The organism is Variovorax sp. FW301-JW7 (genome assembly GCF_058788795.1).
Window position 1 is genome coordinate 164239 of record NZ_JBYTBC010000009.1, and the last position, 111815, is coordinate 276053.

General features: G+C 68.4%; 102 protein-coding genes and 1 pseudogene (2 of these 103 only partly in view). 54 read left to right on the top strand and 49 right to left on the bottom strand.

The genetic code is table 11. The features are described from left to right. From AC3WQM_RS23570 to AC3WQM_RS23585, 4 genes are all read left to right on the top strand, one after another. A protein-coding gene (locus AC3WQM_RS23570) for an FHA domain-containing protein (protein ID WP_099794133.1) crosses the window boundary here: on the top strand, positions 1 to 61 show its final stretch. The gene continues 590 nt to the left of window position 1, outside the view; the window shows 61 of its 651 coding nt (coding positions 591–651); its start codon lies beyond the left edge, outside the window; it ends in the stop codon at positions 59 to 61. Between the two features lie 72 nt (positions 62 to 133). Continuing rightward, the gene (locus tag AC3WQM_RS23575) at positions 134 to 2392 is read left to right on the top strand and encodes a CHASE2 domain-containing protein (protein WP_492682127.1); all 2259 of its coding nucleotides are present in this window, start codon (positions 134 to 136) and stop codon (positions 2390 to 2392) included. 29 nt (positions 2393 to 2421) lie between these two features. After that, on the top strand, positions 2422 to 3225 hold the full coding sequence (locus AC3WQM_RS23580; RefSeq protein ID WP_492682305.1) for a 3',5'-cyclic-nucleotide phosphodiesterase: 804 nt from the start codon (positions 2422 to 2424) through the stop codon (positions 3223 to 3225). Positions 3226 to 3427: 202 nt separating this feature from the next. Further along, on the top strand, positions 3428 to 3943 hold the full coding sequence (locus AC3WQM_RS23585; RefSeq protein WP_492682129.1) for a pilin: 516 nt from the start codon (positions 3428 to 3430) through the stop codon (positions 3941 to 3943). Between the two features lie 744 nt (positions 3944 to 4687). On the opposite strand, the gene AC3WQM_RS23590 is transcribed toward AC3WQM_RS23585, so the two are convergent. The 6 genes from AC3WQM_RS23590 to AC3WQM_RS23615 are packed head-to-tail and all read right to left on the bottom strand — an operon-like array spanning position 4688 to position 12343. Next, positions 4688 to 8911 (bottom strand): pilus assembly protein, encoded by a 4224-nt coding sequence (locus AC3WQM_RS23590; RefSeq protein ID WP_492682131.1) that lies wholly within the window; start codon positions 8909 to 8911, stop codon positions 4688 to 4690. Between the two features lie 30 nt (positions 8912 to 8941). Further along, the gene (locus AC3WQM_RS23595; RefSeq protein WP_492682133.1) at positions 8942 to 9613 is read right to left on the bottom strand and encodes a pilus assembly PilX family protein; all 672 of its coding nucleotides are present in this window, start codon (positions 9611 to 9613) and stop codon (positions 8942 to 8944) included. Positions 9614 to 9639: 26 nt separating this feature from the next. Next, entirely contained in the window at positions 9640 to 10773 is a 1134-nt protein-coding gene (locus tag AC3WQM_RS23600; RefSeq protein WP_492682135.1) for a PilW family protein, read from the bottom strand. Between the two features lies 1 nt (position 10774). Then, the gene (locus AC3WQM_RS23605) at positions 10775 to 11218 is read right to left on the bottom strand and encodes a type IV pilus modification PilV family protein (protein ID WP_492682137.1); all 444 of its coding nucleotides are present in this window, start codon (positions 11216 to 11218) and stop codon (positions 10775 to 10777) included. A 1-nt stretch (position 11219) separates the two neighbouring features. After that, positions 11220 to 11843 (bottom strand): GspH/FimT family pseudopilin, encoded by a 624-nt coding sequence (locus AC3WQM_RS23610; protein ID WP_492682139.1) that lies wholly within the window; start codon positions 11841 to 11843, stop codon positions 11220 to 11222. A gap of 2 nt (positions 11844 to 11845) precedes the next feature. Further along, the gene (locus AC3WQM_RS23615; protein WP_492682141.1) at positions 11846 to 12343 is read right to left on the bottom strand and encodes a type IV pilin protein; all 498 of its coding nucleotides are present in this window, start codon (positions 12341 to 12343) and stop codon (positions 11846 to 11848) included. Positions 12344 to 12498: 155 nt separating this feature from the next. Between AC3WQM_RS23615 and AC3WQM_RS23620 the strand changes: the two genes are divergently transcribed. Beyond that, positions 12499 to 14229, top strand: coding sequence for a PglL family O-oligosaccharyltransferase (locus tag AC3WQM_RS23620; RefSeq protein WP_492682143.1), 1731 nt, complete (start codon positions 12499 to 12501; stop codon positions 14227 to 14229). 9 nt (positions 14230 to 14238) lie between these two features. Here the strand turns inward: AC3WQM_RS23620 and moaC are convergent, their stop codons facing one another. Continuing rightward, a complete protein-coding gene (gene moaC, locus AC3WQM_RS23625; RefSeq protein WP_062475294.1) occupies positions 14239 to 14727 on the bottom strand; it encodes a cyclic pyranopterin monophosphate synthase MoaC in 489 nt (162 codons plus the stop codon). A gap of 54 nt (positions 14728 to 14781) precedes the next feature. Between moaC and AC3WQM_RS23630 the strand changes: the two genes are divergently transcribed. Further along, positions 14782 to 16353 carry a M48 family metalloprotease gene (locus AC3WQM_RS23630; RefSeq protein WP_492682145.1) on the top strand — a complete coding sequence of 524 codons (1572 nt, stop codon included), beginning with the start codon at positions 14782 to 14784 and terminating at the stop codon, positions 16351 to 16353. Positions 16354 to 16383: 30 nt separating this feature from the next. Here AC3WQM_RS23630 and AC3WQM_RS23635 read toward each other — a convergent pair whose 3' ends face one another. From AC3WQM_RS23635 to AC3WQM_RS23645, 3 genes are all read right to left on the bottom strand, one after another. Continuing rightward, a complete protein-coding gene (locus AC3WQM_RS23635) occupies positions 16384 to 16740 on the bottom strand; it encodes a phage holin family protein (protein ID WP_307695245.1) in 357 nt (118 codons plus the stop codon). 103 nt (positions 16741 to 16843) lie between these two features. Next, positions 16844 to 17308, bottom strand: coding sequence for a hypothetical protein (locus AC3WQM_RS23640; protein ID WP_492682147.1), 465 nt, complete (start codon positions 17306 to 17308; stop codon positions 16844 to 16846). An 86-nt stretch (positions 17309 to 17394) separates the two neighbouring features. Beyond that, positions 17395 to 18129: a TerC family protein gene (locus AC3WQM_RS23645; protein ID WP_492682149.1), complete on the bottom strand. Its 735-nt coding sequence runs from the start codon at positions 18127 to 18129 to the stop codon at positions 17395 to 17397. A 507-nt stretch (positions 18130 to 18636) separates the two neighbouring features. Between AC3WQM_RS23645 and AC3WQM_RS23650 the strand changes: the two genes are divergently transcribed. Continuing rightward, complete coding sequence (locus tag AC3WQM_RS23650) at positions 18637 to 19101, top strand: DUF3717 domain-containing protein (RefSeq protein WP_489060632.1); 465 nt, start codon at positions 18637 to 18639, stop codon at positions 19099 to 19101. Between the two features lie 2 nt (positions 19102 to 19103). Then, positions 19104 to 19409 carry a putative signal transducing protein gene (locus AC3WQM_RS23655; RefSeq protein ID WP_492682151.1) on the top strand — a complete coding sequence of 102 codons (306 nt, stop codon included), beginning with the start codon at positions 19104 to 19106 and terminating at the stop codon, positions 19407 to 19409. 13 nt (positions 19410 to 19422) lie between these two features. On the opposite strand, the gene AC3WQM_RS23660 is transcribed toward AC3WQM_RS23655, so the two are convergent. The 4 genes from AC3WQM_RS23660 to purB all read right to left on the bottom strand — a co-directional run bounded on the left by AC3WQM_RS23660 (position 19423) and on the right by purB (position 24872). Next, positions 19423 to 19983: a YaeQ family protein gene (locus AC3WQM_RS23660; RefSeq protein ID WP_492682153.1), complete on the bottom strand. Its 561-nt coding sequence runs from the start codon at positions 19981 to 19983 to the stop codon at positions 19423 to 19425. Between the two features lie 34 nt (positions 19984 to 20017). Continuing rightward, a complete protein-coding gene (locus AC3WQM_RS23665) occupies positions 20018 to 22168 on the bottom strand; it encodes a TonB-dependent receptor family protein (RefSeq protein WP_492682155.1) in 2151 nt (716 codons plus the stop codon). 56 nt (positions 22169 to 22224) lie between these two features. Next, positions 22225 to 23349, bottom strand: coding sequence for a PepSY-associated TM helix domain-containing protein (locus AC3WQM_RS23670; RefSeq protein WP_492682157.1), 1125 nt, complete (start codon positions 23347 to 23349; stop codon positions 22225 to 22227). A 143-nt stretch (positions 23350 to 23492) separates the two neighbouring features. Next, positions 23493 to 24872: an adenylosuccinate lyase gene (gene purB, locus AC3WQM_RS23675; protein WP_492682159.1), complete on the bottom strand. Its 1380-nt coding sequence runs from the start codon at positions 24870 to 24872 to the stop codon at positions 23493 to 23495. A gap of 119 nt (positions 24873 to 24991) precedes the next feature. Here purB and AC3WQM_RS23680 point away from each other — a divergent pair, with 119 nt between their 5' ends. Further along, entirely contained in the window at positions 24992 to 25603 is a 612-nt protein-coding gene (locus AC3WQM_RS23680) for a glutathione S-transferase N-terminal domain-containing protein (protein WP_492682161.1), read from the top strand. Positions 25604 to 25641: 38 nt separating this feature from the next. On the opposite strand, the gene AC3WQM_RS23685 is transcribed toward AC3WQM_RS23680, so the two are convergent. The 4 genes from AC3WQM_RS23685 to AC3WQM_RS23700 all read right to left on the bottom strand — a co-directional run bounded on the left by AC3WQM_RS23685 (position 25642) and on the right by AC3WQM_RS23700 (position 29940). Next, on the bottom strand, positions 25642 to 26886 hold the full coding sequence (locus AC3WQM_RS23685; protein ID WP_492682163.1) for a class I SAM-dependent methyltransferase: 1245 nt from the start codon (positions 26884 to 26886) through the stop codon (positions 25642 to 25644). Then, positions 26883 to 27689 carry a DUF1365 domain-containing protein gene (locus AC3WQM_RS23690; protein ID WP_492682165.1) on the bottom strand — a complete coding sequence of 269 codons (807 nt, stop codon included), beginning with the start codon at positions 27687 to 27689 and terminating at the stop codon, positions 26883 to 26885. The genes AC3WQM_RS23685 and AC3WQM_RS23690 overlap by 4 nt, the downstream gene beginning before the upstream one ends. Continuing rightward, a complete protein-coding gene (locus AC3WQM_RS23695; RefSeq protein WP_492682167.1) occupies positions 27686 to 29032 on the bottom strand; it encodes an NAD(P)/FAD-dependent oxidoreductase in 1347 nt (448 codons plus the stop codon). The genes AC3WQM_RS23690 and AC3WQM_RS23695 overlap by 4 nt, the downstream gene beginning before the upstream one ends. Positions 29033 to 29325: 293 nt before the next feature. Beyond that, positions 29326 to 29940 (bottom strand): glutathione peroxidase, encoded by a 615-nt coding sequence (locus AC3WQM_RS23700; protein ID WP_489060649.1) that lies wholly within the window; start codon positions 29938 to 29940, stop codon positions 29326 to 29328. Between the two features lie 128 nt (positions 29941 to 30068). Between AC3WQM_RS23700 and AC3WQM_RS23705 the strand changes: the two genes are divergently transcribed. The 3 genes from AC3WQM_RS23705 to AC3WQM_RS23715 all read left to right on the top strand — a co-directional run bounded on the left by AC3WQM_RS23705 (position 30069) and on the right by AC3WQM_RS23715 (position 32486). After that, a complete protein-coding gene (locus AC3WQM_RS23705; protein WP_095747294.1) occupies positions 30069 to 30926 on the top strand; it encodes a ferritin family protein in 858 nt (285 codons plus the stop codon). 97 nt (positions 30927 to 31023) lie between these two features. After that, positions 31024 to 31914 (top strand): RNA polymerase sigma-70 factor, encoded by an 891-nt coding sequence (locus AC3WQM_RS23710; RefSeq protein WP_492682169.1) that lies wholly within the window; start codon positions 31024 to 31026, stop codon positions 31912 to 31914. Between the two features lie 104 nt (positions 31915 to 32018). Next, positions 32019 to 32486, top strand: coding sequence for a carboxymuconolactone decarboxylase family protein (locus tag AC3WQM_RS23715; RefSeq protein ID WP_062475252.1), 468 nt, complete (start codon positions 32019 to 32021; stop codon positions 32484 to 32486). A 3-nt stretch (positions 32487 to 32489) separates the two neighbouring features. Here the strand turns inward: AC3WQM_RS23715 and AC3WQM_RS23720 are convergent, their stop codons facing one another. Both AC3WQM_RS23720 and glnE read right to left on the bottom strand, forming a co-directional pair. After that, on the bottom strand, positions 32490 to 33596 hold the full coding sequence (locus AC3WQM_RS23720) for a septal ring lytic transglycosylase RlpA family protein (RefSeq protein WP_492682171.1): 1107 nt from the start codon (positions 33594 to 33596) through the stop codon (positions 32490 to 32492). After that, positions 33589 to 36384 carry a bifunctional [glutamate--ammonia ligase]-adenylyl-L-tyrosine phosphorylase/[glutamate--ammonia-ligase] adenylyltransferase gene (glnE, locus tag AC3WQM_RS23725; protein ID WP_492682173.1) on the bottom strand — a complete coding sequence of 932 codons (2796 nt, stop codon included), beginning with the start codon at positions 36382 to 36384 and terminating at the stop codon, positions 33589 to 33591. Before glnE ends, AC3WQM_RS23720 begins: the two co-directional genes overlap by 8 nt. A gap of 25 nt (positions 36385 to 36409) precedes the next feature. On the opposite strand from glnE, the gene AC3WQM_RS23730 reads away from it, so the two are divergent. The 4 genes from AC3WQM_RS23730 (at position 36410) to AC3WQM_RS23745 (ending at position 44134) form a co-directional block, all read left to right on the top strand. Beyond that, positions 36410 to 40546: a YhdP family protein gene (locus tag AC3WQM_RS23730; protein ID WP_492682175.1), complete on the top strand. Its 4137-nt coding sequence runs from the start codon at positions 36410 to 36412 to the stop codon at positions 40544 to 40546. Further along, on the top strand, positions 40543 to 41361 hold the full coding sequence (locus AC3WQM_RS23735) for a carbon-nitrogen hydrolase family protein (RefSeq protein WP_492682177.1): 819 nt from the start codon (positions 40543 to 40545) through the stop codon (positions 41359 to 41361). The genes AC3WQM_RS23730 and AC3WQM_RS23735 overlap by 4 nt, the downstream gene beginning before the upstream one ends. Positions 41362 to 41363: 2 nt before the next feature. Further along, the gene (locus AC3WQM_RS23740) at positions 41364 to 43439 is read left to right on the top strand and encodes a sensor histidine kinase (RefSeq protein WP_492682179.1); all 2076 of its coding nucleotides are present in this window, start codon (positions 41364 to 41366) and stop codon (positions 43437 to 43439) included. Positions 43440 to 43507: 68 nt separating this feature from the next. Further along, entirely contained in the window at positions 43508 to 44134 is a 627-nt protein-coding gene (locus AC3WQM_RS23745) for a response regulator transcription factor (protein ID WP_492682181.1), read from the top strand. Between the two features lie 9 nt (positions 44135 to 44143). On the opposite strand, the gene AC3WQM_RS23750 is transcribed toward AC3WQM_RS23745, so the two are convergent. The 5 genes from AC3WQM_RS23750 to AC3WQM_RS23770 form a co-directional block, all read right to left on the bottom strand. Beyond that, positions 44144 to 44623 (bottom strand): 2,4'-dihydroxyacetophenone dioxygenase family protein, encoded by a 480-nt coding sequence (locus AC3WQM_RS23750; protein WP_492682183.1) that lies wholly within the window; start codon positions 44621 to 44623, stop codon positions 44144 to 44146. Between the two features lie 138 nt (positions 44624 to 44761). Continuing rightward, entirely contained in the window at positions 44762 to 45688 is a 927-nt protein-coding gene (locus AC3WQM_RS23755; RefSeq protein ID WP_492682185.1) for a helix-turn-helix domain-containing protein, read from the bottom strand. Positions 45689 to 45824: 136 nt separating this feature from the next. After that, complete coding sequence (locus AC3WQM_RS23760) at positions 45825 to 46382, bottom strand: OmpA family protein (protein ID WP_489060665.1); 558 nt, start codon at positions 46380 to 46382, stop codon at positions 45825 to 45827. An 85-nt stretch (positions 46383 to 46467) separates the two neighbouring features. Then, complete coding sequence (locus tag AC3WQM_RS23765; protein WP_062480790.1) at positions 46468 to 47127, bottom strand: YiaD family glycine zipper/OmpA-like lipoprotein; 660 nt, start codon at positions 47125 to 47127, stop codon at positions 46468 to 46470. A gap of 197 nt (positions 47128 to 47324) precedes the next feature. Beyond that, on the bottom strand, positions 47325 to 47480 hold the full coding sequence (locus AC3WQM_RS23770) for a hypothetical protein (RefSeq protein ID WP_180288602.1): 156 nt from the start codon (positions 47478 to 47480) through the stop codon (positions 47325 to 47327). Between AC3WQM_RS23770 and mltA the strand changes: the two genes are divergently transcribed. Beyond that, positions 47479 to 48627, top strand: coding sequence for a murein transglycosylase A (mltA, locus tag AC3WQM_RS23775; RefSeq protein ID WP_492682187.1), 1149 nt, complete (start codon positions 47479 to 47481; stop codon positions 48625 to 48627). The two genes, AC3WQM_RS23770 and mltA, sit on opposite strands and share 2 nt — an antisense overlap. Before the next feature lie 216 nt (positions 48628 to 48843). After that, complete coding sequence (locus AC3WQM_RS23780; RefSeq protein WP_492682189.1) at positions 48844 to 50877, top strand: PhoX family protein; 2034 nt, start codon at positions 48844 to 48846, stop codon at positions 50875 to 50877. An 18-nt stretch (positions 50878 to 50895) separates the two neighbouring features. On the opposite strand, the gene AC3WQM_RS23785 is transcribed toward AC3WQM_RS23780, so the two are convergent. Continuing rightward, complete coding sequence (locus tag AC3WQM_RS23785; RefSeq protein WP_099794063.1) at positions 50896 to 51369, bottom strand: Lrp/AsnC family transcriptional regulator; 474 nt, start codon at positions 51367 to 51369, stop codon at positions 50896 to 50898. Positions 51370 to 51474: 105 nt separating this feature from the next. Here AC3WQM_RS23785 and mdeB point away from each other — a divergent pair, with 105 nt between their 5' ends. From mdeB to AC3WQM_RS23835, 10 genes and pseudogenes are all read left to right on the top strand, one after another. After that, positions 51475 to 54138, top strand: coding sequence for an alpha-ketoglutarate dehydrogenase (mdeB, locus tag AC3WQM_RS23790; protein ID WP_390347819.1), 2664 nt, complete (start codon positions 51475 to 51477; stop codon positions 54136 to 54138). 74 nt (positions 54139 to 54212) lie between these two features. Then, positions 54213 to 54989, top strand: coding sequence for a FadR/GntR family transcriptional regulator (locus AC3WQM_RS23795; RefSeq protein WP_070063260.1), 777 nt, complete (start codon positions 54213 to 54215; stop codon positions 54987 to 54989). A gap of 157 nt (positions 54990 to 55146) precedes the next feature. Then, positions 55147 to 56472: an MFS transporter gene (locus tag AC3WQM_RS23800; RefSeq protein ID WP_489060674.1), complete on the top strand. Its 1326-nt coding sequence runs from the start codon at positions 55147 to 55149 to the stop codon at positions 56470 to 56472. Then, positions 56411 to 57397: pseudogene (ltnD, locus tag AC3WQM_RS23805) on the top strand (L-threonate dehydrogenase); the annotation flags it as partial. The gene AC3WQM_RS23800 and the pseudogene ltnD, both read left to right, overlap by 62 nt. A gap of 54 nt (positions 57398 to 57451) precedes the next feature. Continuing rightward, positions 57452 to 58465, top strand: a complete 1014-nt coding sequence (gene denD / locus AC3WQM_RS23810; protein WP_070063257.1) for a D-erythronate dehydrogenase — start codon at positions 57452 to 57454, stop codon at positions 58463 to 58465. 3 nt (positions 58466 to 58468) lie between these two features. Continuing rightward, on the top strand, positions 58469 to 59752 hold the full coding sequence (gene otnK / locus AC3WQM_RS23815) for a 3-oxo-tetronate kinase (RefSeq protein ID WP_492682191.1): 1284 nt from the start codon (positions 58469 to 58471) through the stop codon (positions 59750 to 59752). Further along, positions 59749 to 60414: a class II aldolase/adducin family protein gene (locus AC3WQM_RS23820; protein ID WP_492682193.1), complete on the top strand. Its 666-nt coding sequence runs from the start codon at positions 59749 to 59751 to the stop codon at positions 60412 to 60414. The genes otnK and AC3WQM_RS23820 overlap by 4 nt, the downstream gene beginning before the upstream one ends. A 12-nt stretch (positions 60415 to 60426) precedes the next feature. Beyond that, positions 60427 to 61245 (top strand): 2-oxo-tetronate isomerase, encoded by an 819-nt coding sequence (gene otnI / locus AC3WQM_RS23825; protein ID WP_095747280.1) that lies wholly within the window; start codon positions 60427 to 60429, stop codon positions 61243 to 61245. Further along, a complete protein-coding gene (locus AC3WQM_RS23830) occupies positions 61242 to 62447 on the top strand; it encodes an amidohydrolase family protein (protein WP_492682195.1) in 1206 nt (401 codons plus the stop codon). The genes otnI and AC3WQM_RS23830 overlap by 4 nt, the downstream gene beginning before the upstream one ends. Then, the gene (locus AC3WQM_RS23835) at positions 62444 to 62911 is read left to right on the top strand and encodes a RidA family protein (RefSeq protein ID WP_062479653.1); all 468 of its coding nucleotides are present in this window, start codon (positions 62444 to 62446) and stop codon (positions 62909 to 62911) included. The genes AC3WQM_RS23830 and AC3WQM_RS23835 overlap by 4 nt, the downstream gene beginning before the upstream one ends. Here the strand turns inward: AC3WQM_RS23835 and AC3WQM_RS23840 are convergent. From AC3WQM_RS23840 to AC3WQM_RS23875, 8 genes are all read right to left on the bottom strand, one after another. Further along, a complete protein-coding gene (locus AC3WQM_RS23840; protein ID WP_492682197.1) occupies positions 62904 to 63554 on the bottom strand; it encodes a TetR family transcriptional regulator C-terminal domain-containing protein in 651 nt (216 codons plus the stop codon). The genes AC3WQM_RS23835 and AC3WQM_RS23840 overlap by 8 nt on opposite strands. After that, positions 63551 to 64513, bottom strand: coding sequence for a PDR/VanB family oxidoreductase (locus AC3WQM_RS23845; RefSeq protein ID WP_492682199.1), 963 nt, complete (start codon positions 64511 to 64513; stop codon positions 63551 to 63553). The genes AC3WQM_RS23840 and AC3WQM_RS23845 overlap by 4 nt, the downstream gene beginning before the upstream one ends. 21 nt (positions 64514 to 64534) lie before the next feature. After that, positions 64535 to 65128, bottom strand: coding sequence for an NAD(P)H-dependent oxidoreductase (locus tag AC3WQM_RS23850; protein WP_139700783.1), 594 nt, complete (start codon positions 65126 to 65128; stop codon positions 64535 to 64537). 142 nt (positions 65129 to 65270) lie between these two features. Then, positions 65271 to 66299 carry an ABC transporter substrate-binding protein gene (locus AC3WQM_RS23855; RefSeq protein ID WP_492682201.1) on the bottom strand — a complete coding sequence of 343 codons (1029 nt, stop codon included), beginning with the start codon at positions 66297 to 66299 and terminating at the stop codon, positions 65271 to 65273. Positions 66300 to 66357: 58 nt separating this feature from the next. Further along, positions 66358 to 67737, bottom strand: a complete 1380-nt coding sequence (locus tag AC3WQM_RS23860; protein ID WP_492682203.1) for an FAD-binding oxidoreductase — start codon at positions 67735 to 67737, stop codon at positions 66358 to 66360. Next, entirely contained in the window at positions 67727 to 68614 is an 888-nt protein-coding gene (locus tag AC3WQM_RS23865; RefSeq protein WP_174250296.1) for an ABC transporter permease, read from the bottom strand. The genes AC3WQM_RS23860 and AC3WQM_RS23865 overlap by 11 nt, the downstream gene beginning before the upstream one ends. After that, positions 68592 to 69401, bottom strand: coding sequence for an ABC transporter ATP-binding protein (locus AC3WQM_RS23870; RefSeq protein WP_492682205.1), 810 nt, complete (start codon positions 69399 to 69401; stop codon positions 68592 to 68594). Before AC3WQM_RS23870 ends, AC3WQM_RS23865 begins: the two co-directional genes overlap by 23 nt. Before the next feature lie 14 nt (positions 69402 to 69415). After that, positions 69416 to 70237, bottom strand: coding sequence for a creatininase family protein (locus AC3WQM_RS23875; RefSeq protein ID WP_492682207.1), 822 nt, complete (start codon positions 70235 to 70237; stop codon positions 69416 to 69418). A 256-nt stretch (positions 70238 to 70493) separates the two neighbouring features. Between AC3WQM_RS23875 and AC3WQM_RS23880 the strand changes: the two genes are divergently transcribed. Genes AC3WQM_RS23880 through AC3WQM_RS23905 form a run of 6 tightly spaced genes read left to right on the top strand, consistent with a single transcriptional unit; the run spans position 70494 to position 75673 of the window. Continuing rightward, on the top strand, positions 70494 to 71009 hold the full coding sequence (locus AC3WQM_RS23880; RefSeq protein ID WP_492682209.1) for a DUF1269 domain-containing protein: 516 nt from the start codon (positions 70494 to 70496) through the stop codon (positions 71007 to 71009). A 57-nt stretch (positions 71010 to 71066) separates the two neighbouring features. Continuing rightward, positions 71067 to 72239, top strand: coding sequence for a cytochrome c oxidase subunit II (locus AC3WQM_RS23885; RefSeq protein WP_492682211.1), 1173 nt, complete (start codon positions 71067 to 71069; stop codon positions 72237 to 72239). After that, complete coding sequence (locus AC3WQM_RS23890; RefSeq protein WP_492682213.1) at positions 72236 to 74023, top strand: cytochrome c oxidase subunit I; 1788 nt, start codon at positions 72236 to 72238, stop codon at positions 74021 to 74023. Before AC3WQM_RS23885 ends, AC3WQM_RS23890 begins: the two co-directional genes overlap by 4 nt. Further along, positions 74020 to 74637 (top strand): cytochrome c oxidase subunit 3 family protein, encoded by a 618-nt coding sequence (locus AC3WQM_RS23895; protein WP_492682215.1) that lies wholly within the window; start codon positions 74020 to 74022, stop codon positions 74635 to 74637. The genes AC3WQM_RS23890 and AC3WQM_RS23895 overlap by 4 nt, the downstream gene beginning before the upstream one ends. An 11-nt stretch (positions 74638 to 74648) precedes the next feature. Continuing rightward, positions 74649 to 75341, top strand: coding sequence for a heme-copper oxidase subunit III family protein (locus tag AC3WQM_RS23900; protein ID WP_139700774.1), 693 nt, complete (start codon positions 74649 to 74651; stop codon positions 75339 to 75341). Between the two features lie 8 nt (positions 75342 to 75349). Then, positions 75350 to 75673 (top strand): cytochrome C oxidase subunit IV family protein, encoded by a 324-nt coding sequence (locus AC3WQM_RS23905; protein WP_492682217.1) that lies wholly within the window; start codon positions 75350 to 75352, stop codon positions 75671 to 75673. A 9-nt stretch (positions 75674 to 75682) separates the two neighbouring features. On the opposite strand, the gene AC3WQM_RS23910 is transcribed toward AC3WQM_RS23905, so the two are convergent. From AC3WQM_RS23910 to AC3WQM_RS23925, 4 genes are all read right to left on the bottom strand, one after another. Continuing rightward, on the bottom strand, positions 75683 to 77308 hold the full coding sequence (locus tag AC3WQM_RS23910; protein WP_489060706.1) for an MFS transporter: 1626 nt from the start codon (positions 77306 to 77308) through the stop codon (positions 75683 to 75685). Between the two features lie 30 nt (positions 77309 to 77338). Further along, the gene (locus tag AC3WQM_RS23915; RefSeq protein WP_492682219.1) at positions 77339 to 78109 is read right to left on the bottom strand and encodes an amino acid ABC transporter permease; all 771 of its coding nucleotides are present in this window, start codon (positions 78107 to 78109) and stop codon (positions 77339 to 77341) included. Between the two features lie 134 nt (positions 78110 to 78243). Beyond that, positions 78244 to 79002, bottom strand: coding sequence for a basic amino acid ABC transporter substrate-binding protein (locus tag AC3WQM_RS23920; protein ID WP_095950484.1), 759 nt, complete (start codon positions 79000 to 79002; stop codon positions 78244 to 78246). Between the two features lie 80 nt (positions 79003 to 79082). After that, positions 79083 to 79805, bottom strand: coding sequence for a hypothetical protein (locus AC3WQM_RS23925; protein WP_492682221.1), 723 nt, complete (start codon positions 79803 to 79805; stop codon positions 79083 to 79085). Between the two features lie 179 nt (positions 79806 to 79984). On the opposite strand from AC3WQM_RS23925, the gene AC3WQM_RS23930 reads away from it, so the two are divergent. The 4 genes from AC3WQM_RS23930 to AC3WQM_RS23945 all read left to right on the top strand — a co-directional run bounded on the left by AC3WQM_RS23930 (position 79985) and on the right by AC3WQM_RS23945 (position 82030). Then, entirely contained in the window at positions 79985 to 80629 is a 645-nt protein-coding gene (locus tag AC3WQM_RS23930) for a hypothetical protein (RefSeq protein ID WP_492682223.1), read from the top strand. 13 nt (positions 80630 to 80642) lie between these two features. Beyond that, the gene (locus AC3WQM_RS23935; protein WP_492682225.1) at positions 80643 to 81185 is read left to right on the top strand and encodes a GTP-binding protein; all 543 of its coding nucleotides are present in this window, start codon (positions 80643 to 80645) and stop codon (positions 81183 to 81185) included. Then, the gene (locus tag AC3WQM_RS23940; protein WP_489060715.1) at positions 81182 to 81571 is read left to right on the top strand and encodes a roadblock/LC7 domain-containing protein; all 390 of its coding nucleotides are present in this window, start codon (positions 81182 to 81184) and stop codon (positions 81569 to 81571) included. The genes AC3WQM_RS23935 and AC3WQM_RS23940 overlap by 4 nt, the downstream gene beginning before the upstream one ends. A 99-nt stretch (positions 81572 to 81670) precedes the next feature. Next, the gene (locus tag AC3WQM_RS23945) at positions 81671 to 82030 is read left to right on the top strand and encodes a hypothetical protein (RefSeq protein ID WP_307695214.1); all 360 of its coding nucleotides are present in this window, start codon (positions 81671 to 81673) and stop codon (positions 82028 to 82030) included. Between the two features lie 74 nt (positions 82031 to 82104). Here AC3WQM_RS23945 and AC3WQM_RS23950 read toward each other — a convergent pair whose 3' ends face one another. After that, positions 82105 to 82581, bottom strand: a complete 477-nt coding sequence (locus AC3WQM_RS23950) for an Lrp/AsnC family transcriptional regulator (RefSeq protein ID WP_062478228.1) — start codon at positions 82579 to 82581, stop codon at positions 82105 to 82107. Between the two features lie 178 nt (positions 82582 to 82759). Between AC3WQM_RS23950 and AC3WQM_RS23955 the strand changes: the two genes are divergently transcribed. The 5 genes from AC3WQM_RS23955 to AC3WQM_RS23975 all read left to right on the top strand — a co-directional run bounded on the left by AC3WQM_RS23955 (position 82760) and on the right by AC3WQM_RS23975 (position 92428). Further along, positions 82760 to 86371: an indolepyruvate ferredoxin oxidoreductase family protein gene (locus tag AC3WQM_RS23955; protein ID WP_492682227.1), complete on the top strand. Its 3612-nt coding sequence runs from the start codon at positions 82760 to 82762 to the stop codon at positions 86369 to 86371. Between the two features lie 258 nt (positions 86372 to 86629). Next, positions 86630 to 86965: a preprotein translocase subunit YajC gene (gene yajC / locus AC3WQM_RS23960; protein WP_099793994.1), complete on the top strand. Its 336-nt coding sequence runs from the start codon at positions 86630 to 86632 to the stop codon at positions 86963 to 86965. Between the two features lie 89 nt (positions 86966 to 87054). After that, positions 87055 to 88947 (top strand): protein translocase subunit SecD, encoded by a 1893-nt coding sequence (secD, locus tag AC3WQM_RS23965; protein WP_492682229.1) that lies wholly within the window; start codon positions 87055 to 87057, stop codon positions 88945 to 88947. A gap of 18 nt (positions 88948 to 88965) precedes the next feature. Continuing rightward, positions 88966 to 89928 (top strand): protein translocase subunit SecF, encoded by a 963-nt coding sequence (gene secF, locus AC3WQM_RS23970; RefSeq protein ID WP_489060724.1) that lies wholly within the window; start codon positions 88966 to 88968, stop codon positions 89926 to 89928. A 112-nt stretch (positions 89929 to 90040) separates the two neighbouring features. Further along, positions 90041 to 92428 (top strand): DUF1631 family protein, encoded by a 2388-nt coding sequence (locus AC3WQM_RS23975; RefSeq protein ID WP_492682231.1) that lies wholly within the window; start codon positions 90041 to 90043, stop codon positions 92426 to 92428. 125 nt (positions 92429 to 92553) lie between these two features. Here AC3WQM_RS23975 and AC3WQM_RS23980 read toward each other — a convergent pair whose 3' ends face one another. The 3 genes from AC3WQM_RS23980 to AC3WQM_RS23990 all read right to left on the bottom strand — a co-directional run bounded on the left by AC3WQM_RS23980 (position 92554) and on the right by AC3WQM_RS23990 (position 95638). Next, complete coding sequence (locus AC3WQM_RS23980) at positions 92554 to 93090, bottom strand: Smg family protein (RefSeq protein ID WP_489060728.1); 537 nt, start codon at positions 93088 to 93090, stop codon at positions 92554 to 92556. Positions 93091 to 93238: 148 nt separating this feature from the next. Continuing rightward, positions 93239 to 94381, bottom strand: coding sequence for a DNA-processing protein DprA (dprA, locus tag AC3WQM_RS23985; RefSeq protein WP_492682233.1), 1143 nt, complete (start codon positions 94379 to 94381; stop codon positions 93239 to 93241). A gap of 33 nt (positions 94382 to 94414) precedes the next feature. After that, complete coding sequence (locus AC3WQM_RS23990; RefSeq protein WP_492682235.1) at positions 94415 to 95638, bottom strand: LysM peptidoglycan-binding domain-containing protein; 1224 nt, start codon at positions 95636 to 95638, stop codon at positions 94415 to 94417. 160 nt (positions 95639 to 95798) lie between these two features. On the opposite strand from AC3WQM_RS23990, the gene def reads away from it, so the two are divergent. The 5 genes from def to AC3WQM_RS24015 are packed head-to-tail and all read left to right on the top strand — an operon-like array spanning position 95799 to position 98848. After that, positions 95799 to 96320, top strand: a complete 522-nt coding sequence (def, locus tag AC3WQM_RS23995) for a peptide deformylase (protein WP_489060734.1) — start codon at positions 95799 to 95801, stop codon at positions 96318 to 96320. Beyond that, positions 96317 to 96817 carry a hypothetical protein gene (locus tag AC3WQM_RS24000; protein WP_489060736.1) on the top strand — a complete coding sequence of 167 codons (501 nt, stop codon included), beginning with the start codon at positions 96317 to 96319 and terminating at the stop codon, positions 96815 to 96817. Before def ends, AC3WQM_RS24000 begins: the two co-directional genes overlap by 4 nt. Next, positions 96814 to 97770, top strand: a complete 957-nt coding sequence (fmt, locus tag AC3WQM_RS24005; protein WP_492682237.1) for a methionyl-tRNA formyltransferase — start codon at positions 96814 to 96816, stop codon at positions 97768 to 97770. The genes AC3WQM_RS24000 and fmt overlap by 4 nt, the downstream gene beginning before the upstream one ends. Then, entirely contained in the window at positions 97770 to 98510 is a 741-nt protein-coding gene (locus tag AC3WQM_RS24010; RefSeq protein WP_492682239.1) for an AzlC family ABC transporter permease, read from the top strand. The genes fmt and AC3WQM_RS24010 overlap by 1 nt, the downstream gene beginning before the upstream one ends. Further along, entirely contained in the window at positions 98507 to 98848 is a 342-nt protein-coding gene (locus tag AC3WQM_RS24015) for an AzlD domain-containing protein (RefSeq protein WP_369630623.1), read from the top strand. The genes AC3WQM_RS24010 and AC3WQM_RS24015 overlap by 4 nt, the downstream gene beginning before the upstream one ends. A gap of 10 nt (positions 98849 to 98858) precedes the next feature. Here AC3WQM_RS24015 and AC3WQM_RS24020 read toward each other — a convergent pair whose 3' ends face one another. Genes AC3WQM_RS24020 through AC3WQM_RS24045 form a run of 6 tightly spaced genes read right to left on the bottom strand, consistent with a single transcriptional unit; the run spans position 98859 to position 104382 of the window. Next, a complete protein-coding gene (locus tag AC3WQM_RS24020; RefSeq protein ID WP_492682241.1) occupies positions 98859 to 99833 on the bottom strand; it encodes a Bug family tripartite tricarboxylate transporter substrate binding protein in 975 nt (324 codons plus the stop codon). Positions 99834 to 99873: 40 nt separating this feature from the next. Next, on the bottom strand, positions 99874 to 100839 hold the full coding sequence (locus tag AC3WQM_RS24025) for an MBL fold metallo-hydrolase (RefSeq protein WP_492682243.1): 966 nt from the start codon (positions 100837 to 100839) through the stop codon (positions 99874 to 99876). Continuing rightward, positions 100836 to 101054: a DUF2783 domain-containing protein gene (locus AC3WQM_RS24030; protein WP_492682245.1), complete on the bottom strand. Its 219-nt coding sequence runs from the start codon at positions 101052 to 101054 to the stop codon at positions 100836 to 100838. The genes AC3WQM_RS24025 and AC3WQM_RS24030 overlap by 4 nt, the downstream gene beginning before the upstream one ends. Next, the gene (locus tag AC3WQM_RS24035; protein WP_492682247.1) at positions 101051 to 102706 is read right to left on the bottom strand and encodes an FAD-dependent oxidoreductase; all 1656 of its coding nucleotides are present in this window, start codon (positions 102704 to 102706) and stop codon (positions 101051 to 101053) included. The genes AC3WQM_RS24030 and AC3WQM_RS24035 overlap by 4 nt, the downstream gene beginning before the upstream one ends. Before the next feature lie 7 nt (positions 102707 to 102713). Further along, positions 102714 to 103835 carry an alpha/beta hydrolase family protein gene (locus tag AC3WQM_RS24040; protein ID WP_492682249.1) on the bottom strand — a complete coding sequence of 374 codons (1122 nt, stop codon included), beginning with the start codon at positions 103833 to 103835 and terminating at the stop codon, positions 102714 to 102716. Next, positions 103828 to 104382, bottom strand: coding sequence for a VOC family protein (locus AC3WQM_RS24045; RefSeq protein ID WP_492682251.1), 555 nt, complete (start codon positions 104380 to 104382; stop codon positions 103828 to 103830). Before AC3WQM_RS24045 ends, AC3WQM_RS24040 begins: the two co-directional genes overlap by 8 nt. Before the next feature lie 90 nt (positions 104383 to 104472). Between AC3WQM_RS24045 and AC3WQM_RS24050 the strand changes: the two genes are divergently transcribed. From AC3WQM_RS24050 to pyk, 3 genes are all read left to right on the top strand, one after another. Then, positions 104473 to 105381 carry a LysR family transcriptional regulator gene (locus AC3WQM_RS24050; protein WP_492682253.1) on the top strand — a complete coding sequence of 303 codons (909 nt, stop codon included), beginning with the start codon at positions 104473 to 104475 and terminating at the stop codon, positions 105379 to 105381. A gap of 92 nt (positions 105382 to 105473) precedes the next feature. After that, the gene (locus AC3WQM_RS24055; RefSeq protein WP_139700730.1) at positions 105474 to 106667 is read left to right on the top strand and encodes a phosphoglycerate kinase; all 1194 of its coding nucleotides are present in this window, start codon (positions 105474 to 105476) and stop codon (positions 106665 to 106667) included. A 105-nt stretch (positions 106668 to 106772) separates the two neighbouring features. Next, positions 106773 to 108221: a pyruvate kinase gene (gene pyk, locus AC3WQM_RS24060; protein WP_487847605.1), complete on the top strand. Its 1449-nt coding sequence runs from the start codon at positions 106773 to 106775 to the stop codon at positions 108219 to 108221. Positions 108222 to 108288: 67 nt separating this feature from the next. On the opposite strand, the gene AC3WQM_RS24065 is transcribed toward pyk, so the two are convergent. Then, complete coding sequence (locus tag AC3WQM_RS24065; protein ID WP_095747251.1) at positions 108289 to 109305, bottom strand: 1-aminocyclopropane-1-carboxylate deaminase; 1017 nt, start codon at positions 109303 to 109305, stop codon at positions 108289 to 108291. 145 nt (positions 109306 to 109450) lie between these two features. Between AC3WQM_RS24065 and AC3WQM_RS24070 the strand changes: the two genes are divergently transcribed. The 3 genes from AC3WQM_RS24070 to AC3WQM_RS24080 form a co-directional block, all read left to right on the top strand. Beyond that, positions 109451 to 109936 carry an Lrp/AsnC family transcriptional regulator gene (locus AC3WQM_RS24070; protein ID WP_099793957.1) on the top strand — a complete coding sequence of 162 codons (486 nt, stop codon included), beginning with the start codon at positions 109451 to 109453 and terminating at the stop codon, positions 109934 to 109936. 155 nt (positions 109937 to 110091) lie between these two features. Continuing rightward, positions 110092 to 111156 (top strand): class II fructose-bisphosphate aldolase, encoded by a 1065-nt coding sequence (fba, locus tag AC3WQM_RS24075; protein WP_099793953.1) that lies wholly within the window; start codon positions 110092 to 110094, stop codon positions 111154 to 111156. Between the two features lie 100 nt (positions 111157 to 111256). After that, a protein-coding gene (locus AC3WQM_RS24080) for a phosphoribosylaminoimidazolesuccinocarboxamide synthase (RefSeq protein ID WP_062478299.1) crosses the window boundary here: on the top strand, positions 111257 to 111815 show its 5' portion. 350 nt of this gene lie beyond the right edge of the window; 559 of the gene's 909 nt are visible here — the first part of the coding sequence; it begins with the start codon at positions 111257 to 111259; the stop codon falls past the right edge of the window.

The following is a 111815-nucleotide window of genomic DNA, read 5'->3' on the forward strand; positions in this document are numbered from 1 at the left end:
GCAGGAAGGCGACGTGCTCGAACTCGGCGGCGCCACGCGCATGCAGTTCGTTCGGATCTGAGCCGCGCCCGGCGCCCCGCTCCGCCCCCCGTTTTCTCGCCGACAGGCATCCGTTGTCCAAGGCTGACTGGCCATGAGCGCATTGCGGCGGCACTGGCCGCGCATCGCCATCACGCTGCTGCCGGTGTTGCTGGCGCTGCTCCATGCGACTGGCACCTGGCGGCTGGGCGTGATCGAGCATCTGGACCATCTGATCTACGACGCCCGCCTGCGCGCCACCATGCCGGGCACGCCCGACACGCGGGTTGTGATCGTCGATGTCGACGACGCCAGCCTGGCGCGCGAGGGCCAGTGGCCCTGGCCGCGCGACAAGATCGCCAGCCTCACGACGGAACTGCTCGCCCGCCAGCACGCGGCCGTGCTGGGCTTCGACGTGATGTTTCTCGAGCCCGACCGCAGCTCCGGCCTTGGGCGCCTGAAGGAAATTGCGGCCGGCCCGCTGCGTGATGTGCCGGGGCTTTCCGCCGAAATCGACCAGCTCGCGCCGACCCTCGACCACGACGCCACACTGGCTCAGGCCCTGCGCGGCCAGCCCGTGGCGCTGGGTTACTACTTCACGCGCACCGAACAGCCCAGCGCCAAGGGGCTGCTGCCAGCGACGCCGGTGCTGCCGCCCGACGCCTTTCCGCCTCAGGCTTCCTTCGTCACGCTCTGGAACGGGTTCGGCGCCAGCCTGCCGGTGCTGGGGCGCGCGGCGCCAGTCGCGGGGTTTTTGAACACCCTGGTCGGTGACGGCGACGACGACGGCGTCATCCGCAGCGTGCCGCTCATCGCCCGCTACGAAGGCGAGCACGCGGCGCCCGGGCACTACGAATCGCTGGCACTGGCGGTGTACCGCATCGCAAACGGTTCGCCACCGGTGCGGCCGGCGCTCGTGGCCGGCGACGGCAACTTTCCGCGCCTGCAGGCGCTGGTGCTCGGGTCGTTGCGCATCCCGGTCGACCAGACCGCCAGCCTGCAGGTGCCGTTCCGTGGGCCTGGTGGTCCGCGTGCAGGGTCGTTCCGCTACGTGGCCGCTGCCGATGTGCTCGAAGGCCGTCTGGCACCGGGTGAATTGAAGGACAAGATCGTCCTGCTCGGCGCCACCGCCCCCGGCCTGCAGGACCTGCGCGCCACCCCGGTCGGTGCTGCGTTCCCGGGCGTCGAGGTGCATGCCAACATCGTCTCGGGCTTGCTCGACCGGCGCCTGCTGGCCGTGCCCGACTATGCGCCGGGCTACGAAGTGCTGACCGTGCTGGCGGCGGGACTCGTGCTCGCCTTCGGGTTGTCGCTGCTGTCGGCATCGCGCGCCGTGCTGCTCGGTGCGGGCGTGGTCGCCGCGCTGGTCGGTCTCAACACCTGGCTCTACATCGGCCACAGCCTCGTGCTCCCACTGGCGTCGGCGCTCTTCATGGTGGCGCTGGCCTTTGCCCTCAACATGAGCTGGGGCTACTTCGTCGAATCGCGCGCGCGGCGCGGGCTGGTGCGGCTCTTCGGCACCTACGTGCCGCCGCAGCTGGTCGACGAAATGCTCGTGCGCCCCGGCCGCTACAGCATGCGCGCCGAGAGCAAGGAAATGACCGTGATGTTCTGCGACATGCGCGACTTCACGCGCTTGTCCGAGCAGATGGCGCCGGCCGAGCTGCAGGCCTTCCTGAACACCGTCTTCAGCCGCCTTACCGAGGTGATCAGCGCGCACCGCGGCACCGTCGACAAATACATGGGCGACTGCGTCATGGCCTTCTGGGGCGCGCCCATCGACACGCCCGGCCACGCCGCGCTCGCCGTGCAGGCCGCGATCGACATGGCCGCTGCCGTGCACGACATCAACCGCCAGCACCGCGCCAACGGCCGCCCCGAGATCAGCGCCGGCATCGGCCTGAACAGCGGCCTCATGAGCGTCGGCGACATGGGCTCGACCGCGCGCCGCAGCTATACCGTGGTCGGCGACGCGGTCAATCTCGCCTCCCGGCTGGAGGGTCTGAGCGGACACTACGGGGTCGAGATCGTGGCCAGCGGCGCGACCCGCGAAGCGGCGCCCGGCTTCGTCTGGCAGGAGCTCGACAGCGTGCGCGTCAAGGGCAAGGCCCAGGCCGTCGCCATCTACACCCCGCTTTCTGCGCAGGTCGGCGCTGAAGCGCGGGACACATCGCAGCAACTCGACCGCTGGACCCAGGTGCTCGCTGCCTACCGCCGCCAGGATTGGGCGCTGGGCCGAAACTTGCTGGCTCCCCTGCTCGCCGCGGATGCCAAAAAAGTCCTTTACCAGCTCTATGCCCAGCGTTTAGCCTCGATGGCGCTACGCCCGCAGGACCCGGACTGGGACGGCGCCACCCGGTTCGACACCAAATGACGACAGACGCAACCAAGGGGTCTTCCACAATGCAGGTACGCGTGCTGGGTTGCTCGGGCGCCATCGCCAAGGACTGCCGCACCACCTCGTTCCTGGTCGATGCGGACCTGCTCGTGGACGCCGGCACGGGCGTCGGCGATCTCACCCTCGACGAGATGGCCGCCATCGACGACGTGGTGCTCACCCACTCGCACCTCGACCACATCGCCGCCCTGCCCCTGATGCTCGACGCCGTCGGCAGCCGCCGCACCCGGCCGCTGCGCGTGCATGCCCTGAAAGCCACCATCGACGCGCTGCGCGCGCATGTGTTCAACAACGTCATCTGGCCGAATTTCGAACGCATTCCCAGCCCCGAATCGCCCTTCGTGAGCTTTCACGAGATCGCAGTCGGGCAGTGCCTCGAGCTGGGGCGCGACGCTCCCAAGCTGATCGAGGTGCTGCCGGCCGTCCACACCGTGCCAGCCTGCGGCTTCGCCATCCGTCGGGCCGAAGGCGGCGCCCACTGGGTCTTCAGCGGCGACACCGAGCGCAACCCGCCGTTCTGGGAGCGCGTCAACGCGATCGACGTGGCGATGCTGGTCATCGAGACCGCCTTCAGCTCCCGTGAGGAGGCGCTGGCCGAACGCAGCCTGCACCTGTCGCCTGTGGCCTTGGCGCACGAGCTGGCGCACATTGATCCGGGCAAGCAGTACCCGATCTACATCACCCACACCAAGCCCGCAGAGACCGAAGAAATCATGAGCCAGATCGAGATGCTGGCAGGGCGGGAGGTGGCCGGCTTGGCGCAGCGGGACATCCGCTGGCTGAAGGCGGATGGGGTGCTGACGTTCTGACAAGGGTCGGTCGGGCATGACAAATTTGTCGACACAATTGGCATCTGAGTGCGAGTTGTGTCACATCATGTAACTATCTTGTGACCAAAGACGGCCCGATCGAGGGCTGCAGGGTGGGGAAGCTGGGTGGCACGGATGCTGCGGAAGTTACCCCGCTCCGGGCTGGTTCCCGGGCTTTACAAACCAACCTGGAGTTAATCGAATGAACCGTCGTTCTATCGCACGCAATGTGCAAAAGGGTTTCACCCTGATCGAATTGATGATCGTTGTGGCGATCATCGGTATCTTGGCAGCTGTGGCTCTGCCGCAGTACCAAAACTACACGGCTCGCGCTCAGACCACTGAAGCAATGAACCTGCTCGCCGGTCTGAAGACCCCACTCATGGAGATTGCCGGCTCCCAAGGTTTGGCAAAGGCCTGCAGCACAGACGCGCCGATTCCTGGGCAGCCCGCTGCCAACCCCCCAGTGGCCCCGGTCGAAGCTGGTGCTCTGCATACCTCCAACAATTTCACGCTGGCCGGCAAGTACGTCTCTGGCATCACGGCCAATCCGGCTGTCGCGGGCGAATGCAGTCTCGTCGCAACGTTCGCCCAGACGGGCGTTAACGATAAGCTGAAGGGCCAGACCATTACGTTCGTATACACCGCCAGCAACGCGAGCTGGGCATGCAAGTCCAACCTGGACCAGTCGGTTCGTCCTAAGACTTGCGACCAATAACAATCTGAGGCTGCTCAGAACGGCCTACAACCAAGCCGCCTTCGGGCGGCTTTTTGCTTTTTAATCCTCGTGTACCAGTCTTCGTGGACTGGCACCTTTTCCCTCAAGCAAGGCCGGTCAATGGGGTCAGGTTCGAGGCGCGCAGACTCTTGGTCTTTCAATCAAGAAAGCGAACGCAGCCAGGGCCGGTCCAATAGCGCTACGGTATCCGGAGCCGCTCGACTGTATTGGCACGGCGACCAGAACTGGGATTCAGCATCCTCTCGGCTGCCCATGCCCGTATCGGCCAAGAAATCCTCTTCCGCTTCCATGCCATCGACTCACCGAGCAGAAGGTCGACTTCCCCGAGGTGCTGCCTTTTGAAGTCAACGCGAATGCCCGACTGTTCGAGGTGGTGATCGGATGTACTGAAGAAGGACCGGGCACGTATCGAAAAAGGGCCTTCGTGTTCTCGCAAAAGCTTCTTCCGGGTTGAGTAGAGCAAGAGCTAGCCGCCATCGAGTTCTGGGCCGTCCTGGGGTTGGTGTGGCCGCTAGTGTGATGCGCGCGAATACACCGTGATCAAGTTCGTTTGCGAGGTGCGCTAGTCGCACTAGCGGCGCGGGGTCTCGCAGAGACCGTACCAGCCCTGAAATTGAAAACGCCCGATGAAATTCATCGGGCGTCTCCAGCACCTTCAATACCCAGGCCTACCAGTCCTTTGTAGGCGCCAACCTATGACAGCCTGGATCAGACACCTTGTGTCTAGTTCACCAGCTCCCGCCAGGAAGTCCGATGCACACTCCCGTTCCCCGACGGCGGCCCGGTCGGCGGAACTTCCGACCCCAGATCCCCATTGCTCCGCTGATAAATGATGCGGATATTCCCATCGCTGTCCTTCACCCAGCTCATCCCGACAATCAGCGTGCTGCTGCTCCACTGCATGCCGGCCGGGTTGGTGGTCACCACGCCGCCATTGGTCACGTTGAGGTAGTAGCGCCACGACGAGCCGCCTGAGGCACACGCGTCGCCATTGGGGATGGCGGTTGCGATGGCAAGGGTGTTGAGTTGCAGGCCCAGATTGGTGGCGATGCGTTCTCGGCCGTGTGGCAGGTCGATCCACCATCCTCCCTTGGTCGCGAAGTTCACAGCGTTGTTCGAAACAGCTGCGGTGGTGGCCGTGGCTGCAGCTGCATTCAGTGTGAAGGTTTGCCGCACGAAATTGGTCGTGTCTGCGCGCACATCGCCCCAGCCGTTGTTGGTCAGCGGGTCCTTCACGGCATAAATGCTCTGCTGCGTGGTGTCCTCGATGTCACTCTGGCCCAGATAGCGGCCCGTCCCGACCACGATCACGGGCTTGCCTGCAACCTCCACGGTCTCGGGTTTGGTGGTGATCGGCTGCGGCGTATTGCTGACCTGGAAGGTCGCGAGCTTGAGCGCCGCGCGCTTCGGCTCGATCAGGCCGTCAATGTCGAAGCGCCACAGGTTGCCCAGCATGTCACCGCCGTAGAAGCGTTTGCTGGTGTTGTTGGCGGCATCGTCGATCCATGCATTGATCTTCGCCAGGCCGCTGGGCGCGCTGGCGCTGCCGGCGGTGGTCGAGATGTCCTGGAGCTTGGCGCCGGTGTTCGCGTTCAGCACGAACAAGTGGCCCTTGCCGTCGCCGCTGGTGTTGTTGTAGCCCGATGCGAACACGACCACCCAGGTGCCGTCGGCCTTCTTGGTGATGACCGGGTTGCCATAGCTGAGGCCGAGGTTGTCGTCGGTGAACTCCCACAGCATCGAGGGACTGGTGGGGTTCGTGATGTCCAGCGCGTAGTAGCTCTTTCCGCCGCTGTTGAGGCCGCCGACAAGAATGGTCTTCCAGGTGTCGCCGACCTTGATGTCGCCCATCACCGGCGCTCCGTCCACGAAGTACTGATGGTTGGCGCCATAGGCGGTGTCGGCCAGCTTGTACAGGTTGGGCATGACCGCCGTGGGAATGAAAGCCCAGAGCTCGGTGCCACCGTCTGATGTGTCGGACGAGAACGCGTGCAGCATTCCGTCGTTGGCCGCCACGTAGACGACGTTCTTGCGAGAGGCTTTCGACACCACGAAGTCCGCGTACCCGGCATCGGCGTAACTGAAAGGTGGCTTGCCGACATGGACTGGCGCGCCGTTGACGATGTCGCCCAGCACGTGTTCGCGCTTGCGATACAAGGCTGCCACCGGCGCATTCGATGCATTGACGCTTTGCGACTCGTATGTCTTTACGCCGCGCAGGTAGTTGACAAGGTTGGCGCCGGAATTGGCAATGGTCTTGTCGTCCGCTGTCAGCAGGGTGCATTGGCTCGCGGTGAGGCCGGTCGAGCAGATGCGGTTGTTGAAGTTCGCCTGTAGCGTCGAGCCCAGGTTGCCGTAGGTAAAGCCCTGCAGCGTTCCGCTGTTGTTGAAGTAGATGTTGCGGTTCGCCGGTGTCACCGCATCGAGTTGAGCCTGTGCGGACCAGGCGCGCGCGCCGATGGTCGCATCGCTGCCCCGAAGCGCGTAGGCTTGCAGGTCGCCGGTCCAGGCCTGCGTGGTGTAGCTGGCGCGGAAGACCTGGTTGTTGTTGCCGGCGACCAGCTCCAGCGAACTGGTCGATGCGGCCGAACCGGCGCCGGCCACCTGCTTGACCGACGAGACGACGCCGTTGATGGCTTCGGCCAGCAGGCCCGCATTCATCGCGGAGTAGTACTGGCCGCGGCCGTTGACCGCGGCATGCCACAGGTCGTCGACGTTGCGGGCATCGCCGTTGCCATCCGAAGCGGCGTTGCCAGGTGAAGGCCAGTTGAGCGGACCGCGTTTCAGATCGGCGTAGGTGCCGCTTGGTTGCGTCAGGTAGTTCTTGTCATAGGCCAGCGTGCCGCTCACGCCGAGGCCGATGGTGAACGTGTTCATGTGCTGCCAGGTGGCAGGGTCGGCCTCGGTGGTGCGCACGATGTTCGCGCACACGTCCTGAGACCCGTTGCCCGACGAAGTGGACGTGCAGTTGCTGCCGTTTCGCAGGTCCGTCTTGTAGTAGTACTGAGCGACGTCGGCGAGTGTGTTGGAGACGCCGCCGTCGAATGTCGTGCTCTCGACCGGCGTACTCGGGGTGAACTGGTCCGAGGAAGGCTGAGTGATAGCCTGGCTGCTCGTGCCAGTCGACAGCGACCCTTGCTGGGTGACTGTGCCGTTGGTGTCCGGGGTATAGGTGGTGCTCCCCGCCCCCGAGCTGACGCAGGTCGACTTGTCCGCGTTCCCACTGTCAGACCAGGAGCCGATGGCGCCCTGGGTGCTGGAGGCGGTCGCGACGCCTGAATAGGTCCAGTTCGAATAGCCGATCGGACCGGTCACCGGCGTGCTCGCTGTCCCTCCTGTCGTGACGGTCGTCACCGTGTATGTGGCGGTGCCGCGCTGTGGTGTCAGAGATGTTTGAGTTTCGGTTTGGGACGCAGTCTGCGGTTGTTTGGTTACTCGATACTGTCTGCTGCACCCGCCCCCTGTATTCGAGGCGACTGTGACCTTCGTGCGTGATCGAGTCAGCGTACGCGATTGAACCCGGGTTTCCGTTGCTGTCGCGGGTGCTGTGTACGTGATGACCTGCGTGACGGTGCGCACCGTGCTGTCCACCATGGGGCGGACTTCATCGCCATCCTGCTGTCCGATCTCCGAGGTGCCGTTCAGCTGCATGCCCTTGCCGCCGTTCCAATAGCCATCGGTCGACAGCAGCGCATAGTTGCGCTGGCAGGAGTACTGCATCGGGTCGTACTGGTTGTCGAATTTCTTGCCGAAATAGCGCCCCACCTTGGAGAGCGCGGCTCGCAGTGGCGTACCGCCATTGGGTCGGGAACCGTACAGGCTGCTGTAGAAGTTGTCCTTCTGTCCCTGGTCGAAGTCCTTCACGTCACGGAAGTAACCCGTGCCTGATCCAGCGGTACTGGCGCCATCCACCACGCCGGTGTCGCTGATCGTCGAGAAGCCGACACGGTACTTGTCGTCCAGGGGCGAGATGGCCCGGCCCATCGCCGTGCGCATCAAGAGGTAGCGCTTGCGATAGTACGAGTACCAGTTCGCATAGTTGGTCTTGACTGCCGCGTCCGATGCGCTCGTCACGGTGCGTCTCTCGAAGACATTGCTGCCTGGAGTCGAGCCGATGCTGCTCGTGCACTCCTGGTAGAAGGTCGTGGTCGTATCGACGCTCCCGCTGCTGTTGTAGGTCCAGTTGACGGCGGCCTGGGTGCCGTTGCTCTTGTAGACGTAGTACGTGGGCGTGAGCGTCACCGTCCAGTCTGTGGCGGAGCCACTGTTGGCCGAGTCCGAGACCAAGACTTCCAGGGTCCAGGCGGTTCCCCTTCGGTTGAGGCTCCAGTTCGTGATCACGCCACCCATGCTGATGCCCGAGTTCGCGCCGCTCGTGAGCGTGACGGCATCGCCCACGGTAAAGGACGAGTCGCTGTAGGTGTTCAGGTTGGTCGTGATCGTGAAGGTCTTGGTGCCCGTGCCGGCACTCACCGATGCCGATTGAATGACCGTCGCCTTGAAAAGATCGACAGTCGAGGCTTGGGAGTAGCCGTCGGGCCATGGGGCGCTGATCGACGAGTTCGCGTAGGACGTTTTCGCCGAATTGACGGGCGGCAGATAGGTGAGCGCCGGGTCGTAGGCCAAGCCATTGCATTGGGCCGTCCAGTAGCCGTACCACTGCGTGTACGGTTCATCTGTTGCGTTGTTCGACGCGCCCAGGTCATCGGGCATGTAGCTCCAGTTCATCGACCCCGAGTTGTCGAGCAGGAACAGCAGATTGGGTTTCGCCTGCACATTGCCGCGCGTCGCGAGCGGCTCGTTGGCGATATCGGTGGTGCTGGCGCTCTGCGACGAGGTGGTGAGGACCACGCCCAGCACGCCGAGCGGCACCAGGCTGCCGAGCGCCAGGGTGCGCCAGACCGAGGTGCGGCCCGTTTTCGAAGAGCGAAGAAATGGAGGCGTCATGATGAGGTGTTCCTGGACGTTTCGTCGCTCTTAGAAATGCACGATGGTTTCGGAGTAGCTGGCGGTGTTGCGCGCACCGCTCACCCGCACGACGATCCGGTAGTAGGGCCCCGCGGCATTGGCAAAGCGGGCGTAGTCCGCGTAGTTCAGTTCACCGCGCTTCGAGGCGGAAGAGCCTGAGGCGCTCATGGGCTTGGCGCAGTGGATGGTGCTGTCGGTGCCGTAGTCTCCCGACTTGTTGCACAGCCGGAAGATCACGTAGCGCGCGGCGTTGCCGTTGATCGTGCCGGCGCTCGCCGACTTGATGACACAATCCGCATAGGTGCCGGAACCTGCCGAGCGGCAGGTGTCGTCGTCCCAGTCCACCAGCCGCCGTGTGGCCGCCGCGACTTGTCCACCGGTCACGTCGACCAGGCCGGCCGCCGTTGTTCCGTCGTCCGAGTACTCGCGGCTGTTGGCGTAGTAGCCGTTGGCCGGCAGGCTGCTGTTGAGGCTGGCGTTGTTCGTGGACAGCCAGGTGATGGCTACGCGCGCTGCCTGGTCGGTGGCCACGGTGGCGTCCTGCTTGAAGCCGATGTTGCCTAGCAGCGTAGTGCTCGTGTCCACGGAGCGCACGAGAGCCAGTGTGGCCAGCAGCATGGCCACCAGCGTGAGCAGCGCGAAGAGCAATGAGACGCCGCGCTGGTGACGGGAAGCGCTCATGCGCGAAGAGATCGAGAAGGAGTTCATCACGAGTTCCAGATGACGTTGCGCAGGGGCACGATCGTGTCGTAGACCTTGTAGCGGTAGTGCGTCCAGTCGGGCACATGATTGATCTTGAGCGGGAGGCAATTGCTCGTGCCGTTGCATGTGGCCGGTGTAAGGCCGGTGAAGGTCGAGGTGGTGCCGACATCCCACGGGATCGTGTCACCGCTGATCTCTTCCTTTTCGTACTGGTTGCTGCGCGCCACCACGGCGATCCGGATAGTCAGCACCTGCATCCAGCCTGCGCTGGTGGTCGGCGTGGTGGTGTCGTAGGCATCGACGATGCCGTCGCCATTCGTGTCCTTGCCGTAGAACGCCTGCAGGTTGACGATCTGCGGATAAAGCACTGAAGAGGTGGCGGCTTCGCTGGTCGGCGTGAAGTCGTCCGTCTTGAGGCTGAGCGAACTGATGGAGTAGGTGCGCAGCACCATCGAGCCCATGTTCAGCAGGTAGCTGCCGGCTTCGTAGCCGGCGGTCGGAAACACCGCGCTCTGGTTCCACTTGGCGAGCGCCGGAGTGCCCGCGACGTGCGGCACGTTGGTGGCGCTCAGGGTCGTGGTCGCGGCACTGGTGTCGCTGGTCACGCTGAAGAGCGCGCACCCGATGTTCGCGGTCTGGGTTTTGGGCACCGCGATCATCAGATTGCCGACACTCGCATTGAGCGATGAGTTGACCGTGAAGTGATCGTCCGCCTGCGCATGGTTGCCAGTCAGCACCATCGGCGTGGAGAAGCTGGGTGTGTTGGACTGAAGAATGGTGATGGTGTCGGGCGCTCCGCTGGCGCCGTCGGTGATCACCACCGGTGCCAGCGTGAAGGCGGTGGCAGTGCCGGACGCATCGAACTTGCGGGTCACCGGGCAACCCAGTGCATCGGGGCTGGCGGCCGCGCCATACCCGGCCTGCTGGATGTCGCGCTGCAACGCGAAGATCGACAGCGAGCCGTTGATCTGGGCATCGCCGCCCGTCGTGATGGTGCGCCGCTTGCCTTCGGCGAGCGCGAGCACTTGTGTGATGACGAGCACCGTGAGCATGCCCAGCACCAGACCGACCATCAGTTCGATCAGCGTGAAGCCGTGCTGCGATACGGTGGCGGGCGATTGTGGAGAGGTCGAGGTCATCTCAGTTCGTCGATTTCGAAATGGTGGTGCTCGTGACGTATTGGCGCGTATCGCCATTGGGCATGGTCCACCCGACCGTGACCTGGACATCGCCGGTGCCGGAGGCGACCGTCACCGCGCCCGTGCCTCGCGGCAGGGTTTGGCTTACCTTGTCCTGCCATTCCTTGCAGCGCGTCTGCGACGCGCAGCCGGAGCCGCTGTAGGAGGCCATGTTCGTCAGGTCGCCCCACATGCGACCGATGAGTTCGGTGGCCAGGTAGGCGGCATCGGCGCGGGCCTTCGAGTCGGTCTGGGCCCGGGCCATCGTGGCTTGCATCCCCACCATTCCCAGGATGCCGAGCATGAAGATCAGCAGAGCGATGAGCACTTCGAGCAGTGCGATGCCACGCGCGCCTTGACGGGCTGCTTGCTGCGGGCGGGGCCGCGAATTGGCTTGTGTCTTCATCTCAGCATCTCCGCGGGTCGTTGGTGGCGACACCCGCGTCGGGGTCGCACATGCGGACCTGTCCGGCCGGGCTCACGACGAGGCGCAGGTTGCGGTAGGTGTTCCCGCTCGCCGTTCCGGTGATGTCGATCTGCCCGATGGCGCTGGTGGTGTTCACGATGCGACCGAAACCGTTGAACGTGACCGACGTGGCTGCTGTGCTGGAGCCGGCGGACAGCACGGCCGTCACCGACACCTTGCCCCCCGCATCGCCGACCGGCCGGCCCGTGACCAGCATGGGCGATGAGTCGGTGGAGGGCGCGTCCGCGCAATGGCTGATCGGCGAATTGACGCTGACCACCCAGGAGCCGCTGGTGTTTGACAACGCGCAGTCATTGCTCAGCACGGCAGGGTTGTCGAGGCTGACCAGCCAGAACGAGATGTTCTGGTTGCGCCGAATGGCTTCGGCACGCGCGAGTTGGAGGCCATCTAGCAGTGAGCCGGTGACGTTGCGGATGCGTGTGTTGTCCGTCCAGGTGCTGAGCGACGGCAGCGCCGCAAGCAGGAGCAGCGCGAACACCGTGATGGTGACGACCAGTTCGATGAGGGTGAAGCCGCGCGAACGCGGTGAGCGGCGCGAGCGCATGGTCAGCAGGCGGTGGAGGATGTCAGCCAGCAGGGCTGGCTGACTGTGCTGCCCTTGAACTGGGTGGTCGCGCGTGCGCCGGTCTGATCGATGGTGTACTTGTGGCCCGTCGCCCGCCCCGACACGCCCTCGGCGGTGACGGTATAGCTCTGCTGGGCCGAGTCACCGGTGCGGGTGTTCAGCGCACAGCTGAAGGTAAAACGATCCTTCGTGGTGGGGAAGGTGTTCCAGCCGGTGCCGCTGGTGCCATCGGCGCAGGCCGAGCCGCCATAGTTCCGGTTGTCCTGGTAGTACTGCTCCATCTTCACGCGGTACTCCGACAGCCCGTTGAACGCTGGCGGAAGCTGGCCGCGCCGGACGTAATCGTTGTAGCTCGGGATCGCGAGGCCCGCCAGGAGGGCGACGATGGCTACGACGATCATGACCTCGATGAGCGTGAAACCCTGCAAACTGCGGTGCCGCACGGCAGCCACTTTCACGGCGAATTGTTGTCTGGTCATCGAACAGGCCTCTCGGCTGCCGCTGCGGTGGCCGAGCGGCAGGCAATGGTTATTTAGGATTGTTATAGAGTGTCCATAACTGTTTCCAAATGCAAATCCATTCATCCGCCGCGCGCCGCCACTCATCGGCGGTGGCCGGTTGGCATGATGGGTTGATGAATCGCCTTGACGCGTCTTTGCCGGCGCCTTCCTCGCACGCCCCTTCACGGCTTGCCGAATTTGTCTGTGCCGGCCTTGTGGCCTGGCCCTTTCTTTCCCCGCTGGTCGGCGGGCCCTCGATCAACGTCTGGCAGCAACTGATGTCATGGGGCTGTGTTGCGGGGCTGCTTGCGATGGCGCCGTCAGCCTTTCCCTCGAGGGGGCTGCGCGCCGGGCTGGCGGTGATGGCGGTTTTCACCGTGTTGTCCGCAGCCGCGGGTATCGGAGCCACGCTCTTGCTCCCGACCTTGGGCGCTTTGGCGGGGATCGCCACAGCCGCTTGTCTCGGCGCAGGAGCGGCGCAGCAGCGCGGCCCTCTGGTTCATGCTTTGGCGGTCGGCCTGCTCGCCGGTGGTCTGCTCAGCGCCCTCCTGGGCCTGCTCCAGTACTACGGCTTCACCGAGTTCCTCGGGCCGCTCACGTCGTCACCTCCGTCCGGCCGGGGTTGGGGCAACCTCCGCCAGCGCAACCAGTTCGCCACCCTGATCAGTCTGGCGCTGGTCGCAGCGCTGTGGTGGCACGCCGCATTGCGGTCACCGCGCACCCGCGGGCTGTTCGTTCCCGCCGGCGTGCTCCTAGTCGCGGCCCTCGTGGCCTCGGGATCACGCACCGGTTTCCTGCAGTTGCTGCTGATCGCCGTCGGTGCCGCCGCCATGGCGTTGCGGGAGCGTCGCCGGGCGCCCCAGCATGCAGGCTCGGTGGACTTTCGCCTGCCAGCCCCCACGTTCCTGCTCGCCGCCATCCCGCTGTACGCCGCCCTGCACTGGCTGCTGCCGTACCTCGCCAGCGGCGGTGACGCCGGCCACGCGGTCGCCTCCGGCACCGGCATGCTCCACCGCCTGCAACCCGCCGTCGTCACCACCGACAGCCGCGTCGTCCTCTGGCAGAACGTCCTGACCCTGATCGCCCAACGCCCCCTCACCGGCTGGGGCTGGGGCGAACTCAGCTTCGCGCACTTCGCCACGCTGTACAACGGCCCGCGTTTCCCCGTGATCCTCGACAACGCCCACAACCTGCCGTTGCACCTCGCCGTCGAGCTGGGCATTCCGGCGGCGGTGCTGATCTGCGGCGGCTTTCTCTGGATGGTGGGGGTGGCGAAGCCGTGGCGCGAGCGCGATCCCTTGCGCCTGATGGCGTGGGGCCTGCTCGGCGTCATCCTCGTGCACAGCCTGCTCGAGTACCCGCTCTGGTACGGCCCGTTCCAGCTGGTGTTCGGCCTGTGCCTCGGCATCCTGTGGCCGGCATCGTCCAAGTGCCCGGAACCGAGCGGCAGAAAGCGCGCCGCATTCGCAGCCGCCGCAGCCTGGATCGCCCTCATCGGCTACGCCGCCTGGGACTACACCCGCATCAGCCAGATCTACCTGCCGCGCGACGCCCGCATGCCGGCCTACCGCGACGACACGCTCGCCAAGCTCCAGGGCTCGTGGCTGTTCTCGCGCCAAGTGGATTTCGCTGAGGTGACGCTGACAGCGGTCACACCGGCGAATGCCGCGCACATGCACGAGCTGGCCGGGCGCGTGCTGCATTTCTCCCCCGAGCCGCGCGTCATCGTGAAGTTGCTCGAAAGCGCCGAGTTGCTGGGGCGCGATGCCGAGGCCCATGCCTGGGCCGAGCGCTTCCGGGTGGCGTTTCCGGCCGCGTTCGCCCGCTGGCTGGACAACCGCCCGGACGACGCGCCCGAGCTGTAGCCGCTGGATTCAGCCCGCCGTCGCGACGTAGCTCCCCGACTTCCCGCCGTGCTTCTCCAGCACATGCACGTCGGTGATCCGCATCCCGCGGTCCACGGCCTTGCACATGTCGTAGATGGTGAGCAGCGCGACCTGCACGGCGGTCAGGGCTTCCATTTCCACGCCGGTCGGACCGACGGTCTCGACGGTCGCGGTGCAGGCCACCTGCGGCGCCTGGCCGCCCTCGGCGAGCGCGAAGGCCACGGCCACGCGGGTCAGCGCGAGCGGGTGGCACAGCGGGATCAGGTCGCTGGTCTTCTTGGCCGCCTGGATGCCGGCGATGCGCGCGATGCCCAGCACGTCGCCCTTCTTGGCGGTGCCCGACTCGATCAGCGCCAGCGTCGCGGGCTGCATCTCGATGCGGCCGGTGGCCACGGCCACGCGGTGGGTGGCGGGCTTGGCTGCCACGTCGACCATGTGGGCCTGGCCCTGGGCGTCAAAATGGGTGAGGGTGCTCATCGGTGAACGTTCGTTTTGAAGATGCATCATACGAGCCCGAGCCACAGACGAGGAATGCCGCGCTTGACTCCCTCTTTCCACAAGAAAACCCGCCCGATGCCCCTCCGGCATGCGGTGTGCGCTACCTTTTTGATAGTTTCCCAGGTGCTGTTGCCGGTCCCCGCGCTGGCGCAGGTGCAGCAGATCCTGCCGGGCCTCGGTGACGGCGGCGAGATGACGGCCAGCGCCGAGCGCCAGCTGGGCGACCAGATCGTGCGCGAGCTGTACCGCGACACGGACTACATCGACGACCCGGTGATCGCCGCCTACGTGCAGGACATCTGGCAGCGCCTGCTGGCCGCCGCGCGCGCGCGCGGCGAGCTCACGCCCGAGCTTGACGAGCGCTTCGCCTGGACCATCCTGCTGGGGCGTGACCGCAACATCAACGCCTTCGCGCTGCCGGGCGGCTACCTCGGGCTGAACCTGGGGCTGCTGGCCGCGGTCGGCAGCCGCGATGAACTGGCGACGGTGCTCGGGCACGAGCTGTCGCACGTCACGCAGCGCCACATCTCGCGCATCATGAGCAAGCAGGGCAAGCAGATGCCCCTGATGATCGCCGGCCTGATCCTGGGGATGATCGCGGCCAGCAAGAGCCGCAACGCCGACGCCGGCCAGGCGGTGATCATGGGCAGCCAGGCGCTGTTCATGCAGAACCAGCTGAGCTTCTCGCGCGACATGGAGCGCGAGGCCGACCGCATCGGCTTCGGCGTGATGACACAGGCGGGCTTTGCACCGCAGGGCGCCGCGGCGATGTTCGAGAAGCTGCAGTACGCCTCGCGCCTGAACGACAACGGCTCGTACCCCTACCTGCGCAGCCATCCGTTGACGACCGAGCGCATCTCGGACATGCAGGGCCGGTTCCAGTTCCGTGCCGATGCCGCACCGCCGACGGTGCCGCTGGTGATGGACCACGCCATGGTCGCTTCGCGCGCCCGTGTGCTGACGCGCCCGGGCGTGGACGTGCTGCGGCTGTGGGTCAACGCGGCCTCGAGTGGCGAGTTCGCGGGCAGTTCACCGGCGCAGCAGGCGGGCACGCTCTATGCGGCGGCGATGTCGGCCAAGGAGTTGCGCGACTTCAAGGCGGCGCGTGCGCTGGCCGAGCGGCTCGTGGCCCGCACGGCCGACGACGCAGCCGCGGCCAAGCAGGCGCGCTGGCTGCAGGCCGAGATCGAACTCGCGGCCGGCGGCGCGCCCCGCGCGGCAGCGCTGCTCGACGCCAAGTCGAAGGAGCGGCCCGAGATGCTCCTCGCGGCCGAAGCCGCGATCGCCCAGCGCCAGCCCGCGCCGATGGTGCCCGCGCTGCGCGACTGGGTGGCCGTCCACCCGCGCGACGCCACGGCCTGGCGCACGCTGGCCAACCTGTACGGTGCGCAGAACGACACACTGCGCGCGATCCGCGCCGATGCCGAGGCCAACGTGGCGATCCTCGACTACCCGGCGGCGCGCGACCGCTTCAAGGCGGCGCAGGAGCTGATCCGCAAGTCGGGCGCGTCCATCGACCACTACGAGGCGTCGATCGTCGACACGCGCGCACGCGCTGTCGACGTGCTGGTCAAGCAGCAGGCCGAGGAGCCGCCGCTGAAGTGACGAGGGGGAAGAGGGCGTTGTCGCCGGCGCTCAGCGCCGGGGCGACAGCAGCCCGCCCAGCGCGCTCTCGATGAGCAGCCCGAGCAGCGAGTAGATCAGCGAGCCCAGCAGCGCGGCGAGGAAGCCGTTCACATGGAAGCCGCCGAGCAGGCCCGAGGCGGCCCAGAACAGCAGGGCGTTGATCACGAACAGGAACAGCCCGAGCGTGACGATGGTGACCGGCAATGTCAGGATCACCAGCACCGGCCGCACGACCATGTTGAGCAGGCCGATCACGGCCGCCGCGAGCAGCGCCGAACCGAAACTCTGGACCTGGACGCCGCTGTAGAGGTAGGCGACCGCGAGCAGCGCCACGGCGCTGAGCAGCCATTTGAGGAGGATGCGCATGCGTCGCAGGATACCCCACGGGCCCGCACAAAAGAACAAGCCCCGCTGCGTTGCCGCAGCGGGGCTTGTGTCGGTTCGGGAGGGCGTGTGGCCCTGATCAGGCTTACTCGGCCAGCTCGTTGGCCAGCACCAGCAGCGCACCCATGCCCATCACGGCGCCGGGAAAGGCCCAGCCCGATTGTTTGGCCGGGGTCTGGTCGGGCGTGACCGGTTCCAGGTCGACGCCGATCTTCGGGCGGCGCGCATCGACCACGTGGGTGGCCGCGTGCTCGCGCTTGAGTTGCTGCGTCAGGTCGGTCAGCGGGCCCTTGGCCAGCACCGCCGTCACCTGGCCGCCGTTGCGTTCGAGCAGCGGCAGCATCTGCGCCTGCACCTTGCTGAACCACTTGGCGCGCCAGTTCTCGCGCGCGCTGTGGCTCACCCACTTGCTGATCCGGTGTGTCATGCGCGGCGCGCAGGCCACGAGCACCCAATGGCGCGCCACGACGTGGTTCGCATCCGGCGCCAGTTCGGCGAACTGCTCGCTGGCATAGACGGCGTCGTCGACGTAAAGAATGATCTTTTCCATGAGTGCTCTCCTTTGATAGTTAGAGTGACAGAGACCGGATTGATGCAAGAAGTTTCAGCGCGGGGCGTTGATCGTTCAACGAACGCTCAGTGAGCCGCGGTGGCGGGGGCCTGCTTGCGCGAGGCCACCCACTTGCCGATCGCCAGCACCAGCAGCGCACCGATGATGCCGGCGGCGTACTTGATGGTGTCGGTCTGCGGCACCTTCGGCACCCAGGTCCAGTTGGCGGGGTTCGCCAGGGCCGGGTCGGACACGGCCATCGTGCCGGCGATCCAGCCCAGCAGCATGCCGCCCAGCGTGATGATCATCGGGAAGCGGTCCATCAGCTTGATGACCAGCTGGCTGCCCCAGACGATGATCGGGATGCTCACGAGCAGACCGAAGATCACCAGCGGCATCTGGTGGCCTTCGCCCGCGCCTTGTGCGGCACCGGCGATGGCGATCACGTTGTCCACGCTCATCACCAGGTCGGCAATGATCACGGTCTTCACGGCGCCCCAGAGGCGGTCGCTGCCGGCGATGTTGCCGTGCGCGTCGTCATGGTCGGGGGCCAGCAGTTTCACGCCGATCCACAGCAGCAGGATCGCGCCCACCAGTTTCAGGAACGGAATCGCGAGCAGCGTGAGCGCGAAGAAGATCAGGATCACGCGCAGGATGATGGCGCCGGCGGTGCCCCACAGGATGCCCTGGGTGCGTTGCGCGGGCGGCAGCTTGCGGCATGCCAGTGCGATGACGACGGCGTTGTCGCCGCCCAAAAGAATGTCGATCATGATGATCTGACCGACCGCGACCCAGAATTCCGGGGTCATGAACTGTTCCATAGATTCCTCATTGTCTTGGCGCCATGCCCGCAGCTCCCCGGATGGGACCACGACGGGCAGCGGCATGCCGATGCGTTTCGATTCACCCTGCACGGGTGCGGTCGAAAGCGGGGGAGCGAAGGCCGGGTGACACCGGGGACTTGCGAACGCTTCGACCAAACCTGCGCAGGTTCAAATCGAAGGTCTCGCTCGACAACAGCAGGCGCGCCGACAGGCGTCGGCGCGTGTGTCGCCCGCCAGGCCGGAAGTGTTGTGCTTCGTATTGACGACCTGACGATTCACGCTGCCCGGGGACAGCGATCGGGAGCTACTCCCCTTCGTGGGCGGGATTAAAGCATTGAAGACCGCGCCGAGGCAACCGAAAGTTTTCTTTACATTTAAGGGCAAAGGTCCGGAAGGGCGCATGCAGTGGGCATTTGATGCTCCATTTTTGGGAGCGCCTATGGCCCTAAGAAGGGACGGGACATTGCGGGACTATGATCGCCGCTCGCTGTTTTTTCACTCTTCATGGCCGCCATCCACATCACCGACATCGAGGCCGCCATCAACCACTGGCGCGAGAAGTCTCCTTCGCCCGACGGCATCACGCTGGCACCCGAATTGCGCGCGCTGGCCGAGGTCTACGCGCTCATGGTCTTCCACCACGAAGACGAGGTCGACGAGGTCGGCTTTCCCGCCAAGGCCTGGGCCGCGTGGCTCGACTGGTACCACAGCACGCCCGACACGCCCTGCATCGCGATCTGCTCGACCAGCCAGGGCGACGACGAGTGCAAGGGGTGCGGGCGCAGCTTCGACGAGGTGCAGTACTGGCCGGCCATGACGCCGGTCGAGAAGCGCGTCACCTGGCGCCGCATCACCATGGAAGACTCGGCCTGGCGCTTCAACCGCTATGCCGAACGCGCGCGCGAAGCCGAGCCCACCGCCGCCGAGCCCGAGTTCGACCCCGACGACGACAAAAACTGGGCCCCCTGACCATGCGCCGCCTCGCGCAAGCCCCCAACCTCGCGATCGCGACCGTGTGGGCGCATGCCTTGCGCGAGGAGGGCGTGGGCGCGACGGTGCAGCGCGAATTCCTCGGCGCGGTCATGGGCCAGCTGCCGCCCGACCAGTGCCTGCCCGAGATCTGGATCGACGATGAATCGCAGTACGAACTCGCGCGGCGCCTGCTGCACGAACTGCAGCACCGTCCGCAGCGCAGCTGGCGCTGCGTGTGCGGCGAGCAGGTCGAAGGCGGTTTCGAGCAGTGCTGGCAGTGCGGCGAGATGATGCCGGCGGCCTAGCCGCGCGGACCCTTCACTTCCACTTGAGCAGTTCGACGTCGATGCTGTTGACGCCGTCGCCCAGCGTCAGCGTGCTTTCCTGGATCGTCGCCTGCAGCTGCATGCTGCGCTGCGCCAGCTTGGCGAGCGCCTGCGAGGCGTCGGTCGGCACGCGGTAGACCTTGAGGTTCTGCGGCCGCGTGAGCTTGCTCTCGATGCCGCGCCACCAGATTTCGGCCGCGTGGTTGAAGCAGTAGACGATCACCTCGTCCGCCTTGCCGCAGGCCTTGATGATGGGCTTGTCTTCGGGCTGGCCGACTTCGATCCAGATCTTGGTCTGGCCCGTGAAGTCGCGCAGCCACACGTCGGGCTCCTCGACGTTCGACAGGCCCGCGCCGAAGGCCAGCGTGCCGTCGCCGTTGCAGATGTCCTGCAGCTGGTGCGCGTTGAGCGCGAGCGCGACCAGCCGGATCATCATCCGCTCGTCGGTCTCGCTGGGGTGGCGCGCCAGGGTCAGCGCATGGTCGGCGTAGTAGCCGTGGTCGATGTCGGCCACCGCGAGGGTGGCCTTGAAGATGGTGGATTTGAGAGCCATGGGTGCGCGAGTGTATGCCCGTGCACCTTCGGCCTCAGAACGCCACCGACGCCTGCAGGTACACCGTGCGCGGCTGGCCCACGTACTTGCCGCCGTTGTTGTCGACCGAGCGGTTGTAGTAGCGGCGGTCGAACAGGTTCTTCACGCCCACGGCCAGTTTCAGGTGGCTCAGCGAGGGGCCGAAGTCGTAGGCGGCGCGCAGGTTCACTGTGCCGTAGCCCGGAATGTCGCCCAGCCGCCCGCTCGGGTCTTCCACGGTGATGTACTTCGCGCCGTCGTCCGGCGAGCCCGGTGAACGCTGCTTGGATTGCGCGTAGAGGTCGGCGTTGAGCGTCCACGGCCCGCGCTCGTAGCGCGCGCCGATCGTCGCGACATGGCGCGAGTAGAAGGGCAGGTCGCGCCCCGCGAACACGCCCGCCTTCGAGGTGGCCTGCGTGTACGTGTAGGTGCCCGACACCGACAGCCCCTTGAGCGCATCGCTCAGGCTGCCCAGGTCGTAGCGCAGCGCCGACTCCAGCCCGCGGTGGCGCGTGGCGCCCAGGTCGGTCCACTGGCCGACGTCGCCGGTGATGGAGCGCGCGAGCAGCAGCTCCTTGTCGAAGTTGATGTTGAACAGCGTCAGCTCGCCGCTCCACGATTCGCCCTTGTACTTGGTGCCGATCTCGTAGGTCTTGGCTTTTTCGGGGTGCAGGCTGGTGGTCGACTGTGCGAGCTGGGCGTACTGCTGCGGACCGAACGACACGCCGGCATTGGCGAACAGCGACCAGCGCTCGCTCATGCGGTAGAGCACCGACAGCGTGGGCAGCACTTCGTTGGACTCGATCTTCGGGTAGATCGCGTTGGTGACGCGGTTGTTCGCCATGGTGAACACGTCGTTGTACGAACGGAAGGACTCGTAGCGCACGCCGGGCGTGACCGTCCAGTTGCCGAAGTCGATGCGGTCGTCGATGTAGAACGCGTGCGCGGTCGTGCCGCCCTTGCTGGTCTGGTACGCGGGCAGCGCGAGCGCGTAGGCGTCGAAGCCCGGCGCCGGCCGGTAGTAGCTGCTGCGCGTGGCCGTTTCGGAGGCCTCTTCCTTCAGGTAGCGCGCGCCGATGCTGATCTCCTGCACCACGCTGCCCGAGTCGATCAGGCGCGAGTAGCGGGGCTCGAAGGCGTAGGTCTTGTAGTTGCGCGGCGCGGTGGTCAGGCGGCGGCGGTTGGCGTTGGCGCCCGTGCCTTCCTGCTCGAGGTAGCTGCTGCGGTACGAGTCCGTGTAGTAGGTCAGCATCTCGAACTTGTTCACGCCGTCGTTGTGCGTGTACTTGAGCGAGCCGTCGGTGCGGCGCCCGGTGAACTCGTCGAAGGGGCGGTCCGACTGGAACGGGTTGGCCGCGAACTGCGCTGTCGTCAGGCCGCCGGGCATGCGCCCCTTGCCTTCGAAGTGGTGCAGCGAGATCGCGATGTCGTCGGTCTTCGAAATGCGGTAGGCGCCCTTGAGCATCAGGTCGTCGATGCGGGTCTTGTCGTTGCTCTGGCGCCAGCCGTCCCCGTGCGTACCCGAATACAGCAGTGCCAGCCCCAGGCCGTTCTCGTTGGTGCCGCCGATGAACAGGCTGGGCGTGCTCTTGGTGCCGCCGCCGTGGCTGGCGCTCTCCACGCCCACGCCGACTTCGCCCGCGAACTGCTTGGGGATCGAGCGCGTCACGAAGTTGATGATGCCGCCCACGTTCTGGGGGCCGTAGCGCACCGAGCCCGCGCCGCGCACCACGTCGACGGCTTCGAGGCTGCCCAGCGACACCGGTGCCAGCGACAGCTGCGGCTGGCCGTAGGGTGCGTAGGCCAGCGGCACGCCGTCCAGCAACACGGTCGAGCGCGGGGACAGCCGCGAGGTCAGGCCGCGCACGCCCACGTTGAGCGAGATGTCGCTGCCGCCGGTGCCGTTGCTCTCCTGCACCTGCACGCCGGGCACCTGGCGCAGCACGTCACGCACGCTGGCCGAGCCGCTTTCCTGGATCTGCTGGCGCTCGACGATGCTGCGCGCGCCGGCGTGCTCGAGCACCTTGGTCTCGGTGGGCGTGCCGAGCCAGTCACCGGTGACGGTGATGGCCTCGAGCGACTTCGACGGCTCGGCGTCGGCCGCGAAGCTGTGCAGGCTCAGGGGCAGCAGGGCCAGGGCGATGGCGGTTTTTTTGTGCGGGAACAAGGGGAGTCCTCTTCGATGTATTTGTGATGGATGAAGGGATGGGATGTGTGCGTCGTTCAGGGCGCCGCGCCGCGGGACAGCGCCTGGCTGCGGGCAGCCGCCGCCACGGCGCGCCGGCGCCACCAGAGCCACACGCCGCTCAGGCCGAGGCCGGCCAGCGCCAGGCCCAGCAGCGCGGTGACCGCCTGGTGCACCACGCCGCCGAGCACGCCGGTGTGCAGCGGGTAGATCACGACCACCGCGCCGTTGCCGGTGTCCATGTCCTGCCAGCGGCGCACGCCGAGCAGTTCGCCCGTGACCGGATGCACCCACACCGAGCCGATGCCGTTCGGGTGCGGGTCGTCGGCGAGCCGGAAGCGCACGCGCAGCGGCCGGTCCGATCGGCCGGGCACCTGCACGTAGCCGATGGGCTGGCCGGGGAACACCGCCTGCGCGCGGGCGACGAGGTCGTCCAGCGGCAGGCGAGGGCCGGTGGCGGTGCCCTTGGGCACCACCGGTGCCTTGGCGGGTGTCTGCCCGAGCGCGGTCGAGATGAAGCCGCCCAGCGGTCGCCAGGCCATGTACGCGCCGGTGAAGACCGACACGGCGATCAACAGCCCGAGCACGGCGCCGCCCGTGCGGTGCAGGTCGAACAGCCCGCGCAGCAGGCCGCGGTCCAGCACGATGCGCAGCGAGGGCGGCCAGCGCGCCGGCCACCACAGCACCACGCCGGTGACCAGCAGGAACAGGTAGGCGAGCGCTGCGATGGCGAGGATGCCCTTGCCTGTGTCTTCCAGCAGCAGGCTGCTGTGCAGTTCGAACAGCAGGTTGTAGGCGCCTTCGTGCGTGCAGCGGCGGCCCTGTTCGGCGCCGGTCGCGGGGTCGAGGTAGAGCGTGCCTTCCCACGGGCCGCGCACCAGCACCCGGAGCGTGTCGCCGGGCTGGCGCGGCGGGCGCAGCGTGAAGTTGGTGTCGGGGCCGAACTCGGCGAGCAGGCGCTGGCGCAGGGGCTCCAGCGGCGCGGGGGCCGCACTGCTGTTGCTGTGCGCGACGAAGAGCTCAGGATGCGCCGCGCGGTCGAGCGGCAGCGCCACCACCAGCAGGGCGCCCAGGAGCGCCGTGAGGGCGAGCAGCGGCCCGAGCGTGAGGCCGATCCATCGGTGGAGCGTGAGCCAGAGGCGTCTCAGTGGGGCGCGCAGCATGAACAACGGGGACGTCGAAGCGTCCCGTCAGGGTTGTCGGCTGGCGTGCGCCCGGACGGGGCACGTTGGCTGGAAGTGTCGGATGGCGAACGAAGCGCACCGGCCGTGGGCAACACAGGCCGGCGGATCGTCGCGGGGGAAGCCTAAATTCTACGAGCGAGTTCGGCGGCCTTGCCGGTGTAGCTGGCCGGCGTCATGGCCAGAAGGCGGGCTTTTTCCTCTTCGGGAATCTCCAGCGAGCGGATCAGCCCGTGCAGCGCTTCGGCCGTCACGGTCTTGCCGCGCGTGACTTCCTTGAGCTGCTCGTAGGCGCCCTGCACGCCGAAGCGGCGCATCACGGTCTGGATCGGCTCGGCCAGCACTTCCCACGAGGCGTCGAGGTCATCGGCCAGCGCTTCCTGGTTGATCTCGAGCTTGCCCAGGCCGGTGGCCAGGCTCGCGTAGGCCAGCGTGGCGTAGCCGAAGGCCACGCCGATGTTGCGCAGCACCGTGCTGTCGGTCAGGTCGCGCTGCCAGCGGCTGATGGGCAGCTTCTCGCTCAGGTGGCGCAGCACCGCGTTGGCCAGGCCCAGGTTGCCCTCGGCGTTCTCGAAGTCGATGGGGTTGACCTTGTGCGGCATGGTCGACGAGCCGATCTCGCCCTTCTTCAGGCGCTGCTTGAAGTAGCCCAGGCTCACGTAGCCCCAGATGTCGCGCGAGAAGTCGACCAGGATGGTGTTGACGCGCGCCACGGCATCGAACAGCTCGGCCATGTAGTCGTGCGGCTCGATCTGGATGCTGTACGGCTGGAAGCTCAGGCCCAGGCCCAGCGGCGCGGGCGTCTCGACGACCTTGCGGCTGAAGGCCTCCCAGTCGAACTCGGGCCAGGCAGCCAGGTGGGCGTTGTAGTTGCCGACCGCGCCGTTCATCTTGCCCAGCAGCTGCACGGCGGCGATTTGCGCGCGGGCCTTGGTCAGGCGCACCGCCACGTTGGCGATTTCCTTGCCGACGGTGGTCGGGCTGGCGGTCTGGCCGTGCGTGCGCGAGAGCATCGACACGTCGGCGAACTGGTGCGCCATCTCGCGCAGCTTGGCGATCAGGCCGTCGATGGCCGGCAGCACCACGGTGTCGCGCGCGGCCTGGATCTGCAGGGCGTGGCTGGTGTTGTTGATGTCTTCGCTGGTGCAGGCGAAGTGCACGAACTCGGCGGCAGCCAGCAGCTCGGGCCGGGCTTCGAACTTCGACTTGATCCAGTACTCGACGGCCTTCACGTCGTGGTTGGTGGTCTTCTCGATGTCCTTGATGGCCAGCGCGTCGGCTTCGGAGAAATGCGACACCAGCCCCATCAGGTACTTGCGGGCGCCGCCCGTGAGGGGCTTGAACTCGGCAAAGCCGCAGTCGGACAGCGCAATGAACCAGGCCACCTCCACTTGCACGCGACGGTGCATGTAGCCCTGTTCGCTCATCAGCGGGCGCAAGGCCGCGAGTTTGGCCGCATAGCGGCCGTCAAGGGGGGAGAGGGCGGAGACGGTGGAAAAGCTCATGCCCGAATTTTAGGCGGCCGCCGGCGGGTCGTGCCGCGGGGAGATTCGGGCGGCGTCTTTTTCCGTTCACCTAAAATGCCTGCGAACAAACGTTAACAGACGATGGGGAGAGAGCCTTCATGAAACTGATCGGATCCGCCGCCAGTCCTTATGTGCGCAAGGTGCGCGTGGTGCTGGCCGAAAAGCGGCTCGACTACCAGTTCGTGATCGAAGACGTCTGGTCGGCCGACACCATGATCGCCCACTCGAATCCGCTGGGCAAGGTGCCGTGCCTGATCATGGAAGGCGGCGAGGCGATGTTCGACTCGCGCGTCATCGTCGAGTACATCGACACCCTGTCGCCCGTGGGCAAGCTCATTCCGCAGCAAAGCCGCGAACGCGCCGAGGTCAAGACCTGGGAAGCGCTGGCCGACGGCGTCATGGACGCCGGCGTGCTCTGGCGCCTCGAAGCCACCTGGACGGGCCGTGCCGACGGCGAACGCAGCGCTGCCTGGATCGAGCGCCAGCGCGTCAAGGTCCAGGCCGGCGTGGCCGCCATGGCCAAGGGCCTGGGCGACAAGCCCTTCTGCAGCGGCATCCACCTGAGCCTGTCGGACATCGCGGTCGGCTGCGCGCTGGGATGGCTGGGGCTGCGTTTTCCCGAAATCGACTGGCGCGGCGATCACGCCAACCTGGCCAGGCTGTACGACAAGCTCATGCTGCGGCCGAGCTTCATCGACACCCAGCCCTGAAACGACAAAGCGCCCGAGGGCGCTTTTTTCATGGCGTTTCAGCCGGCCGGCGGTGGGGGCCGCTTGCGCAGCGTGTACTGCACCACGTCGGTGCTCTGCTGCAGGAACGCGGCCTCGCAGTAGGCCAGGTAGAACTCCCAGATGCGCAGAAAGCGTTCGTCGAAGCCCTGCTGCAGGACCGCGGCGCGCTGCGCGAGGAAGCGTTCGCGCCAGCGCCGCAGTGTTTCGGCGTAGTCGGCGCCGAAGGCGAATTCGTTCACCACCTCCAGCCCGGCAGCCTCGGCGGCGCGCCGGAACTCGCGCGGGCAGGGCAGGCAGCCGCCCGGGAAGATGTACTGCTGGATGAAATCGGTCGCGCCGATGTAGCGCTCGAACAGCCGGTCGTCGATCACGATGGTCTGCACGCAGGCGCGCCCGCCCGGCTTGAGCAGGCGGTGCACGGCCTGGAAATAGGCCGGCCAGTAGTCGCGGCCCACGGCCTCGACCATCTCGATGGAGCAGATGGCGTCGAAGGGCGCGTCGCTGATGTCGCGGTAGTCCTGCAGGCGCAGGTAGACCGGCAGGCCCGCGGTGCGCTCGCGCGCGTAGGCCAGTTGCTCGGTGGACAGCGTCACGCCGGTCACCGAGGCGCCGAATTCGCGCGCCGCCATTTCCGCCAGCGCGCCCCAGCCGCAGCCGATCTCCAGCATGCGGTCGCCCGCCTTCACGCCGGCCCGGTCGAGCGCACGCGCCACCTTGGCGCGCTGCGCCTCGGGCAGCGGGCGCGCCAGGTCGCCCTCGAACCAGGCAGCCGAATAGTTCATCGTCTCGTCGAGCCAGGCCGCGTAGAAGGCGTTGCCCAGGTCGTAATGCGCGTGGATGTTGCGCGCACTGCCCGCGCGGCTGTTGCGGTTCAGGCGGTGCCGCAGCCGGTACGCGAGGCGGCCCAGCCAGTGGCCGTAGACCACGTCTTCGAGCGCGCGCCGGTTGGCAATGACCACCTGCATCAGCTCGACCAGGTTGGGCGTGCCCCAGTCGCCCGCGATGTAGCTTTCGGCGAAGCCGATGTCGCCCGAGCGCAGCGCGGCCCGGCAGGGCTCCCAGTTGCGCAGCGTGAGCGAGGCCGTGAGCGTGCTGCTGCCGGGCGCGGCGCCGAAGTGGCGCACCGAATCGTCGGGCAGCCGCACGGTGAGCGAGCCGTGCGTGAGGCGCTGCAGCAGGCCGAGCACGGTGCGCGCGGCGCGCGGCGCGTCCTGCGGCAGCGCGAGGGGGAAGCCCGGGGCGGTGGTGGTGGTCGGTATCATGGGTGCTGCTGCGGGGAGGAAGGGGTGTCGCGCGACACGAAGGAAAGCGGCGGTGCCGGCTTGGCGATGAAGGGCACGCGCTTGAGCCACAGCTTCGCGGCCTGCCAGTGGATGCGCGCGATCAGCCCGACGGTCATGGCGGGATAGCGCCACAGCGCGCGCCGCACGAGGGCCGGGCTCAGCGGCGCGAGCTCGCCACTCACGCTGGTCTGCAGCAACGGGCCGTCGGCGTCGTCGTGGTCGATGCGCACCACCGTGCGCGTGCGGGCTGCATCGATGAAGAAGCGGAAGCGGTAATCGCCCGTGACCCGGCAGAACGGCGAGACGTGGAAGGCCTTGGCGGCGCGCAGTTCCACGCCGTAGCCAGGCTGGTCGAGCAGGTAGCAGTGGCGTTCGCCGAAGGTGTTGTTCACCTCGACCACGATGGCGCGCAGCGCGCCCTGCGCCGTGTGGCAGTACCAGAAGCTCACGGGCTTGAAGGTGTAGCCGAACACGCGCGGGTAGCAGTGCAGCCAGGCTTCGCCGTCGGCATCGTCGATGCCGTGCTCGGCCAGCAGCGCGTCCAGCCAGGCCAGCGCGCCGCCCTGGGCGGGGTCGCGGCCGTCGCCGTGGTCGGCGTCGTGGAACGACAGTGCGGCCGGGCGGTTCAGCGTCAGCTGCGCGTTGCCGTGCGCGCGCAGGGTGCGCATCGGCAGCATCAGGAAGAAGGTCGGGTAGACGAAGGCGTGGTGCGCGGGGCGCAGGCGCGTGTGCCGGACTTCGCCGAAGCCCAGGTGCGGCACGGCCTGCACCGGCGAGGTCATGCTGCGCGCCTTGCCGGTGCCGCCTCGCCGCCGGCCAACCGCGTCCGCACGCCCTCGGCGGCGGCCAGCCCGGCCTTCAGGCCGTCTTCGTGGAAGCCGTAGCCCATCCAGGCGCCCGCGAACCAGGTGCGGCGCCGGCCCTGCAGCGCAGGCACCTCGGCCTGCGCGCGGATCGCGCCCAGGTCCAGCACCGGGTGGTCATAGTCGTATTCGGCCATGACCCGACTACGCGCGATCTCGCCGACCGGATTCAGCGACACGATCACCGGCTGCTCCCAGGGCAGCGGCTGCAGCTTGTTCAGCAGGTAGTGCAGGCAGACGCGGCCCGCCTCGTCGTCGCCCGTGGCGCCGCGCTGGTAGTTCCAGGCGGCCCAGGCAGTGCGCCGGCGCGGCAGCACGGAGGCGTCGGTGTGGAGCACGGCGTGGTTGCGCTGGTAGCGAATCGTGTCGAGCACCGCCAGCTCGGCCGGGTCGGGGTCGCCGAGCAGGGCCAGCGACTGGTCGGTGTGCGTGGCCAGGATCGCGTGGTCGAACACCTCGGTGCCCGCGTCGGTCGACACCCGCACGCCGTCGTCGTCGCGCACGATGCGCCGCACCGGCGTGCGCAGGCGCGCGTCGGGCAGGCCGGCGACGATCTTCTCCACGTAATGGCGCGAGCCGCCGCGCACCGTGCGCCAGGCAGGGCGGTTCGCGATCTGGATCAGCCCGTGGTTGTGGCAGAAGCGGATCATGGTCGCGACCGGGAACGCCAGCATCTGCGTGGTCGAGCAGCTCCAGATACAGCCCATCATCGGCAGGAAGTACCAGTCGCGAAAAGCGGTGCCGAAGCGGTGGGTGTCGAGGAAGGCGCCCAGCGGCTGGGCCAGCTCGCCCTCGGTGCCCGCCTCGGCGATGCGCGTGGTCAGGCGGTTGAAGCGCAGCAGGTCGCGCAGCATGCCGAGGAAACGGGCGTCGAGCAGGTTGCGCCGCTGCGCGAACACGGTGCCCAGGTGGCTGCCGCTCCATTCGAGCGGCTGGCCGTTGTCGCGCACCGCTTGCACCGAAAACGACATGTCCGAGGCGGCCGTTTCCACGCCCAGCTCGGCGAAGAGGCGGATCAGCTGCGGGTAGGTGCGCTCGTTGTAGACCAGGAAGCCGGTGTCCACGCCGTGTGCGACGCGGGTGGTGTCGTGCGCCGAGCGCGGCAGCTCGATCGTGGCCGTGTGCGCATGGCCGCCGAAGTAGTCACTGGCTTCGAAGAGGGAGACGCGGGCCGTATCGCGCAGCGCATGGGCGGCTGCGAGGCCGGAGATGCCGGCACCGATCACGGCGATGCGGGGAGGGCCGGTGGGGCGCTGCGTCATCGCAAGCCCCGGTTCCGGCGGGAAGACAAAAATGCTGCGAGGCGCCCCGACACGAAGGAGGGAGGGAGGGAGGAGGAGAAGAATCGCCTCGGGATTTCAACCGGACGGCAGGCGCCCGGAAGACCTCGCAACATGAAAACCTGTGGGCCTTGGCCGCCCACGCCAAGTATGAGCGCGGGTTTTGGCGCACGGTTCCCCGTCGAGTGGTAAACGTTTGTGACGCGCAGTTCACAGTGAGAGGGACGCATCGGCAAATAATATTACCGATACGTATTTTTGTGAACTGATCAGTCTTAATTTGGCCCGAGCTGTTTCTCGATGACGTTCACGAAGCCGGTTTCGTCCGGCGCCGTCATGCTCGACCAGGCCTGCACCACCTTGCCGTCGCGCCCGATCAGGTACTTGTAGAAGTTCCACTTCGGCGTCGTGCCCGAGGCCTGCGCCAGCTGCTTGAACAGCGGATTGGCGTCGGTGCCGCGCACGGCCGACTTGGCGAACATTGGGAATTTCACGCCGAAGGTGCTTTCGCAGAAGTCGGCGATCTCCTTGTTGGAGCCCGATTCCTGGGAGAAGTCGTTCGACGGGAAGCCCAGCACCACGAGGCCGCGGGCGCGGTACTTCATGTCCAGCGCCTCCAGCCCCTTGTACTGCGGGGTGAAGCCGCAGAAGCTGGCCGTGTTGACCACCAGGACCACTTTTCCGGAGTACTGGCAAAGGTTCTGGGGCTTTTCATCCTGCAGCCGCGGGAAGCTGTGCTGCAGGATCGCCGGGCATCCCGCCGCAGCGCCCACCACGGGCGCGGCGGGGGCGGTCTGGGCACCCGCCGGGAGGGCGGCCACAAGGCCCGCCCCGAGTGAAAAGGCCGTGGCGCAACGTCGCAGCATCGACGATCGGGCGGGGGTTCGCATGACGGGCTCCTGGATCGAAAAGGGGGTGAGCATCTATGGCGCAAGCGCGCGCGTAAGCACATCATCGCGCGTCTGTCACGGGCGCGCCAAACGGCCCGACTAAAATCGGCGGCCATTGAAAGACTTTGATGCTCTACCCGGAACTCTTCAGACAACTCGAATCCGTCCGCTGGGACATGGACAAGGACATTCCCTGGCAGTCGTTCGACGCCTCCTTGCTGACTGAAGAGCAGGCGCAGACCATCAAGATGAATGCCATCACCGAGTGGTCGGCGCTGCCGGCCACCGAGATGTTCCTGCGCGACAACCGGCACGATAGCGACTTTTCGGCGTTCATGTCGATCTGGTTCTTCGAAGAGCAGAAGCACTCGCTGGTGCTCATGGAGTACCTGAAGCGCTTCAGCCCGCAGCACGCGCCCACCGAACAGGAGCTGCACGAGGTGCGCTTCGACTTCGACCCGGCGCCCCCGCTCGAAACCCTCATGCTGCATTTCTGCGGCGAGATCCGCCTGAACCACTGGTACCGTCGCGCGGCCCAGTGGCACACCGAGCCGGTCATCAAGCACATCTACACCACGCTGAGCCAGGACGAAGCCCGCCACGGCGGCGCCTACCTGCGCTACATGAAGCGCGCCATGGAAAAGTTCGGCGACGAAGCCCGTGCCGCCTTCACCAAGGTCGGCGTGCTGATGGCCAGTGCGCGCCGCACCGCCCAGGCGCTGCACCCGACCAACCTGCACGTGAACAAGGCACTGTTCCCGAACGACACCATCCAGAGCCGCATGCCCGATCCCGACTGGCTCGAGCACTGGCTGGACAAGCAGATCAAGTTCGATGCCGTATGGGAAACCAAGGTCGGCGAGCGCATCCTGCACAACCTGAGCCTCTTGATGAACCGCAGCTTCAAGACCGTGCAGGAGCTGAACCGCTACCGCAAGGAAGTCTCGGCCACGTTGGGCCCCAAGCCCGAATACCAGGGCGCCTGAGCCGTTCCCAATATCTAAAAAATCGCCCCGCATGCCGGGGCGATTTTTTTTGGGCGCGAGCTGTCACAACACGGCGACGTCAAACGTCTAATCGGGCATGGACGACCCGACCCTCACCTTCGACAGCCACCGCCGCCGCCTCCAGGGCATCGCCTACCGCATGCTCGGCTCCGTGGCCGAGGCCGAAGAGGTGGTGCAGGACGCCTGGCTGCGCTGGCACGAGGCCGACAAGGCCAGTTTCGACAGTGCCGAAGCCTGGCTCGTGACCGTCGTCACGCGCCTGTCGATCGACCGGCTGCGCAGCGCCAAGGTCCAGCGCGAGCACTACATCGGCCCGTGGATGCCCGAGCCCACCCTCACCGGGTCGCCCGACACGCCCGAGGAAACGCTCGAGCGCGTCGACAACATCTCCGTCGCCTTCCTGGCCGTGCTCGAGCGCTTGGCGCCCGAGGCGCGCGCCGCTTTTCTCATGCGCGAGGTGTTCGACGCCGACTACGACGAGATCGCCCAGACCCTGGGCAAGAGCGAGGCCGCCTGCCGCCAGCTGGTGCACCGCGCCAAGGCCCAGGTGCAGGAGGCCCGCCCGCGCTTCCAGGTGTCGCGCGATACGCACCAGCGCCTGCTGCGCGCCTTCGCCGACGCCGCCGCGCGCGGCAGCATGCAGGACCTGAAGGCGCTGATGGCCGAAGACGTCGAACTCATCGGCGACGGCGGGGGCAAGGTGCAGACCTTCAGCAAGATCCTGCGCGGCAGCCAGCGACTGGCGCAGCTGTACTTCTCGCTCTGGCGCCGCATGGGCGCCGGCGTGCACATGGAGCTGGTCGAGCTCAACGGCGAGCCCGGCATGCTGCGCTTTCTGGACGGCGAACTCGAATCGGCCCAGACCTTCGAGATCGAGGGCGAGCGCATCGTGCGCATCCGCGCCCAGCGCAACCCCGACAAGCTGGCGCGCATCGCGCAGCTGTTCGCGGCCAAACGGGGCGCCTGAAGAAAAAATTCGCGCAGCCTGTCACAGGGCCGATGGCTGGCGCGTCTTCAGGGGGTAGCAAGCGGATTTCGCTTGTTTCCTTCAACCACCCTGGAGTACATCTCATGAGCCAAGCCCCCGCCCTCCGTCTCGCCTGGACCAAGTTCGCCCCCAAGTCCTTCCAGGCCATGATCGCCGTCAACGGCAGCTTCGAGTCGAGCACGCTCGGCAAGGTGCTGATCGACCTCGTCTTTGCCCGCGTCTCGCAGATCAACGGCTGCGCCTACTGCCTGGACATGCACGTGCGCGACCTGCGCGTGCAGGGCGAAGACTGGCAGCGCATCAACAGCCTCGCCACCTGGCGCGAAGTGAGCCTGTTCAACGAACGCGAGCGCGCCGCGCTGGACTGGGCCGAAACGCTCACGCGCCTGGCCGACCACCACGCCGATCGCGATGCCGAATTCGAAGCCCTGAAGGCCGTGTTCAGCGACCAGGAAATCGTCGAGCTCTCGCTCGCCGTGGCGCAGATCAACGCCTGGAACCGCCTGGGCGTGGGCCTGCGTTCGCAGGTCGTGGCCAAGGCGATGCCCTGAGCCTCAGCGCCGCTCGACCACCATCGGCGCGATGCGCAGGTTGTCGCGCAGCTGCGTGACGGCCTCGCCCGCCGCATTGCGCGACGGGAACGGACCGGCCTGCAGGCGGTGCGTGCCGGCTTCGCTGAACACGCGCAGCTGCGGCGCCAGCGTGGGCAGGCCGCGCGCGGCCTGGTTTCTCAAGCTCTCGGCGCCGTCGCGTTCGCGGAACGCGCCGAGTTGCACCCAGAAGCCGGACGCGGCGGACGAAGGCGCCGAGGGTGCGGCGGGCGCAGCGAGCGGGGCCAGCGGCGCGAGGTCCGTCACCACCATCGCTTCGCGCGGGCCGGCCGGTGCCTCGGGCTCCGACGGTGCCACGGCCATCACTGGCGTCTGTGGTGCCACGGGCATCGTCGCCACGGGGGCGGCTGCGGCGGTCATCGCAACCGGCGCGACCCAGGCCGATGGCACAGCCACCGGCGCAGCCGCCACCCGAACGGGCGCGGGGGCCGGCGCAGGCGCTGCGGCATAGGCCGTGCCCGCATCGCGGCGCCAGGCGCCGGTGCGGATGTCGTCGTTGGTGATGCGCTCGATCTCCACCGGCGCCACGCCGCGCAGCAGGTCGAGCTTCAGCGCCGCCGTGTAGCTCAGGTCGATCACGCGGCCGTCCACGAAGGGGCCGCGGTCGTTCACGCGCACGATCACTTCGCGGCCGTTGGCCGGGTTGCGCACCCGCACATAGCTCGGCAGCGGCAGCGTCTTGTGCGCGGCCGTCATGGCGTACATGTCGTAAGGCTCGCCGCTCGCGGTGGAAGCTGCATGGAACTTGCGCCCGTACCACGAGGCGATGCCCGATTCGCGGAACGGCCGGTCGTCGGTGATCGGCTGGTAGCCGCGGCCCAGCACCGTGTAGGGCTTGCTGGTGCCGCCGCTGCTGCGGATCGGCTCGATGCGGGGCTCGGCGTCGGGGACGCGGTCGAGGTCTGACGGGATGTTGCTGCCGGGGCCGTCGCGGCCACTGGCGACGCCGCCACCACTGCTGCGCGGTCCGCTGGCGCAGCCGGCCAGCACGAGCGCGGCGGCCAGGGCGCAGGCCGTCAGCGCGCGGGAAGCGAGGGCGCCGTCAGCCAAAGACCGCCTTCCACAGCGCCAGCATGGCGTCGCGCTCGGCGCTCAGGGCAGGCGGCGTGACCTGCGTGGGCTCTTCGTTCAGGCGCGCGGTGTGCTGCACGCGGCGCAGCTCGCGGTAGGCCTTGGCGGCGTCGCGGCCCACGCCGTCGGGCAGCAGGCCGGCTTGCTCGGCACGCAGCAGCAGCGCGATGTTGCCCAGGTTGGGAATCAGCTCGGGGTGCGCGCCCGAGGCCGACAGCACCAGGAACTGCACCGCGAACTCGGCATCGACCATGCCGCCGGGGCTGTGCTTCACGTCGAAGCGGTCGGCCTTCACGGGGCGGGCGCCGCGCAGCTTGTTGCGCATGCCGATGATCTCGGCCTTCAGCGACTCGCGGTCGCGCGGGGCCACCAGCACGGCCTCGCGCACCTGGTCGAAACGCGCGCCCAGCTCGGCGCCGTGGTCGGCGCTGCCCAGCACGAAGCGCGCGCGCGTCATGGCCTGGTGCTCCCAGGTCCATGCGGTGTTGCTGCCGCGCCCGAGCTGGTACTTTTCGTAGGCCTCGAAGCTGGTGGTGAGCAGGCCCGAGTTGCCGTTGGGCCGCAGCGCGGTGTCGATCTCGAACAGGTCGCCCTCGCGCGTCTTCACCGTGAGCCAGTTGATGAGCTTGCGCACGTAGGCCGCATAGACCTCGCCGGCGCGCTCGTCGTCATCGTCGTAGACGAACACGATGTCCAGGTCGCTGCCGTAGCCCAGCTCTTTGCCGCCCAATTTTCCGTAACCGATGATCGCGAACTGCGGCACCTCGCGGTGCCGGTTGCGCACATGCGGCCAGCACCAGCGCGCGGTCACGCGCAGCGTGGTGTCGGCCAGCGCGCTCAGGTCGTCGGCCACCTGCTCGACGGTGATGCGGCCATCGACGTCGCGTGCCAGCGTGCGGAACACCTCGGCGTGGTGGGCGTGGCGCAGCAGGTTCAAGAGGCGCTCTTCGTCGGCCTCGCCGGTGCGGGTGAGCGAGGTGTGGCGCGCTTCGAGTTCGCGCTCGAATTCGTCGGCGATGAAGCGGCCCGAGAGCATTTCGTCGCTCGCGAGCTCGTCGATCACGCCGGGGTGCTGCATCAGGTAGCGCGCGGGCCATTTCGCGGCGCCCAGCAGGCGCAGCAGGCGCTCCTGCACGGCGGGGCGTTCGACCAGCAGCGCCAGGTAGCTCTCGCGGCGCATCAGCGGCTCGATCCAGTCGGCCCAGCGCATGGCGGCATCGACGTGGCGCGGCGTCTGTCCCGCGCCGTCGCCGTCGGGCTCCTTCAGCCACTGCCCGGTGCGTTGCACCAGCTGGCGCAGGCGGCCCCGGGTTTCCTCGCGCAGGGCGAGCACGCGCGGCGTTTCGCACCAGTCGCGGATGCGCTCGGCGAACACGGGCGGCAGGTCGTCGAGCAGGTCGGCCAGGTCGGCGGGTGCGGCGGCCTTCTTGCCGTTGCACTTGCCGTTGCAGGGCTTCTCGCCGCCCAGCAGCTTGTCGAACTCCTGGGCCACGAACTCGCGGTGCGTGTCGAGCTGTTCGAGAAACGGGCAGCAGTCGGCATAGCCCATCGACTGCGCGATCCAGCGCAGGTCGTCGTCGTTGACCGGCAGCACGTGGGTCTGCTGGTCGTCCAGGTACTGGATGCGGTGCTCCACGCGGCGCAGGAACTCGTAGGCCGCGGCCAGCGTGTCGGCCGTGTCCTGCGGCATGAGGTTGGCGCGCGCCAGCCGCTGCAGTGCGTCGAGCGTGGGGCGTGTGCGCAGCTCGGGGAACTGGCCGCCGCGCACCACCTGCAAGAGCTGCACGGTGAATTCGATTTCGCGGATGCCGCCGCGCGAGAGCTTCACGTCGTTGGCGCGCTCGGGGCGTCCGGCGCTGCGGCGCGCCGACTGCTCGCGGATCTGGCGGTGCAGGATGCGCAGCGAATCGAACACGCTGTAGTCGAGATAACGGCGGAACACGAAGGGCAGCACCACGTTGCGCAGCGCCTGGGCCTGGCCGCCGAGCACCACGGCGCGCGGCGCGACCACGCGGCTCTTCATCCAGGCAAAGCGCTCCCATTCGCGGCCCTGCACCTGGAAATATTCTTCCAGCGCGTCGAGCGAGACCACGCTCGGCCCCGAGTTGCCGTTGGGCCGCAGCGCCAGGTCGACGCGAAACACGAAGCCGTGCTCGGTCACGTCGCCCACCAGCGCATAGATGCGCTTCACGGCCCGCGCAAAGTACTCCTGGTTGGACAGCTTGCCGCGCCCGTCGGCATCGCCGGCCGTGTCGCCGTCCACGTCGTACAGGTAGATGAGGTCGATGTCGCTGGACACATTGAGCTCGCGCGCGCCGAGCTTGCCCATGCCGATCACCCACAGCTGCGAGCGCTGGCCTTCGGGGCCGAGCGGCGCGCCGTGCTGGGCGTCGAGTTCATGGCAGGCGTCCTGGCAGGCGATGTCCAGGGCCAGTTCGGCCAGCTCGGTCACGGCGGTGGTCACCACCGCAAGCGGGGCCTGCTGGTCGCAGTCGAGTGTGACCAGACGTTCCATCGTGAGCTGGCGCACGATGCGCAACGCATCGCCCACGGCCACGCCGCGTGCGCGCAGGGCGTCGTAGGCGACGGTCATCGATTCGCGCCGGGGCTCGCCGGGCGGCAGCAATTCAAGCTCGGCCGCATAGCGGCGGCGCAGCCGCTGGACGAATCGGGAACTGGAAGAAAACGCGGAAGGCGTCGGATTGGATGGCAACTGATTCACACTGGTGTGGGTTGGCGCGGAACCCGGCTCTAGGCTGGCGGTCATAATTCCCGACACAGCGCGATCCTCAATGAACGACACGGCGTCTTCCCCTTCACGTCTGCTCCAAATCACCGCTGTGACAGCGCGCTGGCTATTGGGTCTGCTCTTCGCTGCGTGGCTTCTGCTGGCGCTGTCAGTCGTGGTCCTGCACGCGTGGATTGTGCCGCGAATCGGCGATTTTCGCGGTGCACTCGAGGCGCAGGCTAGCAAGGCCATCGGTGTCCCGGTGCGCATCGGCGCCATCACCGCCCGCTCCGAAGGGCTATTCCCGGCCTTCGAATTGCGCGACGTGGTGCTGCAGGACGCAGACCAACGCGAGGCCCTTCGCCTCGTGCGCGTGGTGGCGAGCGTGTCGCCGCGGTCGCTCTGGCGCCTGAATTTCGAGCAGCTCTACATCGAGGGTCCGCAGCTCGACGTGCGCCGTGACACTCAGGGAAAACTCCATGTGGCTGGATTGCACATGGAGACCGACACGACCGGAGAAACCCGCGCCGCCGACTGGTTTTTCGCGCAGCGCGAGTTCGTCATCGAAGGCGGCACCGTGCGCTGGACCGACGAGCAGCGCGGTGCCGAACCCCTGCTGCTGACCGACGTGCGCTTCGTGTCCCGCAACGGCGCACGCCGCCACGGCCTGCGGCTGGACGCCACGCCGCCGGCCGGCTGGGGCGAGCGCTTCACGCTGCGCGGCCAGTTCCGCCAGCCGCTGCTGTCGCTGCGCAGCGGCCATTGGCAGACCTGGGACGGCCAGCTCTATGCCGACCTGCCCTACATCGACGTCACCCGTCTCGGCCAGTACGTCTCGCTCGATGCGCGCATCCGCGAAGGCAACGGCGCGTTGCGCGTGTGGGCCGACGTGGACGACGGGCGCATCGTCGGCGGCGCCGCCGACCTGGGGCTGAACCGCATCGACGCCTCGCTCGGCAAGGGGCTGCAGCCGCTGGTGCTGCGCGCCGTCACCGGCCGGCTCGCGGGGCAGATGAACGCGGACACCTTCGAGTTCTCGACCACCGCCTTGCAGTTCGACACCGTCGACGGCCTGCGCTGGCCCGGCGGCAATCTGTGGCTGCAGCACACGCCGACCAAGGGCCGCACGCCCGAGCACGGCGCGCTGAAGGCCGACCGGCTCGACTTGGCGGCGCTGGCGCTCATCGCCGACCGCCTGCCGCTGGGCGAGGCCACCCACCGCGTGCTGGGCGCCTATGCGCCGCGCGGGCTGGTCGAGCGCATCGACGTGAACTGGCAGGGCGCGCCCGACGCGATCGCGCGCTACCAGGCCAAGGGCCGGGTCAGCGGGTTGCGCGTGGCCTCGCAGCCGGCGCCGGCCGCGACCACGCCGAGCACCCCGGCACCGGCCGGCGCTCCCGCTGCACCGCCCCGCATTCATCCGGGCACGCCCGGCCTGAGCGGTGCCACGCTCGACTTCGACGCCAGCCACACCGGCGGCACCGCCACGCTGGCGATCGCCAAGGGTTCGCTCGAATTCCCCGGCGTGTTCGAAGACCCGGAGATCCCCATCGACCGGCTCTCGACCCAGCTGCAGTGGAAGCTCGACAACGGCGCCATGCAGGTGCAGATGTCAAAGCTGCGCTTCGCGAACGCCGACGCCGAGGGCGAGGCCGAGGCCAGCTGGCGCACCAGCGACCCGGCCACCTCGAGCAGCCGCGCGCAGCACCCCGGCGTGCTCGACCTGCAGGGCAAGCTCACGCGCGCCGACGGCACCCGCGTGTTCCGCTACCTGCCGCTCGACATTCCGCAGCACACGCGCGACTACGTGCGCGAGTCGGTCATCAAGGGCACGGCCAGCACCGTCGATTTCCGCGTGCGCGGCGACCTGCACGACATGCCCTTCATGGACCCGAAGCAGGGCGAGTTCCGCATCGCGGCCAAGGTGTCGGACGTGCACTACGCCTACGTGCCGCCGTCGCTGGCCGCCGCCACCGCGACCCCGGCGTCGCGCACCGGCCCGCCCGCCGCGCCGCCGCCCGTGTGGCCGGCGCTCACCGGCGTGTCGGGCGAACTGGTGTTCGAGCGCGCGGGCATGCAGGTGCGCAACGCGCGCGGGCGCATCGCGGGCGCGCCCGGCGTCGAGATCACCAAGGCCGAGGCGCAGATCGCCGACATGTCGCACCACGCCGCGCTGCTGCGCGTCGACGCGCAGGCCAAGGGCCCGCTGGGCGAAGTGCTGCGCGCCGGTGCGCCACTGGCCGGCGAGGCCGGGCCCTTCCTGCAGCGTGCGCGCGCCACCGGCTCGGCCGACTACAAGCTGCGCCTCGACCTGCCGCTGGAGAACGTCAACAGCACCAAGGTGCAGGCCACCGTGACGCTGGCCGACAACGAGCTGCAGGTGGTGCCCGAAGCCCCGCCGTTCACGCAGGCGCGCGGCACGCTCAACTTCACCGACACCGGCTTCTCGCTGGCCGGCGTGCAGGCCCGCCTGCTGGGCGGCGACGTGCGCGTCGAAGGCAAGGGCCGCTTCAGCGGGCCGCAGCGCGAACTGGCATTGAAGGCGCAGGGCACGGCCAGCGCCGAAGGCCTGCGCGGCGCGCGCGAGGTCGACTGGCTCGCGCGCCTGGCCAAACATGCCACCGGCAGCACGCCCTACGCCGCCACCTTCTCGATGCGCGACGACACGCCCGAGTTCTCGCTCACCAGCAGCCTGCAGGGGCTGGCGCTGCAGCTGCCGACGCCGCTCGTGAAGACCGCCGAAGAGCAGATGCCGCTGCGCATCGAAAAGAAGGTGCTGGCGCGCGACACCCGCCATGCCACGCAGGACCAGCTGACGCTCGAACTCGGCCGCATCGGCTCGGTGCAGTACGTGCGCGAACTCTCGGCCACGGGCGAGGCGCGCGTGCTGCGCGGCGGCATCGGCATCGGGCTGGCGCCGGGCGAGACGGCGCTGCCGTCCGACTGGGGCGTGTTCGCCAACGTCAACATCGCCAAGCTCGACATGGGCGCCTGGCAGGCGCTGGTGGGCACCGCGGCGGTGGTCGCCGGCAGCGAGCGGGCCGACGATCCCGATCTGGCCTACCTGCCCACGCGCATCGCGGTGCGCGCGCAGCAGCTGGGCATCGCGGGCCGCACCCTGCACAACGTGGTGCTCGGCGGCACGCGCGACGGCACGCTGTGGCGTGCCAACGTCGACGCCACCGAATTGAGCGGCTACGCCGAGTACAGCCACAGCCAGGCCGGCCGGCTCTACGCGCGGCTCGCGCGGCTGAAGATCGCGCCGGCCGAGGCCACGCAGGTCGAGACCCTGCTCGACGAGCAACCGGGCACCCTGCCGGCGCTGGACATCGTGGTCGACGACTTCGAGCTGCTCGGCAAGCACCTGGGCCGCGCCGAGATCGACGCCGTCAACCGCGGCGGGCGCGAATGGCTGCTCAACAAGCTCGCGTTCAGCGTGCCCGAAGCCACCTTCACCGCCAAGGGCACCTGGGCCGCGCCCGCGGGCGCCAGCGCCGGCCAGCGCCGCACGGCCATGAACTTCAAGCTCGACATCGCCGACGCCGGCGACCTGCTCACGCGCTTCGGCATGCCGGGCGTGCTGCGGCGCGGCAAGGGGCGGCTCGAGGGCGAGGTGAACTGGCGCGGTTCGCCGTTCTCGCTCGACTACCCGAGCCTGGGCGGCCAGCTGCAGGTCGACGTGGAGCAGGGCCAGTTCCTCAAGGCCGACCCCGGCCTGGCCAAGCTGTTGGGCGTGTTGAGCCTGCAGGCGCTGCCGCGCCGGCTCACGCTCGATTTCCGCGACGTGTTCAGCCAGGGCTTCGCCTTCGACTTCATCCGCGGCGACGCGAAGATCAACAAGGGCATCGCCAGCACCAACAACCTGCAGATGAAGGGCGTCAACGCCGCCGCGCTGATGGACGGCTCGGCCGACATCGTGCGCGAGACGCAGAACCTGCGCGTGGTGGTGGTGCCCGAGATCAACGCCGGCACCGCCGCGCTGGTGGCCACGGCCATCAACCCGGCCATCGGCCTGGGCACCTTCCTCGCGCAGTGGGTGCTGAGCAAGCCGCTCGCGGCCGCCGCCACGCAGGAGTTCCACGTCGAAGGCACCTGGGCCGACCCGAAGATCGCCAAGGTGCCGCGCTCGCTGCAGCTGCTGCCCGGCCTGCCGGGCGCATCGACAGCGGGGGAAGGCAAAAAAATGGAGACCACGCAATGAAAGTCGCAGCCATCCAGATGGTGTCCGCCATCGCCCGCGAAGCCAACCTCGTGCGCGCCCACGCCCTGCTCGGGCAGGCGGCGCGCGACGGCGCCGAGCTCGCGGTGCTGCCCGAGTATTTCTGCATGATGGGCGCGCGCGACACCGACAAGCTCGGCCTGCGCGAAACCGCCGGCGCCGGCACGGTGCAGGGCTTCCTGGCCGATGCGGCGCGCGAGTTCGGCCTGTGGATCGTGGGCGGCACGCTGCCCATCGAGAGCGACGACGCCGACCACGTCTTCAACAGCTCGCTGGCGTTCTCGCCTGAAGGCAAGTGCGTGGCGCGCTACGACAAGATCCACCTGTTCTTCTTCGACAACGGCACCGAGCGCTACGACGAGCGCCGCGTCATCGCACCGGGCGCGCAGCCCGTGGTGTTCGAGCTGCCTTCGCGCGACGGCCACGCCTGGCGCGTGGGCATGAGCGTCTGCTACGACCTGCGCTTTCCCGAGCTGTACCGCGCGCTGGCAGGGCAGGGCGCCGACCTGATGCTGGTGCCCAGCGCCTTCACGCGCACCACCGGCGCCGCCCACTGGGAGGTGCTGCTGCGCGCGCGTGCCATCGAGAACCTGGCCTGGGTGGTCGCGCCCGCGCAGGGCGGCACGCACGAGAACGGCCGCCAGACCTGGGGCCAGTCGCTGGTCATCGACCCCTGGGGCACGGTGGTGGCGCAGCAGGCCGCCGAAGAGGGCGTGGTGCTGTTCGACCTCGACGCCCGGCAGGTCGAGCGCACGCGCGCCCAGCTGCCCGCGCTGTCGCACCGCGTGCTCGCCTGACGATGGCCGACGAGGCGCTGGACCTTCCCGCACCGCCGCCGCAGCCGCCCGAGCCATCGCGGCAGCGCCGGGTGTGGATCGCCTTCGCGCGCCTGCGCTCGCTGTGGCAGCGCTGGTTCCTCTGGCTGCTGTTGGCGGTGCTGGTGCTGGCGCTGCTGGTCACCGTCGTGTGGCTGGCCGGTCGGCACGAGGTCGAGCAGGTGCAGGCCGCGCTCGAGCGCGACACGGCCGACGCCGTCGTCGACCTGCGCAGCGGCCTGCAGCGCAACGCCCAGAGCCTGCGCGCCACGCTCGCGCCGGGCATGGAGCGCACGCACTGGGCCGACCGCGCGGCGGCGCAGCTGCGCGAGCACCGCGAATGGCTGCGGCTCGAATGGCGCGATGCGCAGCTGCAACCCATCGAGGCCGTGAACACGCCCTACCGCATGCGCATCCTCGAGGAGAGCAGCCGCGGCCCCGCGCAGTCCGACGTCACGCTGGCCTGCACCACCGCGCGCAAGGCCGGCGCGCCCGCCTACTCGCCCAGCCACTACGTGCCTGTGGCCGGCGGCGGCGGTGTCGAGGTGATGGAGCTGTGCCTGCCGATGGACAGCGGCGACTACCTGGTGGCGAGCTACTCGCTGCGCGACACGCTGGTCGAGCTGGTCGGCCCCACGCTCACGCGCGGCCAGGAGGTCGCCTTCACCGAGGCCGACGGCACGCGGCTGGTGGCGCTGGGCACCTCGCGACGCATCGGCACGCGCGTGTTCACCTCGCAGCAGCGCATCGACCTGCCGGGCGCCTCGCTCATGCTGCGCGTGGACGGCTGGCGCGCCGCGCCCGACCTGTTCCCGAACATGCTCACGGCGCTGGTCACGGCGATTTCGATCGCGCTCGTGTCGGTGCTGATCCTGCTGGCGCGCGACACCCGCCGCCGCCTGCGCGCCGAGCGCGACCTGGCCGACGCGCTGGCCTTTCGCAAGGCGATGGAGGACTCGGTCATCACCGGCCTGCGCGCGCGCGACCTGCAGGGGCGCATCACCTACGTCAACCCGGCCTTCTGCGAGATGGTCGGCTTCACGCCCGAAGAGCTCATGGCCGACAGCGTCGAGGCGCCCTACTGGCCCACCGAGCTGGCGCACGAGTACCACCTGCGCCAGACGCGCCGCTTCGCGGGCGGCCTGCCGCCGCGCGAGGGCTTCGAGTCGGTCTTCATGCGCAAGGACGGCACGCGCTTTCCGGTGCTCATCTTCGAGGCGCCGCTCATCAACGCGCACAGGGTGCAGACCGGCTGGATGAGCGCCTTCATCGACGTGAGCGAGCAGCGCCGCGTCGAGGAACTCTCGCGCGCCAGCCAGGAGCGCCTGCAGGCCAGCGCGCGCCTGGCCACCGTGGGCGAGATGGCCTCGCTGCTGAGCCACGAGCTCACGCAGCCGCTGGCCGCCATCGCCAGCTACGCCACCGGCTCGCTCAACCTGCTCGGGCCCGAGGTGCAGGGCGAACAGGCCGAGGTGGCCATGGCCGTGAAGCGCATCGCGGAGCAGGCCGACCGTGCGGGCCAGGTGATCCGCAGCGTGCACGACTTCGTGCGCCGGCGCGACCGCATGCGCGAGGCCGTGGCGCCGCAGGCGCTCATCGACGCCGTGCTGCCGCTGGTGCGGCTGCAGGCGCGCAAGCTCGACGTGACGATCGAGATCGTCTGCGAAGAGCGCCTGCCCGCCGTGGTGTGCGACCGCACGCTGGTCGAGCAGGTGCTGCTGAACCTGGCGCGCAACGCCATGCAGGCCATGGACAGCCCCGACAACACCGGCAGCCGCCTGCTGCGCCTGCGCGTGGCGCGTGCCCTGCCCGTGGGTGCCACCGCGCCGGCCGATGGCCGCCGCTGGCTCGAGTTCTCCGTGGCCGACCTGGGCTGTGGCATCAGCGACGAGGTGGCGGCGCGCCTGTTCACGCCCTTCTTCACCACGCGCCCCGACGGCATGGGCCTGGGCCTGAGCCTGTGCCGCACCGTGGTGGAGCAACATGGCGGCGCGCTGATGTTCGAGCCCAATCGCCCCCGGGGCACCGTCTTCAGGTTTACGCTCCCGGCTGCGGGATAGCCGCCTTTTTCTTCTTCTTCTTCTTCTTCTTCTTCTTCTTCGTTTTCTGTTCCGCTGGACCTCATGGCATGCAACCGCTGATCGATGGCTTGATCTTTATCGTGGACGACGACGCCAGCGTGCGCGAGGCGCTGGCCTGGCTGCTGCGTTCGCGCCGCCTGGCCAGCGAGCACTTCGGCAGCGCCGAGGCCTTCGAGCAGTACCTGGACGAGGCCACGTTGCCCGACCAGCCGCGCTGCCTGCTGCTGGACGTGCGCATGCCCGGCATGAGCGGGCTGGTGCTGTTCGACCGGCTGGCCGAACGCGGCCTGCTGGCCGAGATGCCGGTGATCTTCCTGACCGGCCATGCCGACGTGCCCACCGCCGTCGAGGCGGTCAAGCGCGGGGCCTTCGACTTCTGCGAGAAGCCGTTCTCGGACAACGCGCTGGTCGACCGCATCGAGCAGGCGCTGGGCATGTCGCAGCGCGCGCTCGAGGTGCAGCGCGTGCGCCGCGGCCTGGCCGACCGCATCGCCGAGCTGACCGACCGCGAGCGCGACGTGATGCGCCTCGTGGTCGAGGGCCTGCCGAACAAGCTCATCGCCGACCAGCTCGCGATCAGCGTGCGCACGGTGGAAGTCCACCGGGCGCGCGTGTTCGAGAAGATGGAAGTGAAGTCGGCAGTGGAGCTGGCCAACCGCCTGCGGGATCTCTAGCCCCGGTCGTCAGCTGTGCACGTGCTGCGCCGCGCCGTCGCGCGTGGCCATCTCCAGCATGCTGCGACCGTCGACGATGCCGACGACGTTGCCGTCCTCGCCCAGCCCGGCAATGGCGCCCTCGAACACGCAGAACAGCACGCAGCCGCCGTCGGAGCGCGGCTGGTGGATGTCGCCGGCGGGCTCGTGCATGTAGTCGCCCGGGCGGCCGATGTCGTTGCGCTCGTAGTAGATGTCGCCCTCGAGCACGATCACCTCGATGGCACCCAGGTGATGGTGGACCGGCGCCTCGGTGCCGGGATCGACCTTCAGCAGGCAGGTGAAGCCGCCGCTGCGCCGGTTGATGCTCAGCAGCTTGTACGCCACGCCGGGCATGACCCACGGCTTCCATGGATAGCTTTCGAGCTTCTGGAAATTCGGATAGGGCAGCGTGATGCGCGCGTGGGCGGCGCTGGCCGGCGGCGTGGCTTTCAGGGCGGTCAGGGTCATGGTGTCTCCGTGGGGTGATGCGGCCGGGATCGGCCTGCGAAGCCAGTCTAGGAGCGGCTTCTCACGCCAGGGCCTGTTGGCCCGAACGAAGCACGGGATGTCGAAAGCGGCGCGCTTTTGCGCAAGTTGCAGCGCCGTTCAGCGCATGCGGCGGTAGGCACTCGGCGCCACGCCGAGGAACGCACGGAAGCGCGTCGAGAAGTACGCGGGGCTGCCAAAGCCCATGCGTTGGGCCACGGCCTCGATGGGCAGGTCGCTGGTGCGCAGCAGTTCGGCGGCGCCCTCCAGGCGGCGACGCAGCAGGTACTGGTAGGGCGCCATGCCGCTGGCCGCCTTGAAGCTGCGGATGAAGTGGTCCTGCGACAGGTGCACCAGCCCGGCCAGGTCGGCCAGCCCCAGCGGCGTGGCCAGGTGCGCGTCGATGTGCTCGGTCACCCGGCGCAACTGCTGTGGGGTCAGGGCCGGCTGCCGGCGCGCGCCCTCCGTGTGCAGCAGCGCACCGCGGCCCGACGCGGAGTGGCGCCGCACGAGGTGGTGCGCCAGCAGGTGCTGGCTCTGCGAGAGCAGCAAGGAATCGGGGCTCAGGGGCACGGCGCCGTACAGCTCCACCTCGCTCACCAGCATCTGGAAGAAGCCTTGCAGCCAGGGGTCGCGGATCGCGAAGAAGGGATCGATCTCCACCGCCGGCCCGAGGTCTTCCTCGGCCGCGACGCGCGCGATCAGCGCCTGTCCGATGTACAGGTGCACCACGCCGCAACGCCCGCCGATTTCCCACTCGGTGCCGTCGCAAGGGATGAAGCTCACGCTGCCCAGCCGCGAGCGCGAGGCGACGAGCTTGCCGCGCTCGTACTTGCGCACCGCGGTGCTGCCGTTCTCGTGCAGCACCAGCACGTGATGCGCCGCGCCGTGGAAGGGCAGCCAGCATGGGTCCTGCTGCCAGCGGGCGGCGAAGAGCTGGTCGCCGCCTGTCACGAGGTAGTTCGGGCGCGCGCCGGTGCCCTCGGCAATGATGTCCGGCGCGAAATGGGATGCGACGCTCGATGGGGCCGGCGCGATGGCGTTCATCGGAGTTTCCTCTCGTGTCCGCCCGGCGCGCGGTGCGCGCGCCGCGTGCAGGCCGCGCGATGTTAGGGCCGGCGGTGCCGTGCCCTCATGCGGGATTTCCTCACGGTGCCGCGCGCCGTGCGCGCAGCACCTGCGCTCAGATCTTCTCGGCGACGAAGATTTCGACGCGGCGGTTCTGCGCGCGGCCGGCGGCCGTGCCGTTGTCCGCCAGCGGCTCGCGCGAGCCGCGGCCGTCGGTGGTGATCACGGTGGTCGACACGCCGCGGCCCACCAGGTGGTTGCGCACGCTGTCGGCGCGGCTCACCGAGAGGCGTTCGTTGCCTTCTTCGCTGCCCGTGCTGTCGGTGTGGCCGACCACGCGCAGGCTGGCGGTGGTGGCGCTCTTCAGGCCTTCGGCGACCTTGTCGAGCACCTGGGCGAGGTTGCGCTTGACGTTGGCGCGGCCGGTGTCGAACGAGAGTTCATTCGGAATCACGACGTGAAGCTGGTTGTCGGCGGTCTGCTCGATCACCACGCCGGTGCCCTTGGTGGAGCTTTCGAGCTCGGCCTTCAGCGCGTCCAGGCGGGCGGTCCAGCTGTTGGCCGGTGCGGCCTGCTGTGCGGCCGGTGCTTCGGCCGGCGGGGTCGACGATGCGCACCCCGCGATGAACAACACAGCGGCCAGGGCCGCGCTAGACACAACAAACTTCCTCATGAATTTTCCCTCTGCTTGGACCAATGAAAACGGAAGCGGGAACCGGCCGTTCGATAGGGCGGCCGGTTTCCCGGTGGGGCTGCGATCAGCCGCGCTGTGCGCGCTCGCCCACGTAGATCTCGACGCGGCGGTTCTGTGCCCGGCCGGCGTCGCTGTTGTTGTCGGCCACCGGCTCATGCGAGCCACGGCCTTCGATGCGGAAGGCCGCAGCGCTCACGCCGCGTGCCACCAGGTAGTCGCGCGTGCTGGCGGCGCGGTCCACCGACAGCGGGTTGTTGATGGCGTCGGAGCCGGTGCTGTCGGTGTGGCCGATGATGCGCACTTCGGCGTTCGGGTTGTTGCGCAGGCCGTTGGCGAACTGGTCGAGCACCGGTGCGAAGTTCGACTTGATGTTGGAGCGGCCCACGTCGAACGACACGTCGCTCGGAATGGCGAGCTTGAGCTCGTTGTTGGCCGTCTGCGTCACGGCCACGCCGGTGCCTTGCGTGGCGGCTTCCATCTGGCGCTTCTGGTTTTCCATGCGCTGCGACCACAGGTAGCCGCCGAGTGCGCCGGCCGCCGCGCCGACCACCGCGCCCGTGCCGATGGCACCGCGGTTGCCGCCCGTGGCCGAGCCGATCGCTGCGCCGCCGAGCGCGCCGATGCCGGCACCGATGCCGGTGTTGCGCTGGGTGTCGGTCATTCCGCCGGCACAGCCGGACAGGACGAGGGCAGCTGCGGTGGTTGCAAGAACGAACTTTTTCATGGCGATGCCTTTCCAGGTTGAATCAAACGGGCCACAGCTTAGCCCTCGACGGGTACGCGATGGTACGTGCTCAAAGCCCTACGGAAAATAAGAAAACTTTCGCCATCGCCCGTGAATGCTGCGATGATTGCTACTAAAGTTGTAGCAATAGGGTGCTTGTCCGACAGCGGGGCGCGCCGTGCGGCTACACGAGCAATTCACACTTTGGGCGGGGGATCGCGGTCCGAGCTCTCGGCATCGGCGTCGGGCTCGTCATGCAGTTCACCCTTGTTGCGCCCGGAAAACATGGTCCACCAGATGATCAAGATCAGGACGAGTCCCGCGGCGAGGGCTTCAAGCAGAATCAAACCCATGAGAAATGGACTCCAGTGGCTGGTGGGGCTTGCGATCGTAGCAACGCTTGCCGGCTGTTCCCTCGGCCCCCGCGCCCCCGACACCCCCACCCGACCCACCGTCACCCCGCCGCGCGACCTCGGTCCGCTGACCGGATCGCTCGCGCATCCGAAAAGCCGCTGGGTGCCTGTGGGCTGGTCCGAACTGCCGGGCTTCAGCGAAGACCCGCTGCACGAAGCGTGGATCGCATTGCTGGCCAACTGCGCACGCCCCAACGCCGCTTTCGCACCGCTGTGCCGCGAGGTGCGCCAGCTGGCCATCGCCACGCCCGAGGAGCAGCGCCGCTGGATGACCGACCGGCTGCAGCCCTACCGCGTCGAATCGCTCGCGGGCCAGAGCGAAGGCAAGCTCACCAGCTACTACGAGCCCGTGTACGAAGCCTCGCGCGTGCCCTCGGCCGGCTTCAGCGTGCCGCTGTACCAGGCGCCCGACGGCCTCGTGCCCAAGCGCCCCTGGTTCACGCGCCAGGAGATCGAGACCCTGCCCGAGGCCCAGGCCGCGCTGCGCGGTCGAGAGATCGCCTGGATGGCCGACCCCATCGACGCGCTGATGCTGCACATCCAGGGCTCGGGCCGGTTGCGCATCACCGAGGCCAACGGCTACCAGCACACGGTGCGCGTGGCCTATGCGGCCACCAACGAGCAGCCGTACCGCAGCGTGCAGCAGTGGCTCATGAGCCAGGGCGTGGCCAAGGTCGGCAAGTGGCCTGACGACACCAAGGCCTGGGTGGCGCAGAACCCGCAGCGCGTGTCGCAGCTGCTGTGGAGCAACCCGCGCTACGTGTTCTTCCGCGAAGAGACCATGAGCGAGCTCGACGCCGCCTTCGGTCCGCGCGGCGCGCAGGGCGTGCCGCTGACGGCGGGGCGCTCCATCGCGGTCGACCGCGAGAGCATTCCCTACGGCACGCCGGTGTGGCTCGCATCGAGCGGTCCGACCGCGCAGCTGCAGAAGCTGGTGGTGGCGCAGGACACGGGCAGCGCCATCCTGGGCGCCGTGCGCGCCGACTACTTCGCCGGCACCGGCGCGGAGGCCGGCCGGCTGGCGGCGAGCGTGAACCAGCCGCTGCGGCTGTGGGCGCTGTGGCCGAGGCAGCTGCCGGCACCTTGAAGCCCTCGGCGGCTTGAACGACACAACGGCGCGGTGATCCCGCGCCGTTTTGCATGCCGCCGACCGGTGCGTGGGCGGGGTGTGATCGTGGCGGTCGTCATCGTTCTGTCATGCGCGATGCACGCCTTCGTCATGGGCGCCTTTTAAGGTCTGCGGCCTGACAGAGGCTGACTTTAGGCCTCATGCCGACCCACCCCACGATCCCTGGAAAACAAAATGACTGATCACGTCAAGGCGCCCGCCGCCTCCCGCCGTCACGCCCTGAAACTGCTGGGCGCCGCCCCGATGCTCCCGCTGGGCGGTGTCGCCTTTCTCACCGCCTGCGGCGGTGGTGGCGGCGGTGGCCAGGCCTTCCCGCCCTTCGTGGTGCCGCCGCCGGCACCCGCGCCGGCACCCGCACCGGCAGCGCAGTTCGTGTCGGCCGAATTCAACGGCATGGCTGCACCCACGCTGGCCGACCCGGCTGCCATGGCCACGAACACCGTCGGCTCCACGCTCAAGGTGTCGTTCGACAACGGCAGCTCCACCGAATACCGCCTGGCCTACCAGCCCTTCTTCCTGACCGGCGACATGGTGCCGGACGGCAAGGGCGGCAAGATCCTCGCGGGCGGCTACGTCGACATCAAGAACCAGCCGATCATCGACGCCTCGGTGGCCGGCAAGGAGCGCCAGTTCTTCTCGGACAGCCCGGACGGCACCTCGCTGATCTCGCTGCCCAACGCCAACGTGCCCGGCGTCAAGGGCAAGGCGGTGTTCGCCGTGGTCCAGTTCGAATACACCACGCGCAACCTGAAGGGCGAAGGCACCTACGGCACGCTGCCCTCGCCCATCGCGGTGCTCACGCTCGACCAGGACCAGACCACCGGCAAGCTGAGCCTGGTCAAGTACCACAACGTCGATATGTCGAGCGCCCACGGCCTGTGGATCACCTGCGGCGCCAGCCTGTCGCCGTGGAACACCCACCTGTCCAGCGAAGAGTACGAGCCCGACGCCACCACCGCCGCCGGCACCGACATGTTCAAGGCCTACAGCAAGAACGTGTTCGGCGACGAGACCAAGGCCAACCCGTACCACTACGGCCACCTGCCCGAGGTCACCGTGAACCCCGACGGCACCGGCAGCGTGAAGAAGCACTACTGCATGGGCCGCATCTCGCACGAGCTGATCCAGGTCATGCCCGACAACCGCACCGCCATCATGGGCGACGACTACACCAACGGCGGCTTCTTCATGTTCGTCGCCGACAAGGAAAAAGACCTGTCGGCCGGCACGCTCTACGTGGCCCGCTACGAAGCCGGCTACTCGATCGACCCCGCCGCAGCCGCCACCAAGATGACGTGGATCAACCTGGGCCATGCCACCAGCGCCGAGATCGAGGCACTGGCCAATACGCTCAAGGCCACCGACATCATGGACGTGACCACCGCCAACCCTGCCGACCCCACGTACACCTACATGTTCCTGGACGGCAAGGAAAGCTGGGGCCGCGTGAAGCCCGGCATGGAAAAGGCCGCGGCTTTCCTGGAAACCCACCGCTACGCCAACGTGAAGGGCGCCAGCATGGCCTTCACCAAGATGGAAGGCACCACCGTCAACATCAAGGACAAGGTGGCCTACTCCGCGCTGCAGAACATCCAGGACTCGATGGTCAAGGGCGCCAAGGGCTGGTCGGCGGCCAGCAACATCGCACTGCCCGGCAAGCTCAGCGCCGGCGGCGTGATGGCGCACAACCTGGCCGGCGGCCAGAAGGACACCGACGGCAAGTCCATCAACAGCGACTGGGTGCCCACGCAGACCCGCGCGCTGATCGTGGGTCAAGACCTCACCACGCCCGACGCGCTGGGCAACACCTCCAGCCCCGACAAGATCGGCAACCCCGACAACATCAAGTTCTCGGAAAAGTTGCGCACGCTGTTCATCGGCGAGGACAGCAGCAGCCACGTCAACAACTTCCTGTGGGCCTACAACATCGACACCAAGAAGCTCTCGCGCCTCATGTCGATCCCCGCGGGCGGCGAATCGACCGGCCTGCATGCCGTGGACGAGATCAACGGCTGGACCTACATCATGAGCAACTTCCAGCACGCGGGTGACTGGGGCACGGGCCCTTCGAAGACGCCTGCCGATGGCCTGCATGGCAAGGTCTACACCACGCTCGACCCGCTGGTGCGCGCCAACTACAAGGACCGCTACGCCGCCGCCGTCGGCTACCTCACGGCCGACCCGATCCAGATCAAGCTGGCGAAGTAAGCCTTCGAGGCTTGGCCCTCAAGACGGCGCTGTCGGCAACGGCAGCGCCGTTTTGTATCTGACCTGCTTGAGCGCAAAGCTCGAGCGGATCTTCTCGATCCCCGGAATCGGCGTGAGCTGCTCCATGATGAAGCGCTCCAGCGCCGCCATGTCGGCCACGGCGATGCGGATCAGGTAGTCGCTGTCGCCGGTCATCAGGTAGCACTCCATCACCTCGTCGTGCTCGGCGATGCGCTGCTCGAAGTCGGCCAGCGACTGCTTGCTCTGCGTCGTCAGGCTGATCGAGATGAACACGTTGAGCCCCAGGCCCAGCGCCTTGGCGTTCGCCAGCGCCACATACCGATCGATCACGCCGCTGGTCTCCAGCACCTTCACGCGCGCCAGGCAGGGCGACGGCGACAGGTGCACGCGGCGCGCCAGTTCGACGTTCGACAGGGCGCCGTCGCGTTGCAGCTCGTCGAGAATGCGCAGGTCGATGGCGTCGAGTTCCATGAAATTCCGCAAAGCTGTTGAATGGCGGCATTTTATGCTTCTGAATAGCCATGAAATCAGAGGTGCCGGTAGCTAATTTTCCCCGAGGCGGCTTAAAGTGCTGACATGAACGCCCCGATCTCCGCCGACCAGATGCGCGCCCTGTTGCTCGACACGCCGCCGTCGCACGACCCCGACCCCGAAGAGACCGCCGAATGGCGCGACGCCTTCCTGGCGCTGGCGCAGACGCAAGGTCCGCAGCGCGCGCGCCAGATGCTGGCCGAGCTGGCGCGCCTGGCGCGGCAGCAGCGCATCGGCTGGCAGCCCGAGCTGGCCACGCCGTACGTCAACACCATCGCCGCGGCCGACCAGCCGCCGTTCCCGGGTGACCTCGCGGTCGAGGAAAAGCTCGCCTCGCTCATGCGCTGGAACGCGCTCGCCATGGTGGCCAAGGCCAACCAGGCGTACGGCGAACTCGGCGGCCACATCGCCAGCTACGCGAGCGCGGCCGACCTGTTCGAGACCGGCTTCAACCACTTCTTCCATGCGCGCAGCCCCGCGCACCGCGGCGACCTCGTGTTCTTCCAGCCGCACAGCGCGCCCGGCGTGTATGCGCGGGCCTACCTCGAAGGCCGCCTGAGCGAAGAAGACCTGAACCACTACCGCCAGGAACTCACCGCGCCGGCCTTCACCGACGGCAGCGGCGCGCGCGGCCTGTGCAGCTACCCGCACCCGTACCTGATGCCGGACTTCTGGCAGTTCCCCACCGGCTCGATGGGCATCGGCCCGATCAGCTCGATCTACCACGCGCGCTTCATGCGCTACCTCACGCACCGCAACCTGCTGAACTGCGAAGGTCGCAAGGTCTGGGGCGTGTTCGGCGACGGCGAGATGGACGAGCCCGAATCGATGAGCGCGCTGACGCTCGCCGCGCGCGAGAAGCTCGACAACCTCGTGTGGGTCGTCAACTGCAACCTGCAGCGCCTGGACGGCCCGGTGCGCGGCAACGGCCGCATCATCGACGAGCTCGAAAAGCTCTTCGCCGGGGCCGGCTGGAACGTCGTCAAGCTCGTGTGGGGCAGCGACTGGGACGGCCTGTTCGCGCAGGACGTGAGCGGCGCGCTGGCGCGCGTGTTCGCCAACACCGTCGACGGCCAGATGCAGACCTTCGCGGCGAAGGACGGCCGTTTCAACCGCGACAATTTCTTCGGCCAGAACCCCGAGCTCGCGCGCCTGGCCGAAGGCATGACCGACGAGCAGATCGACCGCCTGAAGCGCGGCGGCCACGACCTCGTGAAGATCCACGCCGCCTACGCCGCCGCTGCTGCGCACAAGGGCCAGCCCACCGTCATCCTGGCCCACACCAAGAAGGGCTACGGCATGGGCAGCGCCGCGCAGGGAAAGATGACCACGCATTCGCACAAGAAGATGGGCGACGTCGACCTGCTCGAGTTCCGCGACCGCTTCAACCTGCCGCTCACCGACGCGCAGGCCACCGCGATGGACTTCTACCGCCCGGCCGAAGACAGCGCCGAGATGCGCTACCTGCGCCAGCACCGCGAAGCGCTCGGCGGCGCCATGCCGCGCCGCGAGACCGCCTGCGACGTCGTGCCCAAGCCTGACATCGCGGCCTACGCGCAGTTCGCCACGGCCGCCGCCGGCAAGGAGATGAGCACCACCATGGCCTTCGTGCGCATGCTGGGCAACCTCATGAAGGACAAGGCGCTCGGTCCGCGCATCGTGCCCATCGTGGCCGACGAGGCGCGCACCTTCGGCATGGCCAACCTGTTCAAGCAGGTCGGCATCTACTCGAGCGTGGGCCAGCGCTATGCGCCGGAAGACATCGGCTCGGTGCTGAGCTACCGCGAAGCCACCGACGGGCAGATTCTTGAAGAAGGCATCAGCGAGGCCGGCGCCATCGCGAGCTGGACGGCCGCGGCCACCAGTTACAGCGTGCACGGCCTGGCGATGCTGCCGTTCTACATCTACTACTCGATGTTCGGCTTCCAGCGCGTGGGCGACGCCATCTGGGCGGCTGCCGACCAGCGCGCGCGCGGCTTCCTGCTGGGCGCCACGTCGGGGCGCACCACGCTCGGCGGCGAAGGCCTGCAGCACCAGGACGGCAGCAGCCACCTCGTGGCCGCGACCATTCCCAACTGCAAGGCCTACGACCCGGCCTTCGCGGGCGAGATGGCGGTCATCGTCGACGCGGGCATCCGCGAGATGATGGTCGAGCAGCAGGACGTGTTCTATTACGTCACGCTCATGAACGAGAACTACGCGCAGCCCGACCTGCCGGCCGGCGCCGAGGCCGACATCCTGCGCGGCTGCTACCGCTTCGGCACCTATGCGCCGGCATCGGGCAAGGCGAAGCAGAGCGTCACGCTGCTGGGCTCGGGCGCGATCCTCACCGAGGTCATCAAGGCCGCGCAGCAACTGGCCGACGAAGGCATCGCGGCCGAGGTGTTCAGCGTCACGAGCTGGAGCGAACTCGCGCGCGACGGCCAGGCCTGCGAGCAGCGCGCGCTGGCCGGCGAAAAAGACGCCGGCACGCCCTTCGTCGCGCAGCAGCTCGGCAAGGGCAGCAGCAAGGCCCCGATCGTCGCCGCCACCGACTACGTGCGCGCCTTGCCCGAGAGCGTGCGCGCCTTCCTGCCCGAAGGCCGCCGCTACCTCACGCTGGGCACCGACGGCTTCGGTCGCAGCGACACGCGCGCCGCGCTGCGCGGTTTCTTCGGCGTGGACGCGGCGAGCATCGCGCGGGCCGCGCGGCACGCGCTCGGCGCCTGACGCCGGCGCGGCCATGCGGCGTGACGGTGCGGTGCCTGCGTTAGAGTCGCAGGCCCCACCGCCTTCCCGCGCCCATGACCGCCCGCTTCCAGTCCCTTGCTCCCGCCGTCCGCCTGGCCGACCAGGTGGCGGAAGCGCTCGTGGCCGAGGTGCGCAGCGGGCGCCTGTCGGAAGGCGACCGGCTGCCCACCGAGACCGCGTTGGCCACCCAGTTCGGCGTGAGCCGCACCGTGGTGCGCGAGGCGGTGTCGCGGCTCAAGTCGCTCGGGCTGGTCGATTCGCGCCAGGGCAGCGGCGTGTACGTGCGCGCTGCCGGGGTGGAGCCGCTGCGCTTCGAGATGCCGCACGTGGCGTCGCGCGAAGCGGTGGTGCAGATGGTCGAGCTGCGCCGCGCGCTCGAGGCCGAGGTGGCCGCGCTCGCGGCCGAGCGCCGCACGCCCGAGGACATGCTGCGCATCCGCGACGCCATCGATGCGCTGCACGCGGCGGTGTCGATGGGCGGCAACGGGGCCGACGAGGACGTGCGCTTTCACCGCGCCATCGCCGAGGCCGCGCGCAACCCCTTCCTCATCGGCACGCTGCAGTACCTGCGGCAGTTCCTGCATGGCGCCACCCGCGTCACGCGCGCCAACGAGGCGCGCCGCGCCGACTTCGTGCGCGAAGTGGCGCAGGAACACGCGCGCATCGTCGAGGCGATCGATGCCGGCGACCCGCTGGCCGCGCGCGAGGCCGCCAAGGCGCACATGGACAACGCCATCCGCCGCATCGAGCAGGCCGACCCGGCCTTCTGGCAGCAGGAAGGCGCCCAGCTCGCCCGCCCCCTGGTCGAAGGCTGGCCTGCGGGCAAGTAAGCCCACGCTCACAATTTTTCGGCAGGGGCAGAATGTGCGGGTTATCCCGTATCCGGGAACTTGTCTTAAATTTGTATGATGACCTGACAAGTAAGGGGCGACCGCGCCGCAGGGTGACGGGACGGCCCCGTTTTTTCATCCAGCGGACTCCCTCCCCATGACTTCCACCCTCCAGGCCGGCGCGCCCCTCGCGGCTGACGCGCCCGACGCCGCGCTCGAAAAACGCGCCTACGCCAAGGTGTTCTGGCGCCTCGTGCCCTTCCTGATGCTGTGCTACGTGGTCGCCTACCTCGACCGCGTGAACGTCGGCTTCGCCAAGCTGCAGATGGGCGCGGACCTCGGCTTCAGCGAAACCGTGTTCGGCCTGGGCGCCGGCATCTTCTTCCTGGGCTACTTCCTGTTCGAAGTGCCCAGCAACCTGCTGCTCAACCGCGTGGGTGCACGCGTGTGGATCGCGCGGATCATGATCACCTGGGGCCTGCTGTCGGCCTGCTTCGTGTTCGTGGAAACGCCGACCAGCTTCTACATCCTGCGCTTCCTGCTCGGCGTGGCCGAGGCGGGCTTCTACCCCGGCGTGATCCTGTACCTGACGCACTGGTACCCGTCGCACCGGCGCGCGCGGATCATCGCGGTGTTCATGTCGGCGATTCCCGTGGCGGGCATCTTCGGCAACCCGTTGTCGGGCTGGATCATGGACGCCTTCCACGGCGTGTCGGCCATGCACGGCTGGCAGTGGATGTTCATCATCGAAGCCATTCCCGCCGTGCTGGTGGGCGTGATGGTGCTGTTCTACCTGGACAACGGCATCCAGCACGCACGCTGGCTCTCGCCCGAAGAAAAGAACCTGCTGCAGCGCGAGGTCGACCGCGACCAGGCGCACGGCGCCAAGGGCCCGCATTCGGTGGGCGCGATGTTCCGCGATGCGCGCGTGTGGTGGATGGCGCTCATCTACTTCGCCTTCGTCATGGGCCAGTACGCGCTGACCTTCTGGCTGCCCACATTGGTGAAGGCCACGGGCGTGCAGGGCAACTTCAATATCGGCCTGCTCAGCGCCATTCCGTTCCTGTGCGCGATCGTCGCGATGAACCTGTTCGGCCGCAGCGCCGACGCGCGCCGCGAACGCCGCTGGCACCTGATCATCCCCGCGATGATGGGCGCCGTGGGCTTCACGGTCGCGGCCTCGTACACGCAGAACACGGTCGTGTCGCTGACCTTCCTGTCGCTCGCCGCGGCCGGCGTGCTCACCTGCGCACCGCTGTTCTGGTCGCTGCCCACCGCCTTCCTCTCGGGCACGGCGGCGGCAGCCGGCATCGCGGTCATCAACTCGGTGGGCAACCTCGCGGGCTTCGTGAGCCCGTACCTCATCGGCTACCTGAAGGACCTCACGGGCAGCACCCAGATCGGCATGTACGTGCTGGCCGGTGCGCTGGTGCTCGGCGCCATCGGCGTGTGGCTCACGCCCAAGCAGTTGGTCAACCGCTGATCGAAGGACGCACGACATGACTTCTTCTTCCAGCAACACCCCCGTCGTCGGCCTCGTGGGCCTGGGCGCCATGGGCAGCGGCATGGCGCAATCGCTGCGCCGCGCGGGCCATGCGCCGCATGTGTTCGACGTGCGCCCCGGCGTGGCCGAAGCCTTCGCGCGCGAAGGCGGCACGGCCTGCGACACGCTGGCCGCGCTCGGCGCGCAGTGCGACATCGTGGTCAGCGTGGTCGTCAACGCGGCGCAGACCGAGTCGGTGCTGTTCGGCGACGACACCACGCCCGGCTGCGCGGCGTCGATGAAGCCCGGCAGCCTGTTCGTGATGTGCTCCACCGTCGACCCGAACTGGTCGGTGGCGCTCGAAGCGCGCCTGGCGCAGCAGGGCATCCTGTACCTCGACGCGCCCATTTCCGGCGGCGCCGCCAAGGCCGCCAGCGGCCAGATGACGATGATGACCGCCGGCACGCCCGCCGCCTACGAGAAGGCCGGCGCGATGCTCGACGCGATGGCCGCCAAGGTCTACCGCCTGGGCGATTCGGCCGGCGCGGGCAGCAAGGTGAAGGTCATCAACCAGCTGCTGGCCGGCGTGCACATCGCCGCCGCGGCCGAGGCCATGGCGCTGGGCCTGCGCGAAGGCGTGAACCCCGATGCGCTGTACGAGGTCATCACCCACAGCGCCGGCAACAGCTGGATGTTCGAGAACCGCATGGCCCACGTGCTGGCGGGCGACTACACGCCGCTGTCGGCCGTCGACATCTTCGTGAAGGACCTGGGCCTGGTGCTCGACGTGGCGCGCGCCAGCAAGTTTCCGCTGCCGCTGTCGTCCACCGCGCACCAGATGTTCATGCAGGCCTCCACGGCCGGCTTCGCGCGCGAGGACGACAGCGCGGTCATCAAGATCTTCCCGGGCATCGAACTGCCCGCCGGGAAAAATAGCATCGAGCGTCTGCGCTCCACCGACCCAGGAAAGACACACACCATGAACGTTCTCATCACCGGCGGCTGCGGCTTCCTCGGCGCCCGCCTTGCCCGCACCCTGCTCGCCGGCGGCCCGCTCGCACTGGCCGGCGGCCAGCCTCAAGACATCGCACGCATCACGCTCGCCGACCGCGTGCCGCCGCCCGCCGACCTCGCGGCCGACGCGCGCATCCAGTTCGTGCAGGGCGACCTCTACGAGCAAGCCGCCAACGGCGCATTGCCGCTGGCCGACACCGACGCCGTGTTCCACCTCGCCGCCGCCGTGAGCGGCGAGTGCGAGGCCGACTTCGACCTCGGCATGCGCAGCAACCTGGACACCACGCGCGCCCTGCTCGATGCCTGCCGCAGCGCGGGCCATGCGCCCGTGTTCGTGTTCTCCAGCTCCGTCGCCGTGTTCGGCGATTCGCCCGAGCAGCGCCTGCCCGCGGTGATCGAGGACACCACGCTGCCCACGCCGCAGAACAGCTATGGCATCCAGAAGTTCATCGGCGAGCAACTCGTGGCCGACTACACGCGCAAGGGTTTCGTGCAGGGCCGCAACGTGCGGCTCATGACGGTGTCGGTGCGCCCGGGCCGTCCGAACGGCGCGGCCTCCAGCTTCCTGAGCGGCATGCTGCGCGAGCCGCTGGCCGGCGTGCGCGCACGCTGCCCCGTGGCGCCCGAGACGCCGGTCGCGCTGGCCTCGCCCGGCAACACCGTCGCCGGCATCGTGCGCGCGGCCACCGCCGGCGCCGCCGAATGGGGCGCGCGCACCGCGGTCAACCTGCCCGCGCTGACCACCACCGTGCGCGAGATGGCGCAGGCGCTCGAGCGCATCGCCGGCACCGAGGCCACCGCCCTCATCGACTGGGAACCCGACGCCGCCATCGCGAAGATCGTCACCAGCTGGCCCAGCCGCATCCACGCGGCACGCGCCGAGGCGCTGGGCCTGAAGGCCGACGCCAGCTTCGACGCCATCCTGCGCGACTACGTGCGCGAGAACGCGCAGGCGGTCACGCTGGCGCTGAAGGGCTGAGCGATGGCGAAGCTCGTGCTCGGCTGCATCGCCGACGACTTCACCGGCGCCACCGACCTGGCCAACAACCTCGTGCGCGCCGGCATGCGCGTGGTGCAGACCATCGGCGTGCCCGTCGGCCCGCTCGATGCCGACGTGGACGCGGTCGTGGTCGCGCTCAAGTCGCGCACCATCGCACCGGCCGAGGCCATCGCGCAATCGCTCGATGCGCTGCGCTGGCTGCAGGCGCAGGGCGCGCAGCAGATCTACTTCAAGTACTGCTCCACCTTCGACAGCACCTTCACCGGCGAGGTCAGGGGCAACATCGGCCCCGTGACCGAGGCGCTGATGGACGCACTGCAATGCGACTTCACCATCGCCACGCCCGCCTTCCCCGACAACAAGCGCACCGTGTTCAAGGGCTACCTGTTCGCGGGCGACGTGCTGCTCAACGAGAGCGGCATGCAGAACCATCCGCTCACGCCGATGACCGACCCGAACCTCGTGCGCGTGCTGCAGGCGCAGTGCACGCGCAAGGTGGGCCTGATCGACCACGCGGTGGTCGCACGCGGCGCAGCGGCCATCGAAGAACGCATCGCGCAGCTGAAGGCCGAGGGCGTGTCGATCGCCATCGTCGATGCGGTGTCGAACGACGACCTGCTGCGCATGGGCCCGGCGCTCGCGAGGCTGCCGCTGCTCACGGCGGGCTCGGGCGTGGCCATCGGCCTGCCGGCCAACTTCGGCCTCGCGCCGTCGTCGCAGGCCAGCGCGTTGCCGAAGGCCGGCGGCAAGACCGCGGTGGTGTCGGGCAGCTGCTCGCTGGCCACCAACCGGCAGGTGCTCGACTTCATCCAGCGCGGCGGCGCGGCCATGGCCATCGACCCGCTGCGCATCGCGGCGGGCGTGGACGTGACCGCCGAAGTGCTGGCCTGGGCCGCACCGCTGATCGACAAGGGTTCTGTGCTCGTCTACTCGACCGCCGAAGCCGGCGCCGTGAAGTCGGTGCAGGGGCGGCTCGGCGTGGAAGAAGCGGGTGCGATGGTCGAACGCACCATCGCCGCCATTGCGCGCGGCCTGGTCGAGCGCGGCGTGCACCAGCTGGTGGTGGCCGGCGGCGAGACCTCGGGCGCCTGCGTGCAGGCGCTGGGCATCGCGCAGATGCAGATCGGCCCGCAGATCGACCCCGGCGTGCCGTGGTGCCATGCGCGCTGCGATGCGGCGCCCGAAGCGGGGCTGCACATCACGCTGAAGTCGGGCAACTTCGGCAGCGACGATTTCTTCACCAAAGCTTTTACAGTGCTCGCATGACCGAGAACGAAGCCCGCGACGAAATCTGCCGCGTCGGCCGCAGCCTGTTCGAGCGCGGCTACGTGCATGCCACGGCCGGCAACATCAGCGTGCGACTGGACGACGGCTTTCTCATCACGCCGACCGACGCCTGCCTGGGCTTTCTCGACCCCGCGCGGCTCGCACGGCTCGATGCACAGGGCCAGCAGACCGGCGGCGACCGCGCCAGCAAGACCATCGCGCTGCACACGCGCATCTACGCCGCCGCGCGCGGCTTCGATGCCGCCACGGCGTGCGTGATCCACACGCACAGCACGCACTGCGTCGCCCTGACCCTGGGCAACCCGCAAGCCGAACTGCTGCCCGCGCTCACGCCCTACTTCGTGATGAAGGTCGGCCATGTGCCGGTCATCCCGTACCACCGCCCCGGCGCGCCCGAGGCGGCCGAGCAGGTGGCGCAAACCATCGCGCGCTACGGCGCGGCCGGCACGCCGATCCGCGCGGCGATGCTCGCGCGCCTGGGCCCCAATGTCTGGCACGAGACGCCGGCCGCCGCGATGGCCGTGCTCGAAGAGCTGGAAGAAACCGCCCGCCTGCAGCTGCTCACGCAGGCCACCCGGCCCGCACCGCTCACCCCCGACCAGATCGATGAACTGCGCCGCACTTTCGGTGCGCGCTGGTAGTACAAACACCCCATGCCCCAATTCGCCGCCAACCTCTCGATGCTCTACCCGGAGCTCGCATTTCTCGACCGCTTCGACGCCGCCGCGAAAGACGGCTTCCAGGCCGTCGAGTACCTCTTTCCCTACGACTTCTCGAAAGAGGAAATCGTCGCTCGCCTGAAGCACAACGGCCTGCAGCAGGTGCTGTTCAACGGCCCGCCCGGCGACTGGGCCGGCGGCGAACGCGGCCTGGCGTGCCTGCCGGGGCGCGAGGGCGAGTTCCGCGAAGGCATTGCGAAAGCCATCGACTACGCCGTGGCGCTCGACTGCCCGCGCATCCACGTGATGGCCGGCCTCGTGCCCGAAGGCCTCACGCGCGAGGCGGCAGAGGCCGTCTATGTCGGGAACCTGCGCTGGGCCGCGGCCGAAGCCGCGAAGGCCGGGCGTGACGTGCTGATCGAGCCGATCAACACGCGCGACATTCCGCGCTTCTTTCTCAACCGGCAGGACCACGCGCACCAGATCGTCGAGACCGTGGGCGCCGCCAACCTCAAGGTGCAGATGGACCTGTACCACTGCCAGATCGTCGAAGGCGACGTGGCGATGAAGCTGCGCCAGTACCTGCCGACCGGCCGTGTCGGCCACCTGCAGATCGCGGGCGTGCCCGAACGCCACGAGCCCGATGTGGGCGAGCAGAACTACGACTACCTCTTCGGCGTGATCGACGAGGTGTCGGCGCAATGCGGCTGGCAGGGCTGGGTCGGTTGCGAATACCGCCCGCGCCGCGGCATGGAACCCGGCGGCACCTCGGCCGGCCTGGGCTGGCTGCGCGACTGGCGCCAGCGCGCATGACGACGACGCTCGAAGCGCTGCGCATTCCGGCGCCGCTGCGGGGCTTCGCGGCGGCGGGCGATGCGCAGGTCTTCGACGTCACGATCGACGGCGACAAGGTCGCGGCCATCGAACCCAGCGCCTCGCAGACGCAGGCGCGCGGCACGCTGCTGAGCGCGCTCGTCGAGGCGCATGCGCACATCGACAAGAACTTCACCGTGCAGGACGTCGGCGCTGCGCAGGGCGACCTGTTCACCGCCATCGAGCGCATGGGCCGCCACCGCGCGAGCTGGACCGGCGCCTCGCTGCGCCTGCGCATGGAGCGCGCGCTGCACGAGGCCTGGCGCGCCGGCACGCGCGCGCTGCGCACGCACCTGGACTGGGTCGAGCCCGAACCGCCGGCCGCGCTGGCCGTGTTCGAGGCGCTGCGCGAAGAATGGGCCGGCCGCATCGAGCTGCAGTTCGTCGCGCTCGTGCCGCTCGACGTGTTCGCCGACCTCGCGGCCGGCGAGCGCATCGCGCGCGACGTGAAGCGCGCGGGCGGTTCGCTGGGCGCTTTCATCTACCGCAACGACGGCCTCTTCGCCAAGCTGGGCCGCGTGTTCGACCTCGCGCAGCAGCACGGGCTGGGGCTCGACTTCCACGTCGACGAAGGCCTGGACACCGACGCCAGCGGCCTGCGCAGCATCGCGCAGCTCGTGCGCGCGCGCGACTTCAAGGGCCGCGTGGTCTGCGGCCACGCCTGCTCGCTCTCGGTGCAGGACGATGCGGTGGCCGCCGAAACGCTCACGCTGTGCGCCGGCGCCGGGCTGCACCTGGTCGCGCTGCCGACCACCAACCTCTACCTGCAGGGCGCGTGGGACCGCACGCCCGTGGCGCGCGGCATCACGCGCATCCGTGAGGCCGCGGCGCACGGCCTGCGCGCCAGCCTGGCCACCGACAACGTGCAGGACGCCTTCTATCCCTACGGCAGCTACGACCTGCTCGAGACCTTCGGCCTGGGCGTGCAGATGGCGCATCTGGCGCCTGCGGCCGACTGGCTCGACACCATCACCGTGAACCCCGCCAAGGCGCTGGGCCTCGCGTGGGACGGCCGCATCGCGCCGGGCTGCCCGGCCGACCTCGTGGTGCTGGCGGCCACCGACGAACACGAACTCATCGGCCCGCGCGGACGGCAACGCACCGTCTACCGCGCAGGCCGGGCACTGGAGAACACACCATGAGCATGGGCAAGCCGATGGCCAACTATGCCGCCGCCAAGCGCGTCGGCGATTTCGTCTTCATGAGCGGCGTGGTCGCCGTCGACCCGGCCACGCGCCGCGCGGTGGCCGGCTACGACGCCATCCCGGAAGAAGCCCGCACCGCGCTGCAGGGCGTGGGCTACGCCACGGGCCAGATGTCGGTCGACATCTTCGAGGCGCCCATCGTGGCGCAGAGCTGGTTCGTGCTGGAGCGCATCCGCCAGATCGCGGCCGAGCACGGCGGCACCATGGAAGACGTGGTGAAGCTGGTGCAGTACTTCCGCCACCTGCCGCACTACGCCTTCTACAACCGCGTGCGCGGCCTGTTCTATCCGGGCGAGCCGCCGGTGAGCACGGTGGTCGAGGTGTCGCGCTTCTTGCCGGGCGACGAGGTGCTCGTCGAAGTAGAGGCCACCATGTACCTGCCGCAGCGCGCGGCTACTTGACGCCCGCGCCCTTGAGCAGGAACTCCGTCACCTGCTCGATCAGGTAGCGGCGGTCCTTGTCCTCGCCCTGCTGCGCCGTGTTGCGGTAGTAGGCGGCCTGCGTGGCGTGGTCGGCGTAGAACTGCGTCACGGCCCAGATGTGGAACAGCACCAGCATCGGGTCGGCTTTGTCCATCAGGCCCTGGTTCATCCAGTTCTGGATCACGGCGGCGGCCTGGTCGGTGCGCTGCTTGCTCGTGTCCATCATGCTGTTGATGACGGGCGCGCCGCGCATCATCTCGGCGGTGAAGATGCGCGAGCGCAGCGGATGCTCGAACGAGAACATCATCTTGCGCTGGATCAGGTCGCCCAGCACCTTGAGTGGGCCGAAGGCCTCGTCGCTGAAGCCGAACACCACGATCCAGTCGGTCAGGATGTCCTGCAGCACCTGGCGGTACAGCGCCTCCTTGCTCTCGATGTAGTAGTGCAGCTGCGCCTTCGACAGGCCCGCCTTGTCGGCGATGGCCTGCGTCGACGCGCCGGCCAGCCCCTCGCTGGCGAACACCTCGATGGCCGCCTGGTTGATGAGGCCCAGCACCTGCGTGTACTTGCGCGAACGCCCGCGCGTGGCGGGGGCTTCGCTGTCGGTGTCCGTCACGCTCACAGCTGCAGCACCAGGTCGGGGCCCTTGGCGCGCGAGCAGCACAGTGCCACCTTGGTGCGCCGCTCGGTGCCCGTGAGGCAGAAGTCGCGGTGCTCGGCGCCGTCGCCGTCGCCCTCGACCACGCAGGTGCCGCACAGGCCCTGCTGGCACGACACGGGGATGTCGATGCCCACTTCGTGCAGCGCATCGACCGCGGTCTGGTCGGCCGCCACCGGCACCTCGATGCCGCGCCGTGCCAGCTTCAGCGTGAAGGGCAGGCCCGTGGTGGCGGCGGCCGTGCCGGTGGGCGCGGCGAAGTACTCGGTGTGCAGCGCGTCTTCGGGCCAGTGCGCGGCGGCCTCGCGCACCGCCTGCATGAAGCCGCCGGGGCCGCACACGTACAGGTGCGTGTCGGGCGTGCGCTCGGCCAGCAGCGCGCGCAGGTCGATGCGCTGCGTCGCATCGCCCTGGTCCAGGTGCAGCTTCAGGTGCGGCGCCAGCGCGGGCGCGTGCAGCGCCTCGGCGAAGGCCAGGTGCTCCTCGCTGCGCGCGAACACGCACAGCGTGAAGTCAGCGCCGCGCGCGGCCAGCGCCTGCGCCATGGCCAGCAGCGGCGTCATGCCGATGCCGCCGGCCAGCAGCAGGTGGCGGCGGGCCTCGGCGCGCAGCGGGAAGGTGTTGCGCGGCGCGCTGATCGCAATCAGGTCGCCCTCGCGCACGCGCTCGTGCATCGATGCCGAGCCGCCGCGGCTGGCGTGCTCGCGCTTCACGCCGATCACGTAGCCGCAGGTGCCCGAGGGTGCGCGCGCCAGCGAGTACTGGCGCGAGAAGCCGCCGGGCATGTGCACGTCGATGTGCGCGCCGGCCTCGTAGCCGGGCAGCGGTCGGCCCCACGGATGCGCCAGCTCGAAGGCCAGGATTTCCGGCGTCTGCCGCGAGATGCGTTCGACACGGACGGTCAGCGTGCGTTCGAGGCTCATGGTGTGTGTCTCCCTGCTTGTCTACTGGATGTTGTGCAGCGTGCGCGCCACGCGCGCGATGAAATGGGTGCGGTCGCTGTCGGTGACGGCGTTCATGTCGTGCAGCTGCAGCCACGTGACCTTGCAGCGCCACGCGAACAGCGCCCGCAGCGCGCGCGTGAACAGCCGCCGCCCCGGGTCGCCGATGGCCATCACGAACCAGCGCGGCGAGCCGCCGGTGGTCACCACCGTCAGCCGGCGGATGTGTCGCATGCCCGACTTGGCGAGCTGTCCCTTGCGCTCCGCGGGCAGGAAGGCCACGCCTGGCAGCCACACGCGCTCGAGCCAGCCCTTGAGCATGGACGGCGGTCCATGGAACCAGGTGGGGTAGACGAACACCAGGTGCTCGGCCCACAGCAGCGCTTCGACGTGGGGTTTCACGCGTTCGCGGATCAGTTCGGGGTTGTCGAGGTAGGCGATGCGCTCTTCGCGTGTCAGCGTCGGGTCGAAGCCCTCGGCGTACAGGTCGATGGCCTTGACGGGGTGTCGCGGCGTGAGGGCCTCGAGGGCGGTGCGGTACAGCGCGTGGTTGAAGCTGTCAGGGTTCGGATGGCAATGGACGACGAGCGTTTTCATGTTTCGGGCCGGTTCGCCTGTTCGGCGAGACGGGGTCAGAGCCCAAGGGAACAAAGGCCGCGCAGTGCCTTATGGCAACCCAGGCGCCGGCATCTGACCCCGGCGCAAGCCCCGCGCGACCCACGGGAAAAAACGAAGCGAATTACTTGCCGGTGAGCTTCTTGCGAACGTCGACACCGACGCCCTTGTTGACGAACTGCGTGGTCGCGACCTTCGACAGGTCGATCTCGCCCGGCTTGTACAGGCCGGCCTTGACCATCTTGTCGTAGAAGTCCTTCACGCGTGCCTCGTCCATCGCGCCGATGCCCTTGGTGAGCGAGTCGCCGCTGTCCACGATGCCCATCTTCTTGATGAGATCGATGGAGCCCTGCAGCGCGGCCGGCGTGGCGTCGGGGTTGGTCTTGGCCATGAGCTCGTTGGCGGCCTTGTTGTCGCCGTAGAGGTAGTTGTTCCAGCCGACGATCGAGGCCTCGATGAACTTGCGCACCGTCTCGGGCTTGGTCTTGATGAGGTCGGCGCGGGTCTCGATGGTGGTGGCGTAGGTCGAGAAGCCGTGGTCGGCCAGGAGGTGCACCACCGGGTCGAAGCCGGCCTGGGCCTTGATCGACAGCGGCTCCGAGATGGCGTAGCCCTGCTGGATCGACTTCTTGTCGGCCAGGAACGGGCCCACGTTGAAGGTGTAGGGCTTGAGCTGCGAATCCTTGAAGCCGTGCTCCGACTTCATCCACTGCCAGAAGCTGAACTGGCCGTCCTTGCCGATGAAGGCCACGGGCGCCTTGGTCATGTCCTTGAAGGTGTCGTAGCCCTGGCCCGGGTGGGCGAACATGGCCTGCGGGTCTTTCTGGAAGATGGCCGCGACCACCACGGTGGGCACGCCGTTCTTCACGTTGTCGAAGGACTGCAGCAGGTTGCCGGTCATGAGGAAGTCGATCTTGCCGGCCGGCAGCATGGGCCGGTTGTTGACCATCGGGCCGCCCTGCATGATTTCCACGTCCAGGCCGTACTTCTTGTAGGTGCCGTCCACCAGCGCCTGGTAGAAGCCGCCGTGGCCGGCCTGCGCCTTCCAGTTGGTGGCGAACACCACTTTTTCCTGGGCGTGCGCGGCGAAGGCGGCGCCTGCGAGGGCCAGGCCGAAGGCCAGCGGCCGAAGAGAGAAAGCGGGGATGCGCATGGGGACGGACTCCTGTGGAGGTTGGGGTGGGGACGGGATGCGAAGACTAAATGTTTTTTCAGCGCTCGACGGCCATGTCGGGCGTCCAGCCGCGCGTCTTGCCGGGGTTCATCAGGCCCATCGGGTCGCTGCGCTTCTTGAACTCGATCTGCTGCGTGTCGATGGTCTTCATGCCGCCGTCCTCGATGGTGAAGACGTGCGGGTTGAAGATCTGCGCGCCGCCCTGCGACTCGATCTCGCGCATCACCTCGTACTGGTGGGCCTCGCCCTTCCAGCGCACGAGCAGGATGCCGAAGGTGCCGCACTGGCCGTTGGCGCGCGCGAAGTCCTGGTGCTGCAGCACGTCGTCGCCGAAGATCTGCATGTGGCGCTCGACCACGGCCGGGTCGAAGGGCTGGGCGTAGGCCACCTGCAGGTAGGTCCAGCTGCGGTCGGCCTTCAGCGCCTGCAGCGTCGTGTGGTTGAAGGCGCACTCGTAGGCCGGCGGCAGGCCCTCGGCCTGCAGCTCGGCCTCGGTGCCGGCCACCGACAGGGTGCCGCCGTGCGCCGCCGCGAGCGCGCGGAACTCGGCCATCGAGTCGGGCGAGACCATGGTGAACACCGCGTGCCGGTCGGGCGGAAAGCGATCGCCCATGGCCGTGTAGTAGGGCGAGAAGCGCGCCTCCACGGTCGACAGCAGGAAGATGTCCAGCGAGGGCGCCTGCGCGGCGATGCCGAAGTCGAGCGCGCCGCGGTAGGTGTCGAACAGCGCCGTGCAGTGCACCCAGTCGACCGCCGGGCTCAGCGCCACTTCCACGTCGAGGATCACGCCGTTGGTGCCGTAGGCGTGGTGCACCTGCTGGATCTCGTCGCCCACCAGCTCGATGACGCGCGGCTCGCGCTCCACCGTCATCACGCGCGCGCGCAGCAGGTTGCCGGGGTCGCGCAGGATGCCGTGTCGGAACGAGCCGATGCCGCCGAAGCCGCCCGCGATGAAGCCACCGATGCTGGCCACGTGCCAGGTCGAGGGCCACATGCGCAGCGCCTGCCCGGTCTCGCGCGCGGCCAGGTCGATGTCGTGCATGCGCGCGCCGGCCTCGACGCGGATGCGGCCCTCGGCCAGGTCGAGCACGCGGCACATCTGCGTCACGTCGAGCACGAGCCCGCCTTCGAGCGGCACGCACTGGCCGTAGTTGCCGGTGCCGCCCGCGCGCACGGTGAGCGGCAGCTTCCATTTGGCGGCCACGGCCGCGGCCTGGCGCACGTCGTCCTCGGTGCTGACCTTGACCACGAGGTCGGCCACGCAGCCCGCGAGCTGCGCCGTGAGGATGGGGCTGTACCAGTAGAAGTCCTTCGACAGCTGCTTGCGCTGGCTGGGCGTGGCGATCACGTTCAGGCCGCGCAGCTCCTCGCGCACGGCGTCCCAGTCGACGGTGGACAGCGGGGTTCTAGCGTTCACGGCGCATCTCGCTCTCGTGCCAGTGGCCGAGCACCAGCCGCGACAGGGCGGCGAACACGATGAAGATCACGATGCCCAGCAAGGACACCAGCAGCAGCGCCGCGAACATCATCGGGATCTCGGTGCGGAAGCTCGACTCGAGGATGCGCGAGGCCAGCCCCGTTTCCTTGCCCGCCGTGCCGGCCGTGAACTCGGCCACCACCGCGCCGATCAGGCTCAGGCCGCCGGCGATCTTCAGGCCCGCCATGAAGTACGGCAGTGCGCTGGGCGCCAGCAGGTAGCGGAAGGTCTGCCAGGGCGAGGCCTTGTACAACTGGAACAGGTCGCGCAGGTTGCTGTCGGCGCTCTTCAGGCCGATGACGGTGTTCGACAAAATGGGGAAGAAGGCCACGATCCACGCGCACAGCAAGAGCGCCGCGGTGGTGCTCGACACGTAGATCAAGATGAGCGGCGCGATCGCGATGATCGGCGTCACCTGCAGGATCACGGCGATCGGGAACAGGCCGATCTCCACCCACTTGAACAGCGCAAACGCAATCGCCAGCAGCACGCCGCCGACGATGGCGGCGCCCAGCGCCAGCAGCGTGAGCTTCACCGTGAACCACAGCGCGCCCGAGAGCGAACCCCAGTTGTCGAACAGCGTGCGCAGGATGAGCGAGGGCGCGGGCAGGATGTAGTGCGGGATGTCGTTGGCGCGCACCATCCATTCCCACACCAGCAGCAGCGCCGCGACGATGACGACCGGCACGACGATGCGCAGCGTGGCCTCGCGCCGGCGCAGCTTGTCTTCGTGCGCGCGCAGCGTCTCGGCGGACGGCGTGGCTTCGTTGGTGGTGTCGAGGGGCATCACGGTTTCAATGGTCGATGTCGAGGCCATGGAGCGCTCCGTGCAGAGATTGCGAAACAGCCGTGCAGTGCGCGTTGTAGCGGCTGGAGGTGCGGAAGGCTTCTCCGCGCGGGTAGGGCTCGTCGATGGCGATCTCGTCGATCACGCGGCCCGGGCGCGCCGCCATCACGACGATGCGGTTCGACAGGTAGACCGACTCGTACACGCTGTGCGTGACGAACACGATCGAGAAGCGGTGCTCGCGCCAGATGGCCAGGAGGTCGTTGTTGAGCTTGATGCGCGTCATCTCGTCGAGCGCGGCAAAGGGCTCGTCCATCAGCAGCAGGCGCGGGTGCGTGACCAGCGCGCGCGCGATCGACACGCGCATCTTCATGCCGCCCGAGAGCTCGCGCGGGTACACGTCGGCAAAGCGCGAGAGGCCCACCAGCTCCAGCACGTGCTGCACCACCGGCGCGGCCTCGTCGCGGCTCATGCCCGCGAGCTTGAGCGGCAGCCAGACGTTGTCGAACACCTTGGTCCAGGGCATGAGCGTGGGCTCCTGGAACACGAAGCCCAGGTCGCGGTCGCTCTTGCTGTTCTTGGCCACGCCTGTGTTGGCACCCGACCATTGCATGTCGCCCGAGCTGATGCGTGTGAGCCCGGCGATCAGCCGCAGCGCGGTGCTCTTGCCGCAGCCCGAGGGGCCCAGGAAGCTGACGAAGTCGTGCTCGCCGATGTCGAGCGTCATGCCCTGCAGGGCGAGCGTGCCGTTGGCAAAACGCTTGCCGACGTTGCGCAGGCGGACCAGGGGCGGCGTGGATGGCGTGGTGCTTTCCATGGGACTCCTTGGCGTCAGCGCCAGGCCGGAACGTTGGCCAGGCGCGAGAGCGGGAAGCGGTCGATCTCGTGCAGCAGCTCGACGAAGCGTTGGCCCACGTGGTCGAGCACCGCGGCGCCCTTCTCGGCGCTGGCGCGGGTGGCGTCGCCGGCGGCGCCGGCCGGGTTGATGTCGTGCATCTGCCAGCCGAGCTTGCCGCTGGGCGTGATCGACAGGAACTTGTTCTCGGCGGCCAGCTGCTCGGTCATGGAGCCGAAGTTCTGGAATTGGTCACGGCGCACGTAATCGGGCGTGAGGTGCAGCATCACCGAGCTTTCGAGGTCGCCGGCGTGGATGCCGTGCTTGCCTTCGTGCGCGGTGAACAGGCCCTCGGGCAGGCCCAGCGTGTACCAGTTGGCGGCCACGACCATCATGTCGTGCTCTTCGCGCAGGTCGCGCGCCACGATGTCCATGACGCTCATCTGCCCGCCGTGGCTGTTGTAGAGCACCAGCTTGCGCACGCCGGCCTTGGCGACGCAGGCGCCGACGTCCTTCCACAGCGAGATCAGCGTGTTGGCCGACACGGTGAGCGTGCCCGGGTAGCGCGAGTGCTCGTTGCTCTTGCCGTAGGGCACGGTGGGCAGGAACAGCACCGGCAGGTCGTCGGGCAGGTAGGGCAGGCTGGCGCGCACCATGCCGTCGATGGTGGCGGTGTCGGTGGACATCGGCAAATGGGGGCCGTGCTGTTCGGTCGCCCCCACCGGCAGCACGGCGATCAGCCGTTCGCGGTCGAGGCGGGAGAACTCTTCACTGGTCAGGTCGGACCAGAAGCGGCTGCGCAACGGGGGCGGATTCATCGTGGCAAACCTCATGAGAACGGGTGGGGGAGTCTAAATTATCCACGTGGTCAAAAAAGGTAGGCCATGCGTGGATACCCTTGCATAGCTGCTTGCAAGTGGCGTGCCAGCAAAACGATGCAGGTGGTCAAAACACCTGCGGGCGCCGTGTCGCATCGTCCGGCGCGGGCGCCCGCGGCCGACTTGAATGCGGCCCCTCTGGAGCCTATAACTCAGGCATGGTCTCTTGCTCGTCGCAAGACGGAAAGGAGGCGCCGTGAAAAGACGCATCTATTGGCTGTTGCCGGACCTGGCGAGTGCCAGGCAGGCGATGCACGATCTGCTGCGGGCGCGTGTCGACATCGCGCACCTGCATTTCGCCGCACGCGAAGGCCAGGACATGGCCGGGCTCCATGCGGCCAACGTCTGGCAGACCTCCGACCTCGTTCACGCCGCCAAGACCGGCTGGGTGCTCGGCACCGCCTGCGGTGTCGTCGCCGGGCTGCTGGCCGCGCTGCTGTTCCCGGTGTTCGGCGACGAGCCCGAATGGGCCGTGGCCGTGGGCCTGGCGTTGCTGGGCGGCGTGGTGGGCGCGTGGTCGGCCACCATGGTCGGCGTGTCGATCCCGAGCCCGCGGCTGGCGCGCTTCGAGAGCGCCATCGCGCAGGGCCAGGTCCTGTTGATGGTCGACCTGCCGCCCGCGCGCGTGCGCGAGGTCGAGGCGATGCTGGAGGCCACGCACCCCGAGGCCCGCTTCGAGGGCGAAGAGCCGCGGATTCCGGCGATCCGCTGAAGCCACCGCGCATGCGATCCCCGGAACCCCCGATGGCCACCCCAGGGAGCGCAGCACATGACCATCGCCGTCGTCCTGTTGCTCATCGTGGGGGCCTCGGTGGCGTTCCACCTCGTCAACCCGTGGTGGACGACGCCGCTGGCCTCCAACTGGCAGCGCATGGACGACACGCTGACCATCACGCTGGTCATCACGGGCCTGTTCTTCGTCGTCATCAACCTGTTCCTCGCCTACACCGTGGTGCGCTTTCGCCACCGCGAGGGGCGCCGCGTGGCGCCGCATGCGCCTGAGAACAAGACGCTCGAGCGCTGGCTGATCGGCGCCACCACCGTCGGCATCATGGCGCTGCTGGCGCCCGGCCTCGTGGTGTACGCGAACTACGTGCGCACGCCGCATGACGCGCTCGTGCTCGAGGTGCTGGGCCAGCAGTGGCAGTGGCGCTTCCGCCTGCCGGGCGCGGACGGCAAGCTGGGCGCGACCGATGCGCGCTTCGTCAGCGCCGCCAACCCCTTCGGGCTCGACCCGGCCGACCCTGCGGGGCAGGACGACCTGCTGGTCCCCGGTGACGAGGTGCACCTGCCGATCGGCCAGCCGGTGCTGGTGCTGATGCGCTCCCACGACGTGCTGCACGACTTCTTCGTGCCGCCCATCCGCGCGCGCATGAACATCGTGCCGGGGCAGGTGAGCCGCTTCTGGTTCACGCCGACCGTCGCGGGCCGCTACGAGGCGCTGTGCGCGCAGCTGTGCGGCGTGGGGCATCCGAACATGCGCGGCTTCGTGGTGGTGGAGGACGCGGCGGCCTACGACGCCTGGCGCGCGACGCTGCCGACCTTCGGCGCGATGCAGCTGGCGCAGGCGGCCCAGGCGACGCAGGCGGCACAGGCACCGGCCGGCGGTGGCGGCGCACGCGTCGACCAGGGCCGCGCGCTGGCCGACGCCAAGGGCTGCGTGGCCTGCCACACCGTCGACGGCAGCGCGCGCGTCGGACCGACCTGGAAGGGCCTGTACGGCAAGAACGAGTCGATGGCCGACGGCAGCACCGCGTTGGTCGACGAGGCCTACCTGCGCAGCTTCATCCGCGACCCGCAGGCGCGCCATGTGAAGGGCTTCCCGCCGGTGATGCCGAAGATCGACCTGAGCGACGAGGAACTGGCCGCGCTGGTGGCCTACATCCAGAGTCTGGGCAGCCCGCCGGCGCAGGCTGCCACCGAACAGAAGGCTGCGCGATGACTTCTTCTGCGCTCACTCAAGACGACGAACACGACGACGCCGGCCACCCGGCGCCGCAGAGCTTCCTGCGCCGCTACGTCTGGAGCCAGGACCACAAGGTGATCGCCGTGCAGTACGCCTGCACCGCCATCGCGGTGGGCGTGGTCGGGCTGGTGCTGTCCAACCTGATGCGGCTGCAGCTGGGCTTCCCGGGCCAGTTCGAGTTCATCAACGCCGAGCGCTACTACCAGTTCGTGACCATGCACGGAATGATCATGGTGATCTACCTGCTCACGGCGCTGTTCCTGGGCGGCTTCGGCAACTACCTGATCCCGCTCATGGTGGGCGCGCGCGACATGGTGTTCCCCTACCTCAACATGCTGAGCTTCTGGGTCTACCTGCTGTCGGTGGTGGTGCTGATGGCGAGCTTCTTCGTCGCGGGCGGCCCCACCGGCGCGGGCTGGACGCTGTACCCGCCGCAGTCGATCCTGCCCGGCACACCGGGCCACGGCGGCGGCATCGTGCTGATGCTGGTGTCGCTGCTGATCTTCATCGTGGCCACCACCATGGGCGGCCTGAACTACGCGACCACCGTGCTGCAGGCGCGCTGCCGGGGCATGACGCTGCTGCGCATGCCGCTCACGGTGTGGGGCATCTTCGTGGCCACGGTGCTGGCGCTGCTGGGCTTTCCGGCGCTGTTCGTCAGCGGCGTGATGCTGCTGCTGGACCGCACGATGGGCACCAGCTTCTTCATGCCGGCGCTGGTGTCGATGGGGCAGGTCACGGGCTACAAGGGCGGCAGCCCGCTGCTGTTCCAGCACCTGTTCTGGTTCTTCGGCCATCCCGAGGTCTACATCGTGGCGCTGCCGGCCTTCGGCATCGTGTCGGACCTGATCAGCGTGCACGCGCGCAAGCGCATCTTCGGCTACCGCACGATGGTGTGGGCCATCGTGGCCATCGGCGGGCTCAGCGTGGTGGTGTGGGCGCACCACATGTTCGTGAGCGGCATGAACCCGTACTTCGGCTTCTTCTTCGCCACCACCACGCTGGTCATCGCGGTGCCCACGGCGATCAAGGTCTACAACTGGCTGCTGACGCTGTGGCGCGGCGACATCCACCTGTCGGTGCCGATGCTGTTCGCGCTGGCCTTCATGTGCACCTTCGTGATCGGCGGGCTCACGGGCCTGTTCCTGGGCAACGTGAGCGTGGACATCCCGCTGTCGGGCACCTACTTCGTGGTGGCGCACTTCCACATGGTGATGGGCGTGGCGCCGCTGCTGGTGGTGTTCGGCGGCATCTACCACTGGTTCCCCAAGATCACCGGCCGCGTGCTGGACGACCGGATCGGCCGGCTGCATTTCTGGATCACCTTCCTGGGCACCTACGCGATCTATTTCCCGATGCACTACCTCGGTGTGCTGGGCATGCCGCGGCGCTACTACAACTTCGACGGCTACAAGTTCATTCCGCCCTCGGCCTTCAGCCTCAACACCTTCATCACCGTGGTCGCGCTGGTGGTCGGCGCGGCGCAGCTGCTCTTCATCGCCAACCTGGCCTGGAGCGCCTGGCGCGGCCGGCCGGCCGGCGCCAACCCGTGGCGCGCCGCCTCGCTCGAATGGCAGACACCCGAGACGCCGCCCGGCCACGGCAACTGGGGGCCGCGGCTGCCCGTGGCCTACCGCTGGGCCTACGCCTACGGCGTGCCGGGCGCGGCGGAAGACTTCATCGCGCAGAACGCGCCGCCGCAGGCCAGCGACGACGAGAACGACGTGCCGGTGAGCGGCGCACGAGGAGCACCGGCATGAACGCCGACGCTGCCCTGCGCCTGCGCGGCCTGCCCCGCGACGTGCGGCTGCGCGACGCGCACGCGAGCGCGGCGGGCATCGGCCTGTGGGTCTTCATGGGCGTGGTCACCGCGCTGTTCTCCCTCTTCACCGTGGCCTACGTGATGCGCATGAGCAGCGGCGACGCGGTCGCGCTCGCGCTGCCGTGGCAGCTGTGGCTCAGCTCGGCGCTGCTGGCGGCGGGCAGCGTGGCGCTGGAAGCCGCCTCGCGCCGCGTGGACCCGGTGCGCATGCGCCGCCTGCTGCTGGCCGGCGGCCTGTGCGCCGCGGGCTTCCTCGGCGTGCAGCTGTGGGCCTGGGGCGCCATGGTGCACGCGCAGGTCATGCCGGCGGGCAACCCGTCGGGCAGCTTCTTCTACCTGCTGACCGCCATGCACGGGCTGCACCTGGCGGGCGGGCTGGTCGGGTGGGCGATGGCGGCGCGCGTCGCGTGGGCCGATCCCGCCCGGGCCGGCTGGCGCATCGCGCTGTGCGCGCGCTACTGGCACTTCATGCTGGCCGTGTGGCTGGCATTGTTCGCACTGCTGGGATGGGTGACGCCGGAGGTGGCGCGCGTCCTCTGCGGCACGGCGTGAGGAGGCTTCGCATGAACCCCACCACCGCAACCCTCACCGGCTCCGCCGTCGCCGCGAGCGGCTGGCGCGGGCTGGTGGCCGACTGGTCGTCCGACCGCCAGGCCTTCCAGGTCTCGTGGGGCAAGGCCATGATGTGGATCTTCCTGCTGAGCGACATCTTCATCTTCAGCTGCTTCCTCACGGGCTACATGACGGTGCGTGTCTCGACCACGGCGGCGTGGCCGAATCCGAGCGAGGTGTTCGCGCTGCACGTGGGCGGCGCCGACGTGCCGCTCCTGCTGATCGCGATCATGACCTTCGTGCTCATCAGCAGCAGCGGCACGATGGCGATGGCGGTCAACTTCGCCTACCGCGGCGACCGCGTGAACGCTGCCACGCTGATGCTCGTGACCGCCACCTTCGGCGAGCTCTTCGTGGGCATGCAGGCCTTCGAGTGGTCCAAGCTGATCCTCGAGGAGGGCGTGCGGCCCTGGGGCAACCCGATGGGCGCGGCGCAGTTCGGCGCGGCCTTCTTCATGATCACGGGCTTCCACGGGCTGCACGTGTCGGCCGGCGTGGTGCTGCTGTTCACCGTGGCCTTCAAGCTGATGCGCGGCGACTACGACAAGGCCGGCAACTACCAGGTGGTCGAGATCGTCGGCCTGTACTGGCACTTCGTGGACCTGGTGTGGGTCTTCATCTTCGCGCTGTTCTATCTCTGGTGAGGACGACCATGAACACCACCACAACCACCACCGGCCAGCAGCACCCGATCGGCCTGTACCTGAAGATCTGGGGGCTCCTGTTCGTGCTCAGCGCGATGTCGTACATGGTCGACTACCTGCACGTGCAGGGCTACCTGCGCTGGGGCCTGATCATCACTTTCATGCTGCTCAAGGCCGGGCTCATCGTCGCGGTCTTCATGCACATGGCGTGGGAACGGCTGGCGCTGGTCTACGCGATCCTGCTGCCGCCGCTGTGCCTTTTGGTACTGGTCGGGCTGATGGCGGCGGAGGCCGACCACACCTTCCTCACGCGGCTCTTGTTCTTCCGCTGACGGACGGGCTCAGCGCCGCACCACGAAGCGTGTGATGACGGGCGCTGTTTCGCCGAGGTGGAACGCCAGCCGGCGTTCGCGCAGCGCCATGTCGGCGGCCGTGGCGCGGTTGAAGCGGCGCAGGTGGTCGGTCCACGACTCGTCCACGATCTGCTCCACGTAGCGCTCGGGTTGCGCGATGTCGTGCAGCAGCTCCCAGCCGATCGCGCCCTGGCCCAGGCGCGCGCGCCGGGTCTGCTGCATCACGAGGTGGAAGGCCGCGGCGCGCGACGGGTCGATCAGGTACTCGACCGTGATCACCACGCGGCCGTCTTCCTGCGGCGCCTCGGCCGGCGGACCGGTGGCCCAGCCGGCCTGGGCGGGGCGCACGTCGTCCTCGCCGCTCACGTCGGTCACCCAGCGCATGGCTGCCAGCATCAGCAGCGTGCCGCTCACGGCGGCGATGGCCAGGCTCAGCTTCAGCGACGTGACGGTGGCCACCTGGCCCCACAGCGCCGCGCCGATCGCGCTCGCGCCCATGATCGCCATCTGGTAGGTCGACATGCCGCGCGCGCGCACCCAGTCGGGCAGCGCGAGCTGGGCCGACACCGACAGCGAGTTGGCCACCGTGATCCACGCCATGCCGCCGAAGAACATCGCCGGCACCGCGACCCAGGCGTTGGGCGCCACGGCCATCACGGCGGTGGCGGCCGACTGCAGCATGGCGCCGCGCAGCACCAGCTGGTCGCGCCCCAGCGCCTGGCGCAGCCGCGGCAAGAACAGCACCGCGATGATCGCGCCCGTGCCCATGGCGGCCAGCAGCAGCGTGAAGGTGCCGGCGCCGCCGCCCTGGAGGTTGCGCGCCAGGAGCGGCAGCAGCGCCAGCAGCGCCGTCGAATGGAAGAAGAACAGCGACACGCGCGTGAGCACCGCCCGCATGCGCTGCGACTGGCGCACGAACTGCACGCCCACGCGCATCGCGCTGATGAGCTTCTCGCGGCCCAGCGGGTTGGGCGTGTGCTCGCGGCGCCAGCGCAGCACCACGAAGCCCGAGGCCACCGACAGCACCGCGTTGAGCGCGAACACCCACACGCTGCCCGCGCTCGCGATCAGCATGCCGGCCGTGAGCGGGCCGACGATGCGCGAGGCGTTCATGGCGATGCCGTTCAGGCCCAGCGCCGCCGGCAGCTGTTGGCGCGGCACCAGCTCGGGCACGATGGCCGAGAACACCGGCCAGCGCAGCGCCAGCCCGATGCCGTTGGCGAAGGTGAGCGCCAGCAACAGCGGCGCGGTCATCACGTCGAGCGCGATGGCGGCGCACAGCACCACGGCGGTGCCGGCCAGCCAGAACTGCGTGGCCACCAGCCAGCGCCGGCGATCGAGGATGTCGGCCAGCGCGCCGCTCGGAAGGCCGAGCAGGAACACCGGCAGGGTGGAGGCCGACTGCACCAGCGCCACCCAGATCGGCGAGGTGGTGAGCGAGGTCATCATCCACGCCGCCGCCACATCGTTCATCCACATGCAGATGTTGGCGATGAGCCAGGTGCTCCACAGCATGCGGAACACGGGGAGCTTCAGCGGCTCGAGCGCCGCGAGGTTCGAGGGCTGCGGCTTGGCCGGCGGGAGGGGTGTCTCTTCGGGGGATATGGGCGGCATGTCGCGCTATTGTGGCGCGAGGCGGCGCGCCTAACCTCTGTCGCTGCGGGCGAGACGGTGTTCCAGGCGACGCAGCAGCGTGGTCAGCACCAGCGTCATCACCCAATAGACCACCGAGATCGCGAGGTACGGCTCCCAGTAGCGCGCATACGCGCCGGCCACGGTGCGCGCGGCGTAGGCCAGCTCGGCCAGGCCGATGGCCGACACCAGCGAGGTGTCCTTGAGCAGCGCGATCGCGTTGTTGCCCAGCGGCGGCAGCATGCGGCGAAAGGCCTGCGGCAGCACCACGTAGCGCATCACCTGCGCGGGGCTCAGGCCCAGCGAGCGGCCGGCGTCGAACTGTCCGCGCGAGATCGACTGGATGCCGGCGCGGAACACTTCGGAGATGTAGGCCGCCGAGTTCAGCGTGAGCGCGACCACGCCGGAGATCAGCGCGCCGTGCTCCTGCTTGAGCGTGCGCGCCAGCTCGCCGTCGATCAGGATGCCCGAGGTCGGGTGGATGAACACCGGCATCACCGCGAAGTGGATCAGCAGGATCTGCACGAACAGCGGCGTGCCCCGGAAGAAGCTCACGTACACCGTGGCGGGCCAGCGCAGCAGCACGCGCGTGACCCAGGTCCACGGCGCGTGGCGCGCCTGCGCCAGCCGTGCGAGCGCCAGGCACAGGCCCCAGCTCGACCCGAGCAGCACGCAGACCACGGTCATGCGCAGCGTCATCCAGGCGCCCTGCCAGAACAGGTCCTTGTATTCCACGAGGATGTCCCAGCGGAACCATCCGAAAAGCAGCACTGGTTGTTCCATCTATTGCTCGCCCCCAGGCTGCGCGCACTTCGTGTCGCTTCGCCAACCCCCTACCGGGGGCAATACCTGCGGCCCGGCCAAGCCGGTTCCGCGGTATTCGTGCGCACTGCAGCGCTTCTTCGAGCTATGTGGGTTCATCGGACGTTCGGGTCCTTGTTGAACCACTTCTTGTAGATCGTCACGTAGCTGCCGTCGGCGCGGATGGCCGCCAGGCCGGCGCTGAGCTTGTCCAGCAGCGCCTTGTCGCCCTTCTTCACGACGATGCCGAAGCCCTCTTCGGGGAAGGACTTGTCGTCCAGCGTCTTCAGCTCGGGGTGCTGCGACACGCGGTAGGCGATCACGCCGTTGTCGCCCATGGCGGCATCGACGCCGCCGCCGGCCAGCTCGGAAATGATGAGCGGCGTGCTCTCGAAGCGGCGGATGTTGGGGCTGGTCTTGCCGAACTCGCGCGAGGCGATGTCGTCGGCGGTGGAGGCGCTGACCACGGCGATCTTCTTGCCCGTGAGGTCCTTCAGCGAGGCCACGGTGCTGTTCTTCGGCAGCGCGATGAGCTGGCGCGCCGCGAAGTACGGCGGCGTGAAGTCGTAGCTCTGCTTGCGCTTCTCGTTGATGGTGACGCCCGAGATCACGAGGTCGACGTCGCCGTTGTTCAGCGCGCCGAAGATGCCGGTGAAGGGCGTGTTGACGATCTTGATCTTCAGGCCCTGCTGCTTGGCGATGGCGTTGATGATGTCGATGTCGAAGCCGACGATCTGCTTGTCCTTGTTCTCGAAGGCAAACGGCGCGTAGGTGGCGCTGGAGGCCACGGTGAGTTCGCGGTTTTGGGCCTGGGCACCGAAGGCGAGCGTGGCGGCAGCGAGGCCGAGGGCCAGGGCGCGGCGTAGAGAGTTCATTCGGGGTCCTTGTGTCTTGCCGCCCGGCGGGAAGCGGTGGGCGAGCATTTTAGGCGGTCGCTATCGGGAGCCCTTGCCGCCTATCGGGCGAACAGGAAGTAGAGCGCGACGGCCACCACTGCCACGACCGCGATCACCTTGCCCGCGCGGGGCGAGGCGGGCGCCCCTGTGGAGTGCCACGTCACGGTGCGGGTGCGTACGGTCTTCGTGCGCCCGCCGCTGTTGCGCTCCGTGCGGGCGAGCGCATCGGCCACGAACTGCCGGCCCTCCGGCGAGACCGCGGACATCGGCGTGGCAAGCATCTGCAGCTGCGCGGGCGTCAGCACGCCGGTGCGCACGGCCCAGGCGAGCGTGGCGGCCGGCGAAGCGGGCGCGGCCCATTCGGGTTCCTGTGCGGGCAGCAGGCTGAGGGCCTGTGCGTGCTGCGCAGGATCGATCAACTGCAGCGCCTGCAGTTGATCGAGGGCGCCCTCGGTCACGCCGTCTTCCAGGCGGTTCGCCATGAGGCTGATCTCGAGCAGCACCCAGGCCGGCGCCTGCCCGCTGACCATGGCCACCGCATTCGCCACGGTGCGGTGTGCCTCGTCTTGCGCGCCGGGGGCAGCGCGGGCGCGCAGGCCGGGCAGCGCCTCCGGCGCGACGATGCCCTTGGCGGCTGCCCAACCCAGCGCTTCGCTCGGGGTGCGCAGCGGCGCGTTCGGCAGGTCGGGGTGCGCGAGCGCCTGCGCGTGTTCCGCGTCGGTCAGCAGGCCCAAGGTGTGCAGGTGCGACAGGGCCCGTGGGCCAGCTTCTTCGGGATTCATGGGGCCCAGTGTCCCAGAGGTCTTGCGAAGGGCCGCGACGCCGGCCCGGCGCTCCCATCGTGTGCGTTACTTCTCGGTGCACGTCCAAATTTGGGCATCGATTCGATACACAACGCATCAATTAGTTAACACATATAACAATGAGGAACTATTAAAAGCAATTGCTCAGGGAAGAAGGTATGCCATTGGTTTTGGGCGTCATGGGGCTCCCTCAGGTCGAGGTCGAGCTGCTGCGGATCATCGTTCGCCTCAGCTCCAATCTCCGGTCGTTGTGGACGGTCAGCGAGTCGCAGCCCTGCGACCTGTTGCTGGTGGACGGCGATGCGCCGGCCGCCGAGCGGCAGACACCGGCCGCGCGCTTCGTGGTGCCGATGGTGGCGCGCGGCGAGGCCGTGGCCGCCGCGCCCGTGCGCCGCACGCTGGCGCGTCCCATCTACGCGGAAGAGCTGGTCGCGTTGCTCAACCAGGTCGCGCCGAGCGGGGCCTCGGGCGACGCGGCACGCGCCATGGTGCGCTCGATCCGCGCGCGCGCTTCGCTGATCCGCTGGCCCTCGCAGGTGACCCTGCAGCGCCATCCGATCTACGTGCGGCTGGCCGCTGCCCTGTCGAAGAGCGCGCAATCGGCCGAAAGCCTCAGCGTGCTGGGTCGCATCGACGTGCAGGAGTGCAGCACCTTCCTCGGCCTGCTGGAGGAAGAAGGCGCGCTGACCTGGTCGGAGGAAGCCCGCGGGCCGCGCCCCTCGGGGGCCAGCGCCGGCGGCGAGGCCGCGCAGCACAAGCGCGGCCTGCTCTCGCGCATCCGCCGACGCCTCGGGCTGGCCTGAGCAGGGCGCCGGCATGAGGGACTTCAAGCTCGTCTTCACGGGCCCGATGGGCGTGGGCAAGACCACGGCCATCGCGGCCATCAGCGAGACCGCGCCGATCGCCACCGAGGTCGCCAACGCCGACACCTCGGTCGCCAAGGCCACCACCACGGTGGGGCTCGACTTCGGCCAGGTGACGCTGGACAACGGCGACCGGCTGCGCCTGTACGGCACGCCGGGCCAGAGCCGCTTCGACTTCATGTGGAAGATCCTGGTGCGCGATGCGCTGGGCCTGGCGATCCTGCTGGACAACAGCCGCCCCGACCCGATGGCCGACCTGGCCCAGTACCTGGACGGTTTCGCCGGCGCGCTCGAGCGCATGCCCTGCGCCGTGGGCGTGAGCCGCCTGCCGTCGCACCCCACACCCACGCTCGACGACTACGCGCAGGCCCTGGCGGCGCGCGGGCTGGTGCTGCCGCTGCTGGCGGTCGATCCGCGCCGCAAGGACGACGTCGTCGCGCTGATCGAGACGCTGCTGATGCAGATCGAAGTGCTCGACGAGGAGCCCGCGCCATGAAGATTCCCCACGCCCTGAAGCTGCGCGCCGCAGTGGAGGCCCGTCGCGTGCTCGACGAAGTGAGCGGCGTCGCCTCGGTGGTGGTGGCCACGCCCGACGGCTTCGAGATCGCCAGCGTCGCCCGGCGCGACGTCGAGCCCGCGCGCATCGCCGCCATGGCCAGCTCGATCGCCGCCATCGGCGCGGTGGTGTCGCAGGAGGCCGGCCTGGGCCGCTGCACCTGCATCACGGTGGCGACCGACAACGGCTTTGCGCTCGTCAGCCCGGTGCACAGCGGCGAGACCTCGCTGGTGGTGAACGTCATCGCCGACGCCGATGCGGTGCTCGCGCAGGCGATGTACCGCACGGCGGCCTGCGTGCGGGCGCTCGAGGCGCCGCAGCCCTAGGCCTCATCCCACACGAATTCACGGGCGGGGACGGATTGGCATGCGACGTCTCCACCCTCTTTTTCATTCGCATGAATTTCACTCACAGGATTTACTGACATGGCCTCGATCCAGACCAGCCTCGACACCCTCCTGACCGCCGACGGCGCCCTGTGCGCTGCCGTGGTCGATTCCGCCAGCGGCATGATGCTGGGCGCCGCCGGCACCGGCGTGGACCTCGAAGTGGCCGCCGCTGGCAACACCGAAGTGATGCGTGCCAAGCTCAAGACGATGCGCGCGCTGGGCCTGAGCGACACCATCGAAGACATCCTGATCACGCTGGGCAAGCAGTACCACCTGCTGCGCCCGATGGCGCAGAAGGAAGGCGTGTTCATCTACTTCGTGCTCGACAAGGCGAAGTCGAACCTGGCGCTGGCCCGCCGCAAGCTGCAGGACGTCGAGAAGGACATCACCTTCTAATCAGTCTGCCAAGGCGCATCGCCGTCGGGCCGGCTCCCTCGCGGGAGGCGGCCCTTTTCTTTTTTTGGGGGCGGCTACTTCGCGAGGTGCCCCAGCGGCAGTGCGCTGTTGGCCTTCACCTCGCCCAGCGAGAAGCTGGTGTGCAGGTCTTTCACGTTCGGCAGGTTCATGAGGTTCTGCCGCGCGAAGGCCGAGAAACCGTTCAGGTCCTGCGCCACCACCTGCAGCTCGAAGGTGCCGGTGCCGCTGATGTAGTGGCAGGCCACGACCTCGGGCATCTTGCGGATCGCGTCTTCGAGCTTGCGCGTGGCCTCGTGGGTCACGCGCTCGGTGTCCACGCGCACGAAAGCGAGCACGCCCAGCCCGATCTTGTGGCGGTCGATCTCGGCGCGGTAGCCCTTGATGAAGCCGGCGTCTTCGAGCGCGCGCACGCGGCGCCAGCAGGGCGCCGCCGACAGGCCCACGCGCTGCGCCAGCTCGGCGTTCGTGAGGCGGCCATCGGTCTGCAGTTCTTGCAGGATAGCGAGGTCGAACTTGTCAATGCTTTCCATAGGGGTGGATGTTAAGCAAGATTCTTTCTGAAAGTCGTTTTTCCGAGGCAAAAAACGCAAACACCTGTCGCAGACCCCGGCATACACTTTGCGTCACCATGGGCTTGCGCCCTACCGGGCACAGACCCACACCCCTCAGCCAGGCCCACAAAGCCCTGCCAATACGGAGACAGAGAACATGAACGCCCCGCTGCCCGAGCACATTCGCCGCGCGCTAGAAACCGTCACGCTCGACGATAAATACAGCCTCGACTACGGGCGCGCCTTCATGAGCGGGGTTCAGGCCCTGGTCAAGCTGCCGATGCTGCAGCGCCTGCGCGACAAGCAGGTCGGCAAGAACACCGCCGGCTTCATCAGCGGCTACCGCGGCTCCCCGCTCGGCGGCTACGACCAGGCGCTGTGGAAGGCCAGCAAGTTCCTCAAGGAACAGAACATCGTCTTCCAGCCCGGCGTGAACGAAGAGCTCGCGGCCACGGCGCTGTGGGGCACGCAGCAGCTGGGCTTCTCGCCGCAGGGCACCAACAAGTTCGACGGCGTCTTCGGCATCTGGTACGGCAAGGGCCCGGGCGTGGACCGCTGCTCCGACGTCTTCAAGCACGCCAACATGGCCGGCACCACCGCCTGGGGCGGCGTGATCGCGGTGGCCGGCGACGACCACATCTCCAAGAGCAGCACGGCCGCGCACCAGAGCGACCACATCTTCAAGGCCTGCGGCACGCCGGTGTTCTTCCCGGCCAACGTGCAGGAAATCCTGGACCTGGGCATCCACGCCTTCGCGCTGAGCCGCTTCTCGGGCGTGTGGTCGGGCATGAAGACGATCCAGGAGATCGTCGAGTCCAGCGCCACGGCCATGATCGACCCCGAGCGCGTCGACATCGTCATTCCCACCGACTTCGAGATGCCGCCCGGCGGCCTGCACATCCGCTGGCCCGACCATGCGCTGGAGCAGGAAGCCCGGCTCATGCACTACAAGTGGTACGCCGCGCTGGCCTACATCCGCGCCAACCGCTTGAACCACAACGTGATCGAAGGCCCGAACGACCGCTTCGGCATCATGGCCAGCGGCAAGGCCTACAACGACACGCGCCAGGCGCTCATCGACCTGGGCCTGGACGACGCGGCCTGCCGCCAGCTGGGCATCCGCCTGCACAAGGTGGGCGTGGTGTGGCCGCTCGAAGCGCAACTCACGCGCGAATTCGCCACCGGCCTGCAGGAAATCCTGGTGGTCGAGGAGAAGCGCCAGGTCATCGAATACCAGCTCAAGGAAGAGCTCTACAACTGGCGCTCCGACGTGCGCCCCAACGTGGTCGGCAAGTTCGACGAAGGCGCCAGCTCCACGGCCGACGGCTACTCCGGCGGCGAATGGTCGATGCCCAACCCGACCTCGCACACGCTGCTGCGCGCCAACGCCGACCTGAACCCGGCCCTCATCGCCAAGGCCATCGCGGCGCGCCTGAAGAAGACCGGCCTGCTGGCCGCCGCCGGCGCCGACATGGCCGCGCGCATCGATGCGCAACTGGCCATCCTCGAGGCCAAGGAGCGCGCGATGGTGGTGCAGCAGGCGTCCACCAGCGTGGCCGACGCCACGCGCCAGCCCTGGTTCTGCTCGGGCTGCCCGCACAACACCAGCACCGTCGTGCCCGAAGGTTCGCGTGCGATGGGCGGCATCGGCTGCCACTTCATGGCAACCTGGATGGACCGCTCCACCATCGGCTTCACGCAGATGGGCGGCGAGGGCGTGCCATGGGTCGGCCAGCAGCCCTTCACGACCGACCAGCACATCTTCGCCAACCTGGGCGACGGCACGTACTTCCACAGCGGCCTGCTGGCGATTCGCCAGAGCATCGCGGCGGGCGTGAACATCACCTACAAGATCCTCTACAACGACGCGGTCGCCATGACCGGCGGCCAGCAGGTCGGCGAGCGCCCCGAGGGCCACTCGGTGCTGCAGATTGCAGAAAGCCTGCACGCCGAAGGCGCGAAGAAGGTCGTCATCGTCACCGACGAGCCCGAGAAGTACGAGGGCGTGAGCATTCCGGGCGACCACGTGCAGGTGAAGCACCGCGACCTGCTGGACGAGATCCAGCGCGAGTTCCGCGCCATGTCCGGCACCACGGCCATCATCTACGACCAGACCTGCGCCACTGAAAAGCGCCGCCGCCGCAAGCGGGGCACGGCCGTCGATCCGGCCAAGCGCGTGGTCATCAACGAGCTGGTCTGCGAAGGCTGCGGCGACTGCAGCGTGCAGAGCAATTGCCTCTCCGTGGAGCCGCTGGAAACCGAATTCGGCCGCAAGCGCACCATCAACCAGAGCAGCTGCAACAAGGACATGAGCTGCCTGAAGGGCTTCTGCCCGAGCTTCGTGACGGTCGAAGGCGGCCAGCTCAAGAAGAAGGGCAAGAACAAGGCGGCCACGCCGGCCGAGCTCGGCCTGCTGGCCGAGCCCGCCATTCCGTCGCTCGCGGGCGGCAAGGTCTGGGGCGTGGTGGTGGCCGGCGTCGGCGGCACCGGCGTGATCACCATCGGCCAGCTGCTGGGCATGGCCGCGCACATCGAGGCCAAGGGCATCGTCACGCAGGACGCGGCGGGCCTGGCGCAAAAGGGCGGCGCCACCTGGAGCCACGTGCTCATCGGCGACACGCAGGACGACATCCGCACCACCCGCGTGGGCACCGCGGCGGCCGACCTGATCCTGGCCTGCGACCCGCTGGTCACGATCAACGCCGAGACCATGGCGCGCATGCGCGAAGGGCGCACGCACGTGGCGCTCAACAGCCACAGCGCGCCCACGGCCGCCTTCGTGCGCAACGCCAACTGGCAGAACCCCGAAGACGCCTGCGCCGCTGAAATTGCGCGCGCCGTGGGCATCGACGGCCTGGGCGCCTTCGACGCCGATGCCGCTGCCACCGCGCTGATGGGCGACACCATCTACGTCAACCCGATGATCCTGGGCTACGCCTGGCAAAAGGGCTGGGTGCCGCTGGCGCACGAGTCGCTGATGCGCGCCATCGAGCTGAACGCCGTGGCCATCGAGAACAACAAGACCGCCTTCGAGTGGGGCCGCCAGGCCGCCGTGCGCCCGGACGAGCTGCAAAAGCGCGTGCGCCCGGGCCAGGTCATCGAGTTCAAGAAGCGCGAGACGGTCGAGGCCCTGGTGGCGCGCCGCGCCGAGTTCCTGACCGGCTACCAGAACGCCGCGTATGCCGAGGAATACAAGGCCTTCGTCGGCCGCGTGCAGCAGGTCGAGTCGGCCGTCGGCAAGAGCACGGGCCTGGCCGAAACGGTGGCGCGCTACCTGTTCAAGCTCATGGCCTACAAGGACGAGTACGAAGTCGCCCGCCTGCACACCGACCGCACCTTCCTGGACCGCGTCGAGGGCATGTTCGAAGGCGACTACAAGCTCAACTACCACCTGGCGCCGCCGCTCATGGCCAAGAAGAACGCCAAGGGCCAGCTGCAAAAGCAGAAGTTCGGCCCCTGGATGCTCACGGGCTTCCGCTTGCTGGCGAAGCTCAAGGGCCTGCGCGGCACGGCGCTCGATGTCTTCGGCCGCACCGAAGAGCGCAAGACCGAGCGCGCCCTCATCGGCGAGTACCGCGCCAGCATCGAGGAAGTGCTCAAGGGCCTGCGTGCCGACAACCACGCGCTGGCGCTGGAGATCGCGGCGCTGCCGGAGCAGATCCGCGGCTACGGCCACGTGAAGGAGCGCAACCTCGCGGCGGCCCGCACCCGCTGGACCGAGCTGATGGGCAAGTGGCGCAACCCCCAGGCGCAGCGCGCAGCGGCCTGATCCGCCAGGCCCGTTTCCCCTGACAAAGAGCGCCCTTGCGGCGCTCTTTGCTATTGAAACGATAGCTGAAAGCCCTCCGGGCCGCGCCGGATAAGGGCGCGAAACGGCCATCTGCGACGAATACAATGCCCGACTGCGCGCGGCCTCCCCCGCCGAGCCTCTGACTTGCGGCCCGCATCCCTCGTGGGCGCGGAACCGCGGGCCCGGCCTGCGCATCTGAAGTCTTTTTCTTCTCTCTTCCCTCTGCTGGAGACTCTCTTGTTCATTTCCTCTGCTTTCGCTCAAACCGCGCCCGCAGCCGCCGGTGGTGGCGACATGTTGTCTTCGCTGGGCAGCATGCTGCCGCTGGTGCTGATGTTCGTGGTGCTGTATTTCGTCATGATCCGCCCGCAAATGAAGCGCCAGAAAGAAGCCCGCGCCATGATCGAAGCCCTGGCCAAGGGTGACGAAGTCGCCACGGCCGGCGGCGTGCTCGGCAAGATCACGTCCATCAGCGACCAGTACCTCGGTCTCGAGATCGCCAACGGCATCGAGATCAAGATCCAGCGCAGCGCGGTGGTCCAGGTGCTGCCCAAGGGCGCCGTCAAGCAATAAAAGCGTGAGCTGAACCTTGCGCTTCACGGCGCAGGGCCCCAAGTCACGCCGTGTTCCATTTCTGAAACGCTTGTGAAAAGCGCCTTCTCATGAACCGTTACCCGGTCTGGAAGTACACGATCATCGTGATCGTGCTACTCGTGGGGCTCATCTACGCCCTGCCCAATTTCTTCGGCGAGGCACCCGCGGTGCAGGTGTCCGCGGCCAAGACGACCGTCAAGGTCGACGCCGCCACCCAGGCCCGGGTCGAGGAGGCGCTGAAGACCGCCGGCCTGACGCCCGACCTGGTGACGCTGGACGCCGGCTCCCTGCGCGCCCGCTTCACCACCACCGACGACCAGCTCAAGGCGCGCGACGTCGTGCAGCGCGCCCTGGTGCCCGACGCCAGCGACCCGCCCTACACGGTGGCGCTGAACCTGCTGTCGCGCTCGCCCAAGTGGCTCACGGCACTGCATGCGTACCCGATGTACCTGGGCCTCGACTTGCGCGGCGGCGTCGACTTCCTGCTGCAGGTCGACATGAAGGGCGCCATCGACAAGAAGGCCGAATCGTTCGCGAGCGACCTGCGCACCACCTTCCGCGACAAGAACATCCGCGGCACCCAGGTCAGCCGCAACGGCCAGACCGTCGAGGTGAGCTTCCGCGACGCGGCCTCGCTCGAGACCGCCAAGCGCCTGATCGTGGACCAGTTCCCCGACCTCAGCACCACCGACACGCAAGACGGCACCAACTGGCGCCTGACCGCCACCATCAAGCCCGAGGCGGCCCGCCGCCTGCAGGACGCCGCGCTCAAGCAGAACATCACGACCCTGCACAACCGGATCAACGAACTCGGCGTGGCCGAGCCGGTGATCCAGCAGCAGGGCCTGGACCGCATCGTCGTGCAGCTGCCCGGCGTGCAGGACACGGCCAAGGCCAAGGAAATCCTGGGCCGCACCGCCACGCTCGAAATGCGCATGGTGGACGAAAGCTCCGAAGGCCGCGCGGCCGAACTGAGCGGCGCGCCCGTGCCCTTCGGCTCCGAGAAATTCTTCGACCGCGGTGGCCGTCCGGTGATCGTGAAGAAGCAGGTGCTCGTCACCGGCGAGAACCTCACCGACGCCCAGCCCGGCTTCGACCAGCAGAGCAACCAGCCCAAGGTCGACCTGACCATGGACGCCAAGGGCGGTCGCATCATGCGCGACGTCAGCCGCGAGAACTACAAGAAGCGCATGGCCATGCTGATCTTCGAGAAGGGCAAGGGCGAAGTGCTCACGGCCCCGTCGATCAACGGCGAGCTGGGCAACCGCTTCCAGGTCTCGGGCTCGATGACAGTGGCCGAGGCCAGCGACCTCGCCCTGCTGCTGCGCGCCGGCTCGCTGGCTGCGCCCATGGAGATCATCCAGGAGCGCACGATCGGCCCGACGCTCGGTGCCGACAACATCGAAAAAGGCTTCAAGAGCGTGATGTACGGCTTCCTGGCCATCATGGTCTTCATGTGTGCCTACTACGCGCTGTTCGGCCTGTTCTCGTCGATCGCGCTGGCCGTGAACCTGATGCTGCTGGTCGCCATCCTGTCGATGCTGCAGGCCACGCTCACGCTGCCCGGCATTGCGGCCATGGCGCTGGCCATCGGCGTGGCCATCGACTCCAACGTGCTGATCAACGAGCGCGTGCGGGAAGAGCTGCGCAACGGCGCCTCGCCGCAGGCCGCCATCCACGCGGGCTACGACCGCGCCTGGGGCACGATTCTCGATTCGAACGTGACCACGCTGATCGCGGGCATCGCGCTGCTGGCCTTCGGCTCGGGCCCGGTGCGCGGCTTCGCGGTGGTGCACTGCATCGGCATCGTCACCTCGATGTTCTCCGCCGTGTTCTTCTCGCGCGGCCTCGTGAACTTCTGGTACGGCCAGAAGAAGAAGCTCAAGTCTGTGTCGATCGGCACCGTCTGGCGGCCCAAAACCGATAGCGCCGACGGCACCGCCGTGGTCGACACCAAGTAACGGCCGAGGACCATCGCCATGGAATTCTTCCGCATCCACAAGACCATCCCGTTCATGCGCCATGCCCTGGTGCTGAACATCATTTCCTTCGCAACCTTTGCGCTGGCGCTGTTCTTCCTGTTCCACCGCGGACTGCACCTGTCGGTGGAGTTCACCGGCGGCACGGTGATGGAAGTGGCCTACGAGCAATCGGCCGACATCGGCAAGGTGCGCGAGGCCGTCACCAAGCTCGGCTATCCCGAAGTGCAGGTGCAGAACTACGGCACCTCGCGCGACGTGCAGATCCGCCTGCCCACCCAGAAGGGCATGAGCTCCGACCAGCAGAGCGCGCAGGTCATGCAGGCGCTGAAGTCGGTCGACCCGTCGGCCACGCAGCGCGGCATCGAGGTCGTCGGGCCGCAGGTCGGCGAGGAGCTGACCACCAACGGCATCAAGGCGCTGGCCATGGTGGTGATCGGCATCATGATCTACCTGGCGTTCCGCTTCGAGTGGAAGTTCGCGCTGTCCACCGTGCTGGCCAACCTGCACGACGTGGTGATCATCCTGGGCTTCTTCGCCTTCTTCCAGTGGGAGTTCTCGCTGGCGGTGCTGGCGGCGGTGCTCGCGGTGCTGGGCTACTCGGTGAACGAGTCGGTCGTGATCTTCGACCGCGTGCGCGAGAACTTCCGGCGTTACCGCAAGATGACGACCACCGAAGTGATCGACAACGCGATCACCTCGACCATCAGCCGCACGATCATCACCCACGGCTCCACGCAGCTCGTGGTGCTGTCGATGTTCTTCTTCGGCGGCCCGACGCTGCACTACTTCGCGCTGGCACTGACCATCGGCATCTGCTTCGGCATTTATTCGTCGTGTTTCGTGGCTGCCGCGATCGCGATGTGGCTGGGCGTGAAGCGTGAAGACCTGATCAAGGGCCCGCCGGTCAAGCGCGACGGCGATCCGGGCGGCGACGACCCGAACGCTGGCGCCGTGGTCTGAGGGATACTTCGGCGCCAGCTTCGCGTCACCCGCACTTGTGCGGTGGCGCATCCCGATGCAAGCTCGGGGCTGTCGTCGATGAACCGTTCTCTCCGGCCTTTCCGATCCATCAATGAGCACTGCGCGGTCCGCTTCTTCCCTGCAGCTCGCACGCGAGGCGCGTGAGCGTTTCGTGGCGGCCACGGAAGGTGCGATCGCTCCGCTGGCCCAGGCCATCCGCGACCGGCTGACCTCGGTGGCGTCCGATGTCGGCAGCGCGCGCACCATGCAGGAGAGCCGCGACGACCTCGTGGCGTTCCAGGACCACGCTTCGCAGTGGGTGTCGCTGGCGCAGACCGGCTGGCGCAAGGCGCTGGGCGCGAGCCCGACGGGTGCCACCTCGTCGGCCCCCGCAGCGCTGCGGCTGGAACTCATCGGCGACGAGGTGGTCGAGAGCAACATCCTCGCCTCGCGCCTCGCGCAGACCATCCACGACAAGGCCAGCTTTGAACTCAGCGACCTGCGTCTGCGCATCCAGCACCTCGAAGGCACGCACGAGCTCGATGCCCGGGACGTGCTGAAACCCGAGACGCTGGCCCAGCTGCTGGTGGACCAGTGGCTGGCCGCCGGCCTGAGCCGCGAGGCCTGGGGCCGCGTGCAAGGCACGGTGCAGCAGGCGCTGGCCGACGTGATCGTGAAGGCCTACGAAAGCGCCAACGCTTTCCTGATCGCGCAGGGCGTGATGCAGGAGATCGACCTCAAGAGTTTCGTGCGCCGCACGGGCGATTCGGGCGGCGGCACCTCGTCCATGGGCATGCCGGTGACGTCGAACATGCCGATGGGCCACGGTTGGCAAGGTACGGCCGGTGCCGCGGTGCCGCATGTCCAGCAGCCATCGCAGCCGCAGCGACCGGGCTTCGGCTTCCAGGCGTCGGTGCCGTCGTCGGGTTCGGCCTCCAGCTCGATGATGGGCAGTTCGCCGCTCGCCTTCGCGCGGCAGCGCGCGCAGACCGCGCTGCTGAGCCTCAAGCGTTTTGTCGCCGCGCGCATCGGTGGCGAGGCCGGTGCCTCGCAACCGGGCGGGGTGACCGGCACCGGTGGCGGCGTGGCCGCGCCCCGCGTGTTTTCCAGAACTTTTGCCGGCGCCATCGCCGATGCCGAGGTCGCCTACCGCATGGCGGCCACGCAGTACATGGACGGCGGTGGCGAGCAGGCCACGCTGATCCAGCAGACCGCGGTCGACCTGCGCCGCCGCACCGCCGAACTCAAGAAGCGCGCGCCCACCACGGCCGACAAGGCCACGGTCGAGATCGTGGCGCTGATGTTCCAGGCCATCCTCGCGGAAGAGCGCATCCCGTTCTCCGCGCGCGTGTGGTTCGCGCGGCTGCAGATGCCCGTGCTGCGCGTGGCCATCGCCGAGCCCGAGTTCTTCGGCACCCTGCAGCACCCCGCGCGCATGCTGATCGACCGCATGGGCTCCTGCGTGATGGGCTTCGACGCCGCCGCCATCACCGGCAGCGCGCTCGAGAACGAGATCAAGCGCGTGGTGCAGGTGATCGAGCAGTACCCCGAAACCGGCCAGCGCGTGTTCAAGCTCGTGTTCGACGAGTTCGTCGCCTTCCTCAGCCGCTACCTCACGCAGAGCGACGCCACGCAGCGCGTCATGAGCGTGGCGCAGCAGGTCGAGCAGAAGGAGACGATGGCGATCCAGTACACCATCGAGTTGCGCAAGATGCTCAACGACATGCCGGTGCGCGACGAGATCCGCGAGTTCCTGTTCAAGGTCTGGGCCGAGGTGCTGGCCATCGCCGCGCTGCGCTACGGCGCACAGGGCGAGCACACCGTGATGCTCAAGCGCGTGGCCTCCGAGCTGGTCTGGGCCGCGAGCGCCAAGCCCAACCGCGCCGACCGCGCCCGCGTCATTCAAGACCTGCCGCAGCTGCTGCAACGCCTGCGTCAGGGCATGGACCTGCTGGGCATCGTCGGCGAGCCGCAAGAGGGCCACATCAAGACCATCGGCGCCACGCTCACCGACGCCTTCATGTCGAAGACCGAGGCCATTCCCCAGGCCAAGATCGAGGCCATGGCCGAGCGGCTGGCGCACCTGGAAGACTTCGTGAGCGACGACGGCAGCGCCTCCAGCCTGCCGCTGGACGCGCAGAGCATCGAGCTGCTGCTCGGCGTGGATGCGACCGCCATCGAGGTCATTTCCGACACCGTCGGCGTCAAGGTCGCGGAAGACATGCTCGCGTGGACCCACGAGCTGCAGGTCGGCAACTGGTTCATGCTGGACCACAACGACCGCGTCACCCAGGTCCAGTTCGTCTGGCGCAGCGACCGCAAGCGGCTGCACCTGTTCGCCTCGGCCGACGGCCGCAGCTTCCTCATCCAGGCGGGGCGCCTCGCGATGTACCTGCAGGCCGGCCTGCTGGTGCCGGCCGAGGAAGAGACGCTCACCGCGCGCGCGACGCGCGAGGCGCTGGCGAAGCTCGATGCGAATCCTGAGCGACTCCTGAATTAGTCAGCCGCTTCGGCTGTTCTCTCTGTTCGCGAAACACCACGGAACTGGCTTTGCCAGGCCGTTGGTGTTGCCCCCGGTAGGGGGTTGGCGAAGCGACACGAAGTGCGCGAAGACTGGGGGCGAGCTCAGTGCGCCGTACGGCCTTCGCGGCTTTCGCAGAGTTCGTCGAGCACGAGGGCATCGGGCTCGATGCCGGTGCTCCAGTGCACCATCAGCACGATGATCTTGAGTTCGTCCAGCGCCACCGGGTCGCCCGGTGCGGCCATCGCGCGCTCGACGACGATCTCGCGCAGGCCGCAAGGCAGCACGTTCGACAGTTCGAGAAAACGGATGAAGCCGAGGCATTCGGCGCCAAGGTGTTCCTGCTCCGACGGCGAGTACACGCGCATCGACTGGCTCGACTGGGGCAGCGCCGCATCGGGCGCGCCGCCCAGCGTGACGCGGGCGGTGGTGATGGCGTTGTCGTCATCGCCTTCACGGGCCTGGTGTTCAAACTGCAGGCCTTGCGTGGCCAGGCTCAGGCCGTCGAGCCACTGCAGGGCGTCGCGAATTTCTTCCGCCTCGAAACCGTGCGCACTGAGCTTGCGGCCCAGCTGTTCGGGTTCGGGGCAGGCATCGCCGCGCCAGTAGTTTTCATACACAAACACGAGCACTTCGAACATGGGCTCAATATAGCCGAGGATTCCGTTGCTCGCCCCCAGTCTTCGCGCACTTCGTGTCGCTGCGCCAACCCCCTACCGGGGGCAACACCTGCGGCCCGGCAAAGCCGGTTCCGCGGTGTTCCACGAAAAAGCGGATGCAGACTGGGCGTCAGCCGACGGCGGCTCTTTGAAACAGGCCGCCGGGCAGACGCGAGACGTGCCCGTCGAGTTCAAGCTCGAGCATCTTCGCCTGCAGCTGGGCCGCGCTCCAGCCGGTGCGCGCGCTCAACGCATCGAGGCTCACCGGGTCGAAGCCGAGGGCGTCAAGCAGCGGATGCTCCGGGGCCGGCGAAGGCGTGTCGCTGGCCGGCGTGCGAGCGGCCGGCGCGAGCGGCGGCAGCTCTTCGAGGATGTCGTTCACCGACTCGACCAGCTTCGCGCCTTGGCGGATCAGCGCATGGCAGCCGCGCGATTGCGGCGAGTGGATCGAACCGGGGATCGCGAACACTTCCTTGCCCTGCTCCGACGTGAGGCGCGCGGTGATGAGCGAGCCCGACGCCAGCGCCGCCTCGACCACCAGCGTGCCGCGCGCCAGGCCTGCGATGAGTCGGTTGCGCTTGGGAAAGTTCTGCGTGAGCGGCGGCGTGCCCAGCGGCAGCTCGCTCACGATCAGCCCTTGCAGCGTGATGCGGTGCGCCAGGTCGCGGTGCCGCGCGGGGTACACGCGGTCCAGGCCGGTGCCGACCACCGCCACCGTGGCGAGCACGGGGGCGTCGCCGGCCGCGTCGAGCGCGCCCAGGTGCGCTGCGCCGTCGATGCCGAGCGCCAGTCCCGAGACGACGGGCAGGCCGGCTTCGCCCAGCGCCCGTGCAAAGGCGCGCGCATGGCTGGCGCCCTGCGGCGTCGGGTTGCGGCTGCCGACCACGGCAAGGCTGCGGCCGAGTTGCGTGAGGTCGAAGGCGGCGGCGCCGAGCACGTAGAGCATCAGCGGCGGGTCGACCATTTCGAGCAGAGAAGTCGGGTAGCCGGCATCGCCGAGCGTCACGACGCGGCGCGTGATGGCGCCGCCGGTGTTGTCGTCCGCGGGGTGCAGCCATTGCCAGGTCTGGTCGACCTGCGCCTGCAGGCCGGAGGGCGGCTGCTTCAACGCGGCGGCCTGGGCGGTGCTGACGACTTCGCCCAGCGTCGCCTCGGGCTGCGCGAAGATCGCGTCAGGCAGCCCGAAGGCCGCGAGCAGGCGGCGTGCGGCGCCGTCGCCGACGCCTGGTGTCAGTGAAAGTCGCAGCCAGCCTGCGAGTTCTGCGCGTTCCAAACGAGTGTGCGAGAAAAAAGCCTCAGGCGCGTGTCAGGGATTGACGAGGAAGTCGCCGGCGCGGGGAGTGTCGTTGATTTCGAGCACGAGTGCGTACGAGACTTTCTCGAAGGTGCGGAACACCATCAGCAGGCCGATGCGTTCGTTCGGCAGCTTGATGGTTTCCTTGCGCGCGCCGGTGCGGTCGAGGATGGTCTCGCCGTTCTTCAGGATGGCCAGCACGTGGCCGTTGTCGATGCCGTCGCGCGTGCCCTTGTTGATGGCCACGACCTGGTTCTGCGCCGCGTACTGCACGGCGTTGCCGTAGACCGACACGATGCGGCCGTCCACCTGGGTGGAGGGCGCGCGCGGCGCGTAGCTCAGCAGCTGGCGCGGCGGCTCGGGCAGCAGGCGGTCGCCGGCGCGCATTTCCTCGCGCGACGCAATGATGTCGATGCTGGCCGGCACGACCGTGATGACGTCCTTGTCGCCGGTCGTCTCGATGGTGGTCGATTCGCCGCGCTGCAGTTGCGCCTTGCCCAGGTACTGCGCCTCGTAGCCGAGGATTTCGCCGGTGCCGGGGTCTTTCAGCGGCGTGGCGTTGCGGAAGATGCGGTAGTGCTGCACCGGGCCCGGCTTCTCGACCAGCGGCGATTCGGCATTGCCGCGCGCATAGGCGCGGTCGCCGCGCGACAGCAGCACGCGGCTGTCGTTGCCGGCCACGATGCGCGGTGCGGCGTCGAGCGTGTTGGCGTCGACCACGATGGGTTCGCTGAGGAAGGGCTCGATCAGGCTCGGGTTGAGCGTGGGCAGGGCCATGCCCGCGAGCGAGTCGAAGCGCGTGCGCGGCGACAGCTTGATGGTGCCGCCGTCGACGCCGCCCACGCTGCGGCGCGTGGTCAGGCGGGCGCGGCCGCCGCTCTTGTCCAGGTACAGCACCTGGCCCGGGTAGATGCGGTGCGGGTCCTGGATCTCGTTGATGTTCATGCCCCACAGCTCCGGCCAGCGCCAGGGGCGCAGCAGGTACAGGCGCGAGATGGCCCAGAGCGTGTCACCGGGCTTGACCGTGTATTCGTCGGGCGCCTTCGGCGACAGTTCGCTCAGCGGCACACCCGCCTGGGCGGTCTGCTGGGCGGTGGCGCGCTGCTGGGGCGTGACCGGGTAGGTCGTCTGCGCCCAGGCCGCCGTGGCGCCGCAACTGCCGGCCACCGCCAGGGCGGCCGTCCAGAAGGCAAAGAGGGTCGGGCGCTGGTGTTCGGTGGAGCTGGGCTGTGTCATGTCTGGATGGGTGAGCGCACGAAGTATCGTGGCGCATACGAATCTCACAATTTGCTACGAATTCTGCGCCCGAAGCCCTTGCAAGGGCAACGTTTTCGCGCCAATGCGCCGCGACGCGTCGCGGAATTGGCGAAAATAGCCACAACTTCCCCCCGATTTCATGGCCAAACGAATCATTCTGAGTTACCCCGACAAGCGCCTGCACACGGTGGCCAAACCGGTGCAGGGCGTGGACGCGCGCATCAAGACGCTGGTCGCCGACATGCTGGAAACCATGTACGACGCGAGCGGCATCGGCCTGGCCGCGACCCAGATCGACGTGCACGAGCGCGTGGTCGTGATCGACGTGTCCGAAGAGCGCAACGAGCCGATCGTGCTCATCAACCCGGAAATCACCTGGGCCAGCGACGAGAAGGTGCTGAATGAAGAGGGCTGCCTCTCGGTGCCCGGCATCTACGACGGCGTGATGCGCTCCACCTCGGTGAAGGTCCAGGCGCTCGACGCCGACGGCAACAGCCACACCCTCGAGGCCGACGGCCTGCTGGCTGTGTGCATCCAGCACGAGCTCGACCACCTCCTGGGCAAGGTGTTCGTCGAATACCTGTCGCCGCTCAAGCGCAACCGCATCAAGAGCAAGCTCCTCAAGCAACAGCGCGAGGACATGAAAGAAGCACGGGCATGAATTGCCGCCGGGCTGCGTGGTCCTCGCTGGCCGCCGCCGGACTGTTGTTCCTGGCGGGTTGCGTCAGCGAACCCACGCGCATCCAGCCCGGCACCTCCGCCGCCGAGACCCTGCAGCGCCTGGGCGCGCCCACGGGCCGCTACCCGCTCAACGGCGGCGGCGAGCGGCTGCAGTACTCGCGCATGCCGGCGGGCTTCGAAGTGGTCGACATCGACCTCGACGCGTCCGGCAAGGTCGTCTCGGTGACCCAGGTGCTGACCGAGGCGCGCTTCGGCCACGACATCCAGGTCGACCGCTGGCGCCAGAACGAGGTGCTGGCCTTCTATGGCAAGCCCTACGAAATCAGCCGCGTCAGCTCCTTCGACGGCGCCGTCTGGACCTGGCGCTACAAGGCCGTCAACGAGCGCCGCATGCTCTATATCTACATCGACCCCACCGGCGTGGTGCGTCGGTATCACACGGGGGATGACCTCGAATTCGAACGGAACCGGGATTGAGCGCGTTGAAAGTCGTTTTTGCGGGCACGCCTGAGTTCGCGCGCGTCGCCCTGGAGGCCATCGCCGCCGCCGGCCATGACATCGTCGGCGTGATGAGCCAGCCCGACCGGCCCGCCGGCCGCGGCATGAAGCTGCAGGCGTCGCCCGTCAAGCAGTGCGCCGTGGCCAACCACTGGCCCGTGGCGCAGCCGCGCAGCCTGCGGCTCGACGGCAAGTACCCCGACGAGGCCACCGCCGCGCGCGACACGCTGCTCGCATGGCAGCCCGACGTGATGGTGGTCGCGGCCTATGGGCTGATCCTGCCGCAGTGGGTGCTCGACCTGCCGGTGCACGGCTGCCTCAACATCCACGCCAGCCTGCTGCCGCGCTGGCGCGGTGCCGCGCCGATCCACCGCGCCATCGAGGCCGGCGACACGCAGACCGGCATCACCATCATGCAGATGGACGCCGGCCTGGACACCGGCGACATGCTGCTGCGCGAGGCGCTCGACATCGCGCCCGGCGAGAACACCGCCCGCCTGCACGACCGGCTGGCTGCGCTCGGCGGGCGCATGGTGGTCGAGGCGCTGGCGCAGATCGGCCAGCTCGTCCGCACGCCGCAGCCCACCGAAGGCATCACCTACGCCCACAAGGTCGAGAAGCACGAAGCGCTGATCGACTGGACGCAGCCGGCCGCCGCCATCGTGCGCCGCGTGCTGGCCTTCGATCCGTTCCCCGGCGCCAACAGCCCGCTCGGCGGCGAGACCGTCAAGCTTTGGGCCGCGCACGTGGCGCCCGGCACCCCGGGCGCGGCGCCCGGCACCGTCGTCTCGGCCGACGCAACGGGCGTCGCCGTGGCGGCATCGGACGCCACCGTGGTGCTCACCGAACTGCAACGCCCGGGCGGCAAGCGTCTGCCCGCGGCCGATTTCCTGCGCGGCTTCGACCTGAAGCCCGGCCAGGTCTTCGGCTGATGTTTCTCTCGCCCACGCTGCGCCGCCAGCCCGAGTTCCGCGCCGGCATGCGCGACATGGCCTCGGCCGCGCTCGGCATCGGCGCCTGGGGCCTGATGACCGGCGTGGCCATGGTCAAGTCGGACATGAGCGTGCTCGAGGCCGTGGCGATGACCCTGTTCGTCTACGCCGGCAGCTCGCAGCTGGCCGCCATCCCGCTGCTGGCCGCGGGCGCGCCGGCCTGGGTGATCCTGGCGACGGGCTTCTGCGTCAACCTGCGCTTCGTGGTGTTCAGCCTGCACCTGCGGCCCTACCTCATGCACATGCCGCGCTGGCGCCGCCTGCTGCATGGCTACCTGACGGCCGACCTGAGCTACGCGCTCTTCACGAAGCAGTACACGGCCCCGCCGACGACGCCCGCCGAGCGGCTGTCGCAAGAGGCCTACCTCACCGGCAACTACTTCGTGACCTGGTGCGCGTGGATGGGCATGAGCCTGCTGGGCATCGCGCTGGCCAACCTCATTCCGCAGACCTGGGGCCTGGGCTTTGCCGGCGTGCTGAGCCTGGTGGCCATCGTCTGCTCGATGGCGACGACCCGACTGCGCGTGCTGGCCGCGCTCATCGCGGGCGCCACGGCGGTCGCGGCCTACGCGCTGCCGCTCAAGCTCAACATCGTGGTCGCGATCGGCGTGGCGGTGCTGCTGTGCTTCTGGCTCGAAAAGCAGTTCGGGCTCGACCCCGACGCGGAGGACGACAAATGAGCGGCGGCGGCACCGACTGGTGGACCCTGGCCGTGATCGCCGGCTTGGCCGGCGTCACCGTGCTCACGCGCTGCTTCTTCTTCATCCTCGACCGGCCCTGGGGCCTGCCCGAGTGGGCGCACCGCGCGTTGCACTACGCGCCGGCCGCCGCGCTGGCCGGCGTGATCGCGCCCGAGATCGTGATGACGCAGGGCCACCTGATCACCACGCTGCACGACGCCCGCCTCTATGCGGCGGTCGTCGGCGGCGCCTACTACTTCTGGCGGCGCGGCGTGCTCGGCACGATGCTGGCCGGCATGGCCGTCTACCTGCCCCTGCACCTCGGCCTGGGCTGGTGATCGGCTCAGGCTAGTCGAGCTTCACGCCGGCGGTCTTGATGATGTTGCCCCAGCGCTCGCTCTCCGCGCGCGAGAGCTTGTAGAAGTCCTGCGGCGTGCCGGGCAGCGCCTCGAAGCCGAACTCCGCAAACAGCTTCACCACCTTCGGTGCCTGCATCGCCTTGTGCAGCTCGGTGTTGATGCGCGCCACGGCCTCGGGCGGCATGCCGGCCGGGCCGATCAGGCCGTGGAAGGCGTAGGCGTTGACGTCGCTGAAGCCCGCTTCGACGAAGGTCGGCACCTCGGGCAACGCACCGGCGCGCTGCGGCAGCGCGATGGCCAGCACGCGCACCTTGCCCGACTTGATGATCGGCAGGCCCGAGGCCAGGTCGAGCATCATCGTCGGCACCTGGCCGCCCATCACGTCGGTCATGGCGGGCGCGGCGCCCTTGTACGGCACGTGCGTGATCGTGAGGCCGGCCTTCTGCTTGAACAGCTCCATCGCCATGTGGTGCGGCGAGCCGTTGCCGGGCGAGGCGTAGCTCACCTTGTCGGGGTTGGCCTTCACGTAGCGCACGAACTCCGCCACGTTCTTCGCGGGAAAGTCGGGGTGCACGACCAGCGCCACGGGGAAGCGCCCGATGGTGCCGATGTAGGTGAAGTCGGTCGCCGGCTTGTAGGGCAGCTTGGCGAACATGTGCTCGTTGAACAGCAGCGCCGCGTTCTCGGCCTGCATGATCGTGTAGCCGTCGGGCTTGGCCTGCATCATCACCGACACGCCGATGTTGGTCGACGCGCCGGGGCGGTTGTCGATGATCAGCGGCTGGCCGAGCGACGGCTGCATGGCCTCGGCCAGCGAGCGCGCGAGGTTGTCGGTGCCGCCGCCGGCCACGTAGGGCACGATCCATTTCACGGGCTGGCTGGGGTAGGCCGCCGGTTGCGCCGACGCGAAGGGTGCGGCGGCGAGCGCGAGGGTCGCGGCCAGCAGGGGAATGAAGCGCTTCATCGTTTGTTGTCTCCGTTGCTTTGTTGAAAAAGAGAGCGGCTCAGGTGCCGCGCAGGATCTGCCAGAGCTCGCGGTCGCGCTCGGCGGTCCAGACGACGGGGTGCTCGATGCCGCGCAGCTCGTCGTACGCGCGCGAGACGTCGAAAGGCAGCACGTGCTGGAACACCGGCCAGCCGCCGAAGCGCGGCGTCATGGCCGCCTCGGCGCGCGCGAAGCAGCCCTTGAGCGTCTCGCCCGCGGCGATGCCCGCGCGCACGCTGTCGAGCAGCGTCGAGAGAAAGTCCTTCGTGAGCCCGATCGCTTCGGCGCAGGCCGCTTCACCCTGCAGCACCGCGCCGCGCCCCGGCACCAGAACGCGCGGCTTGAGCGCGCGCACCGCGTCGAGCGTGCCGGCCCAGTCGCCGATGTAGGCGTCGCCCGCGTACACGCCGCAGTGGTTCTCGACCACGTCGCCTGCAAACAGCACGCCGCTGTCGGGCAGCCAGGCCACGGTGTCGCCGCTCGAATGGCCGCGGCCCAGCGCCATGAGCCGCAGTTCGCGGCCACCGCCGAGTGGCAGCGTCATCTCGCGCTCGAAGACCGTGGTCGGAAAGGTCAGGCCCGGAATCTCTTCCACGCCCACGAACAGACGCGGGAAGCGGCCCACCTCCGATTCGAAATCGGCCTGGCCACGCGTGCGGATCCAGTCGAGCGTGCCGTTGCTGGCGACGATCTCCTGCACCTCGTCGAAGGCGCTCGCGCCCATCACGCGCACCGCGTGGTAGTGCGTGAGCACGATGGTGCGGATCGGCTTGTCGGTCACGCTGCGGATCGCTGCGAGAAAGTCGCGCGCCATGCGCGGCGTGGGGCGGGTGTCGATCAGCACCACCTGCTCGTCGCCGACGACGAAGCCGCAGTTGGGGTCGAAGTCGCTGATGTAGCCGTAGGCGCCCGGGGCGAGTTCCTGCAGGCGGGGCTTCTGCTCGCGGGTGTCGGAGGCGGAAGCGAAAGAGACGGTGGCGGTCATGGAGGTGTTGTCGTGGTCGTGGGGATGTCTTCTTCGGCCTCGGCCGCCGCGCGGATGCACGCGAGCAGCACGGCCTGGTCGGCGCACTGGTTGGCCAGCAGCAGCACGAGGCGCGCGTTGAGGTCGGCGCTCTGCGCCTCGGTGCGGCCTTCGTGCGCGGCCAGCAGGGCGGCGTAGAAGCCGTCGGGGTCGGGGATGCGGGGCTCGGTGATCATGGGGACGAAGCGGGGAGTGCGAGCGCCGTGCGGACGGCGGCGGCGATCGTGTCGGGGGTGGCTTGCGCAAGGAGCGCAGCGCGGTAGGCATCGGGGCGCACGAGCACGAAGCCGCCCACGCTGGGGTCGATGCCGAGGTGGCGCGCCAGCGCCTCGTCGGCCTGCAAGGTCGGCAGGCCGCTGTCGCCGCCCACGGCCAGCAGGCGCAGCGGCAATCCGGCCGTGGCATTGCTCGCGGCCTGGGCCTGCGCGCGCGTCGGCGCGAACCACAGGCCCAGGCACTGCGTGCCCTCGGCCAGCAGCTGCATCAGCGTGGTCTCGCGCCCGTCGGCCCAGTGCAGCGGCAGGTTCTGCACGGTGCGCCCGCCCTCGGGCAGCAGCGGCGCGGCGGGGTAGTCGTTGGCGACCGACATGCGGCCCGTGTTGACCAGCGCCCGCGCAAAGGTGTGGCGCTTGGCCAGTGCCACCACAGCGCGGCGCAGCATGTGCTCGGCCGGCGAGCGCGGCGCGAGGAAGCGCGCCGAACGGCTCGTGACCGTCAGGTTTTCCTGCGCGGCCGGGCGGCGCTCGGCGTCGTAGCTGTCGAGCAGCGCCTCGCCGGCTTGGCCCTGCACGACCAGCGCGAGCTTCCAGCCGAGGTTGGCCGCGTCCTGGATGCCGGTGTTGCCGCCGCGCGCGCCGAAAGGGCTCACCACGTGCGCGGCGTCGCCGATGAAGCACACGCGGCCGTGGCGGAAGCGCTCCAGCAGGTGGTCGCGGTAGCCGTACGGGCCGATCCACACGAACTCGAAAGCCACGTCGGGCCCGAGCTGTTCGCGCAGCCGCGCGCCGGCCACCTCGGGGCGGCTGATCTCGGCCGGGTCGCAGTCCTCGGGCATCTGGTAGTCGATGCGCCACACGCCGTCGGCCATCAGGTGCTGCCACACGCCGCGGCCTTCGTTGAAGGGCGCATCGACCCAGGTCCAGCGCTCGGTGGGCAGCGGTTTTTCGAAGCGCACGTCGCTGATGCACCAGCGGTCGGTGCTGCGCGAGGCGTGCGATGCCACGCCCAGCTGCGTGCGGATCGGGCTGTTCGCGCCCGTCGCGTCGATCAGGTGGTCGGCCTCGATCGTGTAGCTGCCGGCGGGCGTCTCGATGTCGATGCGCACGCCGTCGGCCAGCGGCTCGACGCGCGTCACGCGGCTCTTCCAGCGCAGGTCGGTCACGCCGAGTTCGAGAATGCGATCGACCAGGAACCACTCGATGTAGAACTGCTGCAGGTTGATGAAGGGCGGCTGCGTCGAGACGCTGCTGGCCTGCAGGTTGAAGTTGTAGACCTCTTCGTCGCCCGAGAAGGTGCGCCCGAACGACCAGGTGACGCCCTTGGCCGCGATGCGCTCGCAGATGCCCAGGCGCTCGAAGATCTCCAGGCTCTTCTGCGCATAGCAGATGCCGCGCGACGAGGCGCCGCGCACGCCCACGGTGTCGTCCTCGTCGAGCAGCACGGCGCGCACGCCGCGTTGCGCGAGGTCGCAGGCCAGCGTGAGGCCCGAGGGGCCGGCGCCGACGATCACGACCGGGTGGCGCACCACCTGCGCACTGCCGAGTTCGGGCGGTGGCGTGAAGGGCCAGACCGGCAGTTCGTAGGCCGGTGCGAATGCAAAGTTTTCCATGGCTCTTCTACAGCGCGTGCGCGAACTCGGCGATGGCATCGGCCGCCTGCGGGATCAGCTCGGGCTGGCCCGCCAGGTAGTGGTTGCCGCCGACGATGTCGACATTGCGGATGCGCGCACCGCCCGCGGCCATCCACGCATCGCGCGTGCTGGGAAAGGTCGACTGGTCGCCGGTGTAGGTCAGCAGCAGCTTCGGCACCGTGGTGCGCGCGAGGTTGGTGGGCCCATCGGCCTGCGAGCGCGACGACCACTGCGAGAGGAAGGCGGTGAGCGAGGTGGTGCGGCCCATCGCGTTGGCCGAGTAGTTCACTTGCCGCGCGTCGCCCCAGACGCTGCCGGGCAGGCGCGCGTTCGCATCGAGCGACAGGTCGACGCAGCGCGGGTCGGCGTGCGTGCGGTAGACGACGAAGGTCTGGTCGCGCGGCGCGCCGGGTGTGCCGCGCAGCAGCGCGAGGCGCTCGAGGCACCACTGCTCGATGCGGTCCATCCGCGCCTTCTGCGCCGCGCTGAAGCGCGCGAGAAAGTCGGTCTCGTAGGGCACGCGGTGGCGCGGGTCGTACATGTCGAGCGCGGGGTCGACCGAGAGCGGGTCGTGCTCGTCGGTGACCGAGGGGTCGATCCAGTCGCGCATGAGCCGCGTGCGGCCCAGGTGCGCGGCGCACAGCGCGAGGCCGTCCACGGGGGGCAGGTCGCTGGCGTGCAGGTGGGTCGGGTCGCCGTCGGGCAGGTGCGTGGCCGTGAGCTGCTCGGCCTGCGCCTGGTAGAAGGCCGAGAGCGCCGCGCCGCCCGAGTTGCCGACCAGGAACACCTTCTCGTAGCCGGCCGCGCGCAGGTACTGCACGCCGGCGCCCAGGTCTTGAATCGCGCGCTCCATCAGCAGCACCGTGTCGTTGCCGACGAAGCGCGAGTTCAGGCCCATGCAGCAGATGCCGCGCTCGGCCAGCGGGCCGATGAGGTAGTGGCCCATGAAGTTGCTGGTCGGGTGCATCACGATGGCCGCGATCTTCTTCGGCCCCGGCGGCGCGCGGAAGGCGCCGTAGATGCGCGGGCGCAGCAGCTGCAGGCCCGACTGGCTGTCCATGGCCGCGCCGGGCTTCACGTCGATGACGGCGAGTTGCAGTTCAGACATGCGACGCGCCTTTCGCTGCGCGAAGCGCCGCCTTGCGCGCGGTCCACGCGTCGAGGTCGGCATGGGCATGGCGCGCGTGCGCGTCCATCTCGGCCTGCGGCACGGTCGGCGTGGTGAGTTCCACGCGGATGCCGTTGGGGTCGAAGAAGTAGATCGACTCGATGATGTGGTGGTCGGTCACGCCCAGCACCTCGATGCCCGCGCCTTCGAGCCGCGCCTTGGCGGCCAGCAGGTCGGCCACCGAGTCGACGCGCAGCGCGATGTGGTTCACCCACGAAGGCGTGTTGGGCGAGGGCAGCGCGGCGGTGTCGTCGCCCAGGTCGAAGAAGGCGATGTACGCGCCGTCGCGCATCTGGAAAAAGATGTGCACGTAGGGGCAGTACTCGCCCGTGCTCGGCACGTGGTCGTTCTGGATGACGTGGGCCAGCGGCAGGCCCAGCAGGTCTTCGTAGAAGTGGCGGGTTTCCTCGCTGTCGCGGCAGCGCCAGGCGAAATGGTGCAGCCCGCGAATGGGTGGGGGCGCCGTGGGGGTGGCGGTCGTCGGCATGTCGTGTCTCCGTTGAGGCCGCGATTGGGCAATGCCGCGTCTTATGATGCAATCGAAATTAATTCATCGATTGATGAAATAACCATATATATGAACCTCACCCTGCGCCAGCTGCGCGCCTTCGCCGCCGTGGCCGAAACCGGCAGCTTCACCACCGCCGCCGGGCAGCTGCACCTCACGCAGTCGGCGCTCAGCGTGCTGGTGCGCGAGCTCGAGCGCGAGATGGGCGTGCAGCTGCTCGACCGCAACACGCGCCGCGTGCAGCTGTCGGAGGCGGGGCGCGAGTTCCTGCCGTCGGTGCACCGGCTGCTCGGCGACCTCACGAGCGCGGTCGCGGGCGTGACCGATTTGCGTGACAAGAAGAAAGGGCTGTTGCGGCTCGCAGCGCCGCAGCTTATGGCCTGCACGCTGATGCCGCGCGTGATCGCCGCCTACCGCGAGGCGTACCCCGACGTGGACGTGCGGCTGGCCGACACGCTGCCCGAGCACCTGCTGCTGGGCGTGGCGGCCGGCGACGTCGAGCTGGCCGTGGGCCAGGACGTGGCGGTGGACGCCGCCGCCATCGAGCGCCGCACGCTGTTCCGCGACCGTCACTGGCTGATCTGCCCGCCCGGCCACGCCTTTGCCAAGCGCCGCAAGGTGCGCTGGCACGAGCTGGGGCCCTACACCTTCATCGCGCCCACGCGCGACTTCCGCCAGCGCGTGCTGCCCGAGCTGGGGGCCGAGGAGCGCGCCTTCCTGATGCGGCCGGGCACGCAGGAGGTGTCGTACATGACCACCGCGCTGGGCATGGTGGCCTCGGGGCTGGGGCTGACCGTGTGCCCGACCTACTCGGCGTCGCTGGTGCGCGCGCACGGGCTGCAGATGGTGCGGCTCGAGTCGCCCGACTTCCACCGCGAGGTCTGCGTGTACAGCGCGGCGCGGCGCTCGCTGTCGCCCGCGGCGGCGAGCTTCGTCGGCATCCTGGCGCAGTTCGCGACCGCGCAGCCGAAGGGCTGAAAAAGCATCACTGCCCCGCAAGAGACGCGCAGGGGCGCCAGAGGGCGAAAACTACAATGCGGGCAGTCCCGTCTTTCACCATCCTCAGACCCATGAACGTCATTCGATTCACCGACCTCTGTGCGCAAGGCAAGGCCGCCGGCCAGCGCGTCTTCATCCGTGCCGACCTCAACGTGCCGCAGGACGATGCCGGCCGCATCACCGAAGACACGCGCATCCGCGCGTCGGTGCCCTGCATCCAGCTGGCGCTCGACGCCGGCGCGGCCGTGATGGTCACCTCGCACCTGGGCCGCCCGACCGAGGGCGAGTTCAAGCCCGAAGACTCGCTGGCCCCTGTCGCCCAGCGCCTGGGCGAGCTGCTCGGCCGTGAAGTGCCGCTGGTGGCCAATTGGGTCGACGGCGTCGACGTCAAGCCCGGCCAGGTCGTGCTGCTGGAGAACTGCCGCGTCAACAAGGGCGAGAAGAAGAACGACGAAGCGCTGGCCCGCAAGCTGGCCGCGCTCACCGACATCTACGTGAACGATGCTTTCGGCACCGCCCACCGCGCCGAAGCCACCACCTACGGCATCGCCCAGTTCGCCAAGGTGGCCGCGGCCGGCCCGCTGCTGGCGGCCGAGATCGACGCCATCACCAAGGCGCTGGCCCAGCCCAAGCGCCCGCTGGTCGCCATCGTGGCGGGCTCGAAGGTCAGCACCAAGCTCACCATCCTCAAGAGCCTGTCGGCCAACGTCGACCAGCTGATCGTCGGCGGCGGCATCGCCAACACCTTCATGCTGGCCGCGGGCCTGTCGATCGGCAAGTCGCTGGCCGAGCCCGACCTGCTCGACCAGGCCAAGGCCGTGATCGACGCCATGCGCGCGCGCGGCGCCGACGTGCCGATCCCGGTGGACGTGGTCACGGCCAAGACCTTCGCGGCCGATGCGCCCGCCACCGTCAAGGCCGCCACCGACGTGGCCGAGGACGACCTGATCCTGGACATCGGCCCGAAGACGGCCGCCATCCTGGCCGCGCAGCTGCGCGAAGCCGGCACCATCGTCTGGAACGGCCCCGTGGGCGTGTTCGAGTTCGACGCCTTCGCGGGCGGCACGAAGGCCATCGCGCAAGCCATTGCCGAAAGCAGCGCCTTCTCGATCGCCGGCGGCGGCGACACCCTGGCGGCCATCGCCAAGTACGGCATCGAAAAGCAGGTCGGTTACATCTCGACCGGCGGCGGTGCCTTCCTCGAGGTGCTGGAGGGCAAGACCCTGCCGGCTTTCGAGATCCTGGCCAAGCGCGCGGCCGGCTGATTCCGGGGGCGGTCCGGCCACGGGAGGGAAATCCCCCGTGGCGACTGACTTCCGTTCGACACACAAAGTGTATACAGTAGCGAATACAAAACGGAGACCCCCTTCATGAGCTCGGACCGCATCCCCCGCCACGCCACCAAGATCGTCGCCACCCTCGGCCCCGCCTCCAGCACGCCGGAATTGCTGGAACAGATGATCCTGGCCAAGGTCAGCGTGGTGCGGCTGAACTTCAGCCACGGCACGGCGCAGGACCACATCGACCGCGCCACCATGGTGCGTGAGGCGGCCCGCAAGGCTGGCCGCGAAGTGGCCATCATGGCCGACCTGCAGGGCCCGAAGATCCGCGTCGGCAAGTTCGCGCAGGGCAAGATCTGGCTGGAGCCGGGCGCCAAGTTCGTGCTCGACGCCTCGCGCACCGAGCTGGGCGACGTCGACGCCGTCGGCCTCGACTACAAGGACCTGCCGCGCGACGTGAAGCCCGGCGACAAGCTGCTGCTGAACGACGGCCTGATCGTGCTGACGGTCGACGGCGTCAAGGGCGAAGCGGTGCACACCACCGTCAAGCTGGGCGGCGAGCTGTCGAACAACAAGGGCATCAACAAGCAGGGCGGCGGCCTCACGGCGCCCGCGCTGACGGCCAAGGACATGGAAGACATCAAGACCGCGATGAGCTTCCAGGCCGACTACGTGGCCGTGAGTTTCCCCAAGAACGCCACCGACATGGAAATGGCGCGCCAGCTGTGCAACGTGGCGGCCGCCGAGTACGGCCACAAGCCCGGCATGATCGCCAAGATCGAGCGCGCCGAGGCCATTCCGAAGCTGGAAGAAATCCTGCGTGCCAGCGACGGCATCATGGTCGCCCGCGGCGACCTGGCCGTGGAAGTCGGCAACGCCGCCGTGCCGGCGCTGCAGAAAAAGATGATCCGCATGGCGCGCGACATGGACAAGGTGGTCATCACCGCGACCCAGATGATGGAGTCGATGATCACCAACCCCGTGCCCACCCGCGCCGAGGTGAGCGACGTGGCCAACGCCGTGCTGGACGGCACCGACGCCGTGATGCTCTCGGCCGAAACCGCCTCGGGCCGCTACCCGCTCGAGACCGTCCAGGAAATGAGCCGCATCTGCGAAGCCGCCGAGGCCGCCGAAGACAAGACGCTCGATGCCGACTTCAGCGGCAAGACCTACAGCCGCATCGACCAGTCGATCGCCATGGGCGCGCTGTTCACGGCGCACCACCTGGGCGCCAAGGCCATCGTGGCGCTGACCGAGTCGGGCTCCACCATCCTGTGGATGAGCCGCCACCGCGCGCACATTCCCATGTACGCGCTGACCTCGCGCCTGTCCACGCAGCGCAAGCTGGCGCTGTACCGCAACGTGCGCCCGCTGCTGATGGACTCGCAGACCGATCGCGACACCGCGCTCGAACAGGCGGAAGCCCATCTGAAGAAGCGCGGCATCGTGCAAAGCGGTGACGTGTACGCGATCACTTGCGGCGAGCCGATGGGTGCGCCGGGCGGCACCAACATGCTGAAGATCTGCAGAGCGCGCTGAGCCAGTCCGTTCGCCATAAGACAAAGGCCGGCATATGCCGGCCTTTGTCGTTGGGCGGTCAGCCCGCTCAGCCGTTGCGGAACAGGAAGCTGTAGGCGTTGAGCGCCGGCACGCCACCCAGGTGCGCGTAGAGCACCTTCGAGCCCGCCGGGAATTCGCCCAGCCGCACCTTCTCGATCATCCCGTGCATCGACTTGCCCTCGTACACCGGGTCGGTCAGCATGCCCTCGAAGCGCGCGCTCAGGCGGATCGCCTCCAGCGTGCCCTCGTTCGGCAGCCCGTACTCGGGTCCGCCGAAGCGGCGGTCGAGCACCACGTCCTTCTCGGTGATGTCGCGGCCCAGCTCGACCAGCTCGGCTGTGTTCCTGGCGATGCGCAGGATCTGCTCGTAGGTCTGCTGCGGCTTGGCCGACGCGTCGATGCCGATCACGCGGTCGGCGCGCCCGTCGGCCGCGAAGCCCACCACCATGCCGGCCTGCGTGCTGCCCGTGACCGAGCAGACCACGATGTAGTCGAACTTGAACCCGAGTTCGGCCTCCTGCTGGCGCACTTCCTCGGCAAAGCCCACGAAGCCCAGGCCGCCGCGCGGGTGCTCCGAGCAGCCCGCCGGGATCGGGAAGGGCTTGCCGCCGGCCGCGCGCACGTCGGCCATCGCCTGCTCCCAGCTCTGGCGGATGCCGATGTCGAAGCCCGCTGCGTCCAGCCGCACGTCGGCGCCGAGGATGCGCGACATCTCGATGTTGCCGACCCGGTCGTACACCGCGTCGGAGTAGTTGACCCAGTTCTCCTGCACCAGCACGCACTTCAGGCCCAGGTGCGCGGCCACGGCCGCCACCTGGCGCGTCTGGTTCGACTGGATGCCGCCGATCGACACCAGCGTGTCGTAGCCGCCTTCGAGCGCCTCGGGAATCAGGTACTCCAGCTTGCGCGTCTTGTTGCCGCCGAAGGCCAGGCCGCTGTTGCAGTCCTCGCGCTTGGCGTAGAGATCGACCTTGCCGCCCAGGTGGGCGCTCAGGCGCTTCAGCGGCTGGATCGGCGTGGGGCCGAAGGTCAGGGCGTGGCGGGGGAATTTCTTCAGGTTCATCGACGCAGCTCCAAAAGCGGTGAGGGGGTGAAGCTGTCGATCGTAGGAAGAAGGGTTTGCAATGTGCTTGCGAAGTTCTCTGGATTTGGCGTTCAAAAGAAGGCAGGATCGCCGAGAAGAAAGCTTTTCATCCGAAAAGGAAGCCATGAGCACAACAAAGTTGCGCGCCCCGACCGAGCTCGATCGCACCGACCGCGCCATCCTGCGCGCCCTGCAGCGCGACGCCTCGGTGTCGAACGTGGCGCTGGCCGCCAAGGTGAACCTCAGCGCGCCGGCCTGCCTGCGCCGGGTCGAGCGGCTCAAGGCCGGCGGGCTCATCAAGGGCGTGGTCGCCCTGCTCGACCCCGACGCGCTCGAGGTCGGCATGCTCGTGATGATCGGCGTGGTGCTCGACCGCTCCACGCCCGACTCCTTTGCCGATTTCGAGAAGGCGGCGCAGAAGGTGTCGGGCTGCCTCGAATGCCACGTCGTCACGGGCGAATTCGACTACTTCATGCTCGTGCGCACCCGCGACAACGACAGCTTCAACCGCCTGCATGCCGAGCAGCTGCTGTACCTGCCGGGCGTGCGGCAGATCCGAACCTTCGTGGTGCTCAAGCAGGTGCTGTCGACCACGCAGTTGCCGATCTGAAAAAGTTGAAAAAGAGCTGCGCGCCAGTACCCGTGGCGCCCGGGGTGGCGTCGGCCCTGTCCCACAAGGGGGCTCGGTAGAATCGGGGTAGTTTTCTCCCGACTTTCCGCCTTCTCTTTTTTCCCGTCTTTTTCTATTCCCACGAGGTATTTCCCATGGCACTCGTCTCGATGCGCGAACTGCTGGACCACGCCGCCGCCAACGGCTACGGCATTCCGGCCTTCAACGTCAACAACCTCGAACAGGTCCAGGCCGTCATGGAGGCCGCCAAGGAAACCGGCGCGCCCGTCATCCTGCAGGCCAGCGCCGGCGCCCGCAAGTACGCGGGTGAAGCCTTCATCAAGCACCTGATCCAGGCCGCCATCGAGCAGTACCCGAACATCCCGCTGGTGATGCACCAGGACCACGGCCAGAGCCCGGCCATCTGCCAAGGCGCGATCGACCTGGGCTTCTCGTCCGTGATGATGGACGGCTCGCTGCACGAAGACGGCAAGACGCCCGCCTCGTTCGACTACAACGTCGACGTGACCCGCAAGGTGGTCGAGCTGGCCCACAAGGTCGGCGTCACGGTCGAAGGCGAGCTGGGCTGCCTGGGCTCGCTCGAAACCGGCCTGGCCGGTGAAGAAGACGGCATCGGCGCCGAAGGCGTGCTCGACCACGCCTCGCTGCTCACCGATCCCGAAGAAGCCGCCCAGTTCGTGAAGGCCACGCAACTGGACGCGCTGGCCATCGCCATCGGCACCAGCCACGGCGCCTACAAGTTCACGCGCAAGCCCACGGGCGACATCCTGTCGATCCAGCGCGTGAAGGAAATCCACGCCCGCCTGCCCAACACCCACCTGGTGATGCACGGCTCGTCGTCGGTGCCCCAAGACCTGCTGGAAATCATCCGTAAATACGGCGGCAACATGAAGGAAACCTACGGCGTGCCCGTCGAGGAAATCCAGGAAGCCATCAAGTACGGCGTGCGCAAGATCAACATCGACACCGACATCCGCCTGGCGATGACCGGCGCGGTGCGCAAGTTCCTGGCAGAGAACCCCGAGAAGTTCGACGCCCGCGAGTGGCTCAAGCCCGCGCGCGAAGCCGCCAAGCAGATCTGCAAGCAGCGCTACATCGAGTTCGGCTGCGAAGGCCAGGGCGCCAAGATCAAGGGCGACACGCTGCAGGTCGTCGCTGCCAAGTACGCCAAGGGCGACCTGGCGCAGCAAGTCATCTAACGAAGACAGACTGCGCGCCGCAGGCCACCGCTCGCGGTGGCTTTTTTCTGCGCGCACAATCCGCTTTTCCCGTCACCGTTTCCCAGCCGAGCATCCGTCCATGACCACCGTTCACACCTCTTCCATCCAGAGCCTGCCCCTGCTTGCGCGCGGCAAGGTGCGCGACAACTACGCCGTCGGCGAAGACCGCATCCTGATGGTCGCGAGCGACCGGCTCAGCGCCTTCGACGTGATCATGGGCGAGCCCATCCCCGGCAAGGGCGAGATCCTCACGAAGATGGCGCTGTGGTGGTTCGACCGCCTGGGCGCGCTGTGCCCCAACCACCTGACGGGCGAAGCGCCCGAGAGCGTGGTGCAACCCGACGAGGTGGCGCAGGTCACGGGCCGCTCGATGCTGGTCAAGCGCCTGCGCCCGATCCCGGTCGAGGCCGTGGTGCGCGGCTACCTGGCCGGCAGCGGCTGGAAGGAATACCAGGACAACCGCGCCGTCTGCGGCGTGCCGTTGCCCGAGGGCCTGACCAACGCGAGCAAGCTGCCGCGCCCGATCTTCACGCCCGCCGCCAAGGCCGCGGCCGGCGAGCACGACGAGAACATCAGCTACGAGCGCGTGGTCGAGGTCGTCGGCCCCAAGCTGGCGCAGCAGATCCGCGAGGTCAGCA

Bases quoted from the DNA above. Each gene is read 5' to 3' on its own strand.
- AC3WQM_RS23575 (WP_492682127.1), top strand. From the start codon at position 134: ATGAGCGCATTGCGGCGGCACTGGCCGCGCATCGCCATCACGCTGCTG.
- AC3WQM_RS23580 (WP_492682305.1), top strand. From the start codon at position 2,422: ATGCAGGTACGCGTGCTGGGTTGCTCGGGCGCCATCGCCAAGGACTGC.
- AC3WQM_RS23585 (WP_492682129.1), top strand. From the start codon at position 3,428: ATGAACCGTCGTTCTATCGCACGCAATGTGCAAAAGGGTTTCACCCTG.
- AC3WQM_RS23590 (WP_492682131.1), bottom strand. From the start codon at position 8,911: ATGACGCCTCCATTTCTTCGCTCTTCGAAAACGGGCCGCACCTCGGTC.
- AC3WQM_RS23595 (WP_492682133.1), bottom strand. From the start codon at position 9,613: ATGAGCGCTTCCCGTCACCAGCGCGGCGTCTCATTGCTCTTCGCGCTG.
- AC3WQM_RS23600 (WP_492682135.1), bottom strand. From the start codon at position 10,773: ATGACCTCGACCTCTCCACAATCGCCCGCCACCGTATCGCAGCACGGC.
- AC3WQM_RS23605 (WP_492682137.1), bottom strand. From the start codon at position 11,218: ATGAAGACACAAGCCAATTCGCGGCCCCGCCCGCAGCAAGCAGCCCGT.
- AC3WQM_RS23610 (WP_492682139.1), bottom strand. From the start codon at position 11,843: ATGCGCTCGCGCCGCTCACCGCGTTCGCGCGGCTTCACCCTCATCGAA.
- AC3WQM_RS23615 (WP_492682141.1), bottom strand. From the start codon at position 12,343: ATGACCAGACAACAATTCGCCGTGAAAGTGGCTGCCGTGCGGCACCGC.
- AC3WQM_RS23620 (WP_492682143.1), top strand. From the start codon at position 12,499: ATGAATCGCCTTGACGCGTCTTTGCCGGCGCCTTCCTCGCACGCCCCT.
- moaC (WP_062475294.1), bottom strand. From the start codon at position 14,727: ATGAGCACCCTCACCCATTTTGACGCCCAGGGCCAGGCCCACATGGTC.
- AC3WQM_RS23630 (WP_492682145.1), top strand. From the start codon at position 14,782: ATGCCGCGCTTGACTCCCTCTTTCCACAAGAAAACCCGCCCGATGCCC.
- AC3WQM_RS23635 (WP_307695245.1), bottom strand. From the start codon at position 16,740: ATGCGCATCCTCCTCAAATGGCTGCTCAGCGCCGTGGCGCTGCTCGCG.
- AC3WQM_RS23640 (WP_492682147.1), bottom strand. From the start codon at position 17,308: ATGGAAAAGATCATTCTTTACGTCGACGACGCCGTCTATGCCAGCGAG.
- AC3WQM_RS23645 (WP_492682149.1), bottom strand. From the start codon at position 18,129: ATGGAACAGTTCATGACCCCGGAATTCTGGGTCGCGGTCGGTCAGATC.
- AC3WQM_RS23650 (WP_489060632.1), top strand. From the start codon at position 18,637: ATGGCCGCCATCCACATCACCGACATCGAGGCCGCCATCAACCACTGG.
- AC3WQM_RS23655 (WP_492682151.1), top strand. From the start codon at position 19,104: ATGCGCCGCCTCGCGCAAGCCCCCAACCTCGCGATCGCGACCGTGTGG.
- AC3WQM_RS23660 (WP_492682153.1), bottom strand. From the start codon at position 19,983: ATGGCTCTCAAATCCACCATCTTCAAGGCCACCCTCGCGGTGGCCGAC.
- AC3WQM_RS23670 (WP_492682157.1), bottom strand. From the start codon at position 23,349: ATGCTGCGCGCCCCACTGAGACGCCTCTGGCTCACGCTCCACCGATGG.
- purB (WP_492682159.1), bottom strand. From the start codon at position 24,872: ATGAGCTTTTCCACCGTCTCCGCCCTCTCCCCCCTTGACGGCCGCTAT.
- AC3WQM_RS23680 (WP_492682161.1), top strand. From the start codon at position 24,992: ATGAAACTGATCGGATCCGCCGCCAGTCCTTATGTGCGCAAGGTGCGC.
- AC3WQM_RS23685 (WP_492682163.1), bottom strand. From the start codon at position 26,886: ATGATACCGACCACCACCACCGCCCCGGGCTTCCCCCTCGCGCTGCCG.
- AC3WQM_RS23690 (WP_492682165.1), bottom strand. From the start codon at position 27,689: ATGACCTCGCCGGTGCAGGCCGTGCCGCACCTGGGCTTCGGCGAAGTC.
- AC3WQM_RS23695 (WP_492682167.1), bottom strand. From the start codon at position 29,032: ATGACGCAGCGCCCCACCGGCCCTCCCCGCATCGCCGTGATCGGTGCC.
- AC3WQM_RS23700 (WP_489060649.1), bottom strand. From the start codon at position 29,940: ATGCGAACCCCCGCCCGATCGTCGATGCTGCGACGTTGCGCCACGGCC.
- AC3WQM_RS23705 (WP_095747294.1), top strand. From the start codon at position 30,069: ATGCTCTACCCGGAACTCTTCAGACAACTCGAATCCGTCCGCTGGGAC.
- AC3WQM_RS23710 (WP_492682169.1), top strand. From the start codon at position 31,024: ATGGACGACCCGACCCTCACCTTCGACAGCCACCGCCGCCGCCTCCAG.
- AC3WQM_RS23715 (WP_062475252.1), top strand. From the start codon at position 32,019: ATGAGCCAAGCCCCCGCCCTCCGTCTCGCCTGGACCAAGTTCGCCCCC.
- glnE (WP_492682173.1), bottom strand. From the start codon at position 36,384: ATGACCGCCAGCCTAGAGCCGGGTTCCGCGCCAACCCACACCAGTGTG.
- AC3WQM_RS23730 (WP_492682175.1), top strand. From the start codon at position 36,410: ATGAACGACACGGCGTCTTCCCCTTCACGTCTGCTCCAAATCACCGCT.
- AC3WQM_RS23735 (WP_492682177.1), top strand. From the start codon at position 40,543: ATGAAAGTCGCAGCCATCCAGATGGTGTCCGCCATCGCCCGCGAAGCC.
- AC3WQM_RS23740 (WP_492682179.1), top strand. From the start codon at position 41,364: ATGGCCGACGAGGCGCTGGACCTTCCCGCACCGCCGCCGCAGCCGCCC.
- AC3WQM_RS23745 (WP_492682181.1), top strand. From the start codon at position 43,508: ATGCAACCGCTGATCGATGGCTTGATCTTTATCGTGGACGACGACGCC.
- AC3WQM_RS23750 (WP_492682183.1), bottom strand. From the start codon at position 44,623: ATGACCCTGACCGCCCTGAAAGCCACGCCGCCGGCCAGCGCCGCCCAC.
- AC3WQM_RS23755 (WP_492682185.1), bottom strand. From the start codon at position 45,688: ATGAACGCCATCGCGCCGGCCCCATCGAGCGTCGCATCCCATTTCGCG.
- AC3WQM_RS23760 (WP_489060665.1), bottom strand. From the start codon at position 46,382: ATGAGGAAGTTTGTTGTGTCTAGCGCGGCCCTGGCCGCTGTGTTGTTC.
- AC3WQM_RS23765 (WP_062480790.1), bottom strand. From the start codon at position 47,127: ATGAAAAAGTTCGTTCTTGCAACCACCGCAGCTGCCCTCGTCCTGTCC.
- mltA (WP_492682187.1), top strand. From the start codon at position 47,479: ATGAGAAATGGACTCCAGTGGCTGGTGGGGCTTGCGATCGTAGCAACG.
- AC3WQM_RS23770 (WP_180288602.1), bottom strand. From the start codon at position 47,480: ATGGGTTTGATTCTGCTTGAAGCCCTCGCCGCGGGACTCGTCCTGATC.
- AC3WQM_RS23780 (WP_492682189.1), top strand. From the start codon at position 48,844: ATGACTGATCACGTCAAGGCGCCCGCCGCCTCCCGCCGTCACGCCCTG.
- AC3WQM_RS23785 (WP_099794063.1), bottom strand. From the start codon at position 51,369: ATGGAACTCGACGCCATCGACCTGCGCATTCTCGACGAGCTGCAACGC.
- mdeB (WP_390347819.1), top strand. From the start codon at position 51,475: ATGAACGCCCCGATCTCCGCCGACCAGATGCGCGCCCTGTTGCTCGAC.
- AC3WQM_RS23795 (WP_070063260.1), top strand. From the start codon at position 54,213: ATGACCGCCCGCTTCCAGTCCCTTGCTCCCGCCGTCCGCCTGGCCGAC.
- AC3WQM_RS23800 (WP_489060674.1), top strand. From the start codon at position 55,147: ATGACTTCCACCCTCCAGGCCGGCGCGCCCCTCGCGGCTGACGCGCCC.
- denD (WP_070063257.1), top strand. From the start codon at position 57,452: ATGAACGTTCTCATCACCGGCGGCTGCGGCTTCCTCGGCGCCCGCCTT.
- otnK (WP_492682191.1), top strand. From the start codon at position 58,469: ATGGCGAAGCTCGTGCTCGGCTGCATCGCCGACGACTTCACCGGCGCC.
- AC3WQM_RS23820 (WP_492682193.1), top strand. From the start codon at position 59,749: ATGACCGAGAACGAAGCCCGCGACGAAATCTGCCGCGTCGGCCGCAGC.
- otnI (WP_095747280.1), top strand. From the start codon at position 60,427: ATGCCCCAATTCGCCGCCAACCTCTCGATGCTCTACCCGGAGCTCGCA.
- AC3WQM_RS23830 (WP_492682195.1), top strand. From the start codon at position 61,242: ATGACGACGACGCTCGAAGCGCTGCGCATTCCGGCGCCGCTGCGGGGC.
- AC3WQM_RS23835 (WP_062479653.1), top strand. From the start codon at position 62,444: ATGAGCATGGGCAAGCCGATGGCCAACTATGCCGCCGCCAAGCGCGTC.
- AC3WQM_RS23845 (WP_492682199.1), bottom strand. From the start codon at position 64,513: ATGAGCCTCGAACGCACGCTGACCGTCCGTGTCGAACGCATCTCGCGG.
- AC3WQM_RS23850 (WP_139700783.1), bottom strand. From the start codon at position 65,128: ATGAAAACGCTCGTCGTCCATTGCCATCCGAACCCTGACAGCTTCAAC.
- AC3WQM_RS23855 (WP_492682201.1), bottom strand. From the start codon at position 66,299: ATGCGCATCCCCGCTTTCTCTCTTCGGCCGCTGGCCTTCGGCCTGGCC.
- AC3WQM_RS23865 (WP_174250296.1), bottom strand. From the start codon at position 68,614: ATGGCCTCGACATCGACCATTGAAACCGTGATGCCCCTCGACACCACC.
- AC3WQM_RS23870 (WP_492682205.1), bottom strand. From the start codon at position 69,401: ATGGAAAGCACCACGCCATCCACGCCGCCCCTGGTCCGCCTGCGCAAC.
- AC3WQM_RS23875 (WP_492682207.1), bottom strand. From the start codon at position 70,237: ATGAATCCGCCCCCGTTGCGCAGCCGCTTCTGGTCCGACCTGACCAGT.
- AC3WQM_RS23885 (WP_492682211.1), top strand. From the start codon at position 71,067: ATGACCATCGCCGTCGTCCTGTTGCTCATCGTGGGGGCCTCGGTGGCG.
- AC3WQM_RS23890 (WP_492682213.1), top strand. From the start codon at position 72,236: ATGACTTCTTCTGCGCTCACTCAAGACGACGAACACGACGACGCCGGC.
- AC3WQM_RS23895 (WP_492682215.1), top strand. From the start codon at position 74,020: ATGAACGCCGACGCTGCCCTGCGCCTGCGCGGCCTGCCCCGCGACGTG.
- AC3WQM_RS23900 (WP_139700774.1), top strand. From the start codon at position 74,649: ATGAACCCCACCACCGCAACCCTCACCGGCTCCGCCGTCGCCGCGAGC.
- AC3WQM_RS23905 (WP_492682217.1), top strand. From the start codon at position 75,350: ATGAACACCACCACAACCACCACCGGCCAGCAGCACCCGATCGGCCTG.
- AC3WQM_RS23910 (WP_489060706.1), bottom strand. From the start codon at position 77,308: ATGCCGCCCATATCCCCCGAAGAGACACCCCTCCCGCCGGCCAAGCCG.
- AC3WQM_RS23915 (WP_492682219.1), bottom strand. From the start codon at position 78,109: ATGGAACAACCAGTGCTGCTTTTCGGATGGTTCCGCTGGGACATCCTC.
- AC3WQM_RS23920 (WP_095950484.1), bottom strand. From the start codon at position 79,002: ATGAACTCTCTACGCCGCGCCCTGGCCCTCGGCCTCGCTGCCGCCACG.
- AC3WQM_RS23925 (WP_492682221.1), bottom strand. From the start codon at position 79,805: ATGAATCCCGAAGAAGCTGGCCCACGGGCCCTGTCGCACCTGCACACC.
- AC3WQM_RS23930 (WP_492682223.1), top strand. From the start codon at position 79,985: ATGCCATTGGTTTTGGGCGTCATGGGGCTCCCTCAGGTCGAGGTCGAG.
- AC3WQM_RS23935 (WP_492682225.1), top strand. From the start codon at position 80,643: ATGAGGGACTTCAAGCTCGTCTTCACGGGCCCGATGGGCGTGGGCAAG.
- AC3WQM_RS23940 (WP_489060715.1), top strand. From the start codon at position 81,182: ATGAAGATTCCCCACGCCCTGAAGCTGCGCGCCGCAGTGGAGGCCCGT.
- AC3WQM_RS23945 (WP_307695214.1), top strand. From the start codon at position 81,671: ATGGCCTCGATCCAGACCAGCCTCGACACCCTCCTGACCGCCGACGGC.
- AC3WQM_RS23950 (WP_062478228.1), bottom strand. From the start codon at position 82,581: ATGGAAAGCATTGACAAGTTCGACCTCGCTATCCTGCAAGAACTGCAG.
- AC3WQM_RS23955 (WP_492682227.1), top strand. From the start codon at position 82,760: ATGAACGCCCCGCTGCCCGAGCACATTCGCCGCGCGCTAGAAACCGTC.
- secD (WP_492682229.1), top strand. From the start codon at position 87,055: ATGAACCGTTACCCGGTCTGGAAGTACACGATCATCGTGATCGTGCTA.
- secF (WP_489060724.1), top strand. From the start codon at position 88,966: ATGGAATTCTTCCGCATCCACAAGACCATCCCGTTCATGCGCCATGCC.
- AC3WQM_RS23975 (WP_492682231.1), top strand. From the start codon at position 90,041: ATGAGCACTGCGCGGTCCGCTTCTTCCCTGCAGCTCGCACGCGAGGCG.
- AC3WQM_RS23980 (WP_489060728.1), bottom strand. From the start codon at position 93,090: ATGTTCGAAGTGCTCGTGTTTGTGTATGAAAACTACTGGCGCGGCGAT.
- AC3WQM_RS23990 (WP_492682235.1), bottom strand. From the start codon at position 95,638: ATGACACAGCCCAGCTCCACCGAACACCAGCGCCCGACCCTCTTTGCC.
- def (WP_489060734.1), top strand. From the start codon at position 95,799: ATGGCCAAACGAATCATTCTGAGTTACCCCGACAAGCGCCTGCACACG.
- AC3WQM_RS24000 (WP_489060736.1), top strand. From the start codon at position 96,317: ATGAATTGCCGCCGGGCTGCGTGGTCCTCGCTGGCCGCCGCCGGACTG.
- AC3WQM_RS24010 (WP_492682239.1), top strand. From the start codon at position 97,770: ATGTTTCTCTCGCCCACGCTGCGCCGCCAGCCCGAGTTCCGCGCCGGC.
- AC3WQM_RS24015 (WP_369630623.1), top strand. From the start codon at position 98,507: ATGAGCGGCGGCGGCACCGACTGGTGGACCCTGGCCGTGATCGCCGGC.
- AC3WQM_RS24020 (WP_492682241.1), bottom strand. From the start codon at position 99,833: ATGAAGCGCTTCATTCCCCTGCTGGCCGCGACCCTCGCGCTCGCCGCC.
- AC3WQM_RS24025 (WP_492682243.1), bottom strand. From the start codon at position 100,839: ATGACCGCCACCGTCTCTTTCGCTTCCGCCTCCGACACCCGCGAGCAG.
- AC3WQM_RS24030 (WP_492682245.1), bottom strand. From the start codon at position 101,054: ATGATCACCGAGCCCCGCATCCCCGACCCCGACGGCTTCTACGCCGCC.
- AC3WQM_RS24035 (WP_492682247.1), bottom strand. From the start codon at position 102,706: ATGGAAAACTTTGCATTCGCACCGGCCTACGAACTGCCGGTCTGGCCC.
- AC3WQM_RS24040 (WP_492682249.1), bottom strand. From the start codon at position 103,835: ATGTCTGAACTGCAACTCGCCGTCATCGACGTGAAGCCCGGCGCGGCC.
- AC3WQM_RS24045 (WP_492682251.1), bottom strand. From the start codon at position 104,382: ATGCCGACGACCGCCACCCCCACGGCGCCCCCACCCATTCGCGGGCTG.
- AC3WQM_RS24050 (WP_492682253.1), top strand. From the start codon at position 104,473: ATGAACCTCACCCTGCGCCAGCTGCGCGCCTTCGCCGCCGTGGCCGAA.
- AC3WQM_RS24055 (WP_139700730.1), top strand. From the start codon at position 105,474: ATGAACGTCATTCGATTCACCGACCTCTGTGCGCAAGGCAAGGCCGCC.
- pyk (WP_487847605.1), top strand. From the start codon at position 106,773: ATGAGCTCGGACCGCATCCCCCGCCACGCCACCAAGATCGTCGCCACC.
- AC3WQM_RS24065 (WP_095747251.1), bottom strand. From the start codon at position 109,305: ATGAACCTGAAGAAATTCCCCCGCCACGCCCTGACCTTCGGCCCCACG.
- AC3WQM_RS24070 (WP_099793957.1), top strand. From the start codon at position 109,451: ATGAGCACAACAAAGTTGCGCGCCCCGACCGAGCTCGATCGCACCGAC.
- fba (WP_099793953.1), top strand. From the start codon at position 110,092: ATGGCACTCGTCTCGATGCGCGAACTGCTGGACCACGCCGCCGCCAAC.